The sequence below is a fragment of the Bartonella sp. AA74HLJMH genome, from assembly GCF_042197045.1.
In the GTDB taxonomy this organism is placed as follows: Bacteria; Pseudomonadota; Alphaproteobacteria; order Rhizobiales; family Rhizobiaceae; genus Bartonella.
In genome coordinates this window covers 1-115,343 of record NZ_JBHIRJ010000005.1, presented here as the reverse complement: position 1 = coordinate 115,343, position 115,343 = coordinate 1, and the positions used below count along the sequence as shown (strand labels likewise).

Below are 115,343 nucleotides of genomic sequence, written 5' to 3'. Positions count from 1 at the left end.
TTTTATCTAGTGTCTTCATTGCAAATTTCTAGAGAAAAATAGCATGTTTATAGATAAAAAGTGAGAATCCTCAAAAAACAAAGCTTTGAAGCATTTTAATTTTAAAATAAAAGAAAATTGCCCTGCTCTGCCAACATAGAAATTACTTATTGAGTAATAAATAAAGGCACGAAGTATCGTCTGAAAATAATAAACTATATGAACTTCATACAATATACTGATTTATAATGATAATTTAGCGTTATTCATATTGACTGAGAACCCTAAATACCATAAGATTCTCTCCTTCAAAATCTTTTTCATGTTGAATCAATCAAAACCATTTGTTTGCACGTTACAAGTTGGAAGAGCTGTGTGGATAAAAACACTAAAAAGACTAAAAATGTCTCTTATGAACCGTCTCAAGTGCTAAGGACTTACACAACATTGGGAATTGGCACAGTTGTGTGGATGGTAGCGGCTTGTTACTCCATAAGCATAAAGATGGTAGTGTTCAATAGATTTTATATTGGTATTGGAAGCTTTATTGTTATATCTTTTATGAGCGCCACCGTAAAATGAACTTGGGTGTCGGTTTCTTTACAAAAAGCACATGAATTAGCAACACAAATATATTCCGTTTAGGGCGTTCTATTTTACACGAAGAACATAAATCCATTAAAAACATGAGGCAATGCGTAATCTCTATTATTTAACAGACATTGCTTTAAATACTTTTGAAAGTCGTAAAGCAGAATTAAAAATGATGGTAAAGATGAGATTTGGTTTTTACATTTACACATTCATATTCTCCCCCAATTAGGCTGTATACCGGTTTCAGAGATTTAAGTCTTCCAACCTACCGTATGTTTCCAGCCTCTCCTCAAAATTGCTTTGTTTCAAATAAAAGCTGTTACAAAAATAAAAAATATGGATTCGCAAAAGTACTTTTATTGCCTAAACTTCAAATGAAATAGCACTTAAGAATTTATTATAATTCTTATCAGAAAAGATGAGAGGATAAAACGCCCATAATGTACAAGCATTTTGTCCTCTCACATCAATAATTAACTCTATTTAAAAGCCAATTTTAAAGTTAGCTATGCGCAAAAATATCAACTTCCGCCCATCCTAAAAGATCAAGCCTAGCTCTCATAGGCAAAAATTGAAAGCATGCCTTGGCAACATTTTCTCGCTCTTCACGTCTTAAACGTTCTTCAAATATAACCTTTAAACGATGTAAATATAACACATCCGACGCAGCATATTCAATTTGTGCCTGTGATAACGTTTCTGCCGCCCAATCCGAAGATTGTTGCTGTTTAGAAATATTCACATTCAGCAATTCATTACAAATTTCTTTCAAGCCATGACGATCCGTATAAGTGCGCGTGAGTTTCGAAGCAATCTTTGTACAAAAAATAGCCTCTGGCATAACACCAAATGTATGCGCTAAAATAGCAAGATCAAAACGCCCAAAATGAAATATTTTGGTTATTGCGTTATCCTCAAGCAATTTTATCAAATTTGGTGCACTCTTTTGTTCTTTAGCAATCTGAATAACGTCAGCAGTACCATCTCCAGAAGAAAGCTGAACAACGCATAAACGATCACGATAGGGTTGTAATCCTAAAGTCTCGGTATCAATCGCAATGGCATCAGTTTTATAATTGTCTAAGTTTGGTAAATCACCTTGATGAACGCGAATCTCAGCCATTTACCCTCCTACTTGCTAAAGCAGCAAGAATACGCGCCCAAGACCGCTGCCCCTTATGAAACGATTTTAAATTATACTTTTCATTAGGAGAATGAATACGGTCATCAGCCAATCCAAAACCAACCAAAAGAGTTTCCATACCAAGAATTGACCGAAAATCTGCTACAATTGGGATCGAGCCCCCCATGGCTGTCAAGACAGCGGGCACTTCCCACTCTTGTGATAAGGCATCCTTCGCCTCCTTGATAAAAGATGAATCATCAGAAATCTGAAGTGCCGGAGAAGAACCGTGATTCTTAAATTCAACCTTACAATCAGCAGGAATTGAGCTACGTACATAATCACGCAACGCTTGGCGTATTTTCTCTGGATCTTGCTTATGCACCAAACGACACGATACTTTTGCACTCGCTTGAGAAGCAATAACTGTTTTCATCCCTTCCCCTTCATAGCCGCCACTAATACCATTAATTTCCATGGTAGGACGTGCCCATACAAGCTCTAAAATGCTCCGCCCTTTTTCACCAGCTGGAACGGAAAGTCCTATAGGACCAAGAAAATTTTCAGCAGTACAATTAAGTGCATTCCATGATTGTAAAATCTGTGGAGGTGTTTCTTCTACGCCATCATAAAAACCAGGAAGTGTTGCCCTATTATTTTCATCGTGAAGTCCTGCTAAGATTTTCGTTAAAATACGAATGGGATTAGCTGCTACTCCTCCAAAATAACCAGAATGTAAATCACGATTCGCTGCTGTGATAATAATCTCTTCTGCCATAATTCCCCGAAGAGAAAGAGCAATAGATGGTGTATCCGCATCCCACATTGACGTGTCACAAACCAATGCATAATCTGCCTTAAGTTCATCTGTATTTGCTTTTAAAAAAGGAATAAGGGAAGGAGAAGCACATTCTTCTTCTCCCTCAAATAAAACAGTAACTTTAATAGGAAGCTGCCCTGTTTCTTTCTTAAATGCACGACATGCTTCAATAAAAGTCATCAACTGACCTTTGTCATCTGAAGCTCCACGAGCACAAATAACTTTCTCTCCATCTCTCTCTTTTAAAGAAGGTGTAAATGGATCATCCTCCCATAAACTCAATGGATCAACAGGTTGAACATCATAATGTCCGTAAAACAACACATGCAAACAATCATCTGAAGGTCCAGGATGATGCCCAACAACCATTGGATGCCCTGGCGTATCACGGCGTGAAGCCTCAAAACCAATGCTTTTTAAACCCTCTACTAACCAATCAGCTGCTTTACGACATGCATCCTTGTAAGCCGAGTCTGTAGAAATCGATTGAAAACGTAAAAGAGAAAAAAGGCGTTCAAGGCTCTTCTCTATATTTCCATCAAGATGTGTTAGTACTTTATTCAGCATAAAAAAAACCTTTCAAGCCTTGTGTAATTATATTATAGATGCGATGACTTTAAGCCTCTTGTAAGATTTTGCAAGACACCTTATTCATTTTTGACATTGTGAGCAGTAAAAACTTGAACGTCCAGCCTGTAAAATGCGCATAATAGGCGCTCCACATTCCAAACATTGCTTGCCTTCTCGTCCATAAACTGAAAAAGCATGCTGAAAATAACCAAGCGAACCATCTATATGCATATAATCACGTAAAGAAGAGCCACCAGACAAAATGGCTTCAGAAATCACATTGCGTATATTTTGTGCTAAAGAATCTGCAAATTCACGTGCACGTGCCGTTTTTGATGCCAATGTAAATGCACCACGTTGTGGAGACAAACGACTCCGCCAAAGTGCTTCACAAACATAAATATTCCCAAGACCTGCAACAATAGACTGATCAAGTAAAACACCCTTGAGAGACATTTTTTTATTAACAAAAGCCTTTTGTAAATAACGACCAGAAAACGAATTACTTATAGGTTCAAGACCTAGCTTATTTAAAAGTGGATGTTCATAAAGCTTATCCGTATCGACTAAAAGCATAAACCCAAAGCGACGCACATCATTATAAATAAGACGATAAACGTCACCATTCTTTGTCTGAATATCCATGACAAAATGATCATGTTTAACTAATTTACTTGACACTGAACAAGCTTTTCTTAAAAAATCATTCTCTATACGCCATGAACCAGACATTCCTAAATGGCTTAAAATCGTTTCATCCTGAGAAAGATGAAATAATAAATATTTCGCACGCCGACCAAGTTCTATAATTGTTCTGCCAATAAGGCGCTCAGAAAAAGCCTCAGGAAAAGGAAAGCGCAAATCTCTACGATTAAGTTTGACAGATACTATCTTTGCATCAGTTACAACGGACTCAAGTCCACGACGAACTGTCTCTACTTCAGGAAGCTCAGGCATTACTCTTCTTTAATAATTATACACTTTCCAATCGTATCACTGATAAATTGACTTCTTCCCCCCTCAAAAAACGAAGACTTCCTCTACATCTACTAAACAAATTCTTGATGAGTGGATTTTACTTGGATTCCTACTTATGTGAATCATTTAACTAAAGGCTTTATGGACAAACCCTGCCTTGAATATATACCACACACTCTAAAATACTTAACGTATCAATAAAGCTTACATCCCACCCCTCCTCAAATGACCGTGTTTTATGGTAACAAAATTAAGCCCATTCACCCTTACGAAATACAGGAACTCTTACACCATCTTGGGTAATGCCATCTATGTCAATTTCACCAGAACCAATCATCCAGTCAATATGAATGACACTTTTATTCCCACCACGTGCTGCAATCTCTTCTGACGTCAATGATGCCCCATCTAAAAAGCATTTGGAATAACACTGCCCTAAAGCAATATGACATGCAGCATTTTCATCAAATAAGGTATTATAAAAAAGGAGGCCACTCTTAGAAATTGGTGAAGAATGGGGCACAAGGGCAACTTCGCCCAACCGGCTTGCACCCTCATCACTTTGCAAAACCTGCTGTAAAACTTCTTGGCCTGTTGATGCACGAGCCTCAACAATACGCCCGGCTTCAAAACGTACTTCAATATTATCAATCAGAGTTCCTTGATAGGAAAGGGGCTTTGTTGAGCGAACGAAACCTTCAACCTTATGAGCATGAGGAGTCGTGAAAACTTCTTCTGTCGGAATATTCGGATTGCAAATAACACCATTTTGAGCAACGGATGCACCACCATGCCATTCATGATCATCTGCCAAACCAACAGTTAAATCAGTCCCTGGCCCTGTAAAGTGTAAGGCAGAAAAACGCTGCTCATTAAGCCAAGATGACCGTTTCTTCAAATGTGCATTATGAACAGTCCACGCCTGCACCGGATCTTCTCCTGTAACACGTGAAGCAGAAAAAATTGCATCGGCTAATTTTTTAATCGCCTCATTAAGTGGTAAAGAAGGAAACATTGCCTCAGCCCATCCTGCTGTTGGATAAGCAACAATCGACCAATTCATAGCAAAATTTGATATTTGCTTGAGTGCCGGCTGGTAAGCTATTGAAGTGGCTTTATTTAAACGTGAAACCTTATCAAAATCCTGATTGGAAAGGAGCAAAGGATTATCACCAACAATCGCTAAACGCGCTGCCCCATTTTCAAAAGCCTTTGCCATTCCCTCATAAAGCCAAGAAGGGGCACAATCAAAACTAGCTGTATGGGCATTTTCAAACCGTGTAAGCGATAACATATCATCACTAAAAATTGGTGTAATGACACCAGCACCAACCTTATAAGCATGATATGCAATACGCCGAACAAAAGGTAACGCTGAAACTGGAGCAGTTAAAACAAGATCCTGCCCCTCTTGTAAATTCAACCCCACTTTCACTGTAATTTCTGCAAGACGATTAAGCATTTCAGGCAAAATTGTCTCATGAATATCAAAGTACATTACCAATACCCTTCTTTAAATAGAATGCGTTCTTTATGTCGTCATATTATAAATTGTTTTTCAGATCCTTTGAGTTCGCTTTCTCTACGTATATTTATGCGTATCATTATCGCTAAAATTCACTTAATTCATAAACCGCAATGGGTATATCATCCTTCTTTGGTCATGAAAAACTTACTAGTTCCTGTGTCGTTTTTCTAACATTGCAACAATTGCATTCAACTGATCTGATGAAGGTAAAACCATAATCGTTTTATTTTCCTCTTTCCTAGCTAGATGTTGAGGTGCATAGGCAGGGATAGGAACTTTATCAAGCTGTACCATAGCAAAAGGCGCAGGATGTGCCATCTTGGACTGTGCTACTTCTGTCGAAGGGGATGTACTTTTCTCTGCCTTTACGCCCCTACTCTCTAAGCCTTCATCTATAAAGCTTGGCGCATGACCAGAACGTTCTTGAGCAAAAGCATAAGCAACATCATAAGGGCGATTATTTGTAGGAACTTGAAGCTCTCCATCACGTGATCGTTTTTCATAAAAAGCATTTCCCCCTGCAACCTGAACATAATGCATGTTTTTATACGGAAAAGACAAACCAGCGGTATGAAAAAACTTAGCGTGTTTAACTTTCTTATCTCGTTCACCCCGTAAAACGGCATCAGCCGCCTCTCTTACACGAGCAACAGATGCTTTCTCCGTCATAGGACGCGTTAAAACACCAGGAGCAAATTGCCTATATTGACCAACAACACCACAAATCGTCTTAGGATAGGCGGTTGAATTAACACGATTCATAACAACCGTTCCAACGGCAATCATTCCTTCACGGCTTGTGCGATTTGATTCAAAATACATCGCTCGCATAAGACATTGACGCTCTGTCAATGGATATGTAACCGCTTTTGTCTTATTATTATTTATTTTTCCAGCATCTAAATGACTTGAAGCACATCCCACAACAACTAACGGCGCTACACAACAGGTAACAAAAACATTCCAACGATTTTTTTTCATCTTATGCAACACATTCCTATAATCTCTGAGATATTCAAGTCTTGAAATGAGCTTTAAATGTATCTCTCAATAAAGTACATAGCTAATTGTTACCACTCAGTAAAATTTTAATACAAGAGGTAATCAAAAAGTATCTATGCAAAATAAAAAATAAAAAACTCTTAATTTACAGATCGATATTGTTATTCTTCATGGTTCAATATAGGCTATAATAACCCACACGTTTCAATTACAATAAAGTAACACTATCCACTTCTTCTACATACGAAAAAATAATACAGATATCCCCTTTAATATAAAATTTTAACAAAATGATCTGAAAGGAAATTCCCCTAGAAAACTCCCCTCCTGCCACAATACGAGTGATGATATCATCCAATATACAAATATGTCAAACCAAGAGTTAACAATCTGCCATGCTTCTCTGAAAAAACTCTTTGTTGCTTCTTTGTGCTTTGCCATAAAATGGTTATCTTATTCTTCTTATAGCTGCACTGTAAGAAAATACTCATATATCTACAAACTTATTTTATACATATAAGAAAAATTTTAATCTATTTTCTTCTCACCTACCCCAACTTTATAAGTAAGGTCATCGCGAGGACGATCAGAGGACATATGGTAACCCGTTATGATATAATGCAGCATTTCAGCAATATTAGTAACATGATCACCAATTCGTTCAATATTCTTTAAACAAAACAGTAAGTGCGTACAAACCGTAATATTGCGCATATCTTCCATCATATACGTCAAAAGTTCACGAAAAAGAGAAGTATACAAAGCATCAATCTTCTCATCACGCTCACGCACCGCGTCAACACGCTCTAATAGGCGACTCGTATAAGCATTTAAGACTTCTTTTAATTGATTGAGTGCTAAAGCTGTAATTGTTTCAAGCCCATGATAAACAGAAGCAGATTGACGTATTTCTGAAAGTGCAACAGTCCTTTTAGCAATGTTTTTTGCCATATCCCCAATCCGTTCAAGATCAGAAGAAATACGAATGGCTCCAATAATTTCACGCAAATCGACAGCCATCGGTTGGCGTTTGCAAATAATAGCAACCGCTTTTTCATCAATGTCACGTTCTGCTTCATCTAAAAACACATCATCGGCAATCACTGTCGTTGCAAGTTGAAGATCACTACTCACAACCGATGCGACAGAACGTTCAATCATCCTTTCTGCATGGCTCCCCATTTCTGTAATCCTTACTCTTAAATATTTTAGTTCTGCATCATAAGAACGGACAGTATGTTTCATAGACATATCTTACACTCCTCAATTCACCTATCCAAAACGCCCCGTAATATAATCTTGCGTCCGTTGCTCTTTTGGTGAGGTAAAGATCATTTCAGTCGCACCAACTTCTACCAAATGCCCTAAATGAAACATAGCCGTATGTTGAGAAACACGTGCGGCCTGTTGCATGGAATGCGTTACGATAACAATTGTATAATTTTGCCGTAACGCATCGATAAGCTCTTCAATCCGTGCTGTCGCAATGGGATCAAGAGCTGAACATGGCTCATCCATCAAAATAACTTCAGGACTAACCGCAATAGCACGTGCAATACACAAACGCTGTTGTTGTCCCCCTGATAAACTTGTTCCAAGATCATGAAGGCGGTCTTTTACTTCTTCAAACAAACCTGCCTGCCTCAAACTCTTTTCAACTACATCATGCAATTCAGAGCGTGTTTTAACTAAACCATGAATGCGTGGACCATACGCAACATTCTCAAATATAGATTTTGGAAAAGGGCTGGGCTTTTGAAAAACCATTCCAACACGAGCGCGCAATTCTACAACATCAATCCGTGTGTCATAAATATTCTCCCCATCTAAGGTAATAAGACCAGTTGTTTTAGCGCCTTCAATCGTATCATTCATACGGTTAAAACAACGCAAAAAAGTTGACTTTCCGCATCCTGATGGACCAATCAAAGCAGTTACTTGATGTTCAGGAATATCAAGTGTAATACCGTGGAGTGCTTCTTTATCTCCGTAAGAAACCTTCACATCCTGACCGCGCATTTTAATCTTCATTACAAAAATTCACCTTACAAAAATCTTATCAAAGCTGTTGTTTTATTAAAATTACTGGCGGCGTTCAAATCGTCGACGTAAAAAAACCGCAGAAATATTCATGATCGCAAGAAAAATCATCAATACAATAATAGCACCTGATGTCTTTTCAACAAAAGCACGCTCTGCTTCACCCGCCCACATAAAAATTTGAACAGGCAAAGCCGTTGCTGGATCCATGGGGGTCGTAGGAATATTAACAACAAAAGCAACCATTCCAATCAAAAGCAAAGGAGCTGTTTCACCCAAAGCCTGAGCGACTCCAATAATTGTGCCTGTTAAAATGCCAGGCGCAGCTAAAGGAACAACATGATGAAAAATCATTTGTGTTTTTGATGCTCCCAACCCCAAAGCTGCAGAACGAATAGAGAGAGGAACAGCACGCAGAGCAGAACGTGTTGCAATAATGATCGTGGGAAGAGTCATGAGCGCTAAAACAAGACCACCAACAAAAGAGGCTGAACGTGGTAATCCTAAAAAATTAACAAAAAAAGAGAGTCCTAAAAGACCAAACACAATTGAAGGAACAGCTGCAAGATTATTGATATTAACCTCTATAAAATCTGTAAATTTATTTTTGCGTGCATATTCTTCTAAATAAAGAGCCGTTGCTATGCCTATCGGAAGGGAAACTAATAAAACGATGCCTATCATATAAAGAGAACCAATGATCGCAACACCTAATCCCGCAGTCTCAGGACGACTTGAAGCGCCAAATGTAAAAAAACCAATATTAAATGTTTTATAAAGCGTACCATCATGCGCTAAACGCTTTATCCATTCTATCTGTCGATTAGAAACTTTACGGTTTTTTTCTGCTACACGCAGATCAATCTGTCCCTTATAAGCAGAATCAATATCCGCAGATGCCAAAACTTTAACTTTTTGCATTGTGCCAATCAGTTTTGGATTTTTTGTCACCATTTCACGCAGTTGAACACGGACACCATTTGAAAACATACGGTTAACGTCCAAAAGAGAGGCTCGATCATTTTGATTGATATTAAGTTTCTTCGCTAAAGCATTGCGTACAAGAAGTGGATAATTCGCCGTCATGAGCACTTGTGGTTTTGTTTTACGTTGACCACTTGGATCAATGATCTTTTCATCCAAATAAATCGATAATGTCATTTCACTTTGAAAAAAAGCTGTATAACCCTGACTAATGATAGACCATAAAAGCGTAAATAAAAAAAATAAACCAATAAAAATGGCAATCAAACCATAGGCACGAAAACGACGTTCAGCCCAATACCGACGCTTGAGACTAATATTGCGACGAGGAAAAAAATCTTCATTCATTCATATTGTTCCCGATATTTACGCACAATATAAAGAGCTAGAATATTCATCAAAAGTGTCATAACAAAGAGCGTCATCCCTAAGGCAAAAGCCACCAGAGTTTGTGGAGAATTAAACTCAAAATCACCGGTCAATTGATTAACAATCTTAACAGTCATCGTAGTCATTGCTTCGAAAGGATTGAGTGTTAAGTTTGCTGCAACACCTGCCGCCAAAACCACAATCATTGTTTCTCCAATTGCACGCGATGCCGTCAACAAAATGGCCCCCATAATCCCTGGAAGCGCTGCTGGTATAACAACTTTTTTAATTGTTTCAGATTGCGTTGCGCCTAAACCATAAGAACCTTCACGTAAAATGCGTGGAACAGCCGTAATAACATCATCCGATAAAGAGGAAACAAAAGGTATCAACATAATTCCCATCACAACTCCAGCAGTCAAAACACTTTGTGCCATAATAAAACTAACCCCGTCTGAGAGAGAAGCAGAGAGATCTCGTAAAAATGGTCCCACAACCTTCAAAGCAAAAAAGCCATAAACAATCGTTGGAATGCCAGCAAGAACTTCTAACAATGGCTTCACAATTGCTCGCAATCGCGAAGAAGCATACTCCGCCATATAAAGAGCTGAAAATAGTCCTATAGGTACAGCAAAAAGCATGGCAACAAATGCAATATAAAACGTACCAGCAAGAAGCGGTATTAAACCAAATTGTCCTACTTCATCGCTGGAACCGCTCGCGGAAAAACGCGGATCCCAAACTGTTCCTAAAAAGAAATTTGAAAAGGATACAGACTGAAAAAAGCTTACTGTCTGAAAAAGCATAGAAAGCGCAATGGCTATTGTTGTCAAGACTGCAACAATAGATGCACAAATCAATCCAATAATAATAAAAGATTCAACCTTATTACGGGCACGTTGATGAGGCGCAATTTGCATCATTCCACAGATAAAACCAAAGGACGCAATAGCAAAAAGAAAAACATAACCTATAAACTTAAGCTTTTCAGAAGAGAATACCCACGACTGTGCTATTTTGAACACATCATCCGATGCTTCATCGGATAAAATCAATCCCTTCGCGAGTAATTGTGCCTGCATTTCCTTATAGGAAGCGGTAGAAAGATTCCCCTCAAAGCGATGAATCTTTTTGACGAGACTTCGAAGTGTCTCCCAAAGTAGATCGTGATTTACAGGCTCTGTTACATGCGCACTATACGCCCCCAGCTCTCGAGAGGCATTATACTCTAAATAAATTGTACTCCCAGCATCCCAAACAATTAAAAAAATAAAAGCTGGAATAACCGTAATCAAAAATGTCCACCAGCCATAATAATACGCACGAGAATGCATTTTATGTTGTCTGTATTCAAGAATGCGTGCTCGCATATAAGAAATACAAAAGCCACAAAATCCAAAAATCAATAATAGCAAAACAATGAAGGAAATGCGCATTTTATCTTTCAGTTTTTATAAAAAAATAGCACCCAAATTTCCTATCTCAGAAATCCAACAAATTTTCCCTGCAAATTATTTCAATGTCATTACTCGACCAGCAGAAAAATCAGAACGCTGTGCTTGACGTTCCTTTTCAGGAGAAACAATCAAACCATATTCAGCCAAAGGACCCTCTGGACCAATCATTTGGTCAGAAAGAAAAAAATCAACATACTCTCGCAAACCTGAAATAATACCTAAATGTGCTTTCTTAATATAGAAAAAAAGCGGACGAGAAACTGGATATTGTCCACTAGAAATCGTCTCAACTGTTGGCGCAAAACCGTTAATATCGGCAACCTTTAGCCTATCAGCATTATTTTGATAAAAAGACAAACCAAAAATACCAACCCCTGTTTTATTAGAAATTAGACGCGCAAATGTTTCAGAATAATCACCATCAATATCAACCGCTTTTCCATCCTTACGTACCGCAATACAAGCAGTGTGTATCTCCTTATCATCCATTCCTAAAGACTTCATCACCTCAACTGCCCCACTCTCTTTACACCCCTCAGTAAGTAATTTTTCCTCAAAAACTTCACGTGTCCCATGCTTCTCTCCAGGAATATACGCTGCTATCGTCCAATCAGGAAGAGCACTATTGACTGCACTCCATTTCAAAACATTATTCGGTTGCAACTTTCCGTCTATAATAATTCGAGCAGCAAGGGCTTTATAAACATCTACTGGCTGTAATTTCCAATCAGGTCCCTTAATATCAGTTGCAAAAACAATGCCATCATACCCAATACGTATTTCCTCAACATCTTTTACACCAGCATCAAAACAAGACTGTAATTCACTCGGTTTCATTGCTCGCGAAGCATTAACAATATCAACAGTGTTCTCCCCAATACCACGGCAGAATTCCTTAATACCAGCTCCTGTTCCTCCCGATTCGATAACAGGAACCTTAAAATGGGGATAAATTTCTCCAAATGTTTCAGCAACAATCTTTTGATAAGGTAAAACTGTAGATGAACCAGTAATCTGTATTTGATCGCGCGCATTGCCTCCATTTGCTGACAGCAGTAGCGCAAAAATCAATCCCACTCCAATTGATAATACTTTGTTCATCTATAAACTCCCTAAAAATTGAAAACAAAGCCTCTTAATTTATATTATACGGTCATTCTAGTTCACATTTGCAACATAACAAATATAAAAAACAACATGGATCATTTTTTTAAAACCATGTTTTTGTCCTCTGTCAAATAAATTCATTTGAACGCTTGAACTCAATAACATCCCAAAACAAATGAGCAACATCCGTACCGCAGAAGCGTTTAATTTCACGAATTCCCGTAGGAGACGTCACATTAATTTCTGTTATATAATCTCCGATCACATCAATCCCCACAAAAAGAAGACCGCGTTCCTTTAAGGCTGGACCAATGCGTTCACAAATTTCATAATCACGTTTTGTTAACTCCACATTTTCCGCGCGACCTCCAACATGCATATTAGAGCGCACATCTGTTTCTGTCGGAATTCGATTAATAGCTCCAACAGGTGTACCATCAAGCAAAATAATCCTTTTATCTCCTTTTCGTACTGCCTCTAAATAGCGCTGAACAATAAAAGGTTCGTGATAAATTTCTGCAAACATTTCTAACAATGATGCTAAATTGCGATCATCTTGTCTTAAATAAAAAATACCAGCGCCCCCATTCCCATAAAGTGGTTTAACAATAATATCGCCAAATGTCTCTCTAAAAGCTGTTATTTCTTCAATATCTTTGGTAATTAATGTTTCTGGCATCAGATCAGAAAATTCAGTAACAAAAATTTTTTCTGGACTGTTGCGTACCCATGCAGGATCATTCACAACGAGTGTTTTAGGATGAATACGCTCTAACAAATGAGTTGTTGTGATATAATTGAGATTAAAAGGTGGATCTTGGCGTAAAAGAACCACATCCATATCTGTTAATTCCGTACGAACAGGCTTTTCTAATCGATAGTGGCTTCCCTCTTTATCATGTACAATCAATGGCTCTAGTCGTGCAATCACACAACCATCGTATAGAGATAAACGATCTGGTGTATAATGGAAGAGAGAGTGTCCACGTTCTTGGGCTGCTAAAGCGAGTGCAAATGTCGTATCTCCTTGAATCCGAACTGTTGAAATATGATCCATCTGAATGGCAATTTTCATAAATAAATCCTCTCTATCCTAAAAGCAGACTGGTCTATGCATCATAAACTTAGTAAACAATAAAAGAACTATGACAAGAGAAAATTTATGACACAAGAAACAGATATAAAATTAAACAACAAAGAAATCGAACGCTATGCACGCCACATCATTTTGCCTGAGATTGGTGGTGCAGGGCAACAAAAGCTAAAAACAGCACGTGTTCTTGTTGTAGGCGCGGGTGGTCTTGGTGCTCCTGTCTTAACCTATTTGGCTGCCGCAGGTGTTGGAACCCTTGGAATTGTCGATAACGACATCGTTTCACTTTCCAATTTACAACGCCAAGTTATTCATAAAACAAATGCAATCAACAAAAGCAAAACAGACAGTGCTGAAACCACTATAAAAGCAATAAATCCCCATGTTGTAGTTGAAAAACACACCCTACGCTTAGATAAAAGTAATGTGGATAAACTGCTCAATGCTTACCACATCATTGTTGATGGAAGTGATAATTTTACCACACGCTATCTTCTCGCTGATCACGCTGCCCAATGCAAAAAACCTCTAATAAGCGGTGCTGTAGAACGTTTTAATGGCTCATTAACGGTCCTTATGCCGTATAAAGACAATAATCCTCACTATCGCGATTTATTTCCCACCCCTCCAGCTCACGGGACCATCCCAACATGCGCTGAAACTGGAATCATCGGTGTTTTACCTGGCGTTATTGGGACCCTACAAGCAATGGAAGTTATTAAAATGATCACAAACATCGGAGAGCCATTAGTAGGAAAGATTCTTCTCTATAATGGATTATTAGCGCAATTTAATATTATTACTTATAAACGCTCAAATTATAAAGAAAATACCATAGTTATTAAGAAGCTTGGAGAATCATGATTATGTCCTCTCTTCCACTAATTTTTAGCACTCTCGCAATATGTATTGAAATACTAATTAATTTTATCGCAAGTCATCGAAACATTGTAACCAATGAAACCTATTAAATTTATCACAAATATGGCAAACCTTTTGTGAAAAAATAATTCTCTATAATGGATTATCAGCATAATTTCATGTCATCGTCTATAAATGGACAGAGACTCGTGGGAACGCAGCTGCTATCAGTATTCTTGTGTAAAAAATTTTCGACGTAGATAAAAATACAATCAGCAGAACTCTATTCAACTATTTTACTATTCACACATAAAAATTGTTTCACATGAAAGTGCTTCCTTCAAACCATAACCTATAAATAAATAATTTAAGTCATATTTTAGTGATCGATACTATAAAAGGTCAATGATCTGTCCGTACATCTCTAACCTCAAGAGAAAACGTCTATTCATCGAGCATCATAAAATGCAGCTTAGGAATTATTGCACGTATAAGAACAATCAATTGTCTCTGTTCATAAGAAAAATACATGGGACTTGATGTAAAAGTACATAGGGATTGATGTGTATAGAAGGATTGAGATAAACCTCATGGAGAGCTTTAATTACATAATTATTGCATTCAGAAGCAGAAAGCTGCGGCTCATGAATTGATAATCCTTCAGCAATAATTTCACAGACAAGTATATGTAGAAAAAGTGAAGCACACAAATCTTGAAAACCAATCCACAGACGACAGTGTAAAGAGTGCATTTTTATAAAAGATCTCTTTAAAATAAGCGAGTAAATATGCAATGTTAAATGTGTTCTGTTTTGCGTGAGGGGCGTTCCCCCTAACAAAACATCAATAAGAGCTCTTTTTATAAAACTGTGAAACTAAAATTACAAAAAAAATCAGACTTCTTTCTAAAATTAACATCTATGGTATAAGTTAATTTGGCTCATTCGCTTTATTATTATCCATTGGTAAAGGAACAGGATGATCGGATAAACTGCGTAAATAAAGCAAAAGATCGGCACGATCTTGGTCATTTTTAATTCCACGAAAAGACATAATGGTCCCAGGAAAAGCTTCACGTGGAGAATGTAAATAACGATCTAACGTTACAAAATCCCATTTTTGATCAGAATGAGCACGTAATGCCCGTGAATAAGCAAAACCTGCTGCTGATGCCAAAGGGCGGTTAACAATCTCCCAGAGAACTGGACCAACACGCCCTGCTTCATTGCGTCCAGATGTGTGGCATATGGCACATTGGCGAAAAACTTTACGGCCATTTTCAAAATTGCCTTGTTGAAGGCGGCTATTTAGTGATAGGGAAACATCAGGTGCTTTTTGTTTTTCTTGAAATATATCATTCTTGGCAACTGTATGATGATATTGGACTGATGTAGGATGATCGTAAATTATATTGCTGAGTGTGGAAATCCCCACAACAGCGACCAGCACACATAAACAAGCACAAATAAAATAAATAAATCTCCGGCGATTCATAAAAACTCAAATGTTCACGGTTTCATTACCATTTTTAGTCTAAGCTTTTTCTTTATAACACACAATATCATAAATGCATCACAGATGACATTGGGAATCTTACAATGGCTCTTGAACCAATTATTCTTATTCCTGCCCGTATGGGCTCAACCCGTCTTCCTCAAAAAGCTCTCGCTGAAATTGGCGGAAAACCGATGATTGTTCATGTCGTAGAACAAGCCAAAAAAGCTGGAATAGGACGTACAATCGTTGCAACAGATCATAATGATATCGCTAAAGCTGTTGCAGATTATGGGCATGAATATATCATAACACGAGGTGATCATAAGTCTGGATCTGATCGTATTTATGAAGCTTTAGTGCGTATTGATCCTGAACAACGCTACAACGCCATTTTAAATATACAAGGTGACTTACCAACAATCATGCCTCGTGAAATCATTCGTGCGCTACGCCCTTTAGAAAATAGCTTTACTGATATTGCAACCTTGGGTGCCAAAATCATTGAAGAAAATGAAACAAGAGATCCCAATGTTGTCAAAATCATTGGTACACCGCTTTCTCAAAATCGCCTTCGTGCTCTTTATTTTACGCGCGCCAAAGCACCTTATGGAGAGGGTCCTCTTTATCACCATATTGGAATATACGCCTATAGGCGCGAAGCACTTGAGAAATTTGTATCATTCAAACCCTCACCACTTGAGAAACGTGAAAAACTTGAACAATTACGTGCATTAGAAAACAATATGCGTATCGATGTGGAAATAGTCGATACAATTCCCTTAGGTGTAGACACACAACATGATCTCGATAGAGTTTGTGAGATTTTAGCATGAAAATACTTAAAAAAACCAATAAAATTTCTTTCCAAGGAGAATACGGCGCTAATTCCCATATTGCTTGCTCCAATATGTTCCCCAATATGGATGCTGTTCCCTCTGCTACTTTCGAAGACGCCCTTAATTTAGTGGAAAGCGGGAAAGCTGATCTTGCTATGATCCCTATTGAAAATACCCTTGCGGGACGCGTTGCAGACATTCATCATCTTTTACCACAGTCATCTCTTTATATTATTGATGAATATTTTTTACCTATCCATTTTCAACTCATGGTTTTGCCCGGCGTTACACATGACGAAATTAAAACCGTCCACAGCCATACGCATGCCCTTGCACAATGCCGAAAAATCATACGAAACAACGGTTGGAAACCTGTTGTTTCTGCTGACACCGCTGGAGCTGCAAAATTTATTAAAAAAAATGCTAAACGTTCACAGGCTGCCTTAGCACCTTTAATCGCAGCAGAACTCTATGGACTTGATATTATTGAAAGAGATGTTGAAGATAACCCTCATAATATTACCCGTTTTGTCATCCTTTCACGCTCCAAACGACATGTCCCCAAACCTCAAAATGGCGAAAAAATCATCACCAGTCTTCTTTTTCGAGTGCGCAATGTCCCCGCTGCTCTCTATAAAGCTATGGGAGGATTTGCAACGAATGGTATCAATATGACAAAATTAGAAAGCTATCAAATTGGTGAAAATTTCAATGCAACACAGTTCTTTGTTGATATTGAAGGACATCCTGAAGACCCGATGATGAAACTTGCCTTAGAAGAATTATCTTTCTTTTCTGCAGAACTGCGTATTATCGGTACTTATCCAGCACAAAACGATCGAACATCGTATATATAAAAGCAATTAAGCTGCTATCATTTTTTGTTGATATCAAAAAGCATCGTAAAAATTTCATAATGCAACGTATCTTGAAAGAGCTCGTTTTTTTCTACTCAACACCCTTCATAAAAACTGAAGAAGAAAAAACGGCTCATAAAAGAATATATAAATTATTTCCATAATATTTTTTCACAAATTATATCATGATAAAAAGCACTTCAACTTGTATAAAAACCAGTGTAAAAAAACACAGTAACCAAAAATAAAAACGCTTGTACCATCTATTTCCCTTTATATATTCAAAGAGAGCTTCTTGAGAAAAGTCATTTCCTCTGACAATATTCCAATAAAGATAACGAACTTCTAAATTAGCTCTCAAAACAATTCAAATTATTATACATGATAGAGCATTCAAATTTCTTAGACTGATATCAGTCTGAACATGGTTTAAAGCTAGAAAATGCAACTCAACCCTGATTTTAGCGTTAAGTTTGAGCTTTTATCTTTATAAAAATTGATTTATGATTCACCTCACTTTAGAAAAAGGAGAGGATAATGAAAAAAATCTTCATGCAAGTATTATTAGCCGCAAATATTCTTGCCTACTCTAGTGTTGCATTTGCTGGCTTTGGTGAGAAAAAATGGAATTTTGGGCTGGATGAAAGTGTTGTGATCATCCCATCCGATACAATCCATCAAGGAGCTGAATACTCTTGTAGTATCTTTAAACCGAAGAAAGTATCCTTTACTTTATCATACTCTACTCCTTCTGATTTAAACAAATTGAGAATTGCTGTTGATGATGAAAAGAAAATAACCCATGATAAAGAAAAGAAGATCTTTATCCTAAAAAATATAAAATCTCTTCATATAAGTTTTCCTTCGTCAGGACATTATATTTTTAAAAATATTACGAAGAAAAAAGTTGTTGGAACAAATTGTGACACAGGAGATTATGATTAACAATATTTCTATAACATCTAAATTTGAGTAGAGTTATTCTTTTTTCAGGTATTTTTTTCAAAATAGGGCATAATGAGCCATTAAAACTAATCGCTGAAAAGCTTATTTTTATCCTAATATGGCAAACCTTAAGCTGCTTATAAGGTTAGATATTAAAGAACTTTTGCGAAAACTAAATGACTAAAATTAAATTGTTCTGTATTTTCTACTATCAGAGCTATTTTTTTAATAAGAATATAACTTCTATCTTTGCAACTGCTTTATTTTAAGTACTATAAAGCACATCGTACCCAAATCACTTAGATAAACAGAAAAGTAAAATTTGCTCTACAGATGCATTCCTCGCTGCATTTTAAATCATACTCATTCAGCTTTTGTAAAAATTCATCTCGCTTTTCCCTCCTTATTAAAGAATATAATTATTTGAAACTATAAAATATCGCTTATATCGAATAAGAACCATTTTTATGCTTATAAAACCAGTATCCCCTTATTTCTATAGCGTTGAATGTTGCATCTTCTCTTGTATAAGTACAGCCCCTTAAAAATATATGAAATCTTTTCTCAAATAATGAAACTTCATATATTGATCCATTTTGTGATAAACATCAATGTTTTTTAATTAAAAGAACAAGCACGCAAAAAAAGAGCGATAACATCTACTCAGTATTTATATATTTATATTATGTTAAAAGAAAAAACATTACATATTTTATATTCTCATTCACTATAGAAATGAGGTGGTACTCTTATAAGATACTGGCTTATCATTATAAGACTTTGATTTTCTTACACTGAATTACAACCACAAATAAAGTAAGATCCTCCCATCTTAAATCTCATATTGAATCCATTAAAATCGTTTCCTTGAAAGTTACAAATGGGAGTGATGTGTGAGTAAAAACGATTAAAAAAGGAATAAAAATGCTTCTTATAAAGCCTCTCAAGTGCAAGGGATCGCAACATTGGGAGTTGTTAAGTAGTATGAGGGCTAAAATTTATACTTTGTATTAAGCATAAAGAGGGTAGCGCAACAATAGATTTATAACTCAAGGGAAGCATGTATACTATTTATGAGTGGAGTTTGAAATATAGTTAAGAGTATTGAGCAATCGCTCTTTCAAAAGCCTGTGAATGTATAACATTAAATGTATTCTGTTTGGGATGTTCTGTTTTGTATAGAGGAGCAACACCATTAAAGCAATATTTTATAATTCTTTAAATAGCACTCTTCCCCCTGACTTTCGAATGTTAGCCAATTACATGATCTATCTGCTTTATTTGCTTCTTTGACTGTTGTAAATTTTTGATGATTCAATTTCGTAGTTTTAGAACAGATGTATCTATCCTAAAACTCTTACATGTTTCAGCGAATGAGATAATTATACATTCAGACTATCTTAAGCGAAAAAATATTTTCATACCAAATAAATATGCAGAGCTACTGCTATAAAAACTGGTAAATCCACAATCTCTTTGTTGTTTATATATCAATAAATTAAATGCAAAGGAAAATTCTTCGTCTTTCTTAGGATATTTTTCGTTTCTGAGCTTGATTTTTCATTCCAAATCGACAATATGGACTTGGGAGGTTGGTGGTGGACGAACTACTCGCCAACTGGGTCAGGTCTGGAAAGAAGCAGCCCCAACGAGTTCTGGTACGGGTCATCGTTCCAACCTCCTATTTTGCTGAAGAAATTATTTTTTATGCTGTCTTTTAGCGAGGTATTTTTAATCTTCAGAGCGGCATTTGTATGCAGCAAATAAAGGGGTTTTGTTATTTTTAAACAAATTGTCCCATAAATAATTTGATTAAGAAAAAATCCTTTTATATGAGACTACAGTATTGATCTATGCTTTTGTATTATCAAAATGTACGCATAAAGAACTTCGAAGTTGGAAATACTCATGGAAAATTTACCGGTAGAAACAGCCTATCGTGTTCTTGCTCGTAAATATCGACCCCAAAACTTCTCTGACCTCATTGGTCAGGAAGCTATGGTGCGTACTCTCACCAACGCCTTTGAAAAAGGTCGTATTGCACAAGCGTGGATGTTAACAGGGATTCGTGGCGTAGGTAAAACCACAACAGCACGTATTTTGGCACGTGCACTTAATTATAAAACAAAAGATATTGACCAACCAACAACTGTATTGGACTCTCTTGGTGAACATTGCACACAAATTATCGAAGGACGCCATATTGATGTTATAGAAATGGATGCCGCTTCTCATACGGGCATTGATGATATTCGTGAAATTATTGAACAAATACGCTATCGTCCTGTTTCTGCACGCTATAAGGTTTATATTATCGATGAAGTACATATGCTCTCAACACAAGCCTTTAATGGTTTATTGAAAACTCTTGAAGAACCACCTTCCCATGTGAAATTTATTTTTGCCACAACAGAAATTCGCAAAGTTCCTATTACAATTCTTTCGCGTTGCCAACGTTTTGATTTACGACGTATTGACTCAAAAGCTTTGAGTGCACATTTGCGTCAAATTGCGAAATATGAAAAGGTAGAAGTAGAAGATCAAGCACTCTCTATGATTGCCCGTGCTGCAGAAGGATCTGCACGTGATGCATTATCCATTTTTGATCAAGCAATCGCCCATAGCAATGGCAATGTTAATGCTATTGCGGTGCGTACAATGTTAGGATTAGCGGATCAAGCACGTATTATTGATCTTTTTGAATTTATCATGAAGGGCGATGTTGTCAATGCGTTACATGAATTACGCAGTCAATATGAAGCAGGTGCTGATCCTCTTACTATATTGACAGAACTAGCCGATTTTAATCATCTGGTCACACGTTTACGTTTTACACCAGAAATAGTGGAAGATTTCTCTCTGACTGAAGAACAACGTTTAAGAAGTTTAGACTTTTCAAAAAAACTTTCCGTTCCTATTTTATCCCGAAACTGGCAAATGTTACTCAAAGGTTTACAGGAAGTTAATCAAACTGCACGTCCTCTTCAAGCCGCTGAAATGCTTTTAATTCGTCTTGCTCACACGGCTGACTTACCAACTCTTGATGAGGCTTTAAAAAAGCTTACGCAAGAAAAAACGCCTCTCACACTGGTTAAAAACTCTTCTCATCAAGAATCTACAAATGAAAATAATATAACAAAAGAAACAATGGTCGGAGCCCATGCTTCCTCGAGCATTTCAAATACATTAGCCGATCAATCAGATTTAAAAACATCTTTGAAAAACCAATTAGATCATTCCTTACAACCAGAAAATTTAGTTAAAAATCAAAACCATGACAAAATCAGCGCCCAAGAAGTAACAGAAATTCTAGAAACTTCTCAATCTACTGATCTTTCTGAAAAGATTGCAAATTTATCGCATTCTGTCACGCAAACAACAGAAAAGATTACTGAACCTAAAACTCTCGTGATTAATTCTTTGCACGATATTGTTCAATTAGCCGAACAGCATAATGACGTTCCCTTCAAACTCCTTGTTAAAGAATTTGTTCATCCTGTTTCTTTTGAAGCTGGGCATATTACCTTAAGACTTTCTGAAAATACCCCACAATTTCTTGCTCATGATATAGAAAAAAAGATATCTCAATGGACAGAAAAACGCTGGACAATAACTTTTGTTAATGAAGGAGGTGGCCCAACCTTACAGGAGGAAAGTATAGCGATTCAAAAGACTCTTTTTTCCAATGCAGAAACAGATCCTGATATCGCGAAAATCCTCAATCATTTCCCAGAAGCAAAAATTGTCGATATTCGACTTAATAAAGAAGAAAATGATCTTGATTTACTCCCCAATACCTTTAAAAATGCTGATATTTTTAAAAATAAAAATGATATCAATGATGAATAAGGATACCTATTCCTATGCGTGAAATGATGAGCATGATGAAAAAAGCCAAAGAAATGCAAGAAAAAATGCAGAAGATTCAAGAAGAAATAGCTAATCTGCAAGCTGTGGGCACTGCAGGGGGTGGTCTCGTCAATATCACTTTAAATGGCAAAAATATTATAACAGCAATTCAAATTGATCCTTCATTACTCAAACCTGAGGAAGCTGAAATTCTTGAAGATCTCATTATGGCAGCTTATAATGAAGCAAGAACAAAAATCGAAATCGCAATAGAAGAAAAAACCAAAAGTATGACGGCAGGACTACCACTCCCATCAGGTTTCAAGCTTCCATTTTAATGAAACGGATTTTTTCCGTGGGACAAAAATATGTCTAAATACATTGCAGGACCTGAGATTGAACGTCTCATTCAGATTTTATCACGGTTACCAGGTCTTGGTCCACGTTCAGCGCGTCGTGCTGCACTTCATCTTATCAAAAAAAAAGAGACATTGCTGGAGCCTTTAGGAGCAGCTATACAAGCAGCTATAGAAAAAGTCGGCATTTGTTCTGTTTGTGGAAATGTCGATACCATTGATCCTTGTTCAATTTGTACAGATTTGCGCCGCGATGATACAACAATCATCGTTGTTGAGGATATTGCTGATCTGTGGGCTCTTGAACGCGCAAAAACTTTAGCCGCACGTTACCATGTGTTGGGTGGACGACTCTCCCCCTTAGATGGAATAGGTCCTGACGAACTCAACATTGCCACCTTAATACAGCGTGTTGTACAAAACCCTATTACGGAAATTATTCTTGCTGTCAATGCGACTGTCGAAGGTCAAACAACTGCTCACTATATCACCGATCAGCTTTCCAATTTTCCAGTTAAAATTACGCGACTTGCTCATGGTGTTCCTGTAGGAGGCGAGCTTGATTATCTTGATGACGGAACTTTAGCAGCAGCTGTACAAGCAAGAACAAATCTTTAAAAATTTCTTTCTCTTACCTGTTATCTCGTTTTATTTACTATTATTTCTTTGTATGGGGAAAATATTCAAGTGATAAAGAAAAAACTCTCACTTTTAAACGACTTTGGTCCTGGTATTCTAGTATGTTTACTCATATCAGCCTTAGCTTATGGCTTAGAAGTCTTAGAAAAACAGCTTTTGGGACAAGCTTGGCTTGAAAGCCTTGTTTTGGCAATTCTTTTAGGATCGATTATCCGTAGTTGTTTTCCTTTGCCAACATATTTTCAAAAAGGTATCACCTTTTCTGCAAAAACACTTCTCGAAATTGCTATCGTTCTTCTAGGAGCAAGCATTAGCATTAACGCAGTCCTTTCAGCTGGTTGGAATTTGCTTGCTAGTATCATTTTCGTGATATTCGTAACGATTATCCTGAGCTTTGCCATCGTCCGACTTTTCGGGCTTTCTACACATTTAGCAATGCTGGTCGCTTGTGGGAATGCTATTTGTGGCAATTCAGCTATTGTCGCCGTTGCACCTGTCATAAAAGCAAAACATGACGATGTAGCCGCGTCAATTGCCTTCACTGCTCTTTTAGGAATTCTTATTATTTTATTTCTACCCTTTTTACATCCATCTCTGAATTTGTCATTTAGCCAATATGGTGTGCTTGCTGGCATGGTTGTGTATGCTGTACCACAGGTTTTAGCAGCAACAGCACCTATCTCTTTTCTGAGTGTTCAAATTGCAACAATTGTCAAATTAGTACGGGTTCTCATGTTAGGCCCTGTTATTTTTACTCTATCAATCATTTATCGCCGATCAGCACAAACACGCTTGCGTTTACATACCCTCGTCCCATGGTTTATCATTGGCTTTATTATCATGATGCTTGTTCGCTCAAGTGGTCTTATCCCTGAAAAGGCTATCAATCCCATCAAATTTATTGCCCAGTTGTTTACTGTTATCTCAATGGCTGCACTAGGATTAGGTGTTGATATCCGATCACTAAAAAAAGCAGGATGGCGCGTCATTTTGGCTTCAACCTGCTCCATAATTATTCTCGGTATTTGTAGCCTTATCATGATACAATTGAATGATTTAAATCATATAACATTTTAAATGTGCATTGATTATTATTTTTTCAACGTAGTATGCAATCAACCCAAAGTCCTCATTATTATTAAAATCAGTTCTTTCATAAACCAGAAAAAGTTCTAAAATACTGCTCATTATTCTATACAAAAAATTGAAAGAGCTGATATTTAAGTGAAAACTGTCAAATGTGCTTTTCAGTCCATAATGATTTGCAACAGGGTAGTATCAAAATACGTAACTCATGCAAAATAATGCCATTTCTTTCATCTGCTCTCATTACGCTGAGGTTTTTATACAAAGACTGATAAAATATATTCTTATTTGGAAAAAATGTGGGGTCATAACTTTTCCTCTTTTAAATTACTTTTACTTACTATGTAATACAAGTGGCATCAACGTACTATTTGATAGCTTAAAAGTTGTGACAACCCTTACATTTAAATGATTCGTGAAAGGAGTTTTGATTCATACGCTAACTCCGCTTGTAATATACAAGCTAATAACTTTAATTGTTTCACCATAAGTAGATTTAAAATAAGGATTAAATCAACATCTCGTTCTATCCCATAAAAAGATATTGTTGCTTATTGGCACTAGTAACTTTCTTACAAATGAAATATACGATAATGAAAAGATTAAAAATACAGCAGGACTTTTATTTATCGTTTTATTCAACTAAAATATTTTTATGCTTATCCTTGCTATAGATACTGCTTCAATTTATTGTGCTGTTGCGCTTATTCGTCATAAATCTGTTATTGCGCGTATCAATGAACGCATGAACAAAGGACATGCCGAAAAAATTATTGGGCAGATTACACAAATAATGAAACAAGCCAATATGACGCTTGATCAAGTTGAGCGTATTGCTGTCAATATTGGACCAGGATCATTTACTGGTGTACGTGTCGGTGTTGCAACAGCGCGCGCTTTGGCATTAGCACTTGAAATACCAGCTGTTGGAGTGAGTGCTCTTGAAGCGTTAGCAGCACAAGTCATAAACAGTAAAAGTACAGTATCGGCAATTACTGTTGTCATTGAAGCAGGGAGAGGGATGTTCTACCATCAAAATTTTCATAATGATCTCACACCTTTGGGAGCGCCGGGATTAAAAACAATTGAAAATATCCTCGAAGATTTGCCAAAAAAAACCCGACTGACTGGCCCAGCTGCTGATGTCGTTGTGGAGCATGTTAAAAACCATAAAATACACGAAAAAATTGTCCTAGAAAAAATTCCCTGCGAAGCGGCCGATATTGTAAACTATGCTTATCTTGCTGCAAACAAACAATCAAAAAATTCACCTCGCCCACTCTATCTACGCAGCGCTGATGCAAAACAACAAACCAATTTTGCTTTACCACAAAAAAAATAATGCCCAAATTTTCATTGACAAAAAAGAATTTTGGAATTGCTCCGCTACAAGTTAATGATAGTGCTTCTCTTCATCAAATTCATCAGCATTGTTTTACCCCTTCTTGGGAAAAACAAGCTTTTGATAATTTCTTAACAGATCACTCTATCTTCGGATACAAAGCTTTTCTCATTGATCACTCTGATCAAATTTTAGGCTTTTGCCTATGCCGTCTCATCCTTGATGAAGCAGAAATCATCACAATTGCTGTTCACCCTCATTATCGTCAAAAAGGAATTGGTACCTTTCTTATTGAAAGCACAGTTCACTATCTTCACGACAAGGGCGCCATAAAATTATTCTTGGAAGTAGAAGCCACAAATCTTTCTGCTTTGAACCTTTATCAACGCTTTGAATTTCAAAAAATTTCTGAACGTCTTGCCTACTACGCGTCAAAAAATGGTCGTGGTGATGCAATTATCATGCAAAAAACTTTTAAGCAAATAGATTGAGATTTGTGTAAAAAACATTTACACATGCGCTATGAATAAAGTAAATCCTAAAAATACGCCTCCTGTTGCTCCTAAAAAGGTTTTTATCAAAACCTATGGATGTCAAATGAATGTTTATGATAGCCAACGGATGACTGATAGCCTCAGTTCGCAAGGCTATGTGACAACACAAATTCCCAATGATGCCGATCTTATTCTTGTTAATACCTGTCATATTCGTGAAAAAGCAGCAGAAAAACTTTATTCTGATCTCGGTCGTTTGCGCGTTATGCGTCAAGAGCGCACACCTGATAAACCCCTTATGGTTGGTGTAACAGGTTGTGTTGCACAAGCTGAGGGAAGTGAAATCTTGCGCCGTGCTCCAACAGTGGATCTTGTTATTGGTCCGCAAATGTATCATCGCTTGCCAGAATTGTTAGAAAAAGCCAAACAAGGGAAAAAAATTATCGAAACAGACTATGCTGTTGAAGATAAATTTGCTCATTTGCCGCCCCATAATAAACATGCAGTAAGAAAACGAGGTGTTAGCGCATTTTTAACAGTACAGGAAGGTTGCGATAAATTTTGCACTTTTTGTGTTGTTCCTTACACACGCGGTGCTGAAATATCACGATCCGTTGAGCAAATTACTGAAGAAGCCCTTCAACTCATCGAAGCGGGTGTCAAAGAAATTACGCTGCTTGGACAAAATGTCAATGGTTGGCATGGACAAAGTGCTGATGGCAAAACTTGGCGTCTTGGCGATCTTCTTTATCATCTCGCAAAACTCGATGGTTTAAAGCGTTTGCGTTACACAACCAGCCACCCACGTGATATGGATGATAGCCTTATTGCCGCGCATCGAGATCTTGATATGTTAATGCCTTACCTCCATCTTCCTGTTCAATCAGGTTCAGATCGCATCTTAAAAGCCATGAACCGACAACACAAAAGCTCTCATTATCTTCATCTTATCGAAAAAATTCGAACCGTACGGCCAGATATTGCCTTTTCAGGCGATTTTATTGTAGGGTTTCCAGGAGAAACAGATGAAGACTTTGAAGAAACCATTAAACTTATTCAACAAGTACAGTACAGTTCAGCTTATTCTTTTAAATATTCCCCCCGTCCTGGAACAGTGGGAGCCACAATGAAAAATCATGTTGATGAATCTGTAAAAGATGCCCGACTTCAACATTTACAAGCCCTTCTCCTTGAGCAACAAAATGCGTTTTTGCGTTCTAAAATTGATCAAAAAACGGACGTTCTCATCGAAAAACCTGGACGTCACTCAGGGCAAATGGTAGGGCGTTCCCCTTGGCTTTTACCTGTTGTTGTCGATACAGAAGCCTCTACAGGTAGCGTGATAGAAATTCATATTAAAAATGCAAGCTCAAACAGTTTTGTTGGTGAAGTGACAAATAGATAAACATGCCTCTAATACCTTGTTCAAAAATAAATATTTTGGAAAACTCTTTTATTTTAAAAGCAAATGATTACATCTAAAGCGTGCACTTTTTGTAAAAATTGTCTTTTATAAAATTTACTTAACAAAATGTGCAACATTTATGTAGATATGGAGAATAGGCTGAAAGCTTCAACCGAAAAAATAAAGCGTATTAAAGAAAAAGTAAATACGTCCCTTGAAAAGGCTGATACCTTGAAACAAACAAGCGCTTCAGATGTGAGCCAAGTTGTTTTGATTTTCGAAAATAATAAATATGCAAAAGCAGTTTTTGGTAAATTTGACGAAAATCTCGCTTATATCGAAAAAAAACTCGAACTTAGTATTCATCCGCGTGGTAATGAAGTCTTAATCCGTGGAAATGTTTCTGTTATAAAACGTGCGCAATATGTATTGCAGCAGCTTTATGAACGTGCCAAAACACATCAAGAGCTCACTTTATCAGATATAAAAGGAGCGATTGCTATGGCAAATATACCAAAGAAGCAGAAAGAAGACACAATAACACACAAATCTGCAACGAAACGTATACCAGCTCGGTTGAGTACCCATAAAAAAATAATTCATGCAAGAACTCCAACACAAGACGCTTACATAAGTGCTATGGAGCATACTGAACTTGTGTTTGGTGTAGGACCAGCAGGAACAGGAAAAACATATCTTGCTGTTGCTCATGCTGCAATGCTTCTAGAACGTGGTATCATTGAGCGAATTATTCTCTCACGTCCAGCTGTTGAAGCTGGAGAACATCTTGGTTTTCTTCCCGGTGATCTCAAAGAAAAAGTCGACCCATATTTACGACCACTTTATGATGCTCTTTATGATATGATGCCCGCTGAAAAAATAGAACGCATTTTAGCCTCTGGTGTCATAGAAATTGCTCCTCTCGCCTTTATGCGCGGACGAACACTTGCCCATGCTGCTGTTATTCTTGATGAGGCACAAAATACTACCCCCATGCAAATGAAGATGTTCCTCACACGTCTTGGAGAAGGAACGCGTATGATCGTTACCGGTGACGTAAGCCAAATTGATTTGCCTACAGGGCAAAAATCAGGTCTCATTGAAGCAATTCGCATTCTTTCAAATGTAGAAAATATTGCAATTGTGCATTTTGATGAAAAAGATGTTGTACGCCATCCACTTGTTGCTGCTATTGTTCGTGCTTATGATCTTGATTCCGAAATACAAAATAAAAAAAAATCATTCGCATGCGATGCATTAAAAAATGAATTTGATTCATCATGATTATTATTGATATAATGATTAAAAGCGCAGGGTGGAATGATGAGAAAATGCTTTATAATATCACTGAAAAAGCATTAATGACAACTATGCATCATGTTTCATTGGCAAATGTTGTAAGCGAGATTAGCCTGCTTTTTACGGATGATGAACATATGGCACAAATCAATGCACAATGGCGCAACAAAAACAAATCTACTAATGTATTATCCTTTCCTGCTTTTCCACTTAAAGCTGGAAATCGACCTGGTCCCATACTCGGTGATATTATTATTGCCCGAGAAACTGTTGTTTTCGAAGCAGAGAAAGAAGGAAAAACATTTCAAGACCATTTAACACATATGATTGTTCATGGTATCTTGCATCTGCTTGGTTATGACCATGAAACTGATGATGAAGCATATAAAATGGAAAAGCTCGAAAGAGAAATTCTTCAAAAGCTTTCCATAAAAGATCCTTACGCATAATTGTCTATCAATGATAAAATTTAACTTTTAAAATCAATATTACCAGCATACCATTTAAAGCCTCTTATTTATCTATTATAAAAAAGAAAGTCTAAAAGATTTCAAAACCATGGCAAACAAAATAAATGCACAAAATAATAGTCAAGCATCTTCTAATAATGAAAAAGACCCCTCTCAACAGACGAATCATACAGAGAAATATTCCCTGATGAATCATTTATTTTCATTCTTACGGGGTCGTAATTGTGCATCTACGTCACTGCGCGATGATCTTACCGTTGCACTCACGACTAACAATGAAAAAGATACCGCCCTCTTCTCACCTGAAGAACGTACTATGCTGCATAACATTTTACGCTTACGTGAAGCACGCGTGGATGATGTTATGATACCTCGTTCTGAAATCGAAGCATTAGAAATAAACACCTCTCTTGGAGAAACCCTTAAATGTTTTGCAAAAATTGGTCATTCTCGTATCCCCGTTTATGCTGAAACTTTAGATGATCCGCGCGGCATGATCCATATCCGCGATATTCTTAACTACATGACTCGCTTTATTATCAACCCAACAAAAACCGAACAAAAATCCGATTTGCTTCAATTAAACCATACAGACTTGCATACTCCAATCGGTGAATTGGATTTGATCCGAACAGTTCTCTTTGTTCCCAGTTCTATGCTTGCAAGCAAATTATTAACACGGATGCAAACTACACGAACTCAAATGGCTTTAGTTATTGATGAACATGGAGGAACAGATGGTCTCGTTTCAATGGAAGATATTGTTGAGTTAGTCGTTGGGGATATCGAAGATGAACATGATAATGTCGACAATGCTATCGTACGTGAACCAAATAATAAATGGCTCGTTGATGCAAGAACTGAACTAGAAGATGTGGAGAAAGCTCTTGGTCCTGATTTTATCGTAGGGGAATATGGTGATGAAGTTGATACTATTGGTGGTTTGATCGTCTCAATTCTTGATCGCATTCCTGCTAAAGGTGAAATTGTCGAAGCTGTACCTGGCTATAGATTTCGTATTTTAGAAGCTGATAAACGCCGGATTAAACGATTGCGCATTTTTCGCATTCCCAAAAATGAGAATCTTGAGAACAATGCCATCCCTAAAGAATAGTCCAGCATTTTTAAACAATTTCATCGTTTTTTTGTTCTCTGTTACAGGCTGGAAGCGCCAAGCATGGATATTTCTGTGTGGTGCTCTTACTTCTTTTGCACTTCCACCCTTTTATTTAACACCTCTTTGCTTTTTAACTTTCCCTCTCTTTATTGTTTTACTTGACTCAATACAGACCACCCAAAACAATAAAAAACATTTTTTTACTTACGCTTTAAGCTGTGGAACCTTTGGTTTTAGTTATTTTATTTGCGGCCTTTGGTGGCTATGCAATGCTTTGTTAACAGATCCAGATTCTTTTGGTTGGGCCGTCCCATTAGCCATTTTAGTCCCTCCACTCTACCTTTCTCTTTATTGGTTTTTTTCTGGTTTCATTGTCGGTTTATTATGGACAAAAGGAATAGCACGCTTTTTTGTTTTAGCCTTTGCATTAGGATTATCCGAGTGGTTGCGTGCGTTTTTATTCACAGGATTTCCATGGAATTCTCTTGGCTATACAGCCATGCCAACCCCAATATTCATGCAATCTGATGCAATCGTAGGACTTTACGGAATGAATATTCTTGCTGTCTTAGCCTACAGTTTGCCAACTGTTTTATTAACGGATGAAAAAAAGAAAGTGGCACTTTCTCTTTGCTTATCACTTATATTCATTCACTGTGGTTTTGGGTTTTATCGTCTTCATACTATAGAAAACACAACTGAAGATCAAAAAAGTGCTTATTGGGTGCGCATTGTTCAACCGTCCATCCAACAAAATATAAAATTGCGTGATAATACACGAGAATCTATGTTGGAAGCGCATATGAAGCTAAGTGCAACGCCAACAACCGATCAAAATTCAGAACCCGATTTTATCGTATGGCCTGAAGCTTCCGTTCCTTACCTTCTCTATGATAATTCATCTATCACAATGCGCATTGCCTCTCTTTTAAAACCTAAACAATGGGCTATTGTTGGAGCAATACGCGCCAGCAATGATCTACCTCATTCCCAAACACAATATTTTAATACAATTGCAGTCATTAATGCTCAAGGTAATATTTTAAATACTTCCGATAAACTTCATTTGGTTCCTTTTGGTGAGTATCTTCCTTATCAGAATTTATTGAAAAAAATTGGATTGCGTACCCTTGCTGATAATATTGGTGGATATAGTGCTGCAAGTGTGCGCAAAATTGTTACAATGCCAAACGGATTTTCTTATCTACCCTTAATTTGTTATGAAGCAATATTTCCCCATGAAATGACTTTTAAAGGCTCCCCGCCTCAAGCAATTATTAATATTACAAATGATGCATGGTTTGGTGTAACACCTGGACCCTATCAACATCTTCAACAAGCACAGCTTCGTGCCGTTGAACTGGGAATCCCCCTCATACGGGCCGCCAATAATGGCATATCAGCTGTTATTGATTCTTATGGACGAATCGTTGTAGCTCTTCGACAAAATGCTGTAGGCATTATTGATTCACAAGTTCCATCATCCATTACCCCTATAGGAAGCAATGAATACAGAACTTTCTCTACTTTTATCTTATTCATCCTTATGCTATTGTGTCGTATTGGTTTTGGTTTTACAAAACAGCTTAAATGATTCAAGTGCCCTTTGTACGGTATTGTGTTGCGTGTACCAGTGATATTGGGAAAAAATATTACATATTGTTTTAATTATATGATAAATCAACTGCGCATAAATATGATGTTGGTTTAGAAGAAAAATGCTGGAAATAAAGAGTTGCATTATGACCGAAACTAGAAAAAAACCTGACCCTATAGATATCTATGTTGGAACTCGTATCCGTTTACGTCGTAATATTTTAGGACTCACTCAAGAGAAACTAGGTGAAAAATTAGGAATTACTTTTCAGCAAATCCAAAAATATGAAAAAGGAACAAACCGTATTGGTGCCAGCCGTCTTCAAGCGATAGCGGAAATTATGGATGTTCCTGTTTCTTACTTTTTTGATAAAGGTATTACCTCCCAACAAGTAGAGGGTTTTGCTGAAAGTGAACACAATTTTATAGACTTTTGTTCTAGCAGCGAAGGGATTCAGCTCATGCGCGCTTTTACAAATATATCTGATGCTAAAGTGCGTCGAAAAATTATTGACTTGGCAAAAGCACTTTCTGAGGAAGATTTGACAAATAAGTTATAACTTAAAATTATATCTTTTCTCTTTTATTCATATACATTTGCATTGACTATTTGCTGTAGAATTAGCAAATGGTGACGACTTTAGTAAGCAATTGATTAAATCGTTGGTTTTCTTTTTTGAAGGAGTTCCTATGCCGCATCAAGATTATCTTTTTACGAGCGAATCGGTATCGGAAGGACATCCTGATAAAATTTGTGATCGTATTTCCGATGAAATTGTTGATATGATCTATAAAGAAGCTGAAAAGACTGGTACTGATCCATGGTTAGTACGCGTTGCCTGTGAAACTCTCGTCAGTGTCAACCGTGTTGTTATCGCTGGTGAAGTACGTGTTCCCGATACGCTATTAAAAAAAGATAAAAATAAAGAATTCATCTATGATGAAACTAGCTTTCCACTCATTAATCCTACACGTTTTCGTACAGCAGCGCGCCGTGCTATTCGTACCATTGGCTATGAACAAGCAGGCTTCCATTGGAAAACTGTTAAAATTGATGTTCTTTTGCGCCCACAATCAGCTGATATAGCAAGAGGGGTTGATAATGCTACGGATCGGCATGGTGAAGAAGGAGCGGGTGATCAAGGTATCATGTTTGGATATGCTTGCCGTGAAACACCTGATCTCATGCCTGCGCCAATTTATTATGCGCATAAAATTCTCAAACTTCTTGCCGCAGCTCGTCATAAAGGAGAGGGAGAAACTGGAAAATTAGGACCAGATGCTAAAAGCCAAATAACCATACGTTATAAAAATGGAAAACCGATAGAGGTCACATCCATTGTTCTTTCAACGCAGCACCTTGATGAAAGCTGGGATTCCAATAAAGTACGTACAGTGGTTGAACCTTACATTCGCCAAGCTTTACATGACATTCCCATTGCAGCTCAATGCAGTTGGTATATTAACCCAACAGGAAAATTTGTCATTGGAGGCCCTCAAAGCGATGCCGGATTAACGGGACGCAAAATTATTGTGGATACTTACGGAGGTGCAGCACCCCATGGAGGCGGTGCTTTTTCAGGAAAAGATACAACAAAAGTTGATCGTTCTGCTGCCTATGCGGCACGCTATCTGGCTAAGAATATTGTTGCTGCTCATTTAGCAGAGAGATGCACCATTCAACTCTCCTATGCAATTGGTATTGCACAACCTTTATCTATTTATCTTAATCTTCATGGAACAGGAAAAGTCGATGAAAAGGTTATTGAAGAAGCCATCCGCAAAATAATGGACCTTTCACCTACCGGCATTCGAAAACATCTTGACCTCAATAAACCTATTTATGCGAAAACAGCTGCCTATGGTCACTTTGGTCGTAAACCAAAACACGATGGTTCGTTTTCATGGGAAAAAACTGATCTCGTGAAAACGCTTCAAACAATGATCCAAATCCCATGATTAAACATAATATACGTAAGAGTGAAGCATTTTTTGGACGCCGACAAGGAAAACAACTTCGAGACAGTCAGCTTACACGTATACAAATGCTTCTCCCCAGTTTGAATATTGATTTAAATGTCCCTCCTCCCTTAAACCTTACATCCTTATTTTCAAGCAAAGTAAGAGAAATTCGACTTGAAATCGGTTTTGGTGGAGGTGAACATTTACTTCATGAAATGGCATATTTTCCAAAAACCGGTTTTATCGGCGTCGAGCCCTTTATCAATGGCATGGCAAAAATATTATCGTCTCTTGAACAGCATCAAAACCATCAAAATCGTCTTCGCCTCTATAATGATGATGCTACACGCCTTCTTGATTGGCTCCCTGATAACTCGCTTGATGGAATAGACCTCTTCTATCCTGATCCTTGGCCGAAAAAGAAACACTGGAAACGACGCTTCATCAATATAAAAAATCTTAACCGTTTTGCTCGTGTTCTTAAAATAGGAAAATTTTTTCGCTTTGCTAGCGATATAGACAGTTATGTAAACTGGACTTTGTACCATTGTGCACAACATGATCACTTTGAATGGAAAGCAGAAAGCCCTCAAGACTGGAAACTCCCTTATCCACTATGGAGTGGAACCCGCTATGAAGCAAAAGCTTTACGCGAAGGACGAACGCCTGCCTATCTTACCTTTATCAAGAAATAAATGATCAAGCGCTTTTCTCATAAACAACTTGAAAAATTTTGAATTTAAGAGTATCAATAGTTAAATTCTTGGTCTTATGATGAAGAGTGGGCCGTTGGACCCGCTCTTTTTTAATATCATAAAACTGATGAAACCAACTTGGATAAAATGTATGAACGAAGCTGAAAAAATAAGCAATCTTGACGAACCGCGCCTGTTTGAAGAAGATGGTATCGAAGCACAGGTTGCTGCTCTTGTCATACCACTACTTAAACCTTTAGGTTTTCGTTTGGTTCGTGTAAAACTTCTTGGTCAAAATGGTTTAACACTTCAAATTATGGTTGAACGTGCCGATGGTTCTATGACCATAGAAGATTGTGAAACTGTTAGTCGAACTGTTTCTCCCCTCCTTGATGTACAAAATGTTATTGAACGCAAATATCATTTAGAAATCTCATCACCTGGAATTGATCGTCCATTGGTAAGAAAATCTGATTTTTTTCATTGGCAGGGGCATCTTGCAAAAATTGAAACCAAAATAACAATTGATGGGCGCCGAAAATTTCGTGGGACACTTACAAATATCACGCAAGATGGATTTATTTTAAACACTGATAAAGCTGCTTATGGAGAAGCCATGTATACCCCTATTTCCTTTTGTGATATCATAAATGCGCATTTAGTGCTTACCGATGAGCTTATTCGCGATGCATTGAAACAAAATAAAGATTTAAGTCAACAATTCATTGCCGAAGAGAACGCTAACGACTCTATACAGACGCTCAATTTCAAAAAATAATATCACTGGGAAATACCCATCGTGTGGCACAAAGAAGGAGAAAATTGATGGCTACAAGCGCTAACAGGCTTGAGATTCTGCAAATTGCAGATGCTGTTGCACGTGAAAAGTCAATCGACCGTGAAATTGTCATTTCTGCGATGGCTGATGCTATTCAAAAAGCAGCACGTTCTCGTTATGGTCAAGAAACCAATATTCGTGCTGAAATCAATTCTAAAACAGGTGAAATTAAATTACAGCGCCTGCTTAAAATCGTTGATGTCGTTGAAGACTATACAACGGAAATTACTTTGTCTGATGCTCTCAAACGTCAAGCAGAAGCAAAAATTGGTGATTTTTTTGCTGATCTTTTACCTCCTATGGATTTTGGACGTATCGCAGCACAATCTGCTAAACAGGTTATTGTACAAAAAGTACGCGATGCAGAGCGCGATCAGCAATATGAAGAATTCAAAAATAAAGTTGGTGAAATTATTTCTGGTACAGTTAAGCGTGTGGAATATGGTAACGTCATCGTTGATCTAGGGCGCGGTGAAGCTATTGTTCGCCGTGATGAATTAATTCCTCGTGAATCATTCCGCTATGGAGATCGCATTCGTGCTTTTGTCAATGATGTACACCGTGAAACGCGTGGTCCGCAAATTTTCCTTTCACGCACACATCCCCAATTTATGGTAAAACTTTTCACTATGGAAGTACCAGAAATTTATGATGGTATTATAGAAATCAAATCTGTTGCTCGTGATCCAGGTTCACGGGCTAAAATCGCCGTTGTTTCACGTGATGGTTCCATTGATCCTGTTGGAGCATGCGTTGGAATGCGAGGAAGTCGTGTACAAGCTGTTGTTGCTGAATTACAAGGCGAAAAAATTGATATTATTCCTTGGTCGCCTGATGCGGCAACATTTGTCGTTAATGCACTGCAACCTGCTGAAGTTTCTAAAATCATCCTTGATGAAGATGCTGAACGGATTGAAGTTATTGTGCCAGATGATCAACTTAGCCTTGCTATTGGACGACGTGGGCAAAATGTTCGCTTGGCTTCGCAACTAACAGGATGGAACATTGATATTTTAACGGAAAAGGAAGAATCTGAAAATCGTCAAAAAGAATTTACTGAACGAAGTAAATTGTTTATGGAAGCCTTAGAGGTTGACGAAATGATCGGACAGGTTATGGCATCAGAGGGTTTTTCTTCTATTGAAGAAATCGCCTATATTGATCTTGAAGAAATCGCTTCTATTGATGGTTTTGACCATGATACCGCCGCTGAAATCCAAAGTCGTGCCCGCGAATATCTTGATCATCAAGAAAAAGAACTCGATGAAAAACGCAAAAAGCTCGGAGTTTCTGACGAATTGCGAGCACTTCCTGGAATGACAAGTGCTATGTTGGTTGCTGTAGGTGAAGATGGTGTAAAAACAATAGAAGACTTTGCTGGCTATGCCGTTGATGATTTAGCTGGTTGGAGAGAACGTAAAGAAGGTCAAACACGGAATTTTTCTGGTATTCTAACCCCTTTTGACATTACACGCGCAGATGCAGAAGCTATGGTTTTAGCCGCACGTGTACAAGCAGGCTGGATAGACCAAGCTGATCTTGTTACAGAAAATCCTGTAGAAGATGAAAATTCTGCAGAAAATGAAAAAACAGATGATTTGGATGTGGATACACTTTAAATGAATGAACGGACTTGCATTGTGACCCGAAAAAATGCTTCAGCACAAACGCTGATCCGTTTTGTTATTGGTCCCAATAACCAAATTGTTCCTGATCTTAAAGCGAATTTACCAGGGCGTGGCGTTTGGATTTCTGCCCATCACGCTGTTATTGAGAAAGCAATCAAACAGAAAGCTTTTCATAGAAATTTTAAAACAGATGTTGAGGTTGCACCAAATCTTGTGCATGTTGTTGATACGCTTTTACTAAAAGCCGCTCTTTCAAGCCTTTCCATAGCACGAAAAGCGGGAGCAATTGTTATGGGAGCAACAAAGGTTGACGCTGCTATCCGCTCTGGTAAAGTTATTCTTGTACTTCATGCTAAAGAAACAACAGAAGATGGGAAACGAAAAATTGCACAGGCCATCCATTCAATACAACAACAAACAAATCGGACTATAAAAACCATATCTTTATTTACAAGTAATGAAATGCGAGTGGCTTTTGGCTCTAATCCTGTAATGCACGCGGCCTTACTGGACACAAAAGCTGCTGAAGGATTTCTCAAAACAACATGTAAATTGATCAGCTATCGTGACGACAAGCATAGTAAGTCTAGTGAGATGACGGCCCAAGCCGTGAAGGAAGTACAATGAGTGAAAATAACAACGACAAAACAACCGTCAAGAAGACACTAACTCTCAAGAGGTCTGTCTTGGAAACGAGTACGGTTAAACAAAATTTTAGTCATGGCCGTACGAAGGCTGTCGTTGTCGAAACCAAACGGCGTAAAATTACGCGACCTGATGAAAAAGCTGAAACCCTACAGCCCATTACAAAGCCGCATGTGGCCCCCCAGCGTTCTAAACCGCGTTTTGAGGGGAAAAAGCCTCAAGAATCTGTGACCAAAAGCAATCTTTCATCAACTGAAATGGAAGCGAGGCTTCGCGCGTTAGAAGAAGCACATATCCAAGAAAAAATAACGCGAGAACAAGCCGAAGAAGAAGCAAGACGCGCTAAAGAGCGTGAAGAAATTTTACAGCAAGAAATTAAAGAAAAAGAAATACATCTCCAACAAGAAGAAGAAATATCGCCAGTACAGACTCCACCTGTTCCCCCTCTCATTGAACAGACAGATATTCCTATTGCCCCTAAACAGACAACCGTGGTTGAAAAACGCAAAATAGATGACAATAAAGAGGAAGAACGGCATAGTCGACGTGCTAATCCTGCTAAGTCAGAAATACGTGTACCCAAAGTTGTCAAAGGAGCTGATGAGCGGAGACGCGGAAAGTTAACTCTGAATAGTGCACTGGATGAAGAAGGAAGCGCACGTGGGCGCTCAATGGCTGCAATGCGGCGTAGACAGGAAAAGTTTAAGCGTGCACAAAATCAAGAACCAAGAGAAAAAATTTCTCGCGAAGTTGTTCTTCCTGAAACGATTACTATTCAAGAGCTCGCACAACGTATGACTGAGCGTTCTGTTGATGTGATTAAATTCTTGATGAAACAAGGACAAATGATGAAACCTGGCGATGTTATTGATGCAGATGTTGCCGAACTCATCGCTGTTGAATTTGGCCATACTGTTAAACGTGTTTTAGAATCTGACGTAGAAGAAGGTATCTTTAATATAACAGATAATCCTCAAAACATGCAGCAGCGCGCCCCTGTTGTAACCATTATGGGCCATGTTGACCACGGAAAAACTTCGCTTTTGGATGCTATTCGTAAAGCAAATGTTGTTTCTGGCGAAGCAGGAGGTATTACGCAGCATATTGGTGCCTATCAAGTAGAACAAAATGGTCAAAAAATTACCTTTATTGATACACCAGGTCATGCTGCATTTACCGCTATGCGTGCACGCGGAGCTCGTGTTACTGATATTGCTGTTCTCGTTGTAGCCGCTGATGATAGTGTTATGCCTCAAACGATTGAATCAATCAATCATGCGAAAGCTGCTGGTGTACCTATCATTGTTGCTATCAACAAAATTGATAAACCAGCTGCGAATGCACAAAAAGTGCGTACAGAACTTCTACAACATGAAGTGTTTGTTGAAACTATGGGTGGAGAAACTTTGGACGTTGAAGTTTCTGCTAAAACTGGTCAAAATCTTGATAAACTTCTCGAAGCTATCCTTCTTCAAGCTGAAATGCTTGATCTGAAAGCAGATCCTCAACGAACTGCAGAGGGCGTTATCATTGAAGCCAAATTGGATCGCGGACGTGGCTCTGTTGCAACAGTTCTTGTTCAAAAAGGTACATTACACCCTTCTGATATTATCGTTGCTGGAAATGAATGGGGTCGTGTACGTGCTTTGATTGACGACCATGGCCGCCATGTCAAAGAGGCCGTTCCCTCTACACCAATTGAAATTTTAGGCATGCAAGGAACACCACAAGCCGGAGACCGTTTTGCTGTTGTCACACATGAAGCAAAAGCACGTGAAATTTCTGAATATCGGCAACGATTAGCACGTGATAAAGCTGTTGCGCGGCAAACTGGTTCGCGTGGTTCTCTTGAACAGATGATGACAAAATTGCAAACGACTGGTGTTAAGGATTTTTCTCTTATTATAAAAGGAGATGTTCAAGGATCAATTGAAGCAATCGCTTCAGCATTGGAAAAACTCGGAAATGACGAGGTTCGTGCGCGTATTGTACATTCTGGTGCTGGAGGAATTACCGAAAGTGATATTTCTCTTGCAGAAGCTTCTAACTCTGCTGTAATTGGCTTTAATGTTCGAGCCAATAAGCAGGCACGTGATTTTGCTAAAACACAAGGAATTGAAATTCGTTATTACAACATCATTTATGATCTTGTTGACGATATCAAGGCTGCTATGTCTGGATTACTCTCACCAGAACAGCGTGAAACTTTCCTTGGTAATGCTGAAATTCTAGAAGTCTTTAACATTACAAAAATTGGAAAAGTTGCAGGATGTCGTGTTACAGAAGGTAAAATAGAACGAGGAGCCGGTGTTCGCCTTATCCGCGATAATATCGTTATTCACGAAGGAAAGCTGAAAACACTCAAACGCTTTAAGGATGAAGTCAATGAAGTGCAAAGTGGTCAAGAATGTGGAATAGCCTTTGAAAATTATGAAGACATGCGTGCAGGAGACATCATTGAGACCTTCCGTATCGAACATATTAATCGCACATTATAAAATAATCCAATAACTTTACTCTGTTGTGAAATGAGAAAAGTTATTAGGTTTTATACACAATATCTCTTTTTCCTTATCTAAATGGTCAAAAAAGAGATCTTGTAGCAAGGATAAAACTTTGATGAAAAATGCAGGGCCATCACAACGGCAACTTAGAGTAGCAGAGCAAGTACGTCATGCAATAGCGCATATATTACAGCGTGATATTTTGCTTGATGATATCTTAAAAGATATTGTTATTTCTGTCTCTGAAGTACGCATGTCACCAGATTTAAAAATTGCTACTTGCTTTGTATCACCTCTCAGCACTCTTAAAAATGCTTCTCATACCGATGTTGTTGATACCCTCAATAAACATAGTCGTTTTCTCCGTGGAGAAATCAGTCATGCGTTGCGACAAATGAAATATATGCCAGAACTGCGTTTCCGACTTGATAATAGTTTTGATAATTTTTCAAAAATTGATGCCCTCCTTCGCTCGCCTGAGGTTGCACGCGATCTTCACCATAGTGATACAGATGAGGATTAAAGATATGGCGCGGCAACACAAGAAAAAAGGGCGTCCTGTTTCTGGCTGGGTCATATTTGATAAACCAGAAGGAATGAAATCAACAGAAGCTGTCTCACAAATCAAATGGCTCTTCCATGCTCAAAAGGCAGGACATGCGGGTACACTTGATCCTCTTGCTTCTGGTCTCCTTCCCATTGCATTGGGCGAAGCAACCAAAACCGTCCCTTACGTGATGCAAGGCAAAAAAACTTACCGTTTTCATATTGCTTGGGGGCAAGAGCGCTCAACAGATGATTTAGAAGGAGAAATAACGAAAACTTCTCTCATACGTCCAACACAAGAAGAAATACTTGCTCTTCTTCCTCAATATACAGGTGTTATTTTGCAAACACCTCCACAATTTTCAGCAATCAAAATTGCTGGAAATCGTGCCTATGATTTAGCGCGTGAAGGGGAAGTTGTTGACATTCCGCCCCGTGAAGTGGAAATAGAAACTTTCAAGTTATTAGAAATGCCTACCAAAGAGCATTCTATCTTTGAAATAACCTGCGGAAAAGGAACTTATGTGCGCTCTTTAGCACGCGATATGGGACGTGATCTCGGTTGCTATGGGCATATTGCTGATTTAAGACGTATTGCCGTCGCACCTTTTGATGAAGAAGATCTCATTACATGGGAGGAACTAAAAGCGGCCATTCCGCCAAATAAAAACACTACAGATGAGAATAATCGTTCTTTTGAAAAAAACTTCTCAACACTCGATGGGCTCTTAATTGACACAAGCGCCGCATTGGATTGCCTCCCTCACTATATCCTTAATGAAACTCAAGCACAGAGAATTATCAAGGGTCATTCTATCCTCTTGAATCATCACAAAGCACCTCTTGATGAAGAGGAAATTTGTGTCCTCTATAAGGAACAACTTCTTGCTATTGGCACTCTCGACAAAGGTCTATTTAAACCAAAGCGGATTTTCACAATTTAATCGATTCTTTTCCCAACCACCTTTTGCGGAAAGATATTTTTCTCTATCAATTAAGAAAAATATGGTGCTTTTCATTGTCTATATTTACCGTATTCATATCAAAATTTAAGTCAGTGCTATAAGCTAACACCACCACACACTTTTTCCTCTTAATGTCGCAACAATCCTTGCATTTAAAGGATTCGTAAGAGGCTTTTTATTTCTTTTTCAATCGTTTTTTACTCATACTTTAGTCCTCGTTTATAATGTACAAGCAAAGATATGGACTGATTTACTCTAAATAGATTTGAAACGAGAAAAGCTTAAGATTTTCAGAACTATCACTCAACATGAAAAATGACAAATAACCATTATAAATCAATTCATTAAATATTGAAATAGCAATTTTTTATGATTATGCTAAAAAATTGATCGAAATAATATTAATATATGTAATATTTACAAAAACTGTTTTAACCCTAAGGAAGATGATCAGAGGAAACTTTTAAAAGCATCTCATTGGCTTGAGGTATTGTTTGGCGTTCAATCATGCGGTGCACTCTTATACCGTTAGGAGCACAATTTAAATGACGTAGACGCTTATTGACTTCTGCATCTGCTTTTGTACGACGATGATTATGGCGTAAATAATCTACCCATGTTGGCATATGATAAGCCTCTGTCCAATATTCAGGTCTTTCAAGATCTCGTAAAAGGACCCACTGACGCGCACCATCACGTAATCGAATATGGCGTCGACGCGTCATCACTTTGAGAAACTCTTCAAGATCATTTTCATGAATTTTATAATCGATCATTATCATAATCGGGCCACTTCTTGCTTTGAGGTCGAGTAATAATTCCGGCTCTCTAAAATGATCAAGAGGATTTAAATCTATCTGAGGAATTTCTTGAATTCTAAATTTTACCCCTGCAAGAGCACCAAAAATCAAGAATAAAGAACAAACGCTCAAAGCAATTGTTGGAGAATAACCATCAGCTAAACCTCCCCAGATTGCACTTCCAATAGCCATCCCCCCGGCAGATGCCGTTTGATAAAGAGCTAAAGAACGTGCAACAACCCAGCGTGGTGTAGAGAGTTGTACAGATGTATTAAACAATGATAAGGCCAAAACCCAACATAACCCTGCAGGAAATAAAGCAATATGGCTTATAATCAGTGAACGACTGATTCCCAATAAAAAGCAAGAAAAGGCGAAACCAATAAATGCACTTGCAATAATTGTTTCTGAACGAAAATGATGCCGTACAACTGCATTAATAATACCTGCTGTCATGGCTCCTAACCCAAAACAACCGAGCAATGTACCATAAAGAAGGGCACTTCCTCCAAGAACTTTATGCGCAACAATTGGCAAAAGTGCTAAAATAGAAGTTGCTCCTATACCAAAAAGGAACGCTCGAACCATAATACTTAAGAGATTAGGTGACATCGCAACATAACGCAAACCATCTGAGACAGCTCCTAACAGCCTTTCTCGTGGCAATGAGTTGTTTTCATAATTCGACTTCCAGAAAAACAACGCACCAATAAGAGGAATATAGCTTATAGCATTAAACAAAAAAGCAGCCGATGCCCCCAAAGTTGCAATGATGGCACCACCAATCGCAGGACCAACACTCCGCATCAAATTAAAGCCGACACTATTCAAACTAACAGCAGCAGGAATATTTTCCCTGCTCACAATATCTCCTATCGTTGCTTGCCAAGAAGGATTATAAAAAGCTGTGCCACATCCAATCAAAAACGTAAAACATAACAAAAGCCAAGGTGTTAGAAATCCCATATAGGCTAAAACAGATAAACTCATCGATATGACCATCATCATAATCTGTACACACAACATAATTTGACGCCGATTAAAATTATCAGCTAATGCCCCTGCCATCAAAGAAAACATAACAAGTGGTAATGTTGTGGCACTTTGAACTAGCCCAACCATGGAATGCGAAGAACTAATCAACGCCATTAACCACCCTGCTCCAACAGCTTGTATCAGCCCCCCTAAATTAGAAATAAGAGTAGATGACCATAAATTTCGAAATACCGAATTACGAAAAAGTTTTAATGTTGAAATGCTCTGCATCTTTTCCCTCCAACGCTATTTATCACTTTTGTTACCACTCACACACACTCATAATCTTTGTATCAAAAGGATGCATAATTGTTTAAAACACTTCTCATAAAACTCTATTTAAATCAATATTTCAAAACAAAAGCTTTTATTTAAAGAAAGACTTCAAAATGCTGTCAAGGACTAGTATTTTAACCTTCTTTCCTATATAAGAACGAAAATAGGTAAGAGTCTTCGACTTTTCCTGTTTTCTCACAGACCCTTGCTGAACGACATCTCGGCTATGGGTGGCTTTATGTTTCTTCGTTTTTGGAAAGGATAATACGATGTCGATTACAGCTGAACGTAAAAAAGCTCTTGTCGCAGAATACGCAAACAAAGTTGGTGATACAGGATCACCAGAAGTGCAAATTGCTGTACTTTCTGAACGTATTTCTAATTTAACAAACCACTTTAAATCTCACAAAAAAGATAATCATTCTCGTCGTGGTCTTTTGAAGATGGTATCTCAACGTCGGCGTCTTCTTGATTATCTTAAAGGAGTTGACCAAAATCGTTATCAGACACTTATAAAGAAGTTAGGTTTGCGTCGCTAAAAGAAAAATAGAAGTGGTATTTAAAAAAACACCCATTTTTTCAACGTGTTGCTTTTAATTAAAAATTTTAAAAACTGATAAGTTATTATGGGATAGAACTGCTCATCGTTTCGCATTTAAGCAGTTTACTTCTCTTTTCTCGCAACAAAGATAAAAAGTATGTTGTCCACCCCAGATCTTGGAAGTATGCTACGCAAAACCAGAATGTGAGCAATCAAAGATTTAAACACTGGTCATTAAGGATAAAAAATGTTCAAAACGCACAAGATAGAAATTGAATGGGCCGGGCGTCCGCTCACCCTTGAAACAGGGAAAATAGCGCGTCAAGCTGATGGTGCAGTGATTGCTACCTATGGAGAAACGATTGTCTTAGCTACCGTTGTATCGGCCAAAATCCCAAAACCAGACCAGGACTTTTTTCCACTCACCGTTAATTATCAAGAAAAATCCTATGCTGTTGGTCGAATACCTGGGGGCTATTTAAAACGTGAAAGTCGACCAAGTGAAAATGAAACTTTGGTTTCACGTTTGATTGATCGCCCAATTCGTCCCCTTTTCGTTGAGGGATATAAAAATGATACACAAGTTATTGTTTCCGTTATACAGCATGATCTCGAAAACAATCCCGATATCCTTGCGATGATTGCATCTTCTGCCGCATTGACCCTGTCAGGTGTTCCTTTCATGGGGCCTATAGCTGGTGCCCGCGTTGGCTATTGTAATGGACAATATGTTCTTAATCCTCATATCGATGAAATGCCTGAATCAAAACTTGATCTTGTTGTTGCTGGAACAGAAAGTGCTGTTTTGATGGTTGAATCAGAAGCACAAGAATTACCGGAAGATATCATGTTGGGGGCCGTAATGTTTGGTCACAAAGGCCTTCAACCTGTCCTTGATGCCATTATAAAGCTTGCTGAAGTTGCTGCAAAAGATCCTCGTGATTTTGTTCCTGAAGATCTTTCTGAGCTTGAAAAAGCGATGCAGAAAATGGCAGAACAGGATATACGAAAGGCTTACACAATTACTGATAAGCAAGAACGTTATGCTGCAATTGATGCACTAAAGACAGAAATCCTCAATAAATTTATGCCAGAACCAGAAAAAGACTGTCAATTTAGTGCAGATCAAATTGCAACCGTATTTAAACAGTTGCAAGCAAAAATTGTTCGCGGAAACATTCTTGATACCCAAAAGCGGATTGATGGACGCAATCTTTCTACCGTACGCCCTATCCAATCAGAAGTAAGTATTTTACCCCGCACACATGGATCAGCACTCTTTACCCGCGGAGAAACACAAGCGATTGTCGTTGCAACATTGGGAACTGGTGAAGATGAACAATATGTTGATTCTTTAACGGGTATGTATAAGGAAACATTCCTTCTCCATTACAATTTTCCACCATTTTCAGTGGGTGAAACGGGACGCCTTGGTTCTCCAGGTCGTCGTGAAATTGGACATGGCAAATTGGCATGGCGGGCAATTCACCCCATGTTGCCAACGAAAGAATCTTTTCCTTATACCATTCGTGCTGTCTCAGAAATCACTGAATCCAATGGCTCTTCTTCTATGGCAACGGTTTGTGGAACCTCACTTGCTCTTATGGATGCTGGTGTTCCTCTAGCACGCCCTGTTGCTGGTATTGCTATGGGCTTGATTAAAGAAGGAGAACGCTTTGCTGTTCTTTCTGATATTTTAGGGGATGAAGATCATCTTGGAGATATGGATTTTAAAGTCGCAGGAACAGAAAATGGTATTACTGCCTTGCAAATGGATATCAAAATTGATGGTATTACCGAAGAGATTATGAAAATCGCGCTTGAACAAGCCAAAGGTGGACGAATCCATATCCTTAATGAGATGGCGAAAGCTTTAACCAGTGCACGTGCTGAGCTGAGTGAATTTTCTCCACGAATCGAAGTTATGAATATTTCTGTCGATAAAATCCGTGATGTTATCGGCTCTGGTGGTAAAGTTATTCGGGAAATCGTGGAACAAACTGGAGCAAAAATTAATATTGAAGATGATGGTACCATTAAAATTGCTTCTGCTGATGCTAAAACCATTGAAGCAGCAAAACGTTGGATCCATTCTATTGTCGATGAGCCTGAAGTTGGTGCTATCTACCAAGGAACAGTTGTAAAAACTGCAGAATTTGGTGCATTTATAAACTTCTTTGGTTCTCGTGATGGACTCGTTCATATCTCTCAACTTGCATCAGAACGCGTCACCAAAACAACCGATATTGTAAAAGAAGGTGACAAAGTTTGGGTTAAATTAATGGGCTTTGATGAGCGTGGAAAAGTTCGGTTATCAATGAAGGTCGTTGATCAAACAACCGGAAAGGAAATCACCGGTGATAAAGCGATGAATGAAGAAAAGTGCGTGGATGAAAAAAAACAACCTGAAAATAAGCGCCGCCGAAAGAAAAAAGAAGAGTAAGTTTTTCCTCTTATCGTATCATGAAATGCCATCCCAATATTGGAGTGGCATTTTTCTTTGAAAGAGTCATATGTGTTATTATTTTTGCCTTTTGAAAATCATGAACTCCCGTATCCTGATCCAAACCAGTGTTGGCTAAGTTTTGGTTTAACACAAATCCCAGCTCCAGAATGGGCACAAAATTTAAAAGTTATTACGCCTTGGCGACCAGATTTTTTAAAATTTGTCGATACTCAATTTCACTGCTCTCCTCAAATAGATAAAACTTTCAGCTATGATGGTGCATTTTTACATTTGAGCAAATATCGTGGTTTGAACCAAAATTGTTTTCTTGATTTATTAGAATGCGTTAAACCCAATGGATGGATTGTAATCAGTGGGAATAAAACTGCTGGTGCTGCTTCAATGATGAAATGGGTCAAAACAATTGTTCCCATCACCAATAAATTGTCTAAAAATCATGGTCTTGTATTTTGGTTGCAAGTTCCTCAACAAATTGAGAGACATAACATTGCGCAATTGCGCTCACCACCGCTCACTTTTGGTAAATTTCAAACCACTTCTGGTATGTTCTCACACGGACGTATTGATCCAGGATCTGCTGCCCTTGCTTCTTATATGCTCAAAGTTATTTCTGGAAAAACGGCTGATTTTGGTGCTGGATGGGGTTATCTTTCTCACGTTGCGCTTGAAAGAAGTGAAAAACTCACCGCTCTAGACCTTTATGAAGCAGACTACAATGCTTTGAGAGCAGCAAAACAGCACCTTAAATCCATAACAGCTCCTTTTCCAATTCATTTTTATTGGCATGACCTTGTACATGAACCTATCACAAATCTATATGACACAATCATTTCAAATCCACCGTTTCACACACAACAAACAACAGATGTTGCATTAGGAAAAAATTTTATTATAAATGCTGCAAAGTGCTTAAAGCCAAGCGGCAGTCTGCTTTTTGTTGCAAACCGCCACCTGCCTTATGAAACATTATTAAAAAATATTTTCCGCACAGTGTTGATACATGAACAAGCCCATGGTTTCAAAATTATCGAAGCACGCAGATAAACAGAACAAGCAATAACTTTCAAAGAATAAAACGTGAAAGATCGATATCAGCAGCAAGCTCGCCAATAGATTTTCTCACGTAAGCAGCATCAATTTTAAACGATGTTCCAGCTTTATCAGGTGCAGTGAAAGAAATCTCATCCAAAACGCGCTCCATCACTGTTTGCAAACGACGTGCCCCTATATTTTCAATCCTTGCATTTAAATCTACAGCAATATCTGCTAAAGCATCAATTGCATCATCGGTAATTTCCAAATGAACCTCTTCCGTTGCCATAAGAGCGATATATTGTTTAATCAAACTAGCTTCTGGTTCCGTTAGAATGCGCCGTAAATCTTCCCTTGTTAAAGGGTTCAGCTCCACACGGATGGGCAAACGTCCTTGAAGTTCCGGTAATAAATCAGATGGCTTGGAAACATGAAATGCACCTGAGGCAATAAAAAGAATATGATCTGTTTTGATTTGCCCATATTTTGTAGCAATTGTTGTTCCTTCAACCAAAGGCAAAAGATCCCGTTGAACGCCCTCACGCGAAACCGCAACACTTGCTCCACCATCCCTGGTTGCAATTTTATCAATTTCGTCGATAAAAACAATACCGTCATTTTCAGCAACACGAAGCGCCTCTTGAATAATTTGCTCCTGATCAAGGAGTTTTTCAGATTCATCATCAATGAGCGGTTTAAAAGAATCCTTTACTGTCGTCTTACGGACTTTTGTACGACTGCCCATTTTACCCAAAATATCTGATAAATTCATAATACCCATTTGTGCCCCAGGCATACCAGGAATATCAAAGGTTGAAGCACTATTGCTATTATTATCGGCGACTTCAATTTCAATCTCTTTCTCATCCAATTCACCTTCACGCAATTTTTTACGAAAACTATCACGGGTAGCAGGACTTGCTGTTTTACCAACAAGGGCGTCTAAAACGCGCTCTTCAGCATTCACGTGAGCCTTTTCTTTTATTTCATCCCGTTTCTTTTCACGCACAAGAGAAATGGCAATTTCAACAAGATCTCGAATAATTTGCTCAACATCACGTCCCACATAACCAACTTCAGTAAATTTAGTCGCTTCTACTTTAACGAAGGGTGCTCCAGAAAGTTTTGCTAATCGACGTGCAATACCAGTTTTACCAACTCCTGTTGGCCCTATCATTAAAATATTTTTTGGCATAACTTCTTCACGCATCGGCTCATCAAGCTGTTGCCTACGCCACCGATTGCGCAGTGCAATAGCTACAGAGCGTTTGGCATCATTTTGGCCAATAATAAAACGATCAAGTTCAGAAACAGTTTCACGAGGGGAAAATACAACACACATTTAAATAGCTTTCTCTAAAGAAGATAATTCTGCATCCAATGTTTCAATCGTAAAATGATCATTGGTGTAAACACAAATTTTAGCGGCAATAGCCATAGCTTTACGAGCAATAGTTTCTGCATCCAAATCCAAATCCATGAGTGCACGCGCTGCTGAAAGAGCAAAATTTCCTCCAGAGCCAATTGCCATAACCCCATCTTCTGGCTCTAAGACATCACCAAGCCCTGTTAGAGCCAAAGTTACTTTCTTATCAGCCACGAGCATCATTGCTTCGAGACGACGCAAATAGCGATCTGTTCTCCAATCTTTTGCAAGTTCCACACAAGCACGCATAAGCTGATCAGGATATTGTTCAAGCTTTGTTTCCAATCTCTCCAGTAATGTAAAAGCATCTGCCGTAGCACCAGCAAAACCAGCAATAACCACTCCGTTCTTTCCAAGACGACGCACTTTACGTGCATTGCCTTTCATAATTGTCTGTCCAAGAGAGACCTGACCATCCCCGGCCATCACGACTTTTCCACCTTTTCGTACCGTAATAATTGTTGTACCATACATTATGTCTGGCTTATGTTCTGTCATAAGGAAACTCCTTAATATTAACTTTACTTTTTAATATTGATTTCTTTTCATACAATGTAAAACTCAATTCCTATTGTCCTATTTAAGAACATATACAGCAAAACACAATGATTCAGCATAACTCAATTTGTTGAAAATGGAAAAATGATATCATTGTTGTCAATGTAAATTACTGCTAAATAGCTTTATATAAACAGTTTGTGCTTTTTAGAGGAAAATTATGAAAAAAATAGCCATAGGGACCTTAGGTGGAACAATTGCAATGACTGCTGATAGTTTTGGTCACATGCAACCGACTTTAACTTCAGATAACCTCATAAAAAGTGTTCCTGATTTAAATAACGTTGCTGATATTAATGCACAAACATTAATGCAAATACCAAGTGGATCTTTATCGTTTCAAATGCTTTTTGAAATAATTAAGTGGGCAAAACAACAAATAAACGCTGGTGCAGAAGGTATTGTTTTAACACAAGGGACTGATACTCTGGAAGAAACAGCTTTTTTTCTTTCTCTTTATTGGAAAGAAGCCGAACCACTCATCATAACCGGCGCTATGCGCATGCCTCATGAAGCAGGCGCCGATGGCCCCGCCAACATTTTAGCAGCCACTCGTGTCGCAGCAGCCACACAAAGTCGTAACAGGGGCGTTCTCGTTGTCATAAATGATGCAATTCATTCACCTTATTGGCTCTATAAAAGCCATACCGTCAAAGTCGAAACATTTCAATCAGGTCTTGCAGGTGTTTTAGGAACTATTTTAGAGGGAAAACTTATTTATTTCAATGATCGAAAATTTTTCCCAAAAACGTTTGATCTTCCCCAAAACCATGATCATCAAATTGCACTCCTCTATTCCTCTTTATCATCTGATGCAAAATTAATGAAACTATGCCTTGAAAGTGGGTATTATGCTGGAGTTGTTATAGCTGGTTTTGGTGCGGGGCACTGTAGTTTTCAAGAAGCAGACCTTGTACAACAATATGCACAAAAAATACCAATCATTATTGCTAGTCGTTGTTGTAATGGCTCAACAACTCGTATAACTTATGGCTATAAAGGCTCCGAAATCGATATGATTGCTTCTGGTGCTCTCATGTCTGGTTATTTATCAGCCGTAAAAGCGCGTCTACTTTTATGGACTTTTTTGGCGCAAGGGCACTCATTAGCACAAATCCGTGCAAACTGGAATGACTGGACTATAAGTTAATGAAAAATGATCTACTATCTTAAAAGAAGAGAGCATGCAAAACAAAATTTACTTGAAAATGAAGCCGCTCATCTGTCTACTCTTAAATCAATTGCTGCTGCAAAAAATTCTCGACCAATACAAATGATTGATACGACTATACAAAAAATTAATCAGAAAGATAATCTGATCAAATCCGTTTCTGACCGATATTCACCCTATCGCGTTTTTACTGCACAAGAATGGTCAGAGTTTCGTGCAGACACACCTCTTACTTTGACTTTTGATGAAATTAAGCGTTTACGCTCTATTGATGATCCTATTGATCTTAAAGAAGTCCAACGCATTTATCTTTCTTTATCGCGTCTATTATCATGCCATGTTGAAGCAGTACAGGAACTTTTTCACAAACGTCAGCAGTTTCTCCATCAAGAAGAGAGTAGAAAAACGCCCTTTATTATTGGAATTGCTGGTTCTGTAGCTGTAGGAAAATCAACCACGGCTCGCATTCTTCAAGAACTGTTGAAAAGATGGACATCTAGCCTTAAAGTTGATCTAATCACAACGGATGGTTTTCTCTATCCTAACGCAATCTTACAGCAAAAAAATCGAATGAATCGCAAAGGATTTCCTGATTCCTATGACATTAAAAAGTTGCTGTGCTTTCTTTCGGCTATAAAAGCAGGTATCGGAAATGTCCGTGCCCCGCTTTACTCACATATGATCTATGATGTTCTAGAAAATCAGACTATTACCATTGATCGTCCTGATATTTTAATTGTTGAAGGTATTAATGTATTACAGGTCAGTGATCTTCCTAAAGATGGAAAAGCTATTCCTTTCGTATCAGATTTTTTTGATTTTTCAATCTATGTCGATGCCGAAACAGAAGTCATTCGTCACTGGTATTTGGAGCGCTTTAAACGTTTGCGTAAAACAGCTTTTCAAAATCCTGAATCCTATTTTCATCGTTATGCCCACCTCAATGAAAAAGAAGCTTCAAAAATCGCTGAGGATCTTTGGCAAACGATTAATTTAAAAAATTTACAGGAAAATATATTGCCAACACGACCACGGTCCAATCTCATTCTACGAAAGGGAAAAAATCATTTGGTCGAATATGTCGCACTTAGACGACTATAAGGATCTCATAACTATGCAGCACCACCACATTTATTTTACCTCAACGCGTATCGATAACAGTTGCCCTATCATCTTGGTAAACCAAAGAACTCTTGCCAACTTATCACTTGATGCGTCAACAACAGCATGGATAAAAGTTAATGACTTTACTGGTAAAGCAGGACAAATACTCTTTATTCCTCACGAAACGGGGCATTTAAAAAAAGTTTTATTTGGAATTGGCAATGGGAACGATCCTTTTATCACAGGACTGCTTGCTCAAAAGCTTCCTGCTGGTCAATGGCATTTAGAAGGTACAACCTCTGATGAAATAAATACCTATCTTGGATTGGCATTTGGTAGCTATCAATTTAATCGCTATCGTCAAAATTCTTCTTTCAAATCATTATCTATCCATGTCAATGAGGCTATTGATCTTAATGAACTCCAACGAATTTATGAAGCTGTCTTTTTCGTCCGTGATCTCATTAATATTCCAGCCAATGATATGAACCCTGATACTCTCGAAAAAGAAGCTCGAAAACTAGGAAAAACCTATGGTGCTCATATCAAAAGTATTTGTGGAGACGATCTCTTAACCCATAACTTTCCGATGATTCATGCTGTAGGACGAGCAGGCAGCACTGCACCACGACTGATTGAGTTACTCTGGGGGCAAGAACATCGTCCTAAAATAACGTTGGTGGGCAAAGGCGTAACTTTTGATACTGGAGGTCTCGATATTAAATCAGCCAATAACATGTTGCTTATGAAAAAAGACATGGGGGGTGGAGCAAACGTTTTGGGATTGGCTAAACTTATCATGGATGCAAAATTGCCTTTCCGTTTACGCGTTTTGATTCCAGCTGTAGAAAATGCAATTTCTGCGAATGCTTACCGACCAGGTGATATTCTCAAAAGTCGTAAAGGTTTAAGTGTTGAAGTAGGTAATACAGATGCTGAAGGGCGACTTGTCCTTGCCGATGCACTCGCCTATGGTGATGAAGAAAGTCCACAATTCATGCTTTGTATGGCTACTTTAACAGGGGCAGCGCGTATAGCATTAGGACCAGATCTTCCCGCATTTTATTGTAATGATTCAATATGGGCACAACAAATTTCTGAATCTGCTCACGCTGTCTTTGATCCTCTTTGGCAAATGCCCCTTTGGAAACCTTACCAAGAGATGTTATCATCACCAATTGCCGATCTTAACAATGTAACTGGAAATAGCTTTGCTGGTTCTATAACGGCTGCTTTATTTCTTAATTCTTTTGTTGAAAAAGCTGAACATTTTGCGCATTTTGACCTTTATGGATGGGTTCCAAAAGAAAAACCAGGATATCCTATTGGTGGATCAGCACAAACTATTCGTGCCCTTTATAATATTTTTAAAAATGAATTTTGACACAAATATCCACAAAAATGGACAATTTTGCAGCTTAAAGAATAATTGGTCTTACACTGTGTTCTTAGTTTTGTTTGAGGATAAAAACCTTACCAATACAGTTTTCATGAGTTTGTTTAAAGGTAAGAAATAACAAAATGGAAAGCAAAAAGATGATCTCTAAAGACCCAAGACTTCATGCATTCAGAGATGATCTAGCAGATCAACGTCTTGAAACAGAAATTACAGCTCAGCGCTTTGTTCAAGGTGAAAAAAGACGTGTTAATACAGCGGTCGCTGGACTTTTTAAAGAAAATAGTAAAAAAAGTGAAAGACAAACAGAATGCTTATTCGGAGAAGAACTTCTCATTTTTGAACAAGGGGAAACAATGTCGTGGGGACAATCACTCAAAGATGGTTATGTTGGTTATATTGATACAAAAGTTCTTTGTACATCAACCATAAAACAAACGCATGTGGTTTCAGTACCACGTACATTTAAATATTTACACGCTGACTTACGTGGACCAATAGTATCCCCTTTATCTATGGGAAGCAAAGTTAGTGTTGTTGATGAAATTGAAGTCCGTGACACAATGTATTCTATTCTTGAAAATGGAACAGCAATCATTACGAGTCATCTCAGCCCCATTGGACGCGTATATGAAGATTATGTCACAGTTGCAGAAACCTTTATCCGTACACCTTATCTTTGGGGTGGTGTCAGCGGTTTTGGAATTGATTGTTCGGGACTCATTCAGCTCTCTATGATGATGACCGATCAAATAGTTTTACGTGACACCGATATGCAGCAAGAAACTATAGGCAGTCCTCTTACAGATACTGATAAACTTCAACGAGGCGATTTAATTTTTTGGAAAGATCATGTTGCTATTATGGTTGGTCACGCAAATATTATTCACGCAAATGGTTTTTCTATGGACGTTATGATTGAGCCCTTGGAAAAAGCAATTACGCGTATCGCTAAAAAAAATCAATATCCTATCGCAAAACGCCGTCCAATTCAAGAAACTTAATACATGCCTCCTATAAAAAATTAATTGAATGTTTTATTATTACAATATATTGATTTATAAGGATAATTATCCATCATTCACTCTGCGTCAAGCATTCTAAATATCGTAAAATTCTCTTATTTCAAATCTGTTTTTATGTTGGATCAATCAAAGCCGCTTGTCTGTTCATCACAAGCGGAATTGATGTATAAGTAAAAATGATTACGAAAAGAAAAATATCCCTTCTGAATGCCCTCAAATGCCAAGAGCTATCGTAACTAACATTGGAACCAGCTTACTCCTTCATAAGCGTAAAGATAGTGGCGCTCAATAGATTTTACATTATTTCCATAAGGGCTTTAACGTTATATCATTCCGGGCACCGTCGCGAAATGGGCTTTGGAGCATTGCGAGGTGCCTCTTTTAAAAAGCTCGTGAATATGCAACACAATGCCATTCTACATTACGTAAAGAACGTACCCCTCTTAATCAAAAGCAACATTTTTTGAAATTTTTCCTATTATCGATATCTTATGAAATAAATACTCCTTATACCTCTCAGTTCACCCAAACCCATCTCACAATGATACACGTGAAAAGTATAACATACATTGTCTACCACTATCTTTATACTTATGAATCGTGTAAAGACATCATTATACACTTTGCCAATTCTCAATGTTGCGATAACCCTTGGCTATTGGAGAGTGTTCTTTCAGCACGTATTTTATTTCTTTCTTAAATAATTTTATCCACATAACCCTCCCCGCTTGGAACGTGCAAAAGAATGGTTTTGATTAATTTAACATAAAACAGATTTGAAATATGAGAAATTTTTTTACGACTCTGGACTTCCCTATTCAACATAAAAAATATAAATTATTATTTTAAATCAATATATTGAATTATATTTTCTTCTTATAACACATTAAAGAAGATGATTTTTCAATACCTGAACCAATGGTTTATCAGCATCAGGCATAGGGTATTTATCAAGATCATTAATAAAAACCCATTCTAAATTTTGCCCCTCTCGTCCTTGCGCAACGCCCTCATAATGGTCACAAAGATACAATGGCATTAAGAGATGAAATGTTTTATAGCTATGACTTGCAAATGTTAAAGGGTGTAAATTATTTGGTTGAACATAAATACCAAGCTCTTCCTCTAATTCACGAATCAATGATGCTTCCGGAGTTTCACCTTGCTCAACCTTGCCACCAGGGAACTCCCATAAACCAGCCAGTGATTTTCCTTCAGGACGCTGTGTAAGCAAAACACGATTATTCTGATCTAACAGTGCACATGCAACAACAAGAAGAATGGAACTTTTCATATACATATCACTCCCCAATAGGGAACATAAAGATAACTGACTTTTCTATCATATCCCCTCTGCTCCTAAAAGAGCTCACATACCCCATTTGCTCTGAAAAATAATAAACTGTTAAATATAAAGTGCATCCATTAACTTCTGTAATCGCTATTGATCATAACGTACTCTTTTGTTAAATCGCAAGACCAAACCGTCGCCGTACTCTTACCCAAACCGATATCAACACGAATCGTGATGTGCTTACCTTGCATATAAGTACCTATTTTCTCTTCACAATACTCAGGATCTCGTACGCCATTCACGGCCACACGATGCTCACCAAACCAAATCGTCAATAGATCACGATCGACTTCAACACCGGCCTTCCCAACTGCCATAACGACCCGCCCCCAATTCGCATCTTCACCGGCAATAGCCGTTTTTACGAGCGGTGAATTTGCAATTGATAAAGCAATAGTTTTAGCTGCATTATTTGTTGTAGCACCCACCACATTAACCTCAATTAAATGACGAGCACCTTCACCATCACAAACAACTTGTAGTGCAAGTTCATGCAGAAGTGCACTCAATTGTTTCACAAAAACCCCATAACGCGGATCAGATTTACTTGTAAGACATGGAAAATGTTCTTTTCCTGTCGCAAACAACATAAGCGTATCTGAAGTTGAGGTATCGCTATCAACAGTAATTGAATTGAAAGAACCCTCAACTGCCTCTGATAACATGGATTGGAGTGCATCCGAAGAAATGGTAGCATCACTAACCACAAATGACAGCATTGTCGCCATATCGGGTGCAATCATACCAGCACCTTTTGCAATTCCATTAATGGTAACACGCTCTCCCCCACAGTCAAAAGTGCGGGTCGCAAGTTTTGGAAATGTGTCCGTTGTCATTATGGCTTTTGCAGCTTCCAACCAATTTCCCTCTTCTGCTGTCTCTGTCATACTTGGTAAAAGATTGACAATACCCGATGCATCCATTGGCTCACCAATAACACCCGTAGAAGCTATAAAAATTTCATCTTCTCTAACCTTTAAAGCGTTCGCTGCTGCACAAATAATTGCATCGGTTGTGTGCTTTCCTTTGCTTCCTGTAAAAGCATTTGCATTTCCAGAATTCACAACAACACCCCTCGCAACCCCATGAGGAAGCGATGCACGACAATGCTCTACAGGGGAAGATGGACATTTTGAACGGGTAAAAACACCGGCCACACTCACTGGCTTATCGAATATGATGAAAAGAAGATCTGTACGATCTTTATATTTAATCCCAGCTTCAGCTGTTGCTATCCGTACACCAGATAATGGAGAAAGCTCTTGGATCTTTTGAGGCGACAAAGGAGAGATTTTCAAAACCACAATATGCTTTCTATAAAAAAATGAAATGATTGCAGATCAATAACCTCTCATAGAAAACTGCTAGGCTTTTTGAACAAAACTAACCTAGCAAATTATCTATTAAAGAGGCTATCTACTTATTTTTACTAGCTATTCCGTATCTTCTTCATCAGATGTCTCATCGGGAAGTAGCGTCCCATTTTGATGAAGCGATTCCATGATTTTTGTAACATTAGGATCAGGGTATTTCACATCTATCTTGCTACGCAAATCAACAATCAGTTCTTGATAGCGCTTTTTTATCAGCTGTGTCCGCAACATCTCTTTAACATCATCAAATGCAGGCGGTTGTTTTACACGACGATCTTCTAATTTAATAATATGCCAACCAAAAGGACTTTCAACGGGTTGTTTTGTGTATTCGCCAACTTTCAAACCAAATGCGGCATCTTCAAAAGGCTTGACCATTTGACCATGGCTAAAATAACCAAGATCACCCCCAACGGCAGCAGAACCATCTGTTGAACTTTTCTTTGCAATCTCTTCAAAATTTTCGCCTTTATTTAAATGCTTAATGATAGCTTCTGCTTCTTTTCTCGTTTTGACCAAAATATGACGCGCTTTAACCTCATCCTCTTTAGGTAAAGCAGCAACTTCTTGCTTATAAAGAGCTTCCAAATCAGTATCCGATATTTTATCAACAATCGCCTGTTTAAAATAAAGCTGTTGAAGAACATTGTCACGCATGACTGCCATACGTTTATCGTAAGCTTCTGTCTTATCAAGACCTTTGCTTCTTGCTGCTTTTGCGAGGGCCTGCATATCTAAATAAGCTTTTAGAACCATCATACGGCGTTGTTCATCAGGAAAACGTGCTAAATTAGGATTTATTTCAAGCGCTAAATCATCCAATTGGCCTGCTGTAATATTTTTCCCATCAATAACCGCCATAACATGAGAAGGAGAAACGGCTTTTTCAGAAGCTTTCTCTAAAGTCTTTAAATCACTCGACGATGAATTCAAACCTTCTTGAGCACTCACCCCTAAACTTGTACTTGCCAATAAAGTTGATGCTAAAAAAAGCGTGATAAAGTTAAATTTCATAAATATACTCCTTAAAAATGAAGGCAGGTTCAAGATTCCAATTTTCTTTACCATAACACTTTAATCTTTAAACATAGAGAAATAAATTAGTAATTTTATTTTAAAAAAGTATAAAATTATCCTTTTATCTCAGTTTCTCCAATCCTATCTAATGCAGATGAAAAACATGATAATAGAGAAAAATGACATATTGTATCTTAAATTACTTTGTATTGTATCAGTTAAATAGCATACTTAAAGTTGACATAAAGCGCTTAGCCTCTTATCTCTACTTTACAATTAGAGTGAAAAATTGCACACCAACAAGTATAATGGTACCATCTGCATTTCATGATGTCACTAATGATATCAGATAATTTGAAGAAAATGTATGGGGAGAGCGTATGAATTACCCAACAAGAGTGACAACAATTAAAAGAAAGGGCCAGAGATGGTCAGTTTAGGTGTTTTTGCCCGTAAGTTTTTTGGTTCAGCTCATGAGCGACATCTCAAAGCACTCCGCCAAAAAGTTGCACAAATTAATGCTTTGGAAGAACAATTCGTAAAATTAAGTGATGAGCAGCTTTGCCAAAAAACAGATGCCTTTCGTAAACGTCTTAGTGAAGGTGAAAGTGTTGATTTGCTCTTACCAGAAGCTTTCGCGACTGTTCGTGAAGCCGCAAAACGTGTTTATGACATGCGTCCTTTTGACGTGCAACTTATTGGTGGAATGGTCCTTCACGACTGCGGCATAGCTGAAATGCGTACTGGTGAAGGTAAAACATTAATGGCAACTCTACCAATTTATCTCAATGCATTGGAAGGTAAAGGCGTTCATGTTGTGACAGTAAACGATTATCTCGCCAGTCGTGATGCTGAAACAATGGGGAAAATTTTTAGTTTTCTAGGGCTTACAACAGGCGTGATTCTTCATGATCTTGATAGTGATGCCCGCCGAGAAGCCTATGCATGCGACATCACCTATGCCACAAATAATGAACTAGGTTTTGATTATTTGCGTGATAATATGGCCTTCGATCATAGTCAAATGGTCCAACGTGGACATCATTACGCAATTGTTGATGAAGTTGATTCGATTCTTATTGATGAAGCCCGTACCCCCCTTATTATTTCTGGTCCTCTAGAAGATCGTACTGACTTCTATAACCTTATTGATACATTTATTCCTGCCTTAACTCCAGAAGACTATGAAATAGACGAAAAACAAAAAACAACGACCTTTACCGAAGTTGGTACTGAAAAAATTGAAAAAATGCTCGAACAAGCTGGGCATCTTAAAGGTGAGAGTCTTTATGACATAGAAAATGTCGCTATCGTTCATCATGTCAATAATGCTCTAAAAGCTCATAAACTGTTTGCTCGCGATAAAGATTACATTGTTCGCAATGATGAAATCGTTATTATTGACGAATTTACAGGGCGAATGATGCCTGGGCGGCGTTATTCTGAAGGACTTCATCAAGCGTTAGAAGCTAAAGAGCATGTTGCTATTCAACCAGAAAACCAGACACTTGCTTCCATCACTTTCCAAAATTACTTCCGTATGTATAGGAAATTATCTGGCATGACTGGAACTGCAACAACAGAAGCCGAAGAATTCAGAAATATTTATGGTCTTGACGTTGTCGAAATCCCTACAAATTTGCCAATACAACGTATTGATGAAGATGATGAGATTTATCGAACAGCAGAAGAGAAATATCGGGCAATTGTGCGTGATATCCGTCAAGCGCACGAAAAAGAACAGCCCATTCTTGTTGGAACAACCTCTATTGAAAAGTCAGAACAATTGGCAGAGCGTTTGCGAAAAGAAGGCATTACCGATTTTAGAGTCTTAAATGCTCGCTATCACGAACAAGAAGCATATATCATTGCGCAAGCAGGCGTTCCTAGAGCTCTCACCATTGCAACCAACATGGCAGGACGCGGTACGGATATACAGCTTGGTGGTAATGTTGAAATGCGCATCCGACAAGAGTTACAGGATATCCCCGAAGGTCCAGAGCGAACAGCTAAAATTGAAGAAATAAAAAAAGATGTTCAGAAGCTTAAAGAAAAAGCTTTAGCGGCTGGAGGGCTTTACGTTATCGCTACTGAACGTCATGAAAGCCGTCGTATTGATAACCAGCTTCGTGGACGTTCTGGTCGCCAAGGCGATCCTGGGCGCTCAAAATTCTTTCTCTCTCTTCAAGATGATCTTATGCGTATCTTTGGCTCTAACCGTATGGATGGTATGCTGCAAAAACTTGGATTGAAAGAAAATGAAGCTATTATCCATCCATGGATTAATAAAGCCCTTGAAAAAGCACAAAAAAAGGTCGAAGCACGAAACTTTGAAATTCGTAAAAATCTGCTAAAATATGATGATGTCATGAATGATCAACGCAAGGTTATTTTTGAACAGCGTATGGAGGTCATGAATGCAGATGATTTATCAGAAATGATCCTTGAAATGCGTAATGAAGTCGTAGAGGATCTCGTAGAGGCTTATATTCCATCAGGGACATATTCTGAAAAATGGGATGCAAAAACTCTCGAAGAAGAGCTTCAACAACTCTTTAATCTTGAGCTTCCAGTGGAAGAATGGGCAAAAGAAGATGGAATTGCCGAGGAGCAAATTCTAGAGCGTGTATCAGATGCTGTTACAAAACTTGAAAATGAGCGTACTGAACGATATTCTCCAGAAGTTATGGCTTATTTTCACAAAGCAGTATTGCTCGAAACTATTGACACGTTATGGCGTGAACATCTGGTGAGTTTAGACCATTTGCGTTCTGTTGTTGGTTTTCGTGGTTATGCGCAGCGGGATCCGCTCAATGAATATAAGACAGAATCATTTGAACTCTTTCAAAGTATGTTGAGAAATTTGCGCCGAATTGTCACTTCTAAGCTTATGCGCTTTGAAATCATTCAACACCCCACAGAACCGGCCATGCCTGAGCAAACTGATGCTGCTTCTTCTGTCTTTAATGATCAAAGTCAAGAAAATGCTCCCACCTTATGGGCACGATCACAAGAAAATAGATTTGTTAATCCACAAGATCGTGACCCTAACGATATAACCACATGGGGAAAAGTTGGACGTAATGAGCGTTGTCCTTGCGGTTCAGAGAAAAAATACAAACACTGTCATGGAGCCTTTGTTTGAAAAGCAAACTATGCAAATGAATAAAAAGCGAAATTATGAGCAAGAATTGCGCACAGCTGGTTTAAGAGTAACACGTCAACGACGAGTTATTCTTGATATTTTGACTGATACAAATGATCATCCTAATGCATTTGAAATTTTTCAGCGTGCAAACAAAATAGATTCGAATATTTCACTCTCAACTGTTTATCGAACCATGAAAATATTAGAAGGAAATGGAACAATTCATCGCCATAGCTTTAGTGGTGGTCCATCTCGTTTTGAGCAAGCAGATGGGCAACATCATGATCATCTCATTGATATAGAAACAGGACAAGTTATCGAGTTTCATTCTGATGTTATTGAAAAGCTGCAAGAGGAAATTGCAAAATCCCTTGGCTATGATATTATTCATCACCGCCTTGAACTTTACGGAAAAAAAAACTCTTAAAAAAGTAATCATATATCATTAGATAAAATACCTCAGGCAAATCAAATTTTATAAAAATTTACCTTTAAAATATAATAGTTTTCATTGGCAAAAAAAAAGAATTGCTTTATTACCCCTCTTTGTATGATGCTATACGGTAATTCATTGCCAATATTATAACAAACAATCATTGCAACAAAATATTATAAAAATTGTATTATGAAAAATTAGGCCAATATTATCATGGTTTCCTTGCCACAAGATCGTATGAGACAGCTTGAAAAGCGCTTTGAAATAATTGAAAGCCAAATGACGACGAATCCAAATGCTGAAACATATGTCAAATTAGCTTCTGAATATGCAGAACTACAACCCGTTATTGCCTCTATACGCGCATTAAATGCTCTTTACGAAGAGATTACAGAATTAGAAACGATTATCAACGATAAACAAACAGATATAGAGATGCGTAATCTTGCCCAAGAAGAGCTACCATCGTTATATAAAAAAGTAGAGCAATTTGAAAAAGAACTCCAAATTCTGCTTTTGCCTAAAGATGTTGCTGATGAAAAAAACGCTATTGTTGAAATTCGAGCAGGAACGGGCGGATCAGAAGCAGCACTTTTTTCCGGTGATCTTTTCCGCATGTATGAACGTTATGCCCATGCTCACCATTGGAAAGTAGAAATTATTTCACTTAGTGAGGGGGAAGTTGGCGGATATAAAGAGATTATTGCTACCATTTCAGGAAAAGGTGTCTTTTCTAAATTGAAATATGAATCAGGGGTTCATCGTGTGCAACGCATCCCTGAAACAGAGACAGGTGGACGTATCCATACATCTGCTGCTACCGTTGCTGTGCTTCCAGAAGCTGAAGATATTGATATTGATATTCGTCCTGAAGATATTCGTATCGACACAATGCGTGCATCCGGAGCAGGAGGACAGCATGTTAATACAACGGATTCAGCTGTTCGTATCACGCATATTCCAACAGGAATTATGGTCGTACAAGCAGAAAAATCACAACATCAAAACCGAGCAAGAGCCCTTCAAATTTTACGGGCACGCTTATTCGATATCGAACGACAAAAAGCGGAAAGTGAACGTTCAGCTTCTCGTAAAAGCCAAGTTGGTTCTGGTGATCGCTCAGAGCGTATTCGTACCTATAATTTTCCACAAGGACGTGTCACGGATCACCGTATTAATCTAACCTTGTATAAGCTTGATCGCATTCTAGAGGGAGATCTTGATGAGCTTCTTCATGCACTCATCTCAGATCATCAAACAAGACTGCTGATGGAAATGGATAATAATTGAGCAAATATTCTTTCAAGAATGTTATCCAACAAATGCAAGAAAAATTGCGCACGAAAGGGATTGCTGAAGCCGATCTCGATGCGAAAATACTCATTGAATGGATAACAGGAATAAATGCTGCTGAAAGAGTTTCTAAACCAGATATGCATCTATCTTCTGAGCATATTATACAAATAGAACAGGCTTTACAACGGCGTATTGCAGGCGAACCCGTTTACCGTATTATAGGAGCACGAGAATTTTATGGTATATCTTTTACATTATCTCAAGAGACGTTAGAACCACGCCCTGATACAGAAACGCTGATAGATCTTGTTCTCCCTTTTCTCCAAAAACAGATCGAAAATTCGAGAAGAACAACATTCCTTGATATGGGAACAGGAAGTGGCGCCATTGCCATTGCCATTCTTAAACAAATTCCCCAATCCTATGCAGTCGCTGTCGATATTTCTGAAGATGCCCTTAAAACAGCGACAAAAAATGCAAAAAATGCTGAAGTAGCACACCGCTTCACACCCCTTCTTAGCGACTGGTTTGATTCTGTCACAGATCGCTTTGATTTTATTGTTTCCAATCCACCTTATATCCCCGCAAAAGATATCAAAAAACTTGCAAAAGAAGTGCGCTTACATGATCCATTGCGCGCTCTTGTCGGTGGAAAAGATGGTCTTGATTTTTATCGAAAGCTCGCCCATGAAGCAGCCAACTACTTAAAAGAAAACGGCACTATCGCTGTTGAAATTGGTTACTCTCAAGAAAAAGAAGTTTGCAATTTGTTTGAAACAAATGGCTTCCAATGTTTAGAAATGCGCAAAGACCTCAGTGGAATACCCCGCGCACTTCTATTTGCATGCAAACATTAAAATTCCCAATCATCATCCGTGGTAGCCACCGCCTTGCCAATGACATAAGAAGAACCTGCCCCTGAAAAAAAGTCATGATTTTCGTCAGAGTTTGGTGATAAAGCTGCCAAAATAGCGGGATTAACACGACAAACCTCAGGGGGGAAAAGAGCTTCAAAACCTAAATTCATTAAAGCCTTGTTAGCGTTATAATGAAGAAAAATTTTAACATCTTCTGTCAATCCAAGCGCATCATAAAGATCTTCAGTATATTTGCACTCGATGTTATAAAGATCAAAGAGCAGGTTAAAAGCAAAATTTTTAATTTCTTGTCTTTTGGCTTCATCAAGCTTTGCAAAGCCCAATTGGAATTTATAACCTATATAATAACCATGGACCGCTTCATCACGAATGATCAGTCGAATGAGATCTGCTGTATTGGTTAACTTAGCGCGACTGGCCCAATACATGGGCAAATAAAAACCAGAATAAAATAAAAAGCTTTCCAGCAAAGTCGAAGCAATTTTTTTCTTAAGTGGATCATTTGCTTCATAACGCTCAAGTACTAATCTAGCCTTTTTCTGCAAATGAATATTTTCTTCTGACCATCTAAACGCATCATCAACTTCTACCGTCGAACAAAAGGTTGAAAAAATAGAGGAATAAGAACGTGCATGAACCGCTTCCATGAAAGCAATATTCGTCAACACTGCCTCCTCATGCTCTGTTATCGCATCAGCCAGAAGCGAAATGGCTCCAACAGTGTTTTGAATTGTATCTAAAAGCGTTAGTCCTGTAAAAACACGAATCGTTAGCTTGCGTTCTTCATCCGTTAAGCTTGACCATGAGGGAATGTCATTGGAAAGTGGAACCTTCTCAGGTAACCAAAAATTCCCAGTTAAGCGGTTCCATACTTCAAGATCTTTCTCATCATGTAATCTATTCCAATTAACAGCGCACACAACAGGATTTTTGGTTGTAATCTTTGTCATATGATGATCTCCTATAAACTGCACGAAACACAGCCATCAACTTCTGTTCCACTCAATGCTACTTGCCGTAATCGTACATAGTAAATACTCTTGATACCCTTTTTCCAAGCATAAATTTGTGCGCGGTTAATATCACGTGTGGTAGCGGTATCAGGAAAAAATAATGTTAATGAAAGACCTTGATCAACATGCTGTGTTGCCGCAGCATAGGTATCTATAATTTTTTCAGGGCCAATCTCATAAGCATCTTGGTAAAAATTCAAATTCGTATTATCCATATAAGGAGCAGGATAATAAACGCGCCCAATTTTTCCCTCTTTGCGAATTTCGATTTTTGAAGCAATCGGATGAATAGAGGAAGTGGCATGATTAATATAGGAGATAGATCCCGTGGGAGGAACTGCCTGTAGATTGCGATTATAAAGCCCGTACTCAACAACTAAATCCTTGAGTTCCTGCCAATCCTTTTGACTTGGAATAACAATATTGTTCCGCTCAAAAAGCTCTTGCACAAGCGCAAATTGCGGTTTCCATTCTCTTTCAATATATTTCTCGAAAAAACGTCCATCTGCATAAGCTGATTTTTCAAACCCTGCAAACATTTCTTGACGTTCGCGCGCAATTAAATTGGAAGCACGTATGGCGTGATATGTCACAATATAAAAATAGATATTGGTAAAATCAATCGCTTCTGGAGCCCCATAATAGATCTGCTCACGCGCTAGAAACCCATGCAAATTCATTTGTCCCAAACCAATCGCATGACTTTCAGCATTGCCTTTCGCAATGGAAGGCACACAATCAATATTGCTCATATCCGAAACAGCAGTCAGAGCGCGAACAGCAGATTCCACGGTCTGTCCAAAATCAGGACTTTCCATTGCTTTGGCAATATTCATGGATCCAAGATTACAGGATATATCACTTCCAATCGTGCGATAAGTTAAATCTGTCTCCAGTTCACTCGCCTCACTCACCTGCAAAATTTCTGAACATAAATTGCTCATACTTATGCGCCCAGCTATCGGATTCGATCGATTAGCAGTATCCTCAAATAAAATATAGGGATAACCCGACTCAAATTGAATTTCCGCTAATGTCTGGAAAAAAACGCGTGCACTTATTTTCTTTTTACGAATCTTTGCATTATCAACAAAAGAACGATAATGCTCCGTTAAAGAAATATCGCTAAAGGGCTTACCTGTCACACGCTCGATGTCATACGATGAGAAGAGATACATATCCTCATTATTCCGTGCAAGCTCAAAAGTAATATCAGGAATAACGACACCAAGCGAAAGCGTTTTAATTCTAACTTTTTCATCAGCATTTTCACGCTTTGTATCCAAAAACTTCATAATATCTAAATGATGAGCATGCAAATAAACAGCTCCAGCCCCCTGTCGTGCCCCAAGCTGATTGGCGTAAGAAAAAGAATCTTCCAAGAGTTTCATCACCGGTAAAACACCTGAGGACTGATTTTCTATTTGCTTAATTGGTGCCCCTGCTTCCCGCAAATTCGTTAAACAAAGCGCCACACCTCCACCACGTTTTGAAAGCTGCAAAGCCGAATTAACCGAACGACCTATCGATTCCATATTATCTTCAACACGTAGCAAAAAACACGAAACCAATTCACCTCGTTGTTTTTTCCCAGCATTTAAAAATGTTGGTGTTGCCGGTTGAAAACGTCCTGTAATAATTTCATCCACAAAACTTTCAGCAAGAGCTTTATTCCCTTGTGCCAAATATAAAGCTACAAGACAAACGCGATCTTCATAACGTTCAAGATAACGTTTCCCATCAAAAGTCTTCAGTGTATAGCTGGTATAATACTTAAATGCGCCTAAAAAGGTAGGAAAACGAAATTTAAATGCATAAGCACGTTTAAAAAGCTTTTTAATAAAAGAAAAATCATAAAGCTCAAATAAAGCTTTTTCATAATAACCTTCCTCTATTAAGTAATCTATTTTTTCCTTCAGGTTATGAAAAAAAACTGTATTTTGATTAACATGCTGAAGAAAATATTGCCGCGCAGCAAGCCGATCCATATCAAATTGAATATGACCATTTTCATCATAAAGATTAAGCATTGCATTCAACGCATGATAATCAGTAATCTGATCCGATTTCTGCGATTGTCCTATACCAATTGTTTCCAAAATCTTTCCAATCCCTTTTTTACATAAATAACGTCTTCATCAGTTCCACGCAGCTCAAAACGATAAAGGCAAGGTACACAACATTTTTCAGCAATAATTTTACTTGCTAGATTATAATAGCGACCAAAATTACGATTCCCACCGCCAATAACACCACAAATTAATTTTCGGTTCTCAGCTTCATTAAGAAACTGGACAACGGCTTTCGGCACGGCCCCTCTTCCTTCACCATCTGCATATGTAGGAACAACCAATACATAAGGTTCACCAACCAATGCAGAAGGCTTTCTTTTATCAATTTTGAAGAGTCGTTGCCCAAGCTGCGAGACAAAATGTTCTGTATTACCCGTTGCACTCGAATAATAAACAATAAGCCCCATTAAGCACAAAGACCACTAATCATATCTGGTCTAAAACCAGACCAATGATTTTCACCACAAACAACGACAGGAACCTGACGATACCCCAGAGATTGAACAAAACTGTATGCTTGTTCATCACAGGAAATATCAACAACACGATAATGAATGCCTTTTGCATCAAAAGCGCGGCGTGTAGCATCACATTGGACACAAGATGGTTTGCTATAAATAGTGATCGACATTTTCTTCAACTTTCACAATTCCAAACAATCAACCCTGAAAGGTCAATCTAATAATTTTATAGATACTCAAGAATACAAAAAATAGAAATTGTACGCAAAACATGTGGTTATTTTCAAATAATACACAGCTTCCTGAACATAACAGAATTCCTCATCAAATAACTTCAAAAACTATGATGAGAATAAGCGATTATTCTACAACTTAAATGGCAAAGCCCCCTAGTTATAAAACAATCTTTTGCTTGCATTACAATTCCCTCCTGCTGTCTAAAAAACTAATGTTCTAAACTACCGTTTTTCAAGAGCTCTGTTTGCTCTTTTACGGCAAAAATCAATTACAAAAACGAAAGGAAATCCTTCCAAAAGAGACCCTTCAGTAAAAATACTGCTATACCTTTGGCCAATAAACTCTTTACAATAATGGAAATAACTTAGATACCAAACGAAACACACTAACACCCTCTCTTGTGCTTATTTAGAATCACCAATCATTTTGATACTATATATAGTATATACTCTCTCTCTTTCGTCAAGGTGAATTCAATTATTATTTTTAATTTTCCACGATCTTCCCACTAAAATTTTCAGTACTCAAAACTCTGTAATAATATAACATTTTGTTGACAAACGTTATATTATTACATAGTTTCCAAAATAATAAGCAACGATGGTAAAAAATATGGATCTGCACTTCAATAAGACAACATTAGGCTATAGGAATAGAATAGCAATAAAGAACTTTTCAGCAAAGTTAAAAGCTGGTTCATTGGTTGCAATAACAGGTGATAATGGCGCTGGAAAATCGACACTGCTAAAAGCCATCGCCGGATTGATTAAACCTCTTAAAGGAAAAATTACAAAACCAAAAAAAAGCCGCATTGCTTATCTTGCTCAGCAATGTAATATAGATCAAACATTTCCAATTGATGTGAAAACGCTTGTAAAAACAGGACTGTGGTCTTTTTGTGGATTATGGAAGAATCAGCGCCCTTATGATTCTAAGATTCAAAATGCTCTTAAAATGGTTGGGCTTACAGAACTCGCACCCCGTTCGCTTGAAACATTATCAGGCGGGCAATTACAACGCGCTCTTTTTGCACGTATCATTGTACAAGATGCCAATATTATTTTACTTGATGAACCTTTCAATGGTGTAGATCATAATACCCAAAAAGACCTTCTTGCTCTGATCACATACTGGCAACAGCAAGGACGCACAATTCTCACCGCACTCCATAACCCTCTCATCGTGCAAGAATTTTTCCCCCAAATGATTCAAATTGATCAACAAAACGCCTTTTATGGAGAAACAACACAGTTTTTAAACAACACCCTTCATCACGTTATGCCACCTCTCACATCCAATTCTTTCCCTATTAGCGCACAAAAACAAAATCTTCTCATCAATGATCCTCTCTTTCTTAGGTTATAAGACGTGTATGCATTTTTTCTTGCCCCCTTTGTTGATTTCCAATTTATGCAAAACGCCCTTATCGGTTCTATTTTTCTGTCTATTAGCGCTTGTCCTGTTGGTGTGTTTTTGATGCTCCGTGGAATGAGCTTGACAGGAGATGCTATCTCTCATGCCATTCTTCCTGGTGTTGCAATTGCTTTTCTGATTTGTGGCTTTTCCCTCATATCTATGACACTTGGTGGTATCTTCGCTGGTCTTATTGTTGCTTTAGCAACCATTTTGATTTCACGAAACAGCTTTCAGAAAGAAGATGCATCCATGACCGTCTTTTATCTTATTGCACTCGCGGCAGGTGTTATTATTATCTCACTGAAAGACTCAACAATTGAGCTGCTTCATCTCTTATTCGGATCGGTTCTTGCACTTGATGCACAAGCCCTTTGGTTAATCACTACTATAATGCTGATTACACTCTGCAGCCTTTGTATTTTTTGGCGTGCACTCGTTTTAGAAAGCTTTGACCCCCTCTTTTTTAAATCACTCTCTCCATTGAGTAAATATATTCATATTTCATTGCTTGGACTTGTGGTGCTGAATCTGGTTGGAGGCTTTCAATCACTAGGAACATTACTTTCCGTTGGTATTATGATGATTCCAGCCATTACAGCCCGTTTTTGGTTTTCACGGCTAGGCCCTATTTGCGCGCTTTCCACTCTTTTTGGAATCATTTCTAGCGTATGTGGTCTCCTGCTTTCTTTTCATCTTTCACTTCCCTCCGGCCCTGCTATCATCATTGCCGCAGGATTTATTTATCTTGTTTCCTGTTTGATAAGTCCACGTGGCTTTATTGTAACATGGTTTCCCCACCTCTTTTATACCTCCTCACTTTAAGGAAAAAAATGTGCCTAAGTTTGCTCAAAAATTTGTTCTTCTTGGAGCTTTATTGCTTGCCCTTTCTCCATTTTCTGCTTCTGCACACAATAAAATCAAAGTTGTTGCGAGCTTTTCTATTCTTGCAGATCTCGTAAAAAATGTAGGAGACAACCATATCTCTATGACCACTTTTGTAGGTCCCAATGCGAATACTCACACTTATGAACCTACCCCCCATGATGCTCAAGCTCTTAGAAATGCTCAAATTATTTTCATCAACGGGCTTCATTTAGAAGGATTTATTGATCGCCTCATTACAGCAAGTGGTACAAAAGCACTTCTTGTCGAAGTTAGCGCTAACATTCCCTCCCTCAAAATGAAAAATCAAGAACATAATGCCCATCACCACCACAGCGTTATTGATCCACACGCTTGGCAAACAATTCCCAATGTCAAAATCTATGTGAAGAATATCGCTGCTGCTTTTTGTAAAATCGATCCACAATCCTGTACCAGCTACAAAAAAAATGCCGAAACCTACATCCAAAAACTTAAAATAGCACAAGATATCCTGAAAACAAAAATTGCTACCATTCCTAAAGATAAACGTATCATTATCACATCTCATGATGCCTTTGGCTATTTTGCCAAGGAATATGGTTTTACTATCCTTGCTCCTCAAAGTGCTTCAACAGAAACTGAAGCAACCGCAGCCGATGTTGCTAAACTTATAAAACAAATTAAAGCGAATAAAGCAACTGCCCTATTCGTTGAAAATATCTCTAATCCCCGTCTCATAAAACAGATTGCAAAAGAAACAGGTTTAACAATTGGTGGAACACTTTATTCTGATGCATTGTCAAACAAAAATGGCCCTGCAGCAACTTATCTCGATATGATGGAACATAATGTAAATACCATCATTGACGCTATCACAAAACATTAAGATCTTCTATAAAAGAGATAAAAAAGAGTTCATAAAATCGTAAGTCTATGATTATGTTACTAATGATACCCCAACAGCTATAATTGATAACATTGATATGAAATAAAGTTACTTTTACAGAGAAATTTATACTCTATAGATTCTAAGATAGATAAAGTAAGTGGATTTATTGCCTCATGGTGCCCAAACTGTCAGCAGTAGCATTCTATTTTTCAATGCTTCTTTTACAATAACTCTCGACACTTGAAACGATTCATAAGAAGAATTTGGTGTCTCTTTCTTAAAGTATTTTTATCTATCCAACTTCATTTATAACATGCAAGTAGAATTAGTGTATGAATAAAAACCACTTGAAGAAAAAATGCCTCTTATGAAGAGTCTCAACACAATAATTGTTGCAATGTTGGAGACTGAAAGAGAGTATGATGATGGCCCCAGCTTGCATTTTTATAAGCATAAAGATGGCGATACACAATGGATTTTATGTTATACTACTTATAAACGACTGCGTGAAAAAATAGTTGGAACAACCTTGCAAGATATTTTTTAAAAAAAGTGCGTAAATTGGCAACCCAATAGCCTTCTGTTTAGGTATTCTGTTTTGTATGAGAGATGCAATTCTATTACGTAAAAAAATGTGTTCGGCAATACTTAATCGCCATTATGTAAGAGACACTGGCTCAGATGTTTTTGAAAATTGCAATACTAAATTAAAAGATGATGCTAAAGACAGAATCTATTTTTTATTTGATGCTTTCATATTCTCCCTAAATTAAGCTGTCTCCTCATTTTAGAAATTACACAAGCAGATAAGCTTATTCTACTTTGGCATACAAAACTGAATACAGCACTGAACCGTCTTCATATTTGTTTCAAACATACTGCTGTATAAAGTTTAGGTTGATTTATAAGCAACAAAAAGCACGCGCTTTATAAGAAAGTAATATCATAAAACCATTAATAAACTGGCAATATATTGAAAAAATATACCAGATTTTATACAATGCTTTGTAAAACAATAACATAACTGTCTTTGTCTCTGCTGATTCTTATAGGTATTCGCATCGATCCTTTATGTTATATTCATAAAGATCTGTTTGAGGATGATCTATAGGCAATTTTTAACTCAAGAATATAGAAAAGATCGATGAGATGTTACAGATGTGTTTCATCTGCTTTTATCGCTAAAAGTAATGAAAATTCTAAAACAAGCACGCCTTCTATCTCTCAGTGATTTTTTGCAACTTATCAGATACCCTTGTTGAGAATTGCATAGTGATTTACATGAGAAAAAATAAACTTGCAGCATGCGCGCATAGGTTTCTCTCTAATTTATGTGATTGGTAAAAAAAACAAATGCTTCTTATAGGAGCTCTGAAACTATTTTAGATCATATGGCCAGCGGTAAAATAGAATGCGCCTATTCTCGTAGAGATTATTTAGAACAGCATCGTATTTTGTGCATCAAATAGACTTCTTATGTTAGGGATCAAAGCTCAGATATGGGGCGCATCCTCCCTTATCTGTGACTCATTTTTTCTCTCTATTTCTCTCATTTACTTTTATAATACACATAAATTATTACATCAAGAAACATATGATAATATGTTGTTTTTTTATAATGAAAATGATGTTTGAAAATTATATTCTTCTTACAGACCGTGAAAATGCAAAATTTCTTCATATAAATGTTTTGACATTCTCAGCGCTATGGGACAATAGATCATTACCAAAACTGTTAAAATTTTGTTTTTAATCCCATCGGTTACAACCTGAGTTTGTAAATGTAATTGAGCAAGTCAAAACACACCATTATCATGACGCAGCATAAAAGAGAGTCGTATCACATCAATTAATGCTTACTTATTATTTGTGCGCTTTCCTGTGTTTTTATTAAAAGTATGAAAATTCTGATGAGCAACAGTGAAACTTAGTTTTTGACCATAGTCGTGTGTCAAGCGTTCTTTTATTTCAATCGTAAAGATGATACCATTCCAACGCGTTAAAACATGGCAACCTGTTCCAATAAGCTTGATAAGCTCAATTTTTGTGTGAAAGACAGGCCCTTTATCTGGATGTTCGCCCAATAAGATTATTTCAGGTCTGAATGCTAAAAGATCAGTTTCTTCACCATAAGAAAATGAATGCCCTAAATGTTGTTCTAAGACATAGCGATCAAGAAAATTCATAGGAGGAGAACCAATAAAATCAGCAACAAATGTTGTTGCTGGAGTATCGTAAATTTCCATTGGTGTTCCAATTTGCTCGATAGCTCCTTTATTCAAAACGACTATTCTATCAGCTAATGTCATAGCTTCTAGTTGATCATGGGTAACATAGAGGCTCGTTGTTCCTAATGAACGCTGTAGTGTTTTTATTTCAATACACATTTGCGCCCGTAATTTTGCATCAAGATTTGAAAGAGGTTCATCAAAGAGAAAAACACGGGGTTGACGTACAATCACACGCCCCATTGCAACACGCTGACGTTGTCCTCCTGATAATTGTCGTGGTTTACGATCAAGAAATGGTTCTATCTCCAAAAGCTTTGCAGCATGTGCGATACGTTTTTTAATTTCTTCTTTAGGAGTTTTACGATTTTTAAGACCATATTCTAAATTTCCACGAACTGTCATATGGGGATAAAGGGCATAATTTTGAAAAACCATAGCGATATCACGATCAGCTGGTTCACGATCATTGATACATTCGTTATCAATGCATAATTCACCTGAGGTAACTTGTTCAAGTCCTGCTATAATACGTAATAAGGTCGATTTTCCGCACCCTGAAGGACCGACAAGAACAAGAAGTTCTTTATCGGCAACAGTTAAGTTTAAATCATCAATGACCAGAATGCCGTTGTCATACTGTTTTTTTATATTTGATAACTGGATTATGGCCACAATTACTTCTCCGTTTCAATAAGGCCTTTGATAAAAAGCCGCTGCATGAAGATAACAACAAGAACAGGGGGAACCATGGCAACAACCGATACTGCCATGAGTATATTCCATTGAGGATCATGTTGAAGTGATTCGACAATAAGCTGTTTTAAAATAATAAGGATCGTTTGATGATTTTGATCCGTTGTGATGATAAGAGGCCAGAGATATTGTATCCATCCATAAATGAACATAATGATAAATAAAGCAGCAATATTGCTTTTACTAAGAGGAAGAAGAATATCCTTAAAAAATTTAACTGGACCTGCACCATCAACACGTGCCGCCTCTAAGAGTTCATCTGGAACAGTCAAAAAAAACTGGCGAAATAAAAATGTAGCGGTCGCAGATGCAATAAGTGGAATAATCATTCCACTATAGGTGTTGACCATCCCCAATTTTGCAACAATCTCATAGGTTGGAAGAATACGAACTTCGACAGGGAGCATCAATGTAACAAAAATAAGAACAAAAGCAGTTTTTCGGAAGGGAAAGCGCATGTAAATAATTGCATAAGCAGACAAAAGTGAAATAATAATTTTTCCAACGCTAATCCCAAGAGCCATAATGAATGAATTCATTAAGAGTGGCCAGAGGTTGGGCAAACCCAGCTGTGCAAGGCCATCACCAAAGATTGTTTTATAATTTTCCAGAGCATATTTCCCAGGCAAAAGAGGAAGTGTTCCTGAGTTAAATGCTGCTGAACTATGAGTTGATGCAATGATAGCAACATAAACTGGAAAGCAAATAATGATAATACCAACAATGAGAATAATATGGGTTAGAAATTTCAAAACAGGGCGATTTTCAACCATAATTTGTTTCCTAATATTGTACACGGCGCTCAATCCAGCGAAACTGGATAAACGTTAAGACAATAACCATCAACATCAATATTGTTGATTGTGCTGCTGATGCACCGATTATTTGATTTCTAAAGCCATCGTCATATACTTTATAGACGAGGATGCTCGTTGCACGCGCAGGACCTCCAGAAGTTGTATTATCAATAATACCAAAAGTATCAAACATAACATAATTGACATTGACAATAAGAAGGAAAAACGTCGTTGGTGAAATTTGCGGGAAAACCACTGTCCAAAATCGTTTAAAGGGACCAGCACCATCAATGGCGGCTGCTTCTATTTGAGAACGCGGAACAGATTGAAGACCTGTAAGAAAAAAGAGAAAATTGTAAGAAATTTGTTTCCAACTAGCCGCAATGACAATAAGAATCATTGCTTGAGTGCCATTAATACGATAATTCCATAGCACCCCTATTTTCTCGAGAAAAAAAGGGATAATTCCGATGGTGGGATGAAAGATAAACAGCCACAATATACCTGCCAATACTGGAGCAACAGCATAGGGCCAGAGCAAAAGCATTGTATAAGCCTTTTTTGCACGGATGACACGATCAACACAGACAGCTAAGAGAAGTGATATTGTCATTGAAGCGACAGTAACTGAGATGGAAAATACTGCGGTTGTAAAAAGCGATTGCCGATAAGTAGGATCAGAAAGAACGGTTAGATAATTCTCAAAACCAATAAAGGTTGTTGTAAAGCCAAAAGGGTCTTCACGCTCAAAAGATGATTTTATTGCTTGAGCAGCAGGCCAAAAGAAAAACAAAAAAGTCACAAGAAGCTGAGGAAAAAGCAGTCCGTAAGAAAGTAGACTATTTTTAAAATATGCATGTTTTTCTTGCATTCATAGGGCTCTTTAAATGTAGAGACTTTAAAAAAGTAAACAAAAAGGACTCAACCGTTTTTGTTGAGTCTTTAATGTTTAACAATAAAACGAAATTAATGATTAGATCTTTCAAATTCACGCAAGAGTTTATTTCCACGTTCAACGGTCTCATCTAAACCATCTTTCGGCGTTTTTGAACCACTAAGAACAGCTTCCAACTCTTGATCAAGAATGGCACGAATTTGTGGTAAATTACCAAATCTTATCCCTTTTGAGTTAACTGTTGGTGGATTAAGATTAATCTGTTTGATAGCTATATCCGCACCTGGCGTTTTTTCATAGAAATGTTGTTTTTTGCTCAATTCATAAGTCGCTTTTGTGGTTGGGAGATAACCTGTTTCCTGATGCCATTTTGCTTGATTTTCTGTTTTTGAAAGAAATTTAAGAAAAGCGGCTGCCCCTGCATATTCCTTTGGAGTATGGCCCTTAAACGCCCAAATAGAAGCTCCCCCAATAACTGAATTTTGTGGTGCTCCTTCTGTATCCTTATAGTACGGTAGCATACCAACCCCCACATTAAACTGAGCTTCAGAAACAATTCCAGCATGTGATCCTGAAGATTGCATAAAAATTGCACAATTTTGTGCCATAAACATTGGTGTTGAATCTAATGCACCTGCTGGACCACCATAACGGAAAATACCTTGATCAGACCACTTTTTCAGGTCAGTCCACATACGCACTTGTAAAGGTCCATTAAATGTAAGTTCTGAATCAAGTCCTTTAAAGCCATTTTCCTTCGTTCCAAAAGGAACATTATGCAACGCTGAAAAATTTTCTATACCAATCCATTGAGCGGCATAAGCCATTGTAAAACCACAAGTTGCCGCTTTAGTCTCAAGAATTTTCTTGGAAAAGTTTTCTATATCTTGCCACGTTCTAGGAGGCTGTTCTGGATCAAGCCCTGCTTTTTTAAAGATATCTTTGTTATAATAAAGGATGGGTGTTGAAATATTAAATGGCATAGAGACAATACGTCCCTGTTCATCGGAGTAATAACCACTAATAGCAGGGAAATAATCTGTAGGATCAAATTCTTGTTTTGTATCAGCCATAAGTTGATAAAATGGGTAGATTGCGCCTTTTGCAGCCATCATAGTTCCAGTACCAACGTCATAAATTTGAGCAAGTACTGGCTGTTTCTTTCCACGAAATGCTGCAATGAGTGAAATCAATCCCTCTTCATATTCACCGCGAAATGAAGAAACAACTTTATACTCAGATTGACTTGCATTAAAATCGTTAATGAGACTTTCAGTTTGCTTTCCTAATTCACCACTCATAGAATGCCAAAAGCTGATTTTTGTCTGTGCAAAACTTTCTGTCATCCCCGCTGTGGACATTATGATAGCAACCGTGGCCGCTATGGAAAGATAAAAACGACTCATGCTTCACCCTTTCTGAAGTGATGGAATACAAACTACCCCTAAATTTATAGTATTACACATGAACATGCTATGACAGTTTTATTTCAGAAACATATTCTCTCATTTAAACAGGAACCACCTAAAGGTCAAATGAATTTGTTTAAATTTATTTATTTTCTTTTATAAGCTTTCTTATGTATTCACGAAATACGCGTTTGTAACTATCTGAAAAAAGTGAGATGGCTTAAATAAGAAAAGTCACTTGGTAAAAAGATATAGATCGTAAATATCATTTCAATGACTATTTTAATATCTGGATTTACTTTTTTAAAAAGAATTGTTTATTCTTTTATTATTTGTCTTATAACTTTCGGCTTATAACTTTAACACGATGTTGCTACTGAATTTAAAGAAGAGACAAATAGAATTTTTTTAAAATTAAGAAAATCATTTTGAAGCGCTTAATAGTCTCTTTCCCTGTAACAAGATCACACCCCTCACGCAAAACAAAATGACACTGTATAACCAATTTCCATGCTGTTAAAAAATCTTTCAATACATCTACATTTCATGATAGCACCTATAAAATAAGCCCTAAAGCCTCTCCATTAAAGTATATAAGACTTTTTGTATGCCATCATTTTTACACTTCATAAAAGTGCAAAACGACATCATCATGTGCGATCCTAATGCTTAAATAAGCCTTGCATTTGAAATACGTTAAATGAATATTTTTATTCTTTTCTCAATCATTTTTTATCCACACACCAACCCTGCTTGTAATGTGCAAACGAATGATTTTGATTGATTCATTGTAAAAATATTTGAAATAAGAGAATCTTACGTATTAAGGTCTCTTACTCACATGAATAAAATATTAATTATGATTATAAATCAATGTATTATTGTCATGTATTAGATAGTTTTTCTTCTTTCATTACGCTAACTTTATGAAGATATATAGTTCCTTTTGTGTTGATGTATTTTTACCTTTGTGCACACAATTGCAATGCGAGATCAGGTTGATCTGTCGTAATATAATGTACAGGCATATCAAGCCAATATGATAACCGAGCTTTTCCATTAATTGTCCATACCCCTACAGTAAAACCAGCCTCAAGAGCTGATTCAATAAAGTTCTGTGAAACAATAGAGCCATCTAAACTTAGATCAGAATAACCTAATTGCTTCCATTCAGAAAAATGACGGTACATATCACCTTCGAAATTATCAACACATGGACCAGATGGTATTCCTGCTTCAATAAAAGGACGAAGGATAAAAGGATCAAAACTAATTGCAGAAACCCGTTCTGATAAATTTCGGCTTTTTATTAGTGCAAGCGCTTTTTGGGATAATATTGTTTCACGCTCCACTTCACCACATGTTTTGATTTCAAGATGCAACGCAACATTCGTTGGTGCTAAAAGATCAAGCACTTCTTCTAATAAGGGAGGTGCTTCTTGGCTTCCTTTCACGCAGAGTTGTTTACGTATTTCATTATCAATGTCGTGAATATACCCCTCTTTCCCAACCAATTGGTCTAAACGGAAGTCGTGAAAGACAACCACTTCACCGCTTTTCAGCAAATGAACGTCGCATTCAACTTCATCAACACCTAACGCTATAGCATTATTAAATGCCGAAAGGGTATTTTCAGGATAAAGATGAGCTCCTCCACGGTGTGCAACAATTTTTTTCTCAGACATACAAAATCCCACACTTCTCAATTTTAAACGATATTGACGTACAGATTGCCAGATAAAGGCTTATATCATATGAAAATACACAATCATTTTTAAATGATTTTTTCTACACTTTTCGAATATCAAACCCTCAGTCATATTTTATTCTTAAAAGACTTATCCTTCATTTTAATTATTCCCATTCAATAGTACTAGGAGGCTTTGAGGTTACATCATATACAACACGATTAATCCCTCTAACTTCGTTAATAATACGTGCTGCTGTCTTACTTAAAAACGCCATATCATAAGGATAAAAATCAGCAGTCATTCCATCTACAGATGTGACGGCGCGAAGAGCACAAACAAATTCATAAGTGCGACCATCCCCCATCACGCCAACAGTTTGAACAGGAAGAAGAACAGCAAAAGCTTGCCAAATTTCGTCATAAAGACCAGCTTTATGGATTTCCTCAAGATAAATAGCATCTGCTTCACGTAAAATTTCTAATTTTTCACGGGTCACAATACCTGGACAGCGAATTGCAAGACCGGGACCTGGAAAAGGATGGCGACCAATAAACTGCTCCGGTAGCCCTAACTCTCGTCCTAGCGAGCGAACCTCATCCTTAAAGAGCTCACGTAACGGTTCTACAAGTTTCATCTTCATCTGTTCTGGTAGCCCACCCACATTATGATGGCTTTTAATGGTTACCGTTTCACCAATAGCAGACACACTCTCAATAACATCTGGATAAAGTGTTCCTTGTGCTAAAAACTCTGCACCTCCTATTTTTTTCGTTTCTTCTTCAAAAACTTCAATAAAAAGACGACCAATTGTTTTGCGCTTTTTTTCTGGATCTGTCTCACCTTCTAAAGCATTAAGAAATATATCGGCAGCATTAACGTGAATAAGCTCTATATTATAATGATCACGAAAGAGCGTGAGAACTTCTTTAGCTTCATTCTTGCGCATCAGCCCATGGTCTACCAAAATGCATGTCAGTTGATCTCCTATGGCTTCGTGAAGGAGTACCGCTACAACAGATGAATCCACTCCCCCTGAAAGACCACAAATCACACGACTTTTCCCAACTTTTTGTCGTATCGTAGCAATTGCCTGCTCACGATAAGAAGCCATTGACCAACTACCTTTAATAGCAGAGATCTTATGAACAAAATTTTGCAAAAGTTTTGTACCATCCGGTGTATGGATAACTTCAGGATGAAACTGTACCGCATAAAAATATCTTTTCTCATCAGCAATAGCCGCATAGGGAGCTCCTTTTGAGGTTCCTATGACACGAAAACCTTCTGGTAAAGCTGCCACACGGTCACCATGGCTCATCCATACTTGATAACGAGAACCTTTTTCCCACACTCCATCAAAAAGGGCACTCTCTTCTTGCACTTCCAAAAAAGCACGCCCAAATTCACGCTCATGTCCAGCTTCAACCTTTCCTCCAAGCTGAATACACATGACTTGTTCACCATAGCAAATACCCAGAATCGGAACACCCGCCTCAAAAATTTCCATTGGAGCACGCGGAGAGCCCTCATCAATAACGGAATAAGGACTCCCTGATAAAATAATAGCTTTAGGATTTATGCGGCGCACAGCTTCTAAAGCCAATTGAAAAGGAGCAATTTCACAATATACCCCCATTGCTCGTACCCGTCGTGCAATAAGTTGTGTAACTTGTGAACCAAAGTCAATAATAAGAACAGTGTCTGGATGTGATATGCTCATAGAAAACCAATCAACAATTGTAAAAGAAAACTCATGAGAGTTATGATTTAATCTTTCTCTTTTCACAAGCCTGTTTTCTTAAGAAAAAGATTATTCTCGTAAAGTTTATGATAAAAAGTGTAAGAATATGGATCAATGTTTTTTTTGCAACACAGATAAAAAGAACCCATCTGTTTGTGTTGTGGCTGGCGACAAAGTAAGTCCATAATTTGAAAAAACTGGTTGCACAGGAGAAAAACTAAAATGTTTCTGCCAAAGCGCTGGCATATCTATTGGAGAAAAATGAGAATGTTGTTGAAGGAAATGGGAAATTTGTTCCTCATTTTCATCTGTAAAAAGAGAACAGGTAATATAGATTAAGCGCCCATTTGGCTTAAGATAAGCTATCGCTTCATTCAAAATATCCCTCTGTTCTGTTTGGCGTTGTTTCACTTGTTCTAATGTTAAACGCCATTTCGCATCTGGACGACGACGCCATGTTCCTGTCCCACTACATGGTGCATCTAGTAGAACTCTATCCATCTGGCCTATTAATGGCTTCAATTCTTCTTTTTGTGCTCGTGTTTGTACATTACGAACACCAGCGCGTCGAAGACGATCAAAAATAGGAGCTAAGCGCGCTTTATCGGAATCATAAGCATAAATTTGCCCACGATTGTTCATATCGGAAGCTAAAGCTAATGTTTTGCCCCCAGCACCTGCACAATAATCTAATACCTGCATGCTCTCTTGCGCTTCCACAAGGTGAGCAACAATTTGAGATCCTAAATCCTGTATTTCAAAGTGTCCTTTTTGAAAAGCTGGTTCCACTTGAACATTGGGATGACGATTAAACTTTTCAATCGGTGCAATTCTTAAAGCTTGCCCAAACCATGGAAAAGATTTAAGTTTGGTTTTTGCTAATTCTTTCAGCACCTTTTCTGGTGTTGCCTTTAGGTTATTTACCCGTAGGTCTAAAGAAGGACGCGTTGCTAACGCAGCCGCTTCAGTGATCCAATTATCACCAAATAAAGGACGCAGATGCGCTTGACACCATTGCGGAATATCACCACGAATATAGTCTGGAGCATCCACTAATTGCTGACCTTGCCACGATTTACGCTGTTTAGCCCCTAATAACTGCGGTGCAAACCGATCTTCTGTCAACTCACCGTCAATTTGCTCCAGCGTCATTTTTCCAGAATCTAATAAGGCACCAAAAACGATATCTCGGATATCATCACTCTCCATACGCCATTGTAAAGAATAACGTCGTCTTAAAACATCATAAACGATTGTACCAATAGCTGCACGATCACCTGCTCCAGCAAAGCGATGAGAAAGACCCCAATCCTTTAAAGCTTCTCCTACTGGGCGATGCTTCATTTCTATCTCTGTGAGAACATCTATTGCTGCTTGCAAACGCCCACCTAATCGCATTCATTTCTCCCATTAAAATAATAAAATTTTAAATCATCTAAAAAATAATATCATCGCCTTCTTGCCAATGAAACCTTCTCAACGCCATAAAAAATTTACATTCAATCTTAAAACGATCTGATCATACTTTTTTATAAGATCCAATTTAGAGTATCTAAATTTTTCCTTTCATCTTCTGCCCATTCGTTTTTTATCCTTCTACCTCTTATACTAAAAGATACGTAGCCATCCATAAAAAACTTATTTCCGCCATGCATTACGAAAAAAACAAACTCTTTAATTTATTGGCGTAAAATAAAGTTTACGAGGATTGTCTGAACAATAGAAAAAATCTTCTCATAAAATTAAACAAGCTCATCTTACGTTCAACAAAAAATTAACTTTTTAGAAAATGCTTGGAACCACTATTTGGCATGACCGTTTTTACTCTAATGGCAACTGCCAGACAATTTTAAAGGAGAAAATAATGACTTATAATAATGGAAAAACAACTTCGTCTAAAAGCCGTCATAATACAATGCCCTCAAACAACGGAAAGAAATCCGTCCAAAGTGATCAGACAAACACTCGCCAACGTGCGTCAAAGACTGGACGGAAGACAACAAAAAGTTAATTCTAATTTTATATAACTTATTTCATATAGTCTTAACAGAAAGAATTAGAGTTTTAACCTCTAATTCTTTCCTTTTTGGGATTATTACACCAAATTACAAACAGAAAAAAGCGCAGTCTCTCTTTCTTGTTCTCGGAAAATTTTATATTTATGCAATATGATATTAGGCTCTTGTATCTTTAAACTGGCCCACGATAATTTGGACTCTCTCGTGTGATAGAAACATCATGCGTATGACTTTCATGGAGTCCCGCATTCGTAATACGTACAAACGTTGCTTTTTCACGAAACTCTACGAGATCTTTTGCTCCAACATACCCCATCGAAGCACGAAGTCCACCAGCAAGCTGATGTAGAACTGATGCTATAGGACCTTTATAAGCCACCTGCCCCTCCACACCTTCAGGAACCAACTTAAGTTCATCACGAACATCATCTTGAAAATAGCGATCTGCCGATCCTCGTGCCATAGCACCAACAGATCCCATGCCGCGATAAGCTTTAAAGGATCGTCCTTGGTAAAGATAAACTTCGCCAGGACTTTCTTCTGTACCCGCTAAAAGAGAGCCAATCATAGCAGCACAAGCCCCACCTGCTAAGGCTTTAGCAAAATCACCCGAAGCTTTTATCCCCCCATCAGCAATAACGGGAATGCCCACTTTTTCAGCAACTTCTGCAGCATTCATAATGGCTGCAAGCTGAGGAACACCAACACCTGCAACAATTCGCGTTGTGCAAATAGAACCAGGACCAATCCCAACTTTTATAGCATCCGCACCACTGTCAATCAAAGCCTGTGTTGCTTGAGCAGTCGCCACATTACCAGCAATAATAGCTGGAGAAAACGTCATTTTTTTAATACGCTCAACAGTGTCTAATACACGCTGAGAATGTCCATGTGCAGTATCAATTACTAGAATATCAACGCCTGCATCAATTAATCGTTCAGCCCGCTCAAACCCATCGTTCCCTACACTACTTGCAGCTGCAACACGCAAGCGACCTTGTGAATCTTTGGCAGCGTTTGGATTTAATTTTGCTTTTTCAATATCCTTAACTGTTATCAGTCCGACACAACGATTCTGTTCATCCACAACTAATAATTTTTCAATACGATGATAGTGTAAAAGATACTTCGCTTCATTGAGTTGAACATTTTCACGCACTGTGATTAAATTTTCATGCGTCATTAATTCATAAATTTTTTGTTTAGGATCCGATGCAAAACGCACATCCCTATTTGTCAAAATGCCAACAAGCCGTCCAGCAGTTTCACCTTTAGCACCATTTTCAACAACCGGAATACCGGAAATACCATGAGAGCGCATCAAAGATTTTGCTTCTTCAAGTGTTGCATCTGGTCCAATGGTGACTGGATTAACAACCATACCAGATTCAAACTTTTTTACTTGACGAACTTCTTCTGCCTGCTCTGCAGGAGACATATTACGATGAATAACCCCAAGACCACCAGCTTGAGCCATAGCAATTGCCAAACGCGATTCTGTTACCGTATCCATTGCCGCAGAAAGCAATGGCAAATTGAGCTTAATATCCGCTGCAATGCGCGTACTGAGATCCACTTGACTAGGCATAACAAGAGAATGACCGGGTTGTAAAAGTACATCATCAAAAGTCAGTGCCAATGCACCTGTCCCCGTTTCAACAATCTTTGCCATATCAAAATTCCTTTTATAATAAAACACCGCAAGAAGCTTTAAAATACAACTGCGGTTCTCATACATGGTAGATTGGCAAAAAATTATGCCATGCTACAAACAAAATGAAAAGAAAAATAAATATTTTTTTTAAGTGTGGTTTATAAAAATTTACAATTGTGATTCAATAGGTAACCAACTTATTATTTTTGCAAATGCGCGACGCCAAAAATTGCTTTCTGGCTCATAGTCAATGCTATATTTTTTTTCATTTTCAATAAAATCCCAATAAATACGATTATTATCACCAAGACGCAGATGATAGCTCATTTCCCCTGTGGTTTCTTCAGAAAACAACAAATCTAATCTTGCTGTAATGGGAGCACATTCAAAAAGAATGCCCATTTCTGTATTTAATGATGCTGATCTTGGATCAAAATTTAAAGATCCAATAAAAGCTGTTTTACGATCAATTAAAAAAGCTTTGGCATGTAAACTTGCCTTACTCGATCGAAACAATCGTAACCCATGAGTATTGCCTTCCGCTTTTAATTCATAAAGATTAACACCACTTTTCAACAATGCCTTACGATAAGGTACATAACCACCATGCACTAATGCTACATCAGTAGCAGCTAAAGAATTTGTCAGAATTTTGACATCAACACCCTTTGAAACCAAATTACTAAAATTCTGCGTGCCAACCTTACCAGGAACAAAATAAGGTGACGTAATCTGAACCGTTTTTTGGGCATTTCCAATAACCTTTGAAAGTGCCTTCATAAGCCAATTACTTGCTTTTTTACGCAATGCTTTTTCTGGAGGGTCAGAAAGAACAACAACTTTGTCTGCTAAAAATAACCGCTTTCCTGTTTGGATAAAACAATTAAAGTTAATGTGCTCTTTGACATAATCTAAATAAACTTTTGCAACTTTGGAATCACGAAACTTTCGTAATTTATCTTTCCAATAGCTAAGATCACTTGCGCTTTTAGGAACAACCAAAGTATGAATTGGCAAAACAACAGCACTATTCCAAAAATCATCAAAGATACTTTCTACCTTTTTAACAGAAGGACCGATTAACATCAAATCTAAATCTCGAAAATGGGATTCTTTACCAGCATCAAAATAAGAATCTGCAAGATTACGTCCTCCTACAAAAGCGACCCTGCCATCAACAATAAAAGCTTTATTATGCATTCTACGTGTTACAGTAATTGCCCGTAATATAATTTCTAAACCACGGCGTAAACCACCTTTACGCGATCGCCCTGGATTAAACATTCTCACCTCAATGTGAGGATGTTTATCTAGCGCAATATAAGCTGGATCACGTGCCTGAGCATTAATATCATCCAAAAGAAGCCGTACCCGAACCCCTCGATCAGCTGCCTCAACTATTTCACTTAATAATAGGCGCCCCGTTAAATCATCATCCCAAATATAATACATCAGATCAAGGCTACGCCCAGCCTCTGCAGCTCCTATTGCACGAACACAAAACGCATCCAAATTGCTGATAATGAGAGAAAGGGCATCTTTATCAATCCCCAATCCATTTTCTTTCTCAGCTAATTGACTGACGATACGATCAAGCTTAGTTTCATCTTTCTGAAGAGGTAACGCATAAGAACATTGCCCCCTAGCATTTTTCACAAAACGCCCATAGGTGTAGATTGCCAACATAGATGCAATAAAAAAAAAGAGGACAAAACCAATAACAATCTGTAAAAGAGTCAAAGAGGGCAAACTTTCTATTTTAAACTATCACATCATCAGTAATGCAAACAATAACACTAATCACTTTATCTTAATCGTATAGCAGGTAAAATGCCACTTCTTGCTTAAGAGAGTATAAATTTAATATTGATGATACAAAAATTTTAGCGGTAGTATTTAAAAGTTTTTAAAAATGCTTCTCTGTTTTAATAAATGTAAACTTAACTAAAATTGTATAAATTGAAACAAACGATTAAAATAGTCACATAAAATTTATATTTGATTTAAATCAACAAAATCATCCTCTATAGATAAACTTTACAATAAATGATTGTTTTCTTCAGCTTTCCCCCACGGACTTTATCAAAATTCACTCTATTTTTTGAAACGCATGCTTGTCATGAAGAGAAATTTGTTATGAATTTTATTTTCGTTCTTGATTTCTTATTGCTCTCAATTCTTCCATTTTTCTATAAAGTGTAGAGCGACCAATATGAAGGCGACGCGCAATCTCACTCATATGTCCTTTATAATGTTTAATCGCTTTCTCTATAATATCATGCTCCATTTCTGCAAAAGTACGTACATGCCCATCAGTATTCAAAAATTTTATCGATTCTTGCTCATTATCTTCTTGCATATTACCCTCAATGATATTGGGAACATTCATTAATGAATTTCCCATTAATTGCGGAAAGTCTCGAACAGTTAATAACGGTCCTTCACTGAGTAAAATCGCACGAAATAAAAAGGTTTCAAGCTCATTTCTATTGCCAGGCCAATCATACTGCATAAGCAAGGAAAGAGCAGAGCCTGCTAAACCATGGACATGTGATCGCCCTGTTTCTGTGATAATGCGATCAATCAAACGTTGTGTGATCTCTGGAAAATCATCCCTTAATTCTCGTAAAGCAGGAACGCTAATAGACAAGTGAGAAAATTGTTCAAACAAACTATGCAAAAAAAAGTTCTCATTAACCAAGTCCTTTAAACGCGATGTTGAAATAGCGATGATCCGAAAAGGAAAAAAATCTCCTTTTGTATCCCTTTCCCTTTCTTTAAGGTAATGAGCAAACCGTTTTTGCTGTATGGGCTCAAGTCGATCAATATCACAAAGGCAAAGTGTCCCTTTTTCAAGAGAAGAAACCAATGGTAGGAATTCTTTAAACCACTGCTGATTTTCTTCTTCTGGATCAACGATGGCTGAACATTGAAAGCGAACAAAAACACCCTCCGAAAATAATCCCTCATGATGAATAATCCGAGCTAATGTCTCACGTCCTGTTCCAGCTTCCCCCTCTATCAAAAGATTCTGTAAAGAAGTTGCTGCTTGTCTCGATTGTTCTAACACTATCTGCATAGCTCTACTTTTTACGCAAAGATCAGAAAACCGTAAATGATTCTCTTTTTTTCGCCGAATATCTCGAACCTCATGCTCCAAGGCAGAAATAAGAGCAAGAATATCCAAAGTAACTCTTACACGTAATAATGTTACTGGATGGATCCAATAATCAATAGCTCCAGCTGTTAAAGCTTTCTGGAGTAAATGCTGATTCTCTTGTTGTGCTATAACGACAATAGGAACAGAAACACCAGCAACTCTAATCATTTTAATCAAATCGCTCACACTCAAATCACTCATAACGACATCAAGGAGTGCAAGCACAATGTTTTTACGCCTGTGTAAAAGATCAATCGTACGGAGACCATTTTCTGCTTCAATGACACGATAACCAAAACCTCGCAGCATAGAAGAAAGTTCTATACGTCTTCCATAATCTTCACTCGCAACAAGAATGGGACCAACCATAATGTTAATAATCTCCTTTGAGACTACTTAGCAGCTTAATATAAAAATTGTTGTAAACCATAAGAAATATTTTACCTCTTGTGTTTCACTTACGAACTTCATCAAGCTGTCAATTAAATACAACATTAAGGCATTTTTTTCCATTTTTTTGCTTTTTCATTGATTTTTATCAAATTTTTCATATTGACTCATGGGGTAATTTAATAATGTTATAGAAACTAGAGAGCAAAATAATCTAATATAGAGTGCAATAAATGAAACATACCTATCATATTTTATGTCTTACAATTACCGCCTTGCTGTTAAGTGCCTGTAACTTTTCGCGATATTATAACTCAAATATGCCAACTGGAATTGATGGAAAATGGGTTGATGAGAATGGTATTATTTCTTCTTTCCACAATGGTGTTTTTGAAACGCATGCAGCAGATACAGAAGAAAAACTATCAGAAGGAGCATATAATTATCTCAATGCCCAAAATATAGAAATTGAAATACGCTCTATTCTCCGTGGAACAATTTCTAGAGTCAATTGTACAATGTCATATGACGCCACACAACTTCTCTGCACCTCACATACAGGAGCACAGTTTTTCCTTAAGCGGAAATCTTAAACAAAGTACAAGGGAAACCTCTCTTAAGAACAGAGGGAGCACACACATTAAGCAGGAGGCGACATCCTTTCTCCTCCTGATAGAAAATCCTCTCTAAAATACGCAAAGAGGCTAGTATAATCTTTACCCTGAAAATTTTCTAAACATTATGAAATGCGTAAAATAATCATTTTCTTCCACAAAATATCAGTAAAGCCACCTCACAATAAAATTGTAACTTTGTATCATTCAATCTATTTCAACCTAAAATAACATTTTATTTGATAGGGAAGCTTAATCTAAGCAGCGCCAATGCGCAAAAGATCATGAAAATGAACAATTCCTATCGGTTTTTTATCTTCAACCACAAAAAATGCACCAATCTGATGATCATTAATAAAAGCTGTTGCTGCACCAACAAGTGTATTTGGCTTTACAACTTTAGGAGCTTTGGTCATCACCTCGTCAACATTAAATTTTGATAAATTAAAATGAATGTTACGTGCAAGATCGCCATCAGTTACAATTCCGATTAGTTCACCTTCTTGATTCACAACACCAACACAACCAAAATGTTTTTCCACCAAAACATTCATCGCTTCAGTCATAGCTGTTCCCTGCATAACCAAAGGAATATTATCACCCTCATGCATAATATCACACACGTATTTAAGGCTTGCACCAAGAGAACCACCAGGATGATATATTTTGAAATCCGTTGCGGTAAAACCATGCATTTCTAAAAGAGAAACCGCTAATGCATCTCCCATTGCCAATTGCATAATTGTTGAAGTTGTAGGGGCTAAACCATGGGGGCAAGCCTCTTCTATCTTTGGTAATAATAGTACAATATCAGCTTGTCGTCCTAACACAGAGTGCTTACTTGATGTCATCGCAATAAGGGGGATACGAAAACGCGCAGCATAACTTATAATACCACTTAACTCTTGAGTTTCACCAGACCATGATAAAGCAAGAATAACGTCATCAGAGCCAATCATACCAAGATCACCATGATTGGCTTCTGCAGCGTGAACAAAAAAGGCAGGTGTTCCAGTTGAGGCTAAGGTTGCTGCAATTTTTGTCCCTATATGACCACTTTTTCCAAGACCAGTAATAACCACATGTCCACGAGCATTTCTAATAGTTTGAACAGCCGCTTCAAAAGAAGAAGAAAGACTTTCCAGAAGAGCTTTTTCAAGAGCTTCAAGCCCCTGCTTTTCACTAGCAAGTGTTTTAAGCGCTGATGCTACTGCACCTTGCAAAGCCATATGAGGAGACGATATTGTCATAATCAAATTCGACCAATAAAATTAAGTGAGAGATCTATATCACTTTTCGACATTAATGGTTTCTAGTAAATTTTTCAATGAAGCAGAAACGTGGCTGTGCATATCAGCGCGTGCCAAAGAAAATGCAACGTTGGCTTCAATAAAACCAGCTTTAGAACCGCAATCAAAAGTGCGCCCTTTTACTTGCAAACCCCAAAAATCTTGCTCATTTGAAAGCCGTATCATAGCATCTGTTAATTGAATTTCATTTCCTGTTCCCCGTTCTTGAGTGGAAAGAATATTAAAAATTTCTGGCTGCAAAATATAACGTCCATTGATGTACAAATTTGATGGTGCCGTACCTTGTGCTGGTTTCTCTACCATTTTTGTGATTTCAAAACCATTTGCAATCTGTTTGCCTTTCCCAACAATACCATATTTATGTGTTTCTCTAGGATCGCATTCCTGAACTGCTATAATATTTCCCCCACCCACCTTTTCATAAAGGCTCATCATTTCAGAAAGACAGCCCTTTTTCGCTTGTATCAACATATCCGGTAATAACAAAGCAAAAGGTTCCCCTGCAACTAATTCACGTGCACACCAAAGAGCATGCCCTAATCCCAAAGGTTGTTGTTGCCGAGTGAAAGAAGTTGACCCTGGTAATGGCTGTAAACGGTATAAATGTGCAAGATCTTCTTTCTTTCCACATTCAGCAAGTGTCGTATATAATTCAACTTGCTCATCAAAATAATCCTCAATAACGGCTTTGTTACGTCCAGTTACAAAAATAAAATGCTCAATACCAGCTTCCCTCGCCTCATCCATAACATATTGAATAACAGGTTTATCAACAACTGTTAGCATTTCTTTAGGAATCGTTTTTGTCGCAGGAAGAAAACGCGTACCAAGACCTGCTACTGGGAATACTGCTTTCCGGATTTTACGCACACTCACCCTCCTCAATGAATTCATATAACTTTTTTGTTTTATTTATCATATGTTTTTACGAAATGGTAAAAAAGATATCTTATTGTTTTGATTATCATTATAATGAGCAATAAAAATGTAAAAAGAGTCTGAGAATTTATTGAAGGGATTAAAACGTATTATTTATTTCAGTTTTTTCCTCTTCTTGATCATATTATCGATTAAACTAAATACAAAATAAAGTTATTGCACATCTAATGAATTGAATATTAATGGGGATTTCAAAATGCAAAAAACAGAATTGAAGACTTTCTCTTTTTTAGAGAAGTCAATAGCTTGGAGAACTCTTCTCACTGGCTCTGCCGTTATTTTTTCTGCTTTTTTAATGTTTTTTGCACCCCTTTCATATGCTGATAGCGGATTTAAACACTGGATTAAAGAATTTAAAAAAATAGCTATTGCTCACAATATTACCCCCTCTACGTTTCATATGGCGTTTAAAGGTGTTAATGCCATTGATCCAGAAGTTCTAAAAAGCGCCGCATACCAACCGGAATTTGTTGCTCCTTCATGGAACTATTTCGATAATCGTGTCCATGATATTGCAATTGAGGAAGGACGACGCCAAACTCAAAAATGGAACAAATGGCTTCTTCAAATTGAAAAACGTTTTGGTGTTGATCGCAATATTCTGCTTGCTATTTGGTCAATGGAAAGCAACTATGGGAAGGTTTTAGCTAATAAAAGTGTAATGAGTGATACCATTCGCTCTCTTGCAACTTTAGCCTATGCTGATAAAAAACGTGCAAAATATGCATATACACAGCTGATTGCTGCTATGAAAATTCTACAAAGTGGCGAAATTAAACGCTCTCAACTCACTGGATCTTGGGCCGGTGCATTGGGGCATACACAATTTATTCCAAGCAGTTATCTCGCCTATGCAGTTGATATGGACCAAGATGGACGGCGTGATATCTGGAACTCTGTTCCAGATGCTCTGGCTACTGCTGCTAACCTTCTCCACAAAAATGGCTGGCAACCTAATCTTATTTGGGGAGTAGAGGTAAAAGTGCCGCAGGGGAAAACCCTTCCTGAAGGCTGGTATTCCTTTGAACAATGGAAAAAATTAGGTGTAAAACACGCAAATGGGCACCCTCTTCCTACATCAGCTGAACAAGCAATATTAAAATATCCAGATGGAGCAAAAGGACCTATATTTTTAGTCACAAAAAATTTCTTTGTTCTGAAACATTATAATAATGCAGATCGTTATGCGTTTGCTGTTGGCCTTCTTGCTGATCGCATTGCTGGACATCCTAGATTGGTAAATGATTGGCAAAGACCTTTTCAACCTCTTACTTTCCAGGAATGTAAAGAACTACAATCTCGCTTAAGTGCACTGGGCTATTATAAAGGGAATGTTGATGGAAAAATCGGAACAGCTTCTCGCAAAGCAATTAAAGCTTTTCAACTGCGTCACGGTCTAAAAGCAAATGGATATCCATCATCTCAAGTGCTTTTTCTCCTTCGCAAACAATAAGGGAGACTAAATTTTTGTCTTCTTTTCGCCTGATATACTTGACATTATTGCTGTTTTCACTTTCTATTGTGGGGATCTTACAGCCATCCCCAAGTAAAGCAACGAACTTCTTCAAATGGTTGTCACAACAAAACAAACAGACACAGCAGCCACCGCAAATTATAGAACAAAAAATAGACAAGCCGCAAAAAAAGATCGTAACACAAAAAAACATACAAAAGCTAAAAAATGAGAATGCAAAGCGCATTCTTGTCATAGGGGATTTTGCAGCTTCTGCTGTTGCCGATGCACTTAAGAAGTCTTTTATAAATAATAGCGATATCGTTATCATGAACAACACAGTACCAGCTTCCGGCTTAGTTCGAACGGATTATTATTCTTGGCAAGGCAATATTTCTAAACTCATTAATCAAAATAATCCCGATGTTATTATCATGATGATCGGTGCAAATGATAATCAACCCATCACAAACTCTCATAACATGATTAACACAAATCAGTCAGAATGGATGCGCATCTACAAACAAAGAATTATCGAAATTGCTGAAAGTCTTCATGCCTCTGGAAAATCATGGATATGGATAGGTCAGCCTTCTTTTGGAAATGATCTTTTGACACAAAAAATGAAAATTTTTAATGCGCTCTATAAACAAGAAACAGAAACAGCAGGAGGGTATTTTCTCGATATCTGGAGCGGCTTTAGTGATGAGACAGGAAATTTTTCTTTTTCAGGCTATGATATTAATGGAAAAATAACCAAATTACGCACCAATAATGGCATGCATTTCACCCCTGAAGGAAAGAAAAAACTTGCCTCTTATTTAGAAAAAACATTGAAAAATATTTCAAATTTTTATGCCTTTTCTCATGAAAATTCTTACTCAACCGATCAAGTTATTCAAAAACTTATACAAGAATCAGAGAATCAAGAGCGGAGTAAAATTATGCGTCAGCCTCCAATGAGCCTCGATGATATGGCACAAAAAAACACTCACCTTTTAGGCAAAAGAAAGTCAAGTTTTATAAAAAAATCATGGTTTCCACCAAATGGGCATCAAAAAGATCGAGCTGATAATTTTTCTTTTCCATAATGTCTATTTAAAATACAAAATCTATTTTCCTCTATAAACAAAAAGCGAATAAGATAAAAAACTCTGTTTACAGAGCTATAATGAAGAGAAAATTTGCATAAATCGCAACTGTACCTTTCGAATAATATGAAAACGGCATGGTGTTAACCATACCGTTATATCTTATAGTCCACGTTTGTTAATCATTGCCTCTGGTAAAGGCATTCGTCCCCGAAAAGCTTTATAAAGCTCCTCTGGATCACGACTTCCTCCAGCGGAGTAAATAAAACGTTTCAACTTATCAGCAAGCTCTGAATTAAAAACATCTCCCGTTTCTTCAAAAGCTTGAAAAGCATCAGCATCAAGGACTTCCGACCACATATAAGAATAGTAACCAGATGCATAACCATCCCCCGCAAACACGTGCATAAAATGTGGGGGACGATGACGCATAATAATTGTATCAGGCATTTGCAGCTTTTCTAATTCTTGGCGTTCAAACACTGTTGGATCAGTGACTGTTTCGCCTTGATGAAAAGCCATATCCACTAAAGCTGATGAGATAAATTCAACGGCAGAAAATCCTGCATTAAATGTCTGTGCTACTAAGACTTTATCTATCAACTCTTGTGGCATAGGATGGCCTGTTTTTGTATGTATAGCATAAGATTTTAATATCTCTGGTACTGTTAACCAATGTTCGTAAAGTTGAGAAGGTAGCTCAACAAAATCACGTGAAACAGATGTTCCCGACACAGATGGCCATGTGACATCAGAAAGCAAACCATGCAATGCATGTCCAAATTCGTGGAAAAGCGTACGTGCATCATCAAGTGATAAAAGAGCAACTTCCCCTTTAGGTGGTTTAGCAAAATTACAAACATTGTAGATAATAGGCTTTTGTCCGCCATCCAATTTATGTTGTGATTGCAAACTACTCATCCACGCACCGGAGCGTTTTGAAGAACGTGCAAAATAATCACCAATAAAATGCCCAAGTAGACTTCCATCAGACTTTTTTACTTCCCACAAACGTGCATCAGGATGCCAAAGTGTAACAGCGTTTTTTTCTTCAAATGTAATGCTAAAGAGTTTTTCGGCTACCCCAAAAGCCGCTTTAATCATAAGATCAAGCTGAAAATAATATTTAATCTCAGCGCTATCGAAAGAAAGTTTTTCAGTGCGAAGCTTTTCAGCATAATAACGCCAATCCCAAGCAGCTAAAGATTCATTGCTGCCCTGATTGTTGGCAAAATTTTGTAAGTCAATTTGCTCAGTAGAAGCTTTCGCTCTTGCGCGCTTCCATACAGGCATAAGCAAATCCATAACGGAATCAACACTTTTAGCCATAGTATTATCGAGCTTCAAATCTGCGAAAGATTTATATCCCAATAATTTAGCCTGCTCATCTCGAAGCGCAACAATCTCTACAATAATTGTTTTATTATCATTCTTGTTATTATTTTCACCACGTTTAGCCCAAGCTTGGAATGCAACCTCACGCAAATCACGACGATCAGAGAATTTTAAAAAAGGTTCAACAATCGAACGTGCTAGTGTTAATGCATACGCTTCTTCATTGCCTCTTTCACACGCAATTTCCTTCATTGAAGCAATGAGATCTTGCGGTAAACCAGATAAGTCTGTTTGTTTTAAAAACAGAATCCATTCAGCTTCATCATTTAAGACATTTTGTCCAAAAGTAGCATTTAAAAAAGCAAGTCTTTCATTAATTTCCAAAAGCCGTTTCTTAGCTTTTTCATCGAGTTTTGCCCCATGACAAACAAACTTTTTCCACCATAATTCAAGAACACGTGTTGTTTCACTCTCAAATGTGCCCAACTGCGACTGTTTATAAAGCATATCTATTTTCGCAAATATCCGTGCATCCATCATCATTTTTGAAGAATAACGAGAAAGTTTTACAACGAACTCTTGCTCTAGCTGTTGAATTAATACATTCGTATGAGCACTGGTGCGTAAGAAAAATATTGAACAGACACGATCAAGCGCTTTGCCGCAAAGCTCAAAAGGCTGCAAAAAATTCTCAAGCGTTGGTGGTTCTTGCACCATCGCAATTGCCTCTAGTTCTTCTTCTGCTTCTTGAAGTGCCTGTTCAAAAGCGGGTTTAAAATCTTCGTCACTTATAGAAGAAAAATCAGGAAGACCTAAAAATCCCTTCCAGTCCAGCACTGCTGCTTTTGTCATAATACTTTATGTCTCCATTATAAATTTAAACTGTAACAATTATCTTTACGACACAAATTGATAACATACTAAAACTATTTCGTGAGTTTCAAAACTACCTTTCAAAACCCTATTGAATAAAAAACCTGAAAATCGTAAAGTTCTTTCATTCAAACCATATTATATTGAAGCAATAAAGATTATTCGCTCGCACATCACAATAGAATTGCATATTAACAAAAACACTTGGAGAAAAGCATAATCTCCACTCTTTATAAAATATTGCTTTAGATTCTTTTGAAAATCGCAAACTACATTAAAGAAATGATGGTAAAATCAGAACTGATTTTTACATTTACGTTTTTATATTATCCTCAAATTAAGCTGTATTCTCGTTTTAGTGATTCAGAAACTTGTTTATAACTTATAATTTACCCTTGACTTTACTTCAAATATTAACAATTGGGAATATAGCTGGGGAGTTTTTTTAAATCTTCCATAAACTTTTGTTTTTATCTCATCTATTATCTAGATTTACAACTCTCCAACTCTTCAGGAGGTACTTTATCATGACTGAAATCAAAACGGCCTTCGACTTCAAAAATTTTTCTCCTGAAGCTCTCGCTGAAAAGTTAAAGAACCAGCATTTTGCAGACTCTATTGATATCATCAATGACCTCGATATCATGGAACGTGTAACTATTCTTAGTCTTCTGCCTCTTGATTATGTTATCGAACTTTTTGATAAACCAGAGCTTGAGCAACCTGCTGCCATCCTAGAACTTCTCCCTATAAATCGTGCTGTTGAAATTCTTGATGGCATGTCTGCCGATGCTGCTGCAGACGTCTTTCAAGAAATGGATAAGGAAACCCGCACACGACTTTATGCCTTGCTTAACCCCTTAACGCGCGCTGAACTTAAAAAACTCACCAGCTATCCTGATCATACAGCAGGAGCACTGATGACAACAGAGTTTATAGCCGTTCCTTCAAACTGGACCATACAAAAAACTTTGGATCACATTCGTGAGGTCGAGCGAACACGTGAAACAGTTTATACCAGCTATGTAATTGACCCCAAAACAGGTACTCTTCTCAAAGCTGTTTCCCTGCGTAACCTTATTCTTGCCTCACCTGATGAACAAATTCTTAATGTCCCTACCCATGACTCGCCCATTACAATATCACCTTTCACACATCATGAAGATATCGCACGCCTTTTCCAGCGCCATGATCTTCTCTCTGTGCCTGTAGTTGATGAAAGTAACCATGTCATTGGCATTGTAACCGTTGATGACGTGCTTGATACTATGGTCGATGAAATGAATGAAGATGCCTATAAATTTGGGGGTATGGAAGCACTTAATAAGCCCTATATGCAAATTAAGTTTCCTGAAATGATGAAAAAACGCGGAGGCTGGCTCGCTTTACTCTTTATCGGTGAAATGCTGACAGCAAGCGCTATGCAACATTTCGAAACAGAACTCGAAAAAGCGATTATTCTTACACTGTTCATACCTCTCATTATGAGCTCAGGAGGAAATTCCGGCTCACAGGCTACATCCCTTATTATCCGTGCATTGGCTTTACGTGAACTCACGTTGAAAGACTGGTGGAAAGTGATCATTCGTGAAATTCCAACAGGACTATCCCTTGGTCTCTTACTAGGAATTATTGGTGTTACGCGCATTGCTCTTTGGCAAAAACTGGGTATCTACGACTATGGCCAACATTGGATTGCTATTTCGACAACAGTGGGTACAGCTTTAGTTGGAATCGTTACCTTTGGTTCTCTTTCTGGATCTATGTTGCCTTTTATTCTTAAAGGTTTAAAATTTGATCCAGCAAGTGCTTCTGCTCCTTTTGTGGCAACTTTAGTAGATGTCATGGGCATTATAATCTATTTTTCTGTAGCTTCTCTCATTTTGTCAGGAACTCTTCTTTAAACATGTAAAGTAAAAACTCTTACTTATGGAAAAATCTTGTCATGTAACCTAAGATTCTTTCCATAAGAGAATAAGCTTTATTATTTATTTTCTAGCGCACCGCTCTATAGATAATTTATTATTTTTTTGAATAACAGCTCCGAATAACGTAATTTTACCTCATCATAAAGCTTCTCATATTAAATCGATTAAAGTCATCTTCTTGCCAGACACAAACGAGATCGGTGTATGTCTAAAAACTATTCAAGAAAAAATAAAATACTTCTTATATCCTCTCTCTCTCGTATCAAAAACTGGCGCAATATTGACAGCTGAGAAATAATAATAATGATGATACTCAACAGGCTTTATATTTCTTCACAAAGGCGTTAATAGTATACTATTCGCGTATATTATATCATTTATGAGCCCTATCATGGAATGGATGTAGGTACGTTAAGCAATCTCTCTTAAGTACATGAATATGCAACAAAAAGTATATGCTGTTTAAAGTGTTCTGTTTGGCATGAAAAGCATACTCCTATTAGAGAGTGCAATTAACAAAAGTAAGGCAATGCACTATCTCCATGGTTTAAAAGATATTACTTTAGATGCTTTTGAAATTATAAATTGGATTAACAGCAAAGATGGGAATTTTCTTTGGATGCCTTCATATTCTTTCTAAATAAGACTGTATGCCGAGTTCATAAATAAATCAAACAGATATAACTCTTGCCCAATCTGGCATACAAAAGCTAGAGCTTCTTATAAAATTCTTAATCATCTCAATATTTACCTCAAATACACGGTTGCATTAGATCTGGATTTTGATTGACAAGTTATAGAATAAGAAAAAGCTTTATTTAGAATAAAAATATTGTAAAATTGTCAATAAATTGGCTATGGATTGAGAGATATTCCGGATTTTTATCAATCTCTTTGCAAAACAACAACAATAATACAGCTAGCTTTATACTTACTCTTACAAGAGCTCATATAAATTCCTTGTGTCATATTGATAGAAATCAAGTTGACGGTGATTTTTTGAATAATTCTTAGCTCGAGAATAGAACATACGCACTATAAAAATCCTTTTACGAAGCTTCAGAAATTGAAGCTCAATAGAGCCTTAAAGACTTGGATAAATAGTTTTGCCATAAAAATATTGCCTCCATCTTCCAAAATTATAAAAAAACATGTAAAAGGTTTTCTAATAGTCAGGCAAAGAATGTAAAGACTTTGCCTCAAATGAAATTTCATTAAACGAAAAGAAGAAAATTTATGCAATTGCGTAACATTGCCATCATTGCCCACGTTGACCATGGGAAAACAACGCTTGTAGACGAGCTTCTCAAGCAATCAGGAAACTTCCGTGATAATCAGCGTACAAGCGAACGTATGATGGATTCAAACGATATTGAGAAAGAACGCGGAATTACAATCCTAGCGAAAGTGACATCTGTTGTTTGGAAAGATACTCGAATTAATATTGTTGATACACCAGGACACGCCGACTTTGGTGGAGAAGTTGAACGCATCCTCAATATGGTTGATGGAGCCATTGTACTTGTTGATGCTGCTGAAGGACCAATGCCACAAACAAAATTTGTTGTTGGCAAAGCATTGAAAGTAGGATTGCGCCCTATTGTTGCTATTAATAAAATTGACCGACCGGATGCACGCGTTGATGAAGTCATCAATGAGGTTTTTGACCTTTTCGCTGCTCTTGATGCAACCGATGAACAGCTTGATTTTCCTATTCTTTATGGATCTGGACGCGATGGATGGATGGCTGAAGCCCCTGAAGGACCAAAAGATCAGGGTTTAGGTCCTTTATTTGATCTTGTGACGCAGCATGTCCCTTCTCCTAGTGTAGCAGAAGGACCGTTTCGCATGATTGGAACTATTCTTGAAGCGGATCCGTTTTTGGGACGAATTATTACAGGACGGATTCATTCTGGCTCTTTAAAACCCAATCAAAATGTCAAGGTTCTTGGACAAGATGGAAAACTTTTAGAAACTGGGCGTATTTCAAAAATTTTAGCGTTTCGTGGCTTAGAACGGCAACCTATTGAAGAAGGAAGTGCTGGTGATATTGTTGCGATTGCAGGTCTACAAAAAGGTACCGTTGCTGATACTTTCTGTGACCCTACTGTCAATGAACCCCTTACTGCCCAACCAATTGATCCTCCTACTGTTACTATGAGTTTTCTCGTCAACGATAGTCCCCTTGCTGGAACTGAAGGCGATAAAGTAACTAGTCGTGTCATTCGTGACCGATTGTTAAAAGAAGCAGAAGGCAATGTTGCTCTTAAAATTGAAGAATCAGCCGATAAAGATTCTTTCTACGTTTCAGGACGAGGAGAATTACAGCTTGCAGTTCTTATTGAAAATATGCGCCGTGAAGGATTTGAGCTTAGTGTTTCACGTCCACGTGTTGTTATGCAAAAAGATGAAAATGGAATAACTCTTGAGCCAATCGAAGAAGTTGTTATCGATGTTGATGAAGAATATTCCGGTACTGTTGTACAAAAAATGTCTGAACGTAAAGGCGAAATGGTGGAATTACGTCCTTCTGGAGGTAATCGTGTCCGCCTTGTCTTTTATGCACCAACCCGAGGACTCATTGGTTATCAATCTGAACTTTTAACGGACACACGTGGTACAGCAATTATGAATCGCCTTTTCCATGCTTATGAACCTTATAAAGGAGACATTGCTGGTCGTGTTAATGGTGTTATGATTTCAAATGATAACGGTGAATCTGTCGCTTATGCTCTTTTTAATCTTGAAGATCGTGGACCTATGATCATCGATGCGGGTGTTAAAGTCTATCAAGGTATGATTATTGGCATCCACTCACGAGATAATGACTTAGAAGTTAATGTGTTAAAAGGGAAAAAACTCACCAATATGCGCGCTTCCGGAAAAGATGAGGCCGTAAAGCTAACGCCTCCAATTAAAATGACATTAGAACGCGCCTTATCGTGGATACAAGATGATGAGCTTGTGGAGGTAACCCCTAAAAATATTCGTCTCCGCAAACTCTATCTTGATCCTAATGAACGTAAACGTTTTGAAAAAACACGTGCATCAATTTCAAGTTAATTTCATAATCTCTTTGGTAAAATATTTATAAAATATTTAATTGTATTGAGCCTCACTATATTCCAGAAAGGATGTCTCTATGAATATTAAGGAAATACCCGTAGGCAAAAATCCACCAGAAGATATTAACGTTATTGTGGAAGTCTCCCTTGGTGGGCAGCCAGTAAAATATGAGATGGATAAAAAGTCTGGTGCATTATTTGTTGACCGTTTTCTTCATACATCAATGGTTTATCCTGGAAATTACGGTTTTGTCCCTCATACGCTTTCAGATGATGGTGATCCTATTGATGTCCTTATCTGTAATACCCGTCCACTTATGCCTGGTTGTGTTATCAATGTTCGCCCCATCGGAGCTCTAATGATGGAAGATGATGGTGGTAAAGATGAAAAAATTATTGCCATTCCCACTACAAAATTAACAAAACGCTATATCAATATTCATGACTATACAGACCTGCCCGAGATTACACTCAAACAAATTGAACATTTCTTCAAGCATTACAAAGATCTGGAACCTGGAAAATGGGCTAAAATTGAAGGATGGCGTGATAAAAACTTTGCTCATGAATTAATTAAGCAAGCTGTTGAGCGCAATAACAAAATATAACGATTTAATAAAATAAAGCCTATAAAAAATAGGCTTTGTTATTTATTTTTTCTACGAGATGTAATCTCTAAAGGATTGCCATATCTGCTTTAGCTCTTCTAAATGTGTTGAAAAGTAAAGTTGTTTGTAGCGAGATATTGCACCGTTTTTCAGAGAAATAGAAGAAGATGGGATTCTCCACTGCTTCGCAAGAAATTTAATGAGAGCTTTATTCGCTTTTCCATCTTCAGGAACAGCACGAAGGCGTATAACCAGATATTGTTTTTCACCATCCCTACATTCAACCCCTATTATTTTGTCAACAGATGATTTGGGAATGAGATATACAAACAAAATCAAGTTATTTTCATCAACTTGATAAAACATGTATTCGCCTCAAGTAATATTTCTATACATACATGTTTGCGTAAACGCGCCACATAAAAGTACGAATAAAATAAATAATAATGAACACTACAATAGGTGAAATATCAATCGTTCCAAAATTTGGTAAAATTTGCCGGATACGGCTTAGAACGGGATTTGTAAGACGATATAGAAAGCTTCCTATCAAAACAACAAAGCGATTGCGCGAATTTATGATATTAAAGACATAAAGCCAAGAAAAAATGACACTCGCGATTAAAATATCAATATAAATCTCAAAAATCAAATCAATCGTTCGAAGCAATGCATAAATCATGCGTCATCCCTTTCAATCAAGGAAACAGAAGAGCGTATAGAAAACCTTCATTAAAGCAGGTCTGTGTATCAAAAAATGGTTTTATATTTCAATACTCTTTTTTCTTGAATAAAAACCAGACATCTAAATTCTTCATCTCTCTATTTAATGACGATGCAGTTAGAAAACAAATATCAAAATTAAAAATAGCACATAAAATAGAAGAAACGGCAAAAAATCTGAATATCCCTTATAGGATTAATCTTAAATCTCATCGTTTTAATTATTAATTATAAAAAACAAACAAACTAAAAACGGCCTTTTAAAGGCCGCTTTTAGTTTTAAAATTATTTCTGCAAAGCAGTCAAACGATTAAGAGCACTGCTAAAACCATCTAGCTGAACAAATAAATCATTCAAAGCTGGTTCACCTGCAGCAGCAATTGTCATCGCCAACTTTAACTGTTTTCCAGAACGTAAAGCTGCTACGTGATTTTTGTCAAAAACGACAGGAACCACACAACCTGCTGGTACACAAGTCCGGATACCGGTTTCGATAACAGCTTTTCCCTCATCAACTTGTAAACGAACAGGTTTAGAAACCAAAATGCCAAAAGGAACTGTTAAATTACCAGATACAACACCCTCAGCATCGAGAGTAAGGCCCATAGCCACAACAACACGCCCCTGCTCATTTACTTCTTGACGGTGCATAAAACAAATTCTTTTCCCTTCTTGTATACCACAGTTAATAGTCCACAAACCGTAAGTTTCAGTCAAAGAAGAAGCTCCATTTGGCAATGTCGCTGCCGCATCTTTTGATGCAGGAGGCTTTGAACTTGTTGCAAATGCAACAGATGAAATACTCAAGAGAGTAAAAACTATAAGTAAATTAAATAACTTTTTCATTTTATATTCCTGTTCTTTACATAAAAGATAAACATGTTTATTATTTATTATAATATAAAGCATCTTAATAAAAAAAGCTTTCTCATAATCATATAGCTTTTATAATGGTCTAAGGCTACCTCGAAATTCGCTGACAACTTTCGTATAAACGTGCTTTTTAAAAGAAACAGCAATCAACGGAAGGGTTTCTAGATCAATCCATTTCCATTGATCGAATTCCGCTTTATTGCCATCTGGTGGCGGATTAATCGCAATTTCAGAAAGCTTTCCTGTAAACTGGAAAGCAAACCATTTTTGTATTTGCCCACGATATTTATTTGTTAATGTGCACCCAATAAGTTCTTGTGGAAAATCATAATGGAACCAATTTTGTGCTTCTTTAATCAACTTTACAGATCGAATACCCGTTTCTTCATAAAGTTCACGATATGCCGCATCTAATGGTTTTTCATCTTCATCAATCCCTCCTTGAGGAAGCTGCCAACGATGAGATATGTCAATATCTGCATCTGCATGAATGGGCATCATTAAACGACGCCCAACCCACACTTTCCCCTCATGATTAAAGACAACAATCCCAACACATTTGCGATATGGAAGAATCTTCAAATTAATATCTGCATCCATTTAATATTCCTCAAAATCGCAAGCTATAGATATCAATTCTCACTTTAACACATCCTTATTGGGATCTGGTGGAAATGCTGCATTTGCCATTTCACCTCGTAACAGTTTATAAGCCTCATTCAATTGAATATCATCTTTAGGGTCTTTGGGAACAAAAGCAGCTGAACCAGATCCTTTATTACTCTCTCGTTTTCCTTTGATATGTCCTTTTAATGCAGACTCACCAACTTTTACATCATAACCTTTATATTTTTCAGGGAGTGGTTGCTCTACAATAATATCAGGTGTGATCCCTGTTCCTTGAATAGAAGTGCCTGATGGCGTGTAATAAAGTGCTGTTGTTAAGCGTAAAGCCCCATTTTCACCCAAAGGAATAATTGTTTGAACAGATCCTTTACCAAAAGACTGCGTCCCTAAAATTGTTGCACGACGATGATCTTGCAATGCACCCGCAACAATTTCAGAAGCACTTGCTGAACCACCATTAATAAGAACAATGAGCGGTTTTCCATTGATGACATCCCCTGGCTTCGCATCAAATCTTGTCACATCACTCTTTTTGCGCCCACGAGTCGACACAATTTCACCTTTATTGAGAAAAGCACTCGAAACATTAACAGCTTGATCTAAAAGCCCACCCGGATTAAGCCGCAAATCAAGGACATAACCTTTTAGCTTATCTTCAGGAATTTTAGATTGGATATCTTTAATTGCCGCTAGAAGATTATTTAATGTCTGTTCAGAAAACTGGATAACTCTTAAATATCCAATATCACCTTCAACCCGATATTTCACCGCTTTTACTTTGATAATATCACGAACAATCTTCACTTCAAATGGCTTATCAACGCCAGAACGAATAATTGTTAAGGTAATTGGTGTTCCAGGAGCACCTCGCATCTTATTAACAGCTTCATTCAATGTTTGACCATTCGTTTGTACATCATCAATTTTTGAAATAAGGTCTCCTGCTAGAATACCTGCTTTTGAAGCGGGAGTATCATCCATTGGTGAAACAACTTTAATTAAGTTTTTTTCCATAGTGACCTCAATACCAAGACCTCCGAACTCTCCTTTCGTAGAATCCCGCATATCCTTGGCTTCTTCAGCATTCAAATAAGATGAATGAGGGTCCAGTGATGTGAGCATGCCATTGATAGCATTTTCAATAAGCTTTTTATCATCTGGAACTGTAACGTATTGCATACGCACACGCTCAAAAACATCGCCAAATATAGCTAGCTTTTTATATGCATTATCTTCATTATTCGCAGCAACAGACTGCACCATAATCATTGAACAGGCGCCGAGCAATACCCCAGCGACCAAAAGAATAACTTTACGAATCATTTTGGCTCCTTCTTATTTTTTCAGTCTGCCACCAAGGAGTTGGATTTACAGGTTTTCCCTGCTTTCTAAACTCAATGTAAAGCATTGGAGAAGTTTTTCCTATATCCAATGCAACACTATTTGAAATAAATTGCATTTCCATTATACCCAGAGGCTCACCTGAAAGAACAAACTGCCCCTGTTTTACATTAATTCTCGACATTCCAGTAAGAATGATATGATAACCATTTCCAACATTGAGAATGATTAAATGTCCGTAAGAACGAAATGGCCCAGCAAAAGCAACAAAAGCATCCACAGGTGATATAACAACAGCTCCTGACTCTGTTTCTATCGTTTCACCAAAGCGCGTAATCTGCGAACTTTTGTTAGAGTGATGTATTCTTTTTCCTGAAACAGGAAAAAGTAAAGAACCTTTTCGGCTTTCAAAATTGGACTGTTCTAACAATTGCAAACTTTTCCGTACCTGTACTGATGCATCAGAGCTAAGTTTTGACTGACGGTCGAGCTCTAAAATCAATTCTTCTAAAGACTGCGCTTTTTTAGCAAGAGCAATATTTTTTTGTTGCTGTTCTGTAAGTTCTTTTTCTGATTTTTTTTGTAGTTTGTTTTTTTGGTCTAATAAAAGCTCTAGACGTTTTCGCTGCTCTGCTTGATTTTGCAGCTTTGTCTTTAATGCCTTATATTCCGTAGTAATGGAATTACTCAAATTGGTCAACTCCTTGAGTTTTTCTGTTAAATCTCGTGTTTTCTCTTGCATCTGAGGAATAACGGTACCTAATAAAACAGAACTACGTATAGAAGCCAACGCGTCCTCTGGCTGTATCATAAGAGCAGGAGGCGGATTCAATCCCATACGCTCCAAAATTGCAAGAACTTCCGCAAATTCAGCACGACGATTTTTTAAACTTTGATAGACTTGTACCCGCTTTTCTATCATTTTTTTAAGCTTTTCTTCCCTTTTAGCAATATCATCTGCTACTATACGTTCTTCTTTAGCCGCCTTTATGAGTGCATCACTCAAAACACGTTGATCTTTTTTTAAATGCTCAACTTGATGCATAAGAAAAGCAACACGCTCACGCGAAAGTGAAATATTTTGGCGAATTTCTCCTAATTCTTTATGGACTTCCGTACTCCTCATTGTATCTTCCGCATGCGATACAGAAAAGCAAAAAAATATACTCAAGAGCAGAATGACAAATATGACGCACTCCTCATATAAATATAGCATCTTTCTATGAAGAAGCTTTTTCATTTGCAAAAACCATGACACCTCATCGTATACATTAGAGATGCTTTAAATGGTGTCAGCTAAAACAATATTAATAAACATATAAATAAGTGCTAAAAATTGAACAAAAATATTAAAAACGATGATACGGATGATTATTTTCAATTGTTACAGCGCGGTAAAGTTGTTCTGTAAGAAGAATACGTGCAATTTGATGTGGCCACGTCATCAAACCAAAAGATAAAAGAAAATCAGCACGCTTCCTTATTTGTTCATTATGCCCATCAGGTCCTCCCAAAGCAATGACGACATCTCGAATGCCCTCATCACGATAACGCCTCAATTTTTCAGAAAAAGAAATTGACGAAATCGATTCTCCACGCTCATCTAACACAATTAATCGACATTTTTCAGGTAAAAATTCAATAAGTTTTCTCCCCTCTTCCTCCATACGTTGATAAACTGTTTGAGCACGACTTTCTGGTATCTCTTGTAACTTTTTTAAATGAAAGCCTATATCTCCAGAAATTTTAGAAAAACGATCCAAATAATGCTGAACTAATTTTTGCTCCGCCCCACTTTTCATACGACCAACCGCAAAAATAGAAATTTGCATTTTAATGATCTCCGAAGAGAAGCAAAGCCGTATCGTTTAAATCCGGCGTCATCCATATTTTTTCTAAATTATAAAAAAGACGAATTTCTGGACGAAAAAGATGAATGATAATATCACCTGTATCAATCAATACCCAGTCACCTCCAGCAAGCCCTTCTACACGCGCAAGCCCCTGCCCACTATCTTTCCAAGTATGTAATAAATGATCAGCAACAGACGATACATGACGCTGCGAATTTGCTGAAGCTATGACCATATAATCAGCCAAAGATGACTTCCCTCGAATATCAATAGCAACAATATCTTCTGCTTTTGTATCTTCTAAACTCTTGAGAATAACTTCAAGACTCTCACTAACAGAAAAAACTTTTTTTTCTTTTGAAGGCATAATATCGTAAGAGTGTTTGTGTGCAACGTTTTTCAGATCAATATCCTTTCTTATCGTTGTGGAATCTAAAAAAGAGACTTCTCTAAAGAGAAGCAGAATCTTATGAAATGTTCAAGAAAAATCATTCTTCTTCAAACGAAGGTTTGTTGAAGATTGAAAAGATAAAGGTCCATGCAAATAAGTCCAAACTGGTGGCTTGATAAAAGGTAATCGCTTACTTTTTCTCTCATCCAAACGAAAACGGCGATAAATATGTGCCATAGGAGAGGAAAGTGCTGACCGATTGCCTAAAGGACGATCAATAATCGCAATAGGAAGCATAGAGACGATATCATGCCATCGATACCAATGATGTATCGTCGCAAAACTATCTGCCCCCATAATCCATACAAAATTTACGTCACTGTAATGGGTAAGAATATGAAAAATCGTATCTACTGATACTTTGCTCCCTATAGCCTGTTCAAAACCTGTTAAGCGAATTTTTGGATGGTCAATAAGTTTAAAACTTAATCGCATTCTCTCCTCTAAAGAGAGCAACTGTGTACAATCCTTCAAAGGATTTCCTGGAGTGATCATCCACCATAACTGATCAAGATGCAAACGCCGAATGGCAATTTTTGCAACAAGAAGATGCCCCGCATGCGGTGGATTAAAGGAACCACCAAAAAGACCCACAACATTAGATCTTTCAACATGTGGCATACAATTTTTCCATGGAAAAAATGGTGTTCTCAAGCTCTAACCTGACCATTTCCTTTAACGTGATATTGAAATGATGTTAGCTGTTCAACACCTATGGGACCACGTGCATGCATTTTTCCTGTTGCGATACCAATTTCCATTCCAAAACCAAATTCACCTCCATCAGCAAATTGTGTAGATGCATTGTGTAATAAAATAGCTGAATCTAAATGATTAAAAAAATTCTTCACCACTTCCAAATCCTCAGCAATAATCGATTCCGTATGTCCTGATGAATAACGCTTGATATGAGAAATGGCTCCCTCAACACCCTCAACCGTTTTAACAGAAAGAATAGCATCAAGATATTCATGCGACCAATCTCCTTCAGAAGCTAATTTGACATCTGGCATAAGAAAAACAATATCTTCTGTGGCACGAATTTCACACCCCTTTTCCTGTAAAGCAGTTAAAACAGGAAGAAATTTTTTTAATGCTTGGCCGTCAATGAGAACTGTCTCAACAGCACCGCATATCCCTGTCCGCCGCAACTTTGCATTTAAAACAATATTGCGTGCCATATCTAAATCTGCCGATTTATCAATATAAATATGACAAAGTCCCTCCAAATGAGCAAAAATTGGAACACGTACATCAGACTGAACGCGGGCAACAAGGCTCTTTCCACCACGTGGTACGATCACATCAATCGCTCCATCCAATCCTTTGAGCATTTCCCCAACGGCAGCACGATCTGTCGTTCCAACCATTTGGATAGCATCTTTGGGTAAACCAGAGCGTTCTAAACCTTGTACCAAAGCTAAATGAAGAGCATGAGAAGAATGAAAGCTATCCGAACCACCGCGCAAAATCGCAGCATTGCCAGCTTTTAAGCACAAAGAACTCGCATCAACTGTAACATTGGGACGACTTTCATAAATAATGCCAACCACACCAAGAGGTGTTCGTACACGACTTATATGAAGCCCATTTGGACGCGTCCATTCATCCATCACTTGTCCAACAGGATCAGATAAACGAGCAACTTGGCGAACACTGTCTATCATTGCACGTAAACGCAAATCATCTAATTTTAGCCGATCAATCATTGCAGCTTTCAAATTATTCTGAGCAGCATTCTCTAAATCTTGACAATTCGCCCGTAAAATTTCATCTGACTGAGCCTCTAGACTTAAAGCGATCATTTCTAATGCATTGTTCTTTTGCTCAGAAGAAGCAACAGCTAACGCTGCAGCGGCATAGCGTGCTTTTTGTCCCATATCTTTCATTTGTTCTTCTAAAGTCATCGTAACATCCACTCTGCCAAAACAATAAAAACAAAAGTAACTTTTTTAAACAGTATTGGTCAAGCAACGTACAATCATATCATTACGATGCACCATAGCAGAGCGCGCCTCATACCCAAGAATAGCTTCGATTTCTTCACTTTTATGTCCTATAATGCGTACAGCCTCATCTTTGTCATAGCTTACAAGTCCACGCGCAATCTCAACCCCATTTGTATCAACAATTGCAACAGTATCCCCACGTTGGAAATTTCCCTCAACGGCAATAACCCCTGCAGCTAATAATGATTTTCCTGATTCAAGGGCCCTAATGGCTCCTTGATCAATCGTCAAAACACCAGATGGATCTAAATGACCAGAAATCCATGTTTTCCAAGCATTGACAGATTTCTTACTTGCCGCAAAAAAACTCTTGCGTTCACCTTTGTCAATTGCAGCAAGGGGATTCATACGCTTGCCTGAGGTGATAATCATCGCCGTTCCAGCAGCATTAGCTATTTTTCCGGCTTCAAGCTTAGTCTTCATTCCTCCCCGTGAAAACTCTGAAGCAGCAACATCTGCCATTTTTTCGATATCATGCGTAATGGATGCAACAAAAGGTATAAATTCAGCCGTAGGATCACTATGGGGAGACTTTGTATAAAGACCATCAATATCGGATAAAAGTATTAAAAGATCTGCCCTCACCATTGTTGCCACACGTGCAGCTAAACGATCATTATCACCATAACGAATTTCAGTTGTTGCAACAGTATCATTCTCATTAATAACAGGCACAGCTCCCAAATATAAAAGCGTCTCAATCGTTGCACGTGCATTGAGATAACGCCTTCGCTCCTCCGTATCAAATAAAGTGAGCAAAATTTGGCCTGTTTTGAGCCCATGTTGAGCAAGCGCATCACCATAGGTTTTTGCTAACTCAATTTGCCCCAAAGCAGCACATGCCTGGCTTTCTTCCAATTTCAAAGCCCCCTTAGGAAGCTGTAGCAATGTCCTTCCTAAAGCAATAGCACCTGAAGACACCAATAATATCTCTACGCCTCCTTTGTGCAATTCAACAACATCATTGATCAAGCTTTTAAGCCACTCAACCCGTAAACCTGCCTGAGGATCAACCAAAAGGGCAGATCCAATCTTGACCACAATACGTTTATAGTGTGTAAGTTTTTGCGATCCAACAGCCATCTCAATCAATCCTGCTATCCCCACCGTTCTCCTCTTTGCGTGATATTTCAATAATATGTGCACCAGCACGCAGCACATTTTCTAAACCTTCGCGGCTAACCGCAGAAAACATCATAACTGGTTGATCCGCTGCTCTTTGCAAAGCTTCCCGTTTAGCTTCACGCTCTTCATGAGCGAGAGTATCTATCTGGCTTAAAGCTACAATTTCAGTCTTATCACTTAGATTATTTCCATATGCCTCAAGTTCATGACGCACAATTTGATACGCTTTTGCTACATCTTCTTCTTGAGCAGAAATCAAATGAAGGAGCACACGACAACGTTCCACATGTCCTAAAAAACGGTCTCCAATTCCTACACCTTCATGCGCTCCTTCAATCAATCCCGGAATATCAGCCAAAACAAATTCACGACCATCAATTCGTACAACACCAAGATGAGGATGTAGAGTGGTAAAAGGATAATCTGCAACTTTTGGCTTTGCCGCCGTTACAGAAGCTAAAAAAGTTGATTTTCCGGCATTGGGTAAACCAACAAGTCCCGCATCAGCAATTAACTTCAAACGAAGCCATATTGCACGCTCTTCTCCAGACAAACCTGGATTTGCACGACGCGGTGCCCGATTTGTCGATGTTGTAAAGTGAAGATTGCCAAAACCGCCATTCCCTCCTTTTGCAAGGCGATAGCGCTGTCCCACTTCCGTTAAATCACATATTAACGTTGCATTATCTTCTTCAAAAATTTGAGTCCCAACCGGAACTTTAAGGATGACATCATCACCCTTCTCACCCGTCATATTACGCCCCTTGCCATGCCCCCCTGTTTTTGCTTTAAAATGCTGTTGGTAGCGATAATCAATCAGCGTGTTAAGCCCATCAACAACAAGAGCCCAGACATCACCACCCCGTCCTCCATTCCCCCCATCAGGTCCCCCAAATTCTATGAATTTTTCACGACGAAATGATACTGCTCCAGAACCTCCATTACCAGAACGAATATAAACTTTAGCTTGATCAAGAAATTTCATTGGAAACACTCACTGAGGAATCAATCTCTTTACCTCTATAGGCAATACATTAATTTTACCAGTTTTTCATCATTGATAACAGAAAAACTGTCACTATCGCCGATAACTCTTTGAGAAAAAAATCATCACATCTAAATAGGTTAAGTAAAATTTAAATAGGTTAAGTAAAATTAAGTCTTCTTAAAAGAAGGTGCTATTCTTGTACTTTTGTTTTTCCCTTAAATTCAAGTGCTAGAAGATAAAGCTCTACTGATTCTGATCGGCTTGCGGGTGGTTTAACATGGTAGACTTTTTTAAAATGCTGTTTTAATCTTGCAAGAAGAGTGTTTTCTGCTCCCCCTTGAAAAGCCTTTGCTAAAAAATATCCCCCAGGCTTGAGAACCGAAAGAGCAAAATCAGCCGCAACTTCACATAAATAAATCGTTCTTAAATGATCCGTCTGACGATGACCTGTTGTTGGCGCTGCCATATCAGAAAGAACCACATCCGGTTTTGTCCCTAAAGTTTCAATTAATTTCTGCGGTGCATCTGTATGCAAAAAATCCATTTCCAACATGGCAACTCTAGGTAATGGATCAACATGTAAATAATCAATACCAACAACGCTAGGATCCTCATCACTTGACCCTACTATACGCTCAACCACCTGACACCAGCCCCCAGGTGCTGCTCCTAGATCAATAACCTTTTGACCTTTTTTCAAAAACCTATAGCGCTCATTAATTTCAATGAGTTTATAAGCCGCACGCGAACGATAACCATCTACTTTTGATTGATGGACATAAGGATCATTCAGATGCCTCTCTAACCATCGTCGTGATGAAGCTTTAATGGTTCCTGCTTTCTTTTTTACGCGCTGATATAATTCATGTGACCCTGAACCTCCATAGCCACCTCTTGGTGTTTTTGTTGTTTTTTTCATCGTTATTCATTGTCTCCATATTTAATTCTCTAACGCTTGAAATCTCTGCTCTTTCTATGACGACACCATACTCCATCGCGTAACATTAGCTCTATCAAAATTCCTTCCCTTAATCCACGATCAGCAACTCTTAAACGCTGACTTGGCCAAACTTCCCGAATAACATCTAAAATTGCACAACCAGCTAAAACTAAATCTGCTCTCTCGCGTCCAATAAAAGGGCTTATGACACGTTTTTCTATATCCCATGATAATAGGCGTTGTGTCATAAGTGTAATGTCCGCATCATTCATCCAAATGCCATCCACTTTTTTCCTATCATAACGCTCTAAATTAAGATACATTCCTGCTAAAGTCGTAACCGTACCGGAGGTTCCCAAAAGATGAAACTTTGAACCTTGTGCTAACTCTCCTAATTTATGACGATCTGAAAAATTATTTAATAACCCTCGCACATAACTTTTCATTTTTTCAAAATCGTCTAAGCTAATATCATTCCCTCCAAAACGTTCAGCAAGCGTAACAACACCAACAGGAAGAGAAGTCCAAGCGATAATTTGTCGAGCTAAACGAAAAGAACGCTTTTGAGAAACATCAAGTAGCACAATTTCTGATGATCCTCCTCCAATATCAAAAAGCACAATTGCGTCAGTATTTGGTTCAACAAGTGTACTACACCCTGTAACAGCAAAACGCGCTTCTGTTTGCCGATCAACAATTTCCAATTCAAGACCTGTCTCCTCCAAAACACGCTGAATAAAATGTCTACCATTTTCTGCAGAACGACAAGCTTCCGTTGCAATCAAGCGATAACGCTTAATATGCCTTTGTTTTAGCTTTAAATGACAAATCTTTAATGCTTCAATCGCACGATCCATAGCTTGTGTATTAAGAAAACCGTTATTTATTAAACCTTCTCCCAATCGTACAATACGAGAAAAAGCATCAACAACACGAAAATATCCAGGTTTACTGGGAGATGCGATAAGAAGACGACAATTATTTGTTCCGAGATCAAGTGCCGCATAAAGAGGTGGAGATTTTACTGAATGGAACCGTCGAAGAAAAGGTGCTTTGAGTTTTTTTGTTTTTTGAGCACCTATCATTATCTGATTATGAAACTCAAAAGCTGCCTCAGATTGAACAAAAACCTGTTTCTGTTCATAATGTTTTTTTCTCTGTTGTCTCTTTATATCAACAAGGACAGAGTATGCCTCTGTTCGTGACAATGCAGAAAGATTATTTGTATTACTACCGCACTGATCATACAATTGATCTGCTTTGGTATCGTATATTTCTCCTTGCTTTAACTCTTTTGAACCATAATTTAACGGGGTCATGTCCCTTATCCCTTGAGCGTCCCCCAATAAATAAACGCGAAAACTCTTCTGCTCATTCCTAAATAAAGCAATAATGCAGCATCAAATGATATATACAAGAAATCATTCTTTCTTTTTCTATCATTAAAATTTTCTACACTAACATCATTCAGATTTTTGTATAATCTTTCGGTTGTTTCCGTGAAATCATGCATCTCTTTATGAACTTAAAACTATAAATTAATCGTTTACGTTCACATCAATTTTTATAAATTATGCTCTTTTCTTGATACCATTCACACGGAGCACACCTCTATTGTAACAAACCTACACTATCATACTATTTGCTGACTCTTAAGATTACAGCAACCTATACATTAGTACGGTTTATAAGAAAAAAATTTTTTTTGTTATCCACACACAAACCTTGTTTGTTATATGCAATGAAATGGCTTTGATTATGCTGGAATAAAAGTTCCGTAGTACTACAAAATGCAATTACAATAGCTGTTATTTCGTGAATACCAATAAAAACTATCGTTCAAAAAAACTCTAGAATTATAAATTTATCTGAAAAATATTAATTCTTAATCAGACCGCTTTAAAAATCCATTTTAAGCTTAAAAAAAGAATTTAGTCTACTCATTATTGTAAGGAATAAATCGAGTATTTCTAATCTTTTTTACTTTTAATAACTAACGAAATCATTCTTTAAGCATTACGGGAAACACTAACTTGATTTTCTATTACATATAAAGAACTTACTGTGACTTTATATTCATAAAACTCTCACTCTTTCCAATAAATCACCTCGATATCATATTATATAAAACTTCTTACTTATTTGACCTTATAATTTACACTCAAAAATATAATACAACAATTTATGGAAAAATGACTCTTGTTAAAAATACTCGATGGATTCTAAGGACGGAAAGAATTAAGTGCTGCATTTAACCCTTTAAATGGTACAGTAAAAGAAAATACCTTACCTTCTTTAGTTTTATAGGAAATACGTACCTTATTGTTCTGCTCTATTTGTTTAGTCAAAACTGGCCCTACAGGTGATTGTGCCAAACAAACCGTTTCATTACATTGCGTATAATTAATAAGAACAGGTTTTTTAACACCTTTTACAAACATTTGAATCGGAACATTTATATCAGAATTTGGCAATGTTCGAAAAAGCATCACTGCTTGACCACTTGTCGTAGAAACAAGAGACCAACTAAAAATGGTATTTCCTTCTTGATCATGAACCGTCTGTGTCACATTACATATACCTTGCTTATGTTTAAGCTTTTGTTTTTCGTCACAAATCAAAGTCCAATCATAAAACTGCATAATAATTCGACGTGTTTCGCCAGGTTCTCCCTTAGGTATCGATAAGTGCGGTGGATGCACTGTATAAATATTATTGTTCTCGTTGGCAAAGCTTTCGCTCTTGCCTATTAAGGCAAGAGCAAACAGAACCTTTACTAACATACTTCTCGTTTTTACAATAACAGCCATTTTTTCTATTATCATCTCAACCTCAGAGTAATTCCAGCGCCTATTCCCCAATGACCTCCAGCACTTGTCACAGATACATTCGAGCGAATATTTCCATCTTCAGATGTATAACCAGCACCAATAGCAAGTGCAGATTGACTGCGCCATAAACCACTCCCAAATGAAACACTTAAAGATCCTGGTATATCATAGTAACGTAAGTTGGACACCGCTAGACCAATAGCAGCAGCTTGTCTTGCTTCTTTCCGAACATCCTGAATAGCATAATTCAATGTCTCAAACTTCAT

At 37.6% G+C, this 115,343-nt stretch carries 97 protein-coding genes, 1 other RNA gene and 1 pseudogene; 48 read left to right on the top strand and 51 right to left on the bottom strand.

All coding sequences use genetic code 11. The features are described from left to right. Positions 1-382 precede the first annotated feature (382 nt). Positions 383-825, top strand: a pseudogene (locus tag ACFINH_RS05045) (integrase); the annotation flags it as partial. 250 nt (positions 826-1,075) lie between these two features. Here ACFINH_RS05045 and ACFINH_RS05040 read toward each other — a convergent pair. From ACFINH_RS05040 to gshB, 11 genes are all read right to left on the bottom strand, one after another. Continuing rightward, positions 1,076-1,696, bottom strand: a complete 621-nt coding sequence (locus tag ACFINH_RS05040) for a ribonuclease D (RefSeq protein ID WP_375632307.1) — start codon at positions 1,694-1,696, stop codon at positions 1,076-1,078. Continuing rightward, entirely contained in the window at positions 1,689-3,083 is a 1,395-nt protein-coding gene (locus ACFINH_RS05035; RefSeq protein ID WP_375632306.1) for a M20/M25/M40 family metallo-hydrolase, read from the bottom strand. The genes ACFINH_RS05040 and ACFINH_RS05035 overlap by 8 nt, the downstream gene beginning before the upstream one ends. An 84-nt stretch (positions 3,084-3,167) precedes the next feature. Next, complete coding sequence (gene mutM, locus ACFINH_RS05030) at positions 3,168-4,043, bottom strand: bifunctional DNA-formamidopyrimidine glycosylase/DNA-(apurinic or apyrimidinic site) lyase (protein ID WP_375632305.1); 876 nt, start codon at positions 4,041-4,043, stop codon at positions 3,168-3,170. A gap of 271 nt (positions 4,044-4,314) precedes the next feature. Next, a complete protein-coding gene (locus tag ACFINH_RS05025; RefSeq protein ID WP_375613327.1) occupies positions 4,315-5,562 on the bottom strand; it encodes an aminopeptidase in 1,248 nt (415 codons plus the stop codon). Positions 5,563-5,739: 177 nt separating this feature from the next. Beyond that, the gene (locus tag ACFINH_RS05020) at positions 5,740-6,573 is read right to left on the bottom strand and encodes a cell wall hydrolase (RefSeq protein ID WP_375613326.1); all 834 of its coding nucleotides are present in this window, start codon (positions 6,571-6,573) and stop codon (positions 5,740-5,742) included. Between the two features lie 549 nt (positions 6,574-7,122). After that, positions 7,123-7,845, bottom strand: a complete 723-nt coding sequence (gene phoU / locus ACFINH_RS05015; RefSeq protein WP_375611791.1) for a phosphate signaling complex protein PhoU — start codon at positions 7,843-7,845, stop codon at positions 7,123-7,125. A 21-nt stretch (positions 7,846-7,866) separates the two neighbouring features. Then, positions 7,867-8,625: a phosphate ABC transporter ATP-binding protein PstB gene (pstB, locus tag ACFINH_RS05010; protein WP_375632304.1), complete on the bottom strand. Its 759-nt coding sequence runs from the start codon at positions 8,623-8,625 to the stop codon at positions 7,867-7,869. Positions 8,626-8,676: 51 nt separating this feature from the next. Then, entirely contained in the window at positions 8,677-9,966 is a 1,290-nt protein-coding gene (gene pstA, locus ACFINH_RS05005; RefSeq protein ID WP_375611793.1) for a phosphate ABC transporter permease PstA, read from the bottom strand. Beyond that, positions 9,963-11,423 carry a phosphate ABC transporter permease subunit PstC gene (pstC, locus tag ACFINH_RS05000; RefSeq protein ID WP_375632303.1) on the bottom strand — a complete coding sequence of 487 codons (1,461 nt, stop codon included), beginning with the start codon at positions 11,421-11,423 and terminating at the stop codon, positions 9,963-9,965. Before pstC ends, pstA begins: the two co-directional genes overlap by 4 nt. Before the next feature lie 75 nt (positions 11,424-11,498). Then, positions 11,499-12,545, bottom strand: coding sequence for a PstS family phosphate ABC transporter substrate-binding protein (locus ACFINH_RS04995; protein WP_375611795.1), 1,047 nt, complete (start codon positions 12,543-12,545; stop codon positions 11,499-11,501). A gap of 133 nt (positions 12,546-12,678) precedes the next feature. Then, positions 12,679-13,626 (bottom strand): glutathione synthase, encoded by a 948-nt coding sequence (gshB, locus tag ACFINH_RS04990; RefSeq protein WP_375627632.1) that lies wholly within the window; start codon positions 13,624-13,626, stop codon positions 12,679-12,681. An 87-nt stretch (positions 13,627-13,713) separates the two neighbouring features. On the opposite strand from gshB, the gene ACFINH_RS04985 reads away from it, so the two are divergent. Then, complete coding sequence (locus tag ACFINH_RS04985) at positions 13,714-14,508, top strand: molybdopterin-synthase adenylyltransferase MoeB (RefSeq protein WP_375627633.1); 795 nt, start codon at positions 13,714-13,716, stop codon at positions 14,506-14,508. 927 nt (positions 14,509-15,435) lie between these two features. Here ACFINH_RS04985 and ACFINH_RS04980 read toward each other — a convergent pair. Next, positions 15,436-15,999, bottom strand: a complete 564-nt coding sequence (locus tag ACFINH_RS04980; protein WP_375632302.1) for a c-type cytochrome — start codon at positions 15,997-15,999, stop codon at positions 15,436-15,438. Positions 16,000-16,103: 104 nt separating this feature from the next. Between ACFINH_RS04980 and ACFINH_RS04975 the strand changes: the two genes are divergently transcribed. From ACFINH_RS04975 to truB, 24 genes are all read left to right on the top strand, one after another. Continuing rightward, the gene (locus ACFINH_RS04975; RefSeq protein ID WP_375632301.1) at positions 16,104-16,835 is read left to right on the top strand and encodes a 3-deoxy-manno-octulosonate cytidylyltransferase; all 732 of its coding nucleotides are present in this window, start codon (positions 16,104-16,106) and stop codon (positions 16,833-16,835) included. Further along, positions 16,832-17,695 carry a prephenate dehydratase gene (locus tag ACFINH_RS04970; protein WP_375632300.1) on the top strand — a complete coding sequence of 288 codons (864 nt, stop codon included), beginning with the start codon at positions 16,832-16,834 and terminating at the stop codon, positions 17,693-17,695. The genes ACFINH_RS04975 and ACFINH_RS04970 overlap by 4 nt, the downstream gene beginning before the upstream one ends. A 537-nt stretch (positions 17,696-18,232) precedes the next feature. After that, positions 18,233-18,640 (top strand): hypothetical protein, encoded by a 408-nt coding sequence (locus ACFINH_RS04965; protein ID WP_375632299.1) that lies wholly within the window; start codon positions 18,233-18,235, stop codon positions 18,638-18,640. A 1,587-nt stretch (positions 18,641-20,227) separates the two neighbouring features. Then, an RNA gene (gene ffs, locus ACFINH_RS04960) (signal recognition particle sRNA small type) lies at positions 20,228-20,325 on the top strand. Positions 20,326-20,548: 223 nt separating this feature from the next. After that, complete coding sequence (locus tag ACFINH_RS04955) at positions 20,549-22,489, top strand: DNA polymerase III subunit gamma/tau (protein WP_375632298.1); 1,941 nt, start codon at positions 20,549-20,551, stop codon at positions 22,487-22,489. Positions 22,490-22,503: 14 nt separating this feature from the next. Next, complete coding sequence (locus ACFINH_RS04950; RefSeq protein WP_375632297.1) at positions 22,504-22,827, top strand: YbaB/EbfC family nucleoid-associated protein; 324 nt, start codon at positions 22,504-22,506, stop codon at positions 22,825-22,827. Between the two features lie 30 nt (positions 22,828-22,857). Next, entirely contained in the window at positions 22,858-23,463 is a 606-nt protein-coding gene (gene recR / locus ACFINH_RS04945) for a recombination mediator RecR (RefSeq protein ID WP_273790577.1), read from the top strand. Between the two features lie 69 nt (positions 23,464-23,532). Continuing rightward, a complete protein-coding gene (locus ACFINH_RS04940; RefSeq protein WP_375632296.1) occupies positions 23,533-24,561 on the top strand; it encodes a YeiH family protein in 1,029 nt (342 codons plus the stop codon). Between the two features lie 664 nt (positions 24,562-25,225). After that, complete coding sequence (gene tsaB / locus ACFINH_RS04935) at positions 25,226-25,912, top strand: tRNA (adenosine(37)-N6)-threonylcarbamoyltransferase complex dimerization subunit type 1 TsaB (RefSeq protein WP_375632295.1); 687 nt, start codon at positions 25,226-25,228, stop codon at positions 25,910-25,912. Next, complete coding sequence (gene rimI / locus ACFINH_RS04930) at positions 25,912-26,403, top strand: ribosomal protein S18-alanine N-acetyltransferase (protein WP_375627639.1); 492 nt, start codon at positions 25,912-25,914, stop codon at positions 26,401-26,403. Before tsaB ends, rimI begins: the two co-directional genes overlap by 1 nt. A 31-nt stretch (positions 26,404-26,434) precedes the next feature. Further along, positions 26,435-27,811 (top strand): tRNA (N6-isopentenyl adenosine(37)-C2)-methylthiotransferase MiaB, encoded by a 1,377-nt coding sequence (gene miaB / locus ACFINH_RS04925; protein ID WP_375632294.1) that lies wholly within the window; start codon positions 26,435-26,437, stop codon positions 27,809-27,811. A gap of 159 nt (positions 27,812-27,970) precedes the next feature. Then, a complete protein-coding gene (locus ACFINH_RS04920; protein ID WP_375621222.1) occupies positions 27,971-29,095 on the top strand; it encodes a PhoH family protein in 1,125 nt (374 codons plus the stop codon). Beyond that, a complete protein-coding gene (gene ybeY, locus ACFINH_RS04915; RefSeq protein ID WP_375632293.1) occupies positions 29,092-29,559 on the top strand; it encodes an rRNA maturation RNase YbeY in 468 nt (155 codons plus the stop codon). Before ACFINH_RS04920 ends, ybeY begins: the two co-directional genes overlap by 4 nt. A 109-nt stretch (positions 29,560-29,668) precedes the next feature. Beyond that, complete coding sequence (locus ACFINH_RS04910; protein ID WP_375632292.1) at positions 29,669-30,694, top strand: hemolysin family protein; 1,026 nt, start codon at positions 29,669-29,671, stop codon at positions 30,692-30,694. Next, positions 30,657-32,291, top strand: a complete 1,635-nt coding sequence (gene lnt / locus ACFINH_RS04905) for an apolipoprotein N-acyltransferase (protein WP_375632291.1) — start codon at positions 30,657-30,659, stop codon at positions 32,289-32,291. Before ACFINH_RS04910 ends, lnt begins: the two co-directional genes overlap by 38 nt. Before the next feature lie 148 nt (positions 32,292-32,439). Further along, on the top strand, positions 32,440-32,853 hold the full coding sequence (locus ACFINH_RS04900) for a helix-turn-helix domain-containing protein (protein WP_375611810.1): 414 nt from the start codon (positions 32,440-32,442) through the stop codon (positions 32,851-32,853). A gap of 130 nt (positions 32,854-32,983) precedes the next feature. Beyond that, positions 32,984-34,252: a methionine adenosyltransferase gene (gene metK, locus ACFINH_RS04895; RefSeq protein WP_375613312.1), complete on the top strand. Its 1,269-nt coding sequence runs from the start codon at positions 32,984-32,986 to the stop codon at positions 34,250-34,252. After that, a complete protein-coding gene (locus ACFINH_RS04890; RefSeq protein WP_375613311.1) occupies positions 34,249-34,950 on the top strand; it encodes a tRNA (guanine(46)-N(7))-methyltransferase TrmB in 702 nt (233 codons plus the stop codon). The genes metK and ACFINH_RS04890 overlap by 4 nt, the downstream gene beginning before the upstream one ends. A 127-nt stretch (positions 34,951-35,077) precedes the next feature. Next, positions 35,078-35,728: a ribosome maturation factor RimP gene (gene rimP / locus ACFINH_RS04885; protein WP_375611870.1), complete on the top strand. Its 651-nt coding sequence runs from the start codon at positions 35,078-35,080 to the stop codon at positions 35,726-35,728. A 47-nt stretch (positions 35,729-35,775) separates the two neighbouring features. Beyond that, positions 35,776-37,407: a transcription termination factor NusA gene (nusA, locus tag ACFINH_RS04880; RefSeq protein WP_375632290.1), complete on the top strand. Its 1,632-nt coding sequence runs from the start codon at positions 35,776-35,778 to the stop codon at positions 37,405-37,407. Further along, the gene (locus ACFINH_RS04875; protein ID WP_375632289.1) at positions 37,408-38,043 is read left to right on the top strand and encodes an RNA-binding protein; all 636 of its coding nucleotides are present in this window, start codon (positions 37,408-37,410) and stop codon (positions 38,041-38,043) included. Further along, positions 38,040-40,559: a translation initiation factor IF-2 gene (infB, locus tag ACFINH_RS04870; RefSeq protein ID WP_375632288.1), complete on the top strand. Its 2,520-nt coding sequence runs from the start codon at positions 38,040-38,042 to the stop codon at positions 40,557-40,559. The genes ACFINH_RS04875 and infB overlap by 4 nt, the downstream gene beginning before the upstream one ends. A 121-nt stretch (positions 40,560-40,680) precedes the next feature. Then, entirely contained in the window at positions 40,681-41,088 is a 408-nt protein-coding gene (gene rbfA, locus ACFINH_RS04865) for a 30S ribosome-binding factor RbfA (protein WP_375613309.1), read from the top strand. Between the two features lie 4 nt (positions 41,089-41,092). Then, a complete protein-coding gene (truB, locus tag ACFINH_RS04860; RefSeq protein WP_375632287.1) occupies positions 41,093-42,055 on the top strand; it encodes a tRNA pseudouridine(55) synthase TruB in 963 nt (320 codons plus the stop codon). A gap of 458 nt (positions 42,056-42,513) precedes the next feature. Here truB and ACFINH_RS04855 read toward each other — a convergent pair whose 3' ends face one another. Beyond that, complete coding sequence (locus ACFINH_RS04855) at positions 42,514-44,142, bottom strand: MFS transporter (protein WP_375611818.1); 1,629 nt, start codon at positions 44,140-44,142, stop codon at positions 42,514-42,516. Between the two features lie 314 nt (positions 44,143-44,456). Here ACFINH_RS04855 and rpsO point away from each other — a divergent pair, with 314 nt between their 5' ends. The 3 genes from rpsO (at position 44,457) to ACFINH_RS04840 (ending at position 48,239) form a co-directional block, all read left to right on the top strand. Next, positions 44,457-44,726 (top strand): 30S ribosomal protein S15, encoded by a 270-nt coding sequence (rpsO, locus tag ACFINH_RS04850; protein ID WP_375611819.1) that lies wholly within the window; start codon positions 44,457-44,459, stop codon positions 44,724-44,726. Positions 44,727-44,975: 249 nt separating this feature from the next. Beyond that, a complete protein-coding gene (gene pnp / locus ACFINH_RS04845; protein ID WP_375632286.1) occupies positions 44,976-47,171 on the top strand; it encodes a polyribonucleotide nucleotidyltransferase in 2,196 nt (731 codons plus the stop codon). 72 nt (positions 47,172-47,243) lie between these two features. After that, positions 47,244-48,239: a class I SAM-dependent methyltransferase gene (locus ACFINH_RS04840; RefSeq protein ID WP_375613304.1), complete on the top strand. Its 996-nt coding sequence runs from the start codon at positions 47,244-47,246 to the stop codon at positions 48,237-48,239. A gap of 19 nt (positions 48,240-48,258) precedes the next feature. On the opposite strand, the gene hslU is transcribed toward ACFINH_RS04840, so the two are convergent. Together hslU and hslV are read right to left on the bottom strand one after the other, a co-directional pair. Then, the gene (gene hslU / locus ACFINH_RS04835) at positions 48,259-49,569 is read right to left on the bottom strand and encodes an ATP-dependent protease ATPase subunit HslU (protein WP_375611822.1); all 1,311 of its coding nucleotides are present in this window, start codon (positions 49,567-49,569) and stop codon (positions 48,259-48,261) included. Further along, complete coding sequence (gene hslV, locus ACFINH_RS04830) at positions 49,570-50,151, bottom strand: ATP-dependent protease subunit HslV (RefSeq protein WP_012754621.1); 582 nt, start codon at positions 50,149-50,151, stop codon at positions 49,570-49,572. Between the two features lie 220 nt (positions 50,152-50,371). Between hslV and ACFINH_RS04825 the strand changes: the two genes are divergently transcribed. From ACFINH_RS04825 to ACFINH_RS04810, 4 genes are all read left to right on the top strand, one after another. Further along, positions 50,372-51,361 carry an asparaginase gene (locus ACFINH_RS04825; RefSeq protein WP_375632285.1) on the top strand — a complete coding sequence of 330 codons (990 nt, stop codon included), beginning with the start codon at positions 50,372-50,374 and terminating at the stop codon, positions 51,359-51,361. Between the two features lie 123 nt (positions 51,362-51,484). Continuing rightward, a complete protein-coding gene (coaA, locus tag ACFINH_RS04820; RefSeq protein ID WP_375627680.1) occupies positions 51,485-52,483 on the top strand; it encodes a type I pantothenate kinase in 999 nt (332 codons plus the stop codon). A 13-nt stretch (positions 52,484-52,496) separates the two neighbouring features. After that, positions 52,497-53,870: a M17 family metallopeptidase gene (locus tag ACFINH_RS04815; RefSeq protein ID WP_375613300.1), complete on the top strand. Its 1,374-nt coding sequence runs from the start codon at positions 52,497-52,499 to the stop codon at positions 53,868-53,870. A 152-nt stretch (positions 53,871-54,022) separates the two neighbouring features. After that, positions 54,023-54,886 carry an NlpC/P60 family protein gene (locus ACFINH_RS04810; RefSeq protein ID WP_375613299.1) on the top strand — a complete coding sequence of 288 codons (864 nt, stop codon included), beginning with the start codon at positions 54,023-54,025 and terminating at the stop codon, positions 54,884-54,886. Between the two features lie 907 nt (positions 54,887-55,793). Here the strand turns inward: ACFINH_RS04810 and mutT are convergent. The 3 genes from mutT to ACFINH_RS04795 form a co-directional block, all read right to left on the bottom strand. Continuing rightward, positions 55,794-56,207, bottom strand: coding sequence for an 8-oxo-dGTP diphosphatase MutT (gene mutT, locus ACFINH_RS04805; protein WP_375632284.1), 414 nt, complete (start codon positions 56,205-56,207; stop codon positions 55,794-55,796). 125 nt (positions 56,208-56,332) lie between these two features. Then, the gene (gene argJ, locus ACFINH_RS04800) at positions 56,333-57,565 is read right to left on the bottom strand and encodes a bifunctional glutamate N-acetyltransferase/amino-acid acetyltransferase ArgJ (RefSeq protein WP_375632283.1); all 1,233 of its coding nucleotides are present in this window, start codon (positions 57,563-57,565) and stop codon (positions 56,333-56,335) included. 129 nt (positions 57,566-57,694) lie between these two features. Then, on the bottom strand, positions 57,695-58,648 hold the full coding sequence (locus tag ACFINH_RS04795) for a peptidylprolyl isomerase (protein ID WP_375611828.1): 954 nt from the start codon (positions 58,646-58,648) through the stop codon (positions 57,695-57,697). Between the two features lie 430 nt (positions 58,649-59,078). Here ACFINH_RS04795 and secA point away from each other — a divergent pair, with 430 nt between their 5' ends. The 4 genes from secA to prmC all read left to right on the top strand — a co-directional run bounded on the left by secA (position 59,079) and on the right by prmC (position 64,388). Beyond that, positions 59,079-61,796 carry a preprotein translocase subunit SecA gene (gene secA / locus ACFINH_RS04790; protein ID WP_375632282.1) on the top strand — a complete coding sequence of 906 codons (2,718 nt, stop codon included), beginning with the start codon at positions 59,079-59,081 and terminating at the stop codon, positions 61,794-61,796. Then, positions 61,735-62,226 carry a Fur family transcriptional regulator gene (locus tag ACFINH_RS04785; protein WP_375611830.1) on the top strand — a complete coding sequence of 164 codons (492 nt, stop codon included), beginning with the start codon at positions 61,735-61,737 and terminating at the stop codon, positions 62,224-62,226. The genes secA and ACFINH_RS04785 overlap by 62 nt, the downstream gene beginning before the upstream one ends. A gap of 222 nt (positions 62,227-62,448) precedes the next feature. After that, the gene (gene prfA / locus ACFINH_RS04780; RefSeq protein WP_375632281.1) at positions 62,449-63,525 is read left to right on the top strand and encodes a peptide chain release factor 1; all 1,077 of its coding nucleotides are present in this window, start codon (positions 62,449-62,451) and stop codon (positions 63,523-63,525) included. After that, positions 63,522-64,388, top strand: coding sequence for a peptide chain release factor N(5)-glutamine methyltransferase (gene prmC / locus ACFINH_RS04775; protein ID WP_375632280.1), 867 nt, complete (start codon positions 63,522-63,524; stop codon positions 64,386-64,388). The genes prfA and prmC overlap by 4 nt, the downstream gene beginning before the upstream one ends. On the opposite strand, the gene nrdF is transcribed toward prmC, so the two are convergent. Genes nrdF through nrdH form a run of 4 tightly spaced genes read right to left on the bottom strand, consistent with a single transcriptional unit; the run spans position 64,385 to position 68,125 of the window. Then, positions 64,385-65,359: a class 1b ribonucleoside-diphosphate reductase subunit beta gene (nrdF, locus tag ACFINH_RS04770; RefSeq protein WP_375632279.1), complete on the bottom strand. Its 975-nt coding sequence runs from the start codon at positions 65,357-65,359 to the stop codon at positions 64,385-64,387. The two genes, prmC and nrdF, sit on opposite strands and share 4 nt — an antisense overlap. Before the next feature lie 11 nt (positions 65,360-65,370). Next, positions 65,371-67,521, bottom strand: a complete 2,151-nt coding sequence (nrdE, locus tag ACFINH_RS04765; protein ID WP_375632278.1) for a class 1b ribonucleoside-diphosphate reductase subunit alpha — start codon at positions 67,519-67,521, stop codon at positions 65,371-65,373. Further along, entirely contained in the window at positions 67,503-67,901 is a 399-nt protein-coding gene (gene nrdI / locus ACFINH_RS04760) for a class Ib ribonucleoside-diphosphate reductase assembly flavoprotein NrdI (protein WP_375613294.1), read from the bottom strand. The genes nrdE and nrdI overlap by 19 nt, the downstream gene beginning before the upstream one ends. After that, positions 67,901-68,125, bottom strand: coding sequence for a glutaredoxin-like protein NrdH (gene nrdH / locus ACFINH_RS04755; RefSeq protein ID WP_005774163.1), 225 nt, complete (start codon positions 68,123-68,125; stop codon positions 67,901-67,903). The genes nrdI and nrdH overlap by 1 nt, the downstream gene beginning before the upstream one ends. A gap of 679 nt (positions 68,126-68,804) precedes the next feature. Between nrdH and ACFINH_RS04750 the strand changes: the two genes are divergently transcribed. The 4 genes from ACFINH_RS04750 to ACFINH_RS04735 all read left to right on the top strand — a co-directional run bounded on the left by ACFINH_RS04750 (position 68,805) and on the right by ACFINH_RS04735 (position 71,908). After that, positions 68,805-69,557, top strand: coding sequence for an ABC transporter ATP-binding protein (locus tag ACFINH_RS04750; RefSeq protein WP_375613293.1), 753 nt, complete (start codon positions 68,805-68,807; stop codon positions 69,555-69,557). 3 nt (positions 69,558-69,560) lie between these two features. Further along, a complete protein-coding gene (locus tag ACFINH_RS04745) occupies positions 69,561-70,430 on the top strand; it encodes a metal ABC transporter permease (protein ID WP_375613292.1) in 870 nt (289 codons plus the stop codon). A 10-nt stretch (positions 70,431-70,440) separates the two neighbouring features. Next, a complete protein-coding gene (locus ACFINH_RS04740; protein WP_375632277.1) occupies positions 70,441-71,358 on the top strand; it encodes a metal ABC transporter solute-binding protein, Zn/Mn family in 918 nt (305 codons plus the stop codon). A gap of 370 nt (positions 71,359-71,728) precedes the next feature. Continuing rightward, complete coding sequence (locus tag ACFINH_RS04735; RefSeq protein ID WP_375632276.1) at positions 71,729-71,908, top strand: DUF4102 domain-containing protein; 180 nt, start codon at positions 71,729-71,731, stop codon at positions 71,906-71,908. A gap of 1,309 nt (positions 71,909-73,217) precedes the next feature. Here the strand turns inward: ACFINH_RS04735 and ACFINH_RS04730 are convergent. The 7 genes from ACFINH_RS04730 to ACFINH_RS04700 form a co-directional block, all read right to left on the bottom strand. After that, on the bottom strand, positions 73,218-74,264 hold the full coding sequence (locus ACFINH_RS04730; protein WP_375613290.1) for a sn-glycerol-3-phosphate import ATP-binding protein UgpC: 1,047 nt from the start codon (positions 74,262-74,264) through the stop codon (positions 73,218-73,220). 2 nt (positions 74,265-74,266) lie between these two features. Further along, positions 74,267-75,118, bottom strand: coding sequence for a sn-glycerol-3-phosphate ABC transporter permease UgpE (gene ugpE / locus ACFINH_RS04725; RefSeq protein WP_375613289.1), 852 nt, complete (start codon positions 75,116-75,118; stop codon positions 74,267-74,269). Between the two features lie 10 nt (positions 75,119-75,128). Continuing rightward, the gene (gene ugpA / locus ACFINH_RS04720; RefSeq protein ID WP_375627662.1) at positions 75,129-76,013 is read right to left on the bottom strand and encodes a sn-glycerol-3-phosphate ABC transporter permease UgpA; all 885 of its coding nucleotides are present in this window, start codon (positions 76,011-76,013) and stop codon (positions 75,129-75,131) included. 95 nt (positions 76,014-76,108) lie between these two features. Beyond that, positions 76,109-77,443 (bottom strand): sn-glycerol-3-phosphate ABC transporter substrate-binding protein UgpB, encoded by a 1,335-nt coding sequence (gene ugpB / locus ACFINH_RS04715; RefSeq protein ID WP_375618067.1) that lies wholly within the window; start codon positions 77,441-77,443, stop codon positions 76,109-76,111. Positions 77,444-78,408: 965 nt separating this feature from the next. After that, the gene (locus ACFINH_RS04710) at positions 78,409-79,131 is read right to left on the bottom strand and encodes a glycerophosphodiester phosphodiesterase (RefSeq protein WP_375632275.1); all 723 of its coding nucleotides are present in this window, start codon (positions 79,129-79,131) and stop codon (positions 78,409-78,411) included. Between the two features lie 169 nt (positions 79,132-79,300). Beyond that, positions 79,301-80,857, bottom strand: coding sequence for a glutamine-hydrolyzing GMP synthase (gene guaA, locus ACFINH_RS04705; RefSeq protein WP_375632313.1), 1,557 nt, complete (start codon positions 80,855-80,857; stop codon positions 79,301-79,303). A 132-nt stretch (positions 80,858-80,989) separates the two neighbouring features. Beyond that, positions 80,990-82,276 (bottom strand): RsmB/NOP family class I SAM-dependent RNA methyltransferase, encoded by a 1,287-nt coding sequence (locus ACFINH_RS04700; RefSeq protein WP_375627664.1) that lies wholly within the window; start codon positions 82,274-82,276, stop codon positions 80,990-80,992. A gap of 466 nt (positions 82,277-82,742) precedes the next feature. Between ACFINH_RS04700 and ACFINH_RS04695 the strand changes: the two genes are divergently transcribed. Continuing rightward, positions 82,743-82,889 (top strand): hypothetical protein, encoded by a 147-nt coding sequence (locus ACFINH_RS04695; protein ID WP_273722522.1) that lies wholly within the window; start codon positions 82,743-82,745, stop codon positions 82,887-82,889. A gap of 179 nt (positions 82,890-83,068) precedes the next feature. Here the strand turns inward: ACFINH_RS04695 and guaB are convergent, their stop codons facing one another. The 3 genes from guaB to ACFINH_RS04680 form a co-directional block, all read right to left on the bottom strand. Then, positions 83,069-84,568: an IMP dehydrogenase gene (guaB, locus tag ACFINH_RS04690; RefSeq protein ID WP_375632274.1), complete on the bottom strand. Its 1,500-nt coding sequence runs from the start codon at positions 84,566-84,568 to the stop codon at positions 83,069-83,071. 150 nt (positions 84,569-84,718) lie between these two features. After that, on the bottom strand, positions 84,719-86,290 hold the full coding sequence (locus ACFINH_RS04685; protein ID WP_375632273.1) for a phospholipase D family protein: 1,572 nt from the start codon (positions 86,288-86,290) through the stop codon (positions 84,719-84,721). Between the two features lie 403 nt (positions 86,291-86,693). Continuing rightward, on the bottom strand, positions 86,694-88,079 hold the full coding sequence (locus tag ACFINH_RS04680) for a sigma-54-dependent transcriptional regulator (RefSeq protein ID WP_375611848.1): 1,386 nt from the start codon (positions 88,077-88,079) through the stop codon (positions 86,694-86,696). 254 nt (positions 88,080-88,333) lie between these two features. Between ACFINH_RS04680 and ACFINH_RS04675 the strand changes: the two genes are divergently transcribed. Further along, complete coding sequence (locus tag ACFINH_RS04675; protein WP_375611849.1) at positions 88,334-88,693, top strand: hypothetical protein; 360 nt, start codon at positions 88,334-88,336, stop codon at positions 88,691-88,693. A 278-nt stretch (positions 88,694-88,971) separates the two neighbouring features. On the opposite strand, the gene ACFINH_RS04670 is transcribed toward ACFINH_RS04675, so the two are convergent. After that, positions 88,972-89,964: an SIS domain-containing protein gene (locus ACFINH_RS04670; RefSeq protein ID WP_375632272.1), complete on the bottom strand. Its 993-nt coding sequence runs from the start codon at positions 89,962-89,964 to the stop codon at positions 88,972-88,974. A gap of 39 nt (positions 89,965-90,003) precedes the next feature. Then, positions 90,004-90,894 (bottom strand): UTP--glucose-1-phosphate uridylyltransferase, encoded by an 891-nt coding sequence (locus ACFINH_RS04665; protein WP_375613281.1) that lies wholly within the window; start codon positions 90,892-90,894, stop codon positions 90,004-90,006. A 265-nt stretch (positions 90,895-91,159) separates the two neighbouring features. Here ACFINH_RS04665 and ACFINH_RS04660 point away from each other — a divergent pair, with 265 nt between their 5' ends. Further along, positions 91,160-92,416 (top strand): lytic murein transglycosylase, encoded by a 1,257-nt coding sequence (locus ACFINH_RS04660; protein ID WP_375632271.1) that lies wholly within the window; start codon positions 91,160-91,162, stop codon positions 92,414-92,416. Between the two features lie 14 nt (positions 92,417-92,430). Next, the gene (locus tag ACFINH_RS04655; RefSeq protein WP_375632270.1) at positions 92,431-93,507 is read left to right on the top strand and encodes an SGNH family hydrolase; all 1,077 of its coding nucleotides are present in this window, start codon (positions 92,431-92,433) and stop codon (positions 93,505-93,507) included. Positions 93,508-93,669: 162 nt separating this feature from the next. Here the strand turns inward: ACFINH_RS04655 and ACFINH_RS04650 are convergent, their stop codons facing one another. Further along, a complete protein-coding gene (locus ACFINH_RS04650; protein WP_375632269.1) occupies positions 93,670-95,694 on the bottom strand; it encodes a M3 family metallopeptidase in 2,025 nt (674 codons plus the stop codon). A 548-nt stretch (positions 95,695-96,242) separates the two neighbouring features. On the opposite strand from ACFINH_RS04650, the gene mgtE reads away from it, so the two are divergent. From mgtE to ppa, 3 genes are all read left to right on the top strand, one after another. Continuing rightward, positions 96,243-97,619, top strand: coding sequence for a magnesium transporter (gene mgtE, locus ACFINH_RS04645; protein WP_375606748.1), 1,377 nt, complete (start codon positions 96,243-96,245; stop codon positions 97,617-97,619). A gap of 1,260 nt (positions 97,620-98,879) precedes the next feature. Further along, positions 98,880-100,706, top strand: a complete 1,827-nt coding sequence (gene typA, locus ACFINH_RS04640) for a translational GTPase TypA (protein ID WP_375632268.1) — start codon at positions 98,880-98,882, stop codon at positions 100,704-100,706. Between the two features lie 79 nt (positions 100,707-100,785). Further along, on the top strand, positions 100,786-101,316 hold the full coding sequence (ppa, locus tag ACFINH_RS04635; RefSeq protein ID WP_375632267.1) for an inorganic diphosphatase: 531 nt from the start codon (positions 100,786-100,788) through the stop codon (positions 101,314-101,316). Positions 101,317-101,367: 51 nt separating this feature from the next. On the opposite strand, the gene ACFINH_RS04630 is transcribed toward ppa, so the two are convergent. From ACFINH_RS04630 to ACFINH_RS04555, 16 genes are all read right to left on the bottom strand, one after another. Next, complete coding sequence (locus ACFINH_RS04630; protein ID WP_375632266.1) at positions 101,368-101,682, bottom strand: DUF167 domain-containing protein; 315 nt, start codon at positions 101,680-101,682, stop codon at positions 101,368-101,370. Positions 101,683-101,704: 22 nt separating this feature from the next. Further along, positions 101,705-101,998 (bottom strand): YggT family protein, encoded by a 294-nt coding sequence (locus tag ACFINH_RS04625; protein WP_375611859.1) that lies wholly within the window; start codon positions 101,996-101,998, stop codon positions 101,705-101,707. Positions 101,999-102,324: 326 nt separating this feature from the next. Beyond that, the gene (locus tag ACFINH_RS04620) at positions 102,325-102,885 is read right to left on the bottom strand and encodes an invasion associated locus B family protein (RefSeq protein WP_273790632.1); all 561 of its coding nucleotides are present in this window, start codon (positions 102,883-102,885) and stop codon (positions 102,325-102,327) included. A 99-nt stretch (positions 102,886-102,984) separates the two neighbouring features. After that, positions 102,985-103,512, bottom strand: a complete 528-nt coding sequence (locus ACFINH_RS04615) for an RNA pyrophosphohydrolase (protein WP_375611860.1) — start codon at positions 103,510-103,512, stop codon at positions 102,985-102,987. A gap of 39 nt (positions 103,513-103,551) precedes the next feature. Continuing rightward, positions 103,552-104,862, bottom strand: coding sequence for a S41 family peptidase (locus tag ACFINH_RS04610; protein WP_273790634.1), 1,311 nt, complete (start codon positions 104,860-104,862; stop codon positions 103,552-103,554). Then, positions 104,852-106,096 carry a murein hydrolase activator EnvC family protein gene (locus ACFINH_RS04605; RefSeq protein WP_375613336.1) on the bottom strand — a complete coding sequence of 415 codons (1,245 nt, stop codon included), beginning with the start codon at positions 106,094-106,096 and terminating at the stop codon, positions 104,852-104,854. The genes ACFINH_RS04610 and ACFINH_RS04605 overlap by 11 nt, the downstream gene beginning before the upstream one ends. A 133-nt stretch (positions 106,097-106,229) precedes the next feature. Further along, a complete protein-coding gene (gene rlmH / locus ACFINH_RS04600) occupies positions 106,230-106,712 on the bottom strand; it encodes a 23S rRNA (pseudouridine(1915)-N(3))-methyltransferase RlmH (protein ID WP_375632265.1) in 483 nt (160 codons plus the stop codon). A 1-nt stretch (position 106,713) separates the two neighbouring features. Beyond that, positions 106,714-107,100, bottom strand: coding sequence for a ribosome silencing factor (gene rsfS, locus ACFINH_RS04595; RefSeq protein ID WP_375610572.1), 387 nt, complete (start codon positions 107,098-107,100; stop codon positions 106,714-106,716). 111 nt (positions 107,101-107,211) lie between these two features. Next, complete coding sequence (locus ACFINH_RS04590; protein ID WP_375632264.1) at positions 107,212-107,805, bottom strand: nicotinate-nucleotide adenylyltransferase; 594 nt, start codon at positions 107,803-107,805, stop codon at positions 107,212-107,214. Between the two features lie 29 nt (positions 107,806-107,834). Beyond that, positions 107,835-109,091, bottom strand: a complete 1,257-nt coding sequence (locus ACFINH_RS04585) for a glutamate-5-semialdehyde dehydrogenase (protein ID WP_375632263.1) — start codon at positions 109,089-109,091, stop codon at positions 107,835-107,837. 45 nt (positions 109,092-109,136) lie between these two features. Then, on the bottom strand, positions 109,137-110,276 hold the full coding sequence (proB, locus tag ACFINH_RS04580; RefSeq protein ID WP_375632312.1) for a glutamate 5-kinase: 1,140 nt from the start codon (positions 110,274-110,276) through the stop codon (positions 109,137-109,139). A 1-nt stretch (position 110,277) separates the two neighbouring features. Beyond that, positions 110,278-111,303 carry a GTPase ObgE gene (obgE, locus tag ACFINH_RS04575; RefSeq protein ID WP_375632262.1) on the bottom strand — a complete coding sequence of 342 codons (1,026 nt, stop codon included), beginning with the start codon at positions 111,301-111,303 and terminating at the stop codon, positions 110,278-110,280. A 193-nt stretch (positions 111,304-111,496) separates the two neighbouring features. Continuing rightward, complete coding sequence (locus ACFINH_RS04570; protein WP_375611866.1) at positions 111,497-112,225, bottom strand: RlmE family RNA methyltransferase; 729 nt, start codon at positions 112,223-112,225, stop codon at positions 111,497-111,499. A 29-nt stretch (positions 112,226-112,254) separates the two neighbouring features. After that, positions 112,255-113,565, bottom strand: coding sequence for a Ppx/GppA phosphatase family protein (locus ACFINH_RS04565; protein ID WP_375632261.1), 1,311 nt, complete (start codon positions 113,563-113,565; stop codon positions 112,255-112,257). 903 nt (positions 113,566-114,468) lie between these two features. Next, on the bottom strand, positions 114,469-115,071 hold the full coding sequence (locus tag ACFINH_RS04560) for an invasion associated locus B family protein (protein WP_375632260.1): 603 nt from the start codon (positions 115,069-115,071) through the stop codon (positions 114,469-114,471). Then, a partial coding sequence (locus ACFINH_RS04555; RefSeq protein ID WP_375606732.1) for a YadA-like family protein occupies positions 115,068-115,343 on the bottom strand: 276 nt, incomplete at its 5' end. The genes ACFINH_RS04560 and ACFINH_RS04555, both read right to left, overlap by 4 nt.

What these genes read in the sequence shown, in the direction of transcription:
- ACFINH_RS05040 (WP_375632307.1), bottom strand. Translation starts at nt 1,696, where the DNA reads ATGGCTGAGATTCGCGTTCATCAAGGTGATTTACCAAACTTAGACAAT.
- ACFINH_RS05035 (WP_375632306.1), bottom strand. Translation starts at nt 3,083, where the DNA reads ATGCTGAATAAAGTACTAACACATCTTGATGGAAATATAGAGAAGAGC.
- mutM (WP_375632305.1), bottom strand. Translation starts at nt 4,043, where the DNA reads ATGCCTGAGCTTCCTGAAGTAGAGACAGTTCGTCGTGGACTTGAGTCC.
- ACFINH_RS05025 (WP_375613327.1), bottom strand. Translation starts at nt 5,562, where the DNA reads ATGTACTTTGATATTCATGAGACAATTTTGCCTGAAATGCTTAATCGT.
- ACFINH_RS05020 (WP_375613326.1), bottom strand. Translation starts at nt 6,573, where the DNA reads ATGAAAAAAAATCGTTGGAATGTTTTTGTTACCTGTTGTGTAGCGCCG.
- phoU (WP_375611791.1), bottom strand. Translation starts at nt 7,845, where the DNA reads ATGTCTATGAAACATACTGTCCGTTCTTATGATGCAGAACTAAAATAT.
- pstB (WP_375632304.1), bottom strand. Translation starts at nt 8,625, where the DNA reads ATGAAGATTAAAATGCGCGGTCAGGATGTGAAGGTTTCTTACGGAGAT.
- pstA (WP_375611793.1), bottom strand. Translation starts at nt 9,966, where the DNA reads ATGAATGAAGATTTTTTTCCTCGTCGCAATATTAGTCTCAAGCGTCGG.
- pstC (WP_375632303.1), bottom strand. Translation starts at nt 11,423, where the DNA reads ATGCGCATTTCCTTCATTGTTTTGCTATTATTGATTTTTGGATTTTGT.
- ACFINH_RS04995 (WP_375611795.1), bottom strand. Translation starts at nt 12,545, where the DNA reads ATGAACAAAGTATTATCAATTGGAGTGGGATTGATTTTTGCGCTACTG.
- gshB (WP_375627632.1), bottom strand. Translation starts at nt 13,626, where the DNA reads ATGAAAATTGCCATTCAGATGGATCATATTTCAACAGTTCGGATTCAA.
- ACFINH_RS04985 (WP_375627633.1), top strand. Translation starts at nt 13,714, where the DNA reads ATGACACAAGAAACAGATATAAAATTAAACAACAAAGAAATCGAACGC.
- ACFINH_RS04980 (WP_375632302.1), bottom strand. Translation starts at nt 15,999, where the DNA reads ATGAATCGCCGGAGATTTATTTATTTTATTTGTGCTTGTTTATGTGTG.
- ACFINH_RS04975 (WP_375632301.1), top strand. Translation starts at nt 16,104, where the DNA reads ATGGCTCTTGAACCAATTATTCTTATTCCTGCCCGTATGGGCTCAACC.
- ACFINH_RS04970 (WP_375632300.1), top strand. Translation starts at nt 16,832, where the DNA reads ATGAAAATACTTAAAAAAACCAATAAAATTTCTTTCCAAGGAGAATAC.
- ACFINH_RS04965 (WP_375632299.1), top strand. Translation starts at nt 18,233, where the DNA reads ATGAAAAAAATCTTCATGCAAGTATTATTAGCCGCAAATATTCTTGCC.
- ACFINH_RS04955 (WP_375632298.1), top strand. Translation starts at nt 20,549, where the DNA reads ATGGAAAATTTACCGGTAGAAACAGCCTATCGTGTTCTTGCTCGTAAA.
- ACFINH_RS04950 (WP_375632297.1), top strand. Translation starts at nt 22,504, where the DNA reads ATGCGTGAAATGATGAGCATGATGAAAAAAGCCAAAGAAATGCAAGAA.
- recR (WP_273790577.1), top strand. Translation starts at nt 22,858, where the DNA reads ATGTCTAAATACATTGCAGGACCTGAGATTGAACGTCTCATTCAGATT.
- tsaB (WP_375632295.1), top strand. Translation starts at nt 25,226, where the DNA reads ATGCTTATCCTTGCTATAGATACTGCTTCAATTTATTGTGCTGTTGCG.
- rimI (WP_375627639.1), top strand. Translation starts at nt 25,912, where the DNA reads ATGCCCAAATTTTCATTGACAAAAAAGAATTTTGGAATTGCTCCGCTA.
- miaB (WP_375632294.1), top strand. Translation starts at nt 26,435, where the DNA reads ATGAATAAAGTAAATCCTAAAAATACGCCTCCTGTTGCTCCTAAAAAG.
- ybeY (WP_375632293.1), top strand. Translation starts at nt 29,092, where the DNA reads ATGATTATTATTGATATAATGATTAAAAGCGCAGGGTGGAATGATGAG.
- ACFINH_RS04910 (WP_375632292.1), top strand. Translation starts at nt 29,669, where the DNA reads ATGGCAAACAAAATAAATGCACAAAATAATAGTCAAGCATCTTCTAAT.
- lnt (WP_375632291.1), top strand. Translation starts at nt 30,657, where the DNA reads ATGAGAATCTTGAGAACAATGCCATCCCTAAAGAATAGTCCAGCATTT.
- ACFINH_RS04900 (WP_375611810.1), top strand. Translation starts at nt 32,440, where the DNA reads ATGACCGAAACTAGAAAAAAACCTGACCCTATAGATATCTATGTTGGA.
- metK (WP_375613312.1), top strand. Translation starts at nt 32,984, where the DNA reads ATGCCGCATCAAGATTATCTTTTTACGAGCGAATCGGTATCGGAAGGA.
- ACFINH_RS04890 (WP_375613311.1), top strand. Translation starts at nt 34,249, where the DNA reads ATGATTAAACATAATATACGTAAGAGTGAAGCATTTTTTGGACGCCGA.
- rimP (WP_375611870.1), top strand. Translation starts at nt 35,078, where the DNA reads ATGAAACCAACTTGGATAAAATGTATGAACGAAGCTGAAAAAATAAGC.
- nusA (WP_375632290.1), top strand. Translation starts at nt 35,776, where the DNA reads ATGGCTACAAGCGCTAACAGGCTTGAGATTCTGCAAATTGCAGATGCT.
- ACFINH_RS04875 (WP_375632289.1), top strand. Translation starts at nt 37,408, where the DNA reads ATGAATGAACGGACTTGCATTGTGACCCGAAAAAATGCTTCAGCACAA.
- infB (WP_375632288.1), top strand. Translation starts at nt 38,040, where the DNA reads ATGAGTGAAAATAACAACGACAAAACAACCGTCAAGAAGACACTAACT.
- rbfA (WP_375613309.1), top strand. Translation starts at nt 40,681, where the DNA reads ATGAAAAATGCAGGGCCATCACAACGGCAACTTAGAGTAGCAGAGCAA.
- truB (WP_375632287.1), top strand. Translation starts at nt 41,093, where the DNA reads ATGGCGCGGCAACACAAGAAAAAAGGGCGTCCTGTTTCTGGCTGGGTC.
- ACFINH_RS04855 (WP_375611818.1), bottom strand. Translation starts at nt 44,142, where the DNA reads ATGCAGAGCATTTCAACATTAAAACTTTTTCGTAATTCGGTATTTCGA.
- rpsO (WP_375611819.1), top strand. Translation starts at nt 44,457, where the DNA reads ATGTCGATTACAGCTGAACGTAAAAAAGCTCTTGTCGCAGAATACGCA.
- pnp (WP_375632286.1), top strand. Translation starts at nt 44,976, where the DNA reads ATGTTCAAAACGCACAAGATAGAAATTGAATGGGCCGGGCGTCCGCTC.
- hslU (WP_375611822.1), bottom strand. Translation starts at nt 49,569, where the DNA reads ATGTGTGTTGTATTTTCCCCTCGTGAAACTGTTTCTGAACTTGATCGT.
- hslV (WP_012754621.1), bottom strand. Translation starts at nt 50,151, where the DNA reads ATGACAGAACATAAGCCAGACATAATGTATGGTACAACAATTATTACG.
- ACFINH_RS04825 (WP_375632285.1), top strand. Translation starts at nt 50,372, where the DNA reads ATGAAAAAAATAGCCATAGGGACCTTAGGTGGAACAATTGCAATGACT.
- coaA (WP_375627680.1), top strand. Translation starts at nt 51,485, where the DNA reads ATGATTGATACGACTATACAAAAAATTAATCAGAAAGATAATCTGATC.
- ACFINH_RS04815 (WP_375613300.1), top strand. Translation starts at nt 52,497, where the DNA reads ATGCAGCACCACCACATTTATTTTACCTCAACGCGTATCGATAACAGT.
- ACFINH_RS04810 (WP_375613299.1), top strand. Translation starts at nt 54,023, where the DNA reads ATGATCTCTAAAGACCCAAGACTTCATGCATTCAGAGATGATCTAGCA.
- mutT (WP_375632284.1), bottom strand. Translation starts at nt 56,207, where the DNA reads ATGTATATGAAAAGTTCCATTCTTCTTGTTGTTGCATGTGCACTGTTA.
- ACFINH_RS04795 (WP_375611828.1), bottom strand. Translation starts at nt 58,648, where the DNA reads ATGAAATTTAACTTTATCACGCTTTTTTTAGCATCAACTTTATTGGCA.
- secA (WP_375632282.1), top strand. Translation starts at nt 59,079, where the DNA reads ATGGTCAGTTTAGGTGTTTTTGCCCGTAAGTTTTTTGGTTCAGCTCAT.
- ACFINH_RS04785 (WP_375611830.1), top strand. Translation starts at nt 61,735, where the DNA reads ATGAGCGTTGTCCTTGCGGTTCAGAGAAAAAATACAAACACTGTCATG.
- prfA (WP_375632281.1), top strand. Translation starts at nt 62,449, where the DNA reads ATGGTTTCCTTGCCACAAGATCGTATGAGACAGCTTGAAAAGCGCTTT.
- nrdF (WP_375632279.1), bottom strand. Translation starts at nt 65,359, where the DNA reads ATGACAAAGATTACAACCAAAAATCCTGTTGTGTGCGCTGTTAATTGG.
- nrdI (WP_375613294.1), bottom strand. Translation starts at nt 67,901, where the DNA reads ATGGGGCTTATTGTTTATTATTCGAGTGCAACGGGTAATACAGAACAT.
- nrdH (WP_005774163.1), bottom strand. Translation starts at nt 68,125, where the DNA reads ATGTCGATCACTATTTATAGCAAACCATCTTGTGTCCAATGTGATGCT.
- ACFINH_RS04750 (WP_375613293.1), top strand. Translation starts at nt 68,805, where the DNA reads ATGGATCTGCACTTCAATAAGACAACATTAGGCTATAGGAATAGAATA.
- ACFINH_RS04735 (WP_375632276.1), top strand. Translation starts at nt 71,729, where the DNA reads ATGAAGAGTCTCAACACAATAATTGTTGCAATGTTGGAGACTGAAAGA.
- ugpE (WP_375613289.1), bottom strand. Translation starts at nt 75,118, where the DNA reads ATGGTTGAAAATCGCCCTGTTTTGAAATTTCTAACCCATATTATTCTC.
- ugpA (WP_375627662.1), bottom strand. Translation starts at nt 76,013, where the DNA reads ATGCAAGAAAAACATGCATATTTTAAAAATAGTCTACTTTCTTACGGA.
- ugpB (WP_375618067.1), bottom strand. Translation starts at nt 77,443, where the DNA reads ATGAGTCGTTTTTATCTTTCCATAGCGGCCACGGTTGCTATCATAATG.
- ACFINH_RS04710 (WP_375632275.1), bottom strand. Translation starts at nt 79,131, where the DNA reads ATGTCTGAGAAAAAAATTGTTGCACACCGTGGAGGAGCTCATCTTTAT.
- guaA (WP_375632313.1), bottom strand. Translation starts at nt 80,857, where the DNA reads ATGAGCATATCACATCCAGACACTGTTCTTATTATTGACTTTGGTTCA.
- ACFINH_RS04700 (WP_375627664.1), bottom strand. Translation starts at nt 82,276, where the DNA reads ATGCGATTAGGTGGGCGTTTGCAAGCAGCAATAGATGTTCTCACAGAG.
- ACFINH_RS04695 (WP_273722522.1), top strand. Translation starts at nt 82,743, where the DNA reads ATGACTTATAATAATGGAAAAACAACTTCGTCTAAAAGCCGTCATAAT.
- guaB (WP_375632274.1), bottom strand. Translation starts at nt 84,568, where the DNA reads ATGGCAAAGATTGTTGAAACGGGGACAGGTGCATTGGCACTGACTTTT.
- ACFINH_RS04680 (WP_375611848.1), bottom strand. Translation starts at nt 88,079, where the DNA reads ATGGTTGGTCCCATTCTTGTTGCGAGTGAAGATTATGGAAGACGTATA.
- ACFINH_RS04675 (WP_375611849.1), top strand. Translation starts at nt 88,334, where the DNA reads ATGAAACATACCTATCATATTTTATGTCTTACAATTACCGCCTTGCTG.
- ACFINH_RS04670 (WP_375632272.1), bottom strand. Translation starts at nt 89,964, where the DNA reads ATGACAATATCGTCTCCTCATATGGCTTTGCAAGGTGCAGTAGCATCA.
- ACFINH_RS04660 (WP_375632271.1), top strand. Translation starts at nt 91,160, where the DNA reads ATGCAAAAAACAGAATTGAAGACTTTCTCTTTTTTAGAGAAGTCAATA.
- ACFINH_RS04650 (WP_375632269.1), bottom strand. Translation starts at nt 95,694, where the DNA reads ATGACAAAAGCAGCAGTGCTGGACTGGAAGGGATTTTTAGGTCTTCCT.
- mgtE (WP_375606748.1), top strand. Translation starts at nt 96,243, where the DNA reads ATGACTGAAATCAAAACGGCCTTCGACTTCAAAAATTTTTCTCCTGAA.
- typA (WP_375632268.1), top strand. Translation starts at nt 98,880, where the DNA reads ATGCAATTGCGTAACATTGCCATCATTGCCCACGTTGACCATGGGAAA.
- ppa (WP_375632267.1), top strand. Translation starts at nt 100,786, where the DNA reads ATGAATATTAAGGAAATACCCGTAGGCAAAAATCCACCAGAAGATATT.
- ACFINH_RS04630 (WP_375632266.1), bottom strand. Translation starts at nt 101,682, where the DNA reads ATGTTTTATCAAGTTGATGAAAATAACTTGATTTTGTTTGTATATCTC.
- ACFINH_RS04625 (WP_375611859.1), bottom strand. Translation starts at nt 101,998, where the DNA reads ATGATTTATGCATTGCTTCGAACGATTGATTTGATTTTTGAGATTTAT.
- ACFINH_RS04620 (WP_273790632.1), bottom strand. Translation starts at nt 102,885, where the DNA reads ATGAAAAAGTTATTTAATTTACTTATAGTTTTTACTCTCTTGAGTATT.
- ACFINH_RS04615 (WP_375611860.1), bottom strand. Translation starts at nt 103,512, where the DNA reads ATGGATGCAGATATTAATTTGAAGATTCTTCCATATCGCAAATGTGTT.
- ACFINH_RS04610 (WP_273790634.1), bottom strand. Translation starts at nt 104,862, where the DNA reads ATGATTCGTAAAGTTATTCTTTTGGTCGCTGGGGTATTGCTCGGCGCC.
- ACFINH_RS04605 (WP_375613336.1), bottom strand. Translation starts at nt 106,096, where the DNA reads ATGCTATATTTATATGAGGAGTGCGTCATATTTGTCATTCTGCTCTTG.
- rlmH (WP_375632265.1), bottom strand. Translation starts at nt 106,712, where the DNA reads ATGCAAATTTCTATTTTTGCGGTTGGTCGTATGAAAAGTGGGGCGGAG.
- rsfS (WP_375610572.1), bottom strand. Translation starts at nt 107,100, where the DNA reads ATGCCTTCAAAAGAAAAAAAAGTTTTTTCTGTTAGTGAGAGTCTTGAA.
- ACFINH_RS04590 (WP_375632264.1), bottom strand. Translation starts at nt 107,805, where the DNA reads ATGCCACATGTTGAAAGATCTAATGTTGTGGGTCTTTTTGGTGGTTCC.
- ACFINH_RS04585 (WP_375632263.1), bottom strand. Translation starts at nt 109,091, where the DNA reads ATGACTTTAGAAGAACAAATGAAAGATATGGGACAAAAAGCACGCTAT.
- proB (WP_375632312.1), bottom strand. Translation starts at nt 110,276, where the DNA reads ATGGCTGTTGGATCGCAAAAACTTACACACTATAAACGTATTGTGGTC.
- obgE (WP_375632262.1), bottom strand. Translation starts at nt 111,303, where the DNA reads ATGAAATTTCTTGATCAAGCTAAAGTTTATATTCGTTCTGGTAATGGA.
- ACFINH_RS04570 (WP_375611866.1), bottom strand. Translation starts at nt 112,225, where the DNA reads ATGAAAAAAACAACAAAAACACCAAGAGGTGGCTATGGAGGTTCAGGG.
- ACFINH_RS04565 (WP_375632261.1), bottom strand. Translation starts at nt 113,565, where the DNA reads ATGACCCCGTTAAATTATGGTTCAAAAGAGTTAAAGCAAGGAGAAATA.
- ACFINH_RS04560 (WP_375632260.1), bottom strand. Translation starts at nt 115,071, where the DNA reads ATGATAATAGAAAAAATGGCTGTTATTGTAAAAACGAGAAGTATGTTA.